General features: G+C 45.8%; 89 protein-coding genes and 1 tRNA gene (2 of these 90 cut by a window edge). 45 read left to right on the plus strand and 45 right to left on the minus strand.

What is annotated here, in order from left to right:
• Positions 1-640, plus strand: the 3' portion of a protein-coding gene (locus KOE27_RS02265; RefSeq protein ID WP_215237233.1) for an anti-sigma factor. It extends 227 nt beyond the left edge of the window; only the last 640 of its 867 coding nucleotides appear in the window; the start codon falls outside the window, past its left edge; it ends in the stop codon at positions 638-640.
• 172 nt (positions 641-812) lie between these two features.
• Here KOE27_RS02265 and purQ read toward each other — a convergent pair whose 3' ends face one another.
• A complete protein-coding gene (purQ, locus tag KOE27_RS02270; protein WP_215237234.1) occupies positions 813-1,502 on the minus strand; it encodes a phosphoribosylformylglycinamidine synthase subunit PurQ in 690 nt (229 codons plus the stop codon).
• A gap of 328 nt (positions 1,503-1,830) precedes the next feature.
• Between purQ and KOE27_RS02275 the strand changes: the two genes are divergently transcribed.
• Positions 1,831-2,700, plus strand: a complete 870-nt coding sequence (locus KOE27_RS02275; protein WP_229252601.1) for a mechanosensitive ion channel family protein — start codon at positions 1,831-1,833, stop codon at positions 2,698-2,700.
• Between the two features lie 67 nt (positions 2,701-2,767).
• Here the strand turns inward: KOE27_RS02275 and ahcY are convergent, their stop codons facing one another.
• A complete protein-coding gene (ahcY, locus tag KOE27_RS02280; RefSeq protein WP_215238340.1) occupies positions 2,768-4,084 on the minus strand; it encodes an adenosylhomocysteinase in 1,317 nt (438 codons plus the stop codon).
• A gap of 590 nt (positions 4,085-4,674) precedes the next feature.
• On the opposite strand from ahcY, the gene KOE27_RS02285 reads away from it, so the two are divergent.
• The 4 genes from KOE27_RS02285 (at position 4,675) to KOE27_RS02300 (ending at position 6,789) form a co-directional block, all read left to right on the plus strand.
• Positions 4,675-4,974 carry a hypothetical protein gene (locus KOE27_RS02285; RefSeq protein WP_215237235.1) on the plus strand — a complete coding sequence of 100 codons (300 nt, stop codon included), beginning with the start codon at positions 4,675-4,677 and terminating at the stop codon, positions 4,972-4,974.
• Positions 4,975-5,055: 81 nt separating this feature from the next.
• A complete protein-coding gene (locus tag KOE27_RS02290; RefSeq protein ID WP_215237236.1) occupies positions 5,056-5,784 on the plus strand; it encodes a hypothetical protein in 729 nt (242 codons plus the stop codon).
• Between the two features lie 2 nt (positions 5,785-5,786).
• The gene (locus KOE27_RS02295) at positions 5,787-6,260 is read left to right on the plus strand and encodes a hypothetical protein (protein WP_215237237.1); all 474 of its coding nucleotides are present in this window, start codon (positions 5,787-5,789) and stop codon (positions 6,258-6,260) included.
• Between the two features lie 13 nt (positions 6,261-6,273).
• Positions 6,274-6,789 carry a hypothetical protein gene (locus tag KOE27_RS02300; RefSeq protein WP_215237238.1) on the plus strand — a complete coding sequence of 172 codons (516 nt, stop codon included), beginning with the start codon at positions 6,274-6,276 and terminating at the stop codon, positions 6,787-6,789.
• 158 nt (positions 6,790-6,947) lie between these two features.
• On the opposite strand, the gene KOE27_RS02305 is transcribed toward KOE27_RS02300, so the two are convergent.
• From KOE27_RS02305 to KOE27_RS02315, 3 genes are all read right to left on the minus strand, one after another.
• The gene (locus tag KOE27_RS02305) at positions 6,948-7,538 is read right to left on the minus strand and encodes a carboxymuconolactone decarboxylase family protein (RefSeq protein WP_215237239.1); all 591 of its coding nucleotides are present in this window, start codon (positions 7,536-7,538) and stop codon (positions 6,948-6,950) included.
• A 125-nt stretch (positions 7,539-7,663) separates the two neighbouring features.
• Positions 7,664-8,215 (minus strand): peroxiredoxin, encoded by a 552-nt coding sequence (locus KOE27_RS02310; protein WP_215237240.1) that lies wholly within the window; start codon positions 8,213-8,215, stop codon positions 7,664-7,666.
• A 218-nt stretch (positions 8,216-8,433) separates the two neighbouring features.
• The gene (locus KOE27_RS02315; RefSeq protein WP_215237241.1) at positions 8,434-9,741 is read right to left on the minus strand and encodes a UDP-N-acetylmuramoyl-tripeptide--D-alanyl-D-alanine ligase; all 1,308 of its coding nucleotides are present in this window, start codon (positions 9,739-9,741) and stop codon (positions 8,434-8,436) included.
• A gap of 140 nt (positions 9,742-9,881) precedes the next feature.
• Between KOE27_RS02315 and KOE27_RS02320 the strand changes: the two genes are divergently transcribed.
• The 3 genes from KOE27_RS02320 to KOE27_RS02330 all read left to right on the plus strand — a co-directional run bounded on the left by KOE27_RS02320 (position 9,882) and on the right by KOE27_RS02330 (position 14,541).
• Positions 9,882-12,125 carry an FG-GAP-like repeat-containing protein gene (locus KOE27_RS02320; protein WP_215237242.1) on the plus strand — a complete coding sequence of 748 codons (2,244 nt, stop codon included), beginning with the start codon at positions 9,882-9,884 and terminating at the stop codon, positions 12,123-12,125.
• A 162-nt stretch (positions 12,126-12,287) separates the two neighbouring features.
• Entirely contained in the window at positions 12,288-13,655 is a 1,368-nt protein-coding gene (locus KOE27_RS02325) for a Gfo/Idh/MocA family protein (RefSeq protein ID WP_215237243.1), read from the plus strand.
• Positions 13,656-13,965: 310 nt separating this feature from the next.
• Positions 13,966-14,541: a DUF4136 domain-containing protein gene (locus KOE27_RS02330; RefSeq protein WP_215237244.1), complete on the plus strand. Its 576-nt coding sequence runs from the start codon at positions 13,966-13,968 to the stop codon at positions 14,539-14,541.
• 81 nt (positions 14,542-14,622) lie between these two features.
• Here KOE27_RS02330 and KOE27_RS02335 read toward each other — a convergent pair whose 3' ends face one another.
• Positions 14,623-15,561 carry a homoserine kinase gene (locus KOE27_RS02335; protein ID WP_215237245.1) on the minus strand — a complete coding sequence of 313 codons (939 nt, stop codon included), beginning with the start codon at positions 15,559-15,561 and terminating at the stop codon, positions 14,623-14,625.
• 47 nt (positions 15,562-15,608) lie between these two features.
• Positions 15,609-18,065, minus strand: a complete 2,457-nt coding sequence (thrA, locus tag KOE27_RS02340; protein WP_215237246.1) for a bifunctional aspartate kinase/homoserine dehydrogenase I — start codon at positions 18,063-18,065, stop codon at positions 15,609-15,611.
• Positions 18,066-18,358: 293 nt separating this feature from the next.
• On the opposite strand from thrA, the gene KOE27_RS02345 reads away from it, so the two are divergent.
• Both KOE27_RS02345 and KOE27_RS02350 read left to right on the plus strand, forming a co-directional pair.
• Positions 18,359-18,826, plus strand: coding sequence for a hypothetical protein (locus KOE27_RS02345; RefSeq protein WP_215237247.1), 468 nt, complete (start codon positions 18,359-18,361; stop codon positions 18,824-18,826).
• A gap of 6 nt (positions 18,827-18,832) precedes the next feature.
• Positions 18,833-19,777 carry a winged helix-turn-helix domain-containing protein gene (locus KOE27_RS02350; RefSeq protein ID WP_215237248.1) on the plus strand — a complete coding sequence of 315 codons (945 nt, stop codon included), beginning with the start codon at positions 18,833-18,835 and terminating at the stop codon, positions 19,775-19,777.
• 105 nt (positions 19,778-19,882) lie between these two features.
• Here KOE27_RS02350 and KOE27_RS02355 read toward each other — a convergent pair whose 3' ends face one another.
• Positions 19,883-20,617 (minus strand): hypothetical protein, encoded by a 735-nt coding sequence (locus KOE27_RS02355; RefSeq protein WP_215237249.1) that lies wholly within the window; start codon positions 20,615-20,617, stop codon positions 19,883-19,885.
• 197 nt (positions 20,618-20,814) lie between these two features.
• Between KOE27_RS02355 and KOE27_RS02360 the strand changes: the two genes are divergently transcribed.
• The gene (locus KOE27_RS02360) at positions 20,815-21,063 is read left to right on the plus strand and encodes a hypothetical protein (protein ID WP_215237250.1); all 249 of its coding nucleotides are present in this window, start codon (positions 20,815-20,817) and stop codon (positions 21,061-21,063) included.
• 8 nt (positions 21,064-21,071) lie between these two features.
• On the opposite strand, the gene KOE27_RS02365 is transcribed toward KOE27_RS02360, so the two are convergent.
• On the minus strand, positions 21,072-24,062 hold the full coding sequence (locus KOE27_RS02365) for an FAD-binding and (Fe-S)-binding domain-containing protein (protein WP_406566840.1): 2,991 nt from the start codon (positions 24,060-24,062) through the stop codon (positions 21,072-21,074).
• A gap of 200 nt (positions 24,063-24,262) precedes the next feature.
• Here KOE27_RS02365 and KOE27_RS02370 point away from each other — a divergent pair, with 200 nt between their 5' ends.
• Positions 24,263-25,744 (plus strand): hypothetical protein, encoded by a 1,482-nt coding sequence (locus KOE27_RS02370; protein WP_215237251.1) that lies wholly within the window; start codon positions 24,263-24,265, stop codon positions 25,742-25,744.
• A gap of 192 nt (positions 25,745-25,936) precedes the next feature.
• On the opposite strand, the gene KOE27_RS02375 is transcribed toward KOE27_RS02370, so the two are convergent.
• Positions 25,937-27,787, minus strand: coding sequence for a T9SS type A sorting domain-containing protein (locus KOE27_RS02375; protein WP_215237252.1), 1,851 nt, complete (start codon positions 27,785-27,787; stop codon positions 25,937-25,939).
• Between the two features lie 494 nt (positions 27,788-28,281).
• Here KOE27_RS02375 and KOE27_RS02380 point away from each other — a divergent pair, with 494 nt between their 5' ends.
• Positions 28,282-29,703 (plus strand): hypothetical protein, encoded by a 1,422-nt coding sequence (locus KOE27_RS02380; RefSeq protein ID WP_215237253.1) that lies wholly within the window; start codon positions 28,282-28,284, stop codon positions 29,701-29,703.
• A 175-nt stretch (positions 29,704-29,878) separates the two neighbouring features.
• On the opposite strand, the gene porY is transcribed toward KOE27_RS02380, so the two are convergent.
• A complete protein-coding gene (gene porY / locus KOE27_RS02385) occupies positions 29,879-31,159 on the minus strand; it encodes a sensor histidine kinase (protein ID WP_215237254.1) in 1,281 nt (426 codons plus the stop codon).
• Positions 31,156-31,833 carry a response regulator transcription factor gene (locus KOE27_RS02390; protein WP_215237255.1) on the minus strand — a complete coding sequence of 226 codons (678 nt, stop codon included), beginning with the start codon at positions 31,831-31,833 and terminating at the stop codon, positions 31,156-31,158. The genes porY and KOE27_RS02390 overlap by 4 nt, the downstream gene beginning before the upstream one ends.
• Before the next feature lie 248 nt (positions 31,834-32,081).
• On the opposite strand from KOE27_RS02390, the gene KOE27_RS02395 reads away from it, so the two are divergent.
• Positions 32,082-33,461, plus strand: a complete 1,380-nt coding sequence (locus tag KOE27_RS02395; RefSeq protein WP_229252602.1) for a TolC family protein — start codon at positions 32,082-32,084, stop codon at positions 33,459-33,461.
• Positions 33,462-33,526: 65 nt separating this feature from the next.
• A complete protein-coding gene (locus KOE27_RS02400; protein WP_215237256.1) occupies positions 33,527-37,918 on the plus strand; it encodes an efflux RND transporter permease subunit in 4,392 nt (1,463 codons plus the stop codon).
• Positions 37,919-37,979: 61 nt separating this feature from the next.
• On the opposite strand, the gene KOE27_RS02405 is transcribed toward KOE27_RS02400, so the two are convergent.
• From KOE27_RS02405 to KOE27_RS02415, 3 genes are all read right to left on the minus strand, one after another.
• Entirely contained in the window at positions 37,980-38,702 is a 723-nt protein-coding gene (locus KOE27_RS02405) for an Ig-like domain-containing protein (protein ID WP_215237257.1), read from the minus strand.
• A 101-nt stretch (positions 38,703-38,803) separates the two neighbouring features.
• A complete protein-coding gene (locus KOE27_RS02410; protein WP_215237258.1) occupies positions 38,804-39,301 on the minus strand; it encodes a DUF1772 domain-containing protein in 498 nt (165 codons plus the stop codon).
• Positions 39,298-40,767: a right-handed parallel beta-helix repeat-containing protein gene (locus tag KOE27_RS02415; RefSeq protein WP_215237259.1), complete on the minus strand. Its 1,470-nt coding sequence runs from the start codon at positions 40,765-40,767 to the stop codon at positions 39,298-39,300. Before KOE27_RS02415 ends, KOE27_RS02410 begins: the two co-directional genes overlap by 4 nt.
• Positions 40,768-41,157: 390 nt before the next feature.
• Between KOE27_RS02415 and KOE27_RS02420 the strand changes: the two genes are divergently transcribed.
• A complete protein-coding gene (locus KOE27_RS02420; protein WP_215237260.1) occupies positions 41,158-41,700 on the plus strand; it encodes a cupin domain-containing protein in 543 nt (180 codons plus the stop codon).
• 3 nt (positions 41,701-41,703) lie between these two features.
• Here the strand turns inward: KOE27_RS02420 and KOE27_RS02425 are convergent, their stop codons facing one another.
• Genes KOE27_RS02425 through KOE27_RS29820 form a run of 3 tightly spaced genes read right to left on the minus strand, consistent with a single transcriptional unit; the run spans position 41,704 to position 43,683 of the window.
• Positions 41,704-42,426, minus strand: a complete 723-nt coding sequence (locus tag KOE27_RS02425) for a LytR/AlgR family response regulator transcription factor (protein ID WP_215237261.1) — start codon at positions 42,424-42,426, stop codon at positions 41,704-41,706.
• A gap of 5 nt (positions 42,427-42,431) precedes the next feature.
• On the minus strand, positions 42,432-43,520 hold the full coding sequence (locus KOE27_RS02430) for a sensor histidine kinase (protein ID WP_229252603.1): 1,089 nt from the start codon (positions 43,518-43,520) through the stop codon (positions 42,432-42,434).
• Between the two features lie 40 nt (positions 43,521-43,560).
• The gene (locus KOE27_RS29820; RefSeq protein ID WP_255573645.1) at positions 43,561-43,683 is read right to left on the minus strand and encodes a hypothetical protein; all 123 of its coding nucleotides are present in this window, start codon (positions 43,681-43,683) and stop codon (positions 43,561-43,563) included.
• A gap of 118 nt (positions 43,684-43,801) precedes the next feature.
• On the opposite strand from KOE27_RS29820, the gene KOE27_RS02435 reads away from it, so the two are divergent.
• Both KOE27_RS02435 and KOE27_RS02440 read left to right on the plus strand, forming a co-directional pair.
• Positions 43,802-44,128, plus strand: coding sequence for a HesB/IscA family protein (locus KOE27_RS02435; RefSeq protein WP_215237263.1), 327 nt, complete (start codon positions 43,802-43,804; stop codon positions 44,126-44,128).
• A gap of 158 nt (positions 44,129-44,286) precedes the next feature.
• On the plus strand, positions 44,287-45,186 hold the full coding sequence (locus KOE27_RS02440) for a nucleotidyltransferase family protein (protein ID WP_215237264.1): 900 nt from the start codon (positions 44,287-44,289) through the stop codon (positions 45,184-45,186).
• An 87-nt stretch (positions 45,187-45,273) separates the two neighbouring features.
• Here KOE27_RS02440 and KOE27_RS02445 read toward each other — a convergent pair whose 3' ends face one another.
• The 4 genes from KOE27_RS02445 to modA all read right to left on the minus strand — a co-directional run bounded on the left by KOE27_RS02445 (position 45,274) and on the right by modA (position 48,350).
• The gene (locus tag KOE27_RS02445; RefSeq protein ID WP_215237265.1) at positions 45,274-45,951 is read right to left on the minus strand and encodes an SGNH/GDSL hydrolase family protein; all 678 of its coding nucleotides are present in this window, start codon (positions 45,949-45,951) and stop codon (positions 45,274-45,276) included.
• A 79-nt stretch (positions 45,952-46,030) separates the two neighbouring features.
• Positions 46,031-46,936: a sulfate/molybdate ABC transporter ATP-binding protein gene (locus tag KOE27_RS02450; RefSeq protein WP_215237266.1), complete on the minus strand. Its 906-nt coding sequence runs from the start codon at positions 46,934-46,936 to the stop codon at positions 46,031-46,033.
• Entirely contained in the window at positions 46,917-47,591 is a 675-nt protein-coding gene (modB, locus tag KOE27_RS02455) for a molybdate ABC transporter permease subunit (protein ID WP_215238343.1), read from the minus strand. The genes KOE27_RS02450 and modB overlap by 20 nt, the downstream gene beginning before the upstream one ends.
• Before the next feature lie 6 nt (positions 47,592-47,597).
• Positions 47,598-48,350 (minus strand): molybdate ABC transporter substrate-binding protein, encoded by a 753-nt coding sequence (gene modA / locus KOE27_RS02460; RefSeq protein WP_215237267.1) that lies wholly within the window; start codon positions 48,348-48,350, stop codon positions 47,598-47,600.
• A 193-nt stretch (positions 48,351-48,543) separates the two neighbouring features.
• On the opposite strand from modA, the gene KOE27_RS02465 reads away from it, so the two are divergent.
• The 3 genes from KOE27_RS02465 to KOE27_RS02475 all read left to right on the plus strand — a co-directional run bounded on the left by KOE27_RS02465 (position 48,544) and on the right by KOE27_RS02475 (position 52,036).
• Positions 48,544-49,701, plus strand: a complete 1,158-nt coding sequence (locus KOE27_RS02465; protein WP_215237268.1) for a pyridoxal phosphate-dependent aminotransferase — start codon at positions 48,544-48,546, stop codon at positions 49,699-49,701.
• Positions 49,702-49,787: 86 nt separating this feature from the next.
• The gene (locus KOE27_RS02470) at positions 49,788-50,645 is read left to right on the plus strand and encodes a prephenate dehydrogenase (protein ID WP_215237269.1); all 858 of its coding nucleotides are present in this window, start codon (positions 49,788-49,790) and stop codon (positions 50,643-50,645) included.
• 152 nt (positions 50,646-50,797) lie between these two features.
• Positions 50,798-52,036, plus strand: a complete 1,239-nt coding sequence (locus KOE27_RS02475; RefSeq protein ID WP_215237270.1) for a phospholipid carrier-dependent glycosyltransferase — start codon at positions 50,798-50,800, stop codon at positions 52,034-52,036.
• A 242-nt stretch (positions 52,037-52,278) separates the two neighbouring features.
• On the opposite strand, the gene KOE27_RS02480 is transcribed toward KOE27_RS02475, so the two are convergent.
• Together KOE27_RS02480 and KOE27_RS02485 are read right to left on the minus strand one after the other, a co-directional pair.
• On the minus strand, positions 52,279-54,027 hold the full coding sequence (locus KOE27_RS02480; protein ID WP_215237271.1) for a SusD/RagB family nutrient-binding outer membrane lipoprotein: 1,749 nt from the start codon (positions 54,025-54,027) through the stop codon (positions 52,279-52,281).
• Positions 54,028-54,050: 23 nt separating this feature from the next.
• Positions 54,051-57,587 carry a SusC/RagA family TonB-linked outer membrane protein gene (locus tag KOE27_RS02485; protein WP_215237272.1) on the minus strand — a complete coding sequence of 1,179 codons (3,537 nt, stop codon included), beginning with the start codon at positions 57,585-57,587 and terminating at the stop codon, positions 54,051-54,053.
• Between the two features lie 866 nt (positions 57,588-58,453).
• On the opposite strand from KOE27_RS02485, the gene KOE27_RS02490 reads away from it, so the two are divergent.
• The 12 genes from KOE27_RS02490 to KOE27_RS02545 all read left to right on the plus strand — a co-directional run bounded on the left by KOE27_RS02490 (position 58,454) and on the right by KOE27_RS02545 (position 77,599).
• Positions 58,454-60,055: a sensor histidine kinase gene (locus KOE27_RS02490; RefSeq protein WP_215237273.1), complete on the plus strand. Its 1,602-nt coding sequence runs from the start codon at positions 58,454-58,456 to the stop codon at positions 60,053-60,055.
• Between the two features lie 276 nt (positions 60,056-60,331).
• Entirely contained in the window at positions 60,332-61,231 is a 900-nt protein-coding gene (locus KOE27_RS02495) for an NmrA family NAD(P)-binding protein (protein ID WP_215237274.1), read from the plus strand.
• Positions 61,232-61,243: 12 nt separating this feature from the next.
• Positions 61,244-62,161, plus strand: coding sequence for a helix-turn-helix domain-containing protein (locus KOE27_RS02500; RefSeq protein WP_215237275.1), 918 nt, complete (start codon positions 61,244-61,246; stop codon positions 62,159-62,161).
• A 168-nt stretch (positions 62,162-62,329) separates the two neighbouring features.
• Positions 62,330-63,511: a cystathionine gamma-synthase family protein gene (locus KOE27_RS02505; protein ID WP_215237276.1), complete on the plus strand. Its 1,182-nt coding sequence runs from the start codon at positions 62,330-62,332 to the stop codon at positions 63,509-63,511.
• An 84-nt stretch (positions 63,512-63,595) separates the two neighbouring features.
• Positions 63,596-64,627 carry a class A beta-lactamase gene (gene bla / locus KOE27_RS02510; RefSeq protein WP_215237277.1) on the plus strand — a complete coding sequence of 344 codons (1,032 nt, stop codon included), beginning with the start codon at positions 63,596-63,598 and terminating at the stop codon, positions 64,625-64,627.
• Position 64,628: 1 nt separating this feature from the next.
• The gene (locus tag KOE27_RS02515) at positions 64,629-66,125 is read left to right on the plus strand and encodes a serine hydrolase (RefSeq protein ID WP_215237278.1); all 1,497 of its coding nucleotides are present in this window, start codon (positions 64,629-64,631) and stop codon (positions 66,123-66,125) included.
• Between the two features lie 184 nt (positions 66,126-66,309).
• On the plus strand, positions 66,310-66,921 hold the full coding sequence (locus KOE27_RS02520; RefSeq protein WP_215237279.1) for an RNA polymerase sigma factor: 612 nt from the start codon (positions 66,310-66,312) through the stop codon (positions 66,919-66,921).
• A 97-nt stretch (positions 66,922-67,018) separates the two neighbouring features.
• Complete coding sequence (locus tag KOE27_RS02525; protein ID WP_215237280.1) at positions 67,019-68,131, plus strand: FecR family protein; 1,113 nt, start codon at positions 67,019-67,021, stop codon at positions 68,129-68,131.
• Positions 68,132-68,265: 134 nt separating this feature from the next.
• Complete coding sequence (locus tag KOE27_RS02530; RefSeq protein ID WP_229252604.1) at positions 68,266-71,646, plus strand: SusC/RagA family TonB-linked outer membrane protein; 3,381 nt, start codon at positions 68,266-68,268, stop codon at positions 71,644-71,646.
• Between the two features lie 29 nt (positions 71,647-71,675).
• Complete coding sequence (locus KOE27_RS02535) at positions 71,676-73,193, plus strand: RagB/SusD family nutrient uptake outer membrane protein (RefSeq protein ID WP_215237281.1); 1,518 nt, start codon at positions 71,676-71,678, stop codon at positions 73,191-73,193.
• A gap of 399 nt (positions 73,194-73,592) precedes the next feature.
• The gene (locus KOE27_RS02540) at positions 73,593-76,145 is read left to right on the plus strand and encodes a hypothetical protein (RefSeq protein WP_215237282.1); all 2,553 of its coding nucleotides are present in this window, start codon (positions 73,593-73,595) and stop codon (positions 76,143-76,145) included.
• 170 nt (positions 76,146-76,315) lie between these two features.
• On the plus strand, positions 76,316-77,599 hold the full coding sequence (locus KOE27_RS02545) for a Gfo/Idh/MocA family oxidoreductase (protein ID WP_215237283.1): 1,284 nt from the start codon (positions 76,316-76,318) through the stop codon (positions 77,597-77,599).
• 392 nt (positions 77,600-77,991) lie between these two features.
• Here the strand turns inward: KOE27_RS02545 and KOE27_RS02550 are convergent, their stop codons facing one another.
• From KOE27_RS02550 to hflX, 6 genes are all read right to left on the minus strand, one after another.
• The gene (locus tag KOE27_RS02550; RefSeq protein WP_215237284.1) at positions 77,992-78,327 is read right to left on the minus strand and encodes a hypothetical protein; all 336 of its coding nucleotides are present in this window, start codon (positions 78,325-78,327) and stop codon (positions 77,992-77,994) included.
• Between the two features lie 97 nt (positions 78,328-78,424).
• Positions 78,425-79,669 carry an ice-binding family protein gene (locus KOE27_RS02555; RefSeq protein WP_215237285.1) on the minus strand — a complete coding sequence of 415 codons (1,245 nt, stop codon included), beginning with the start codon at positions 79,667-79,669 and terminating at the stop codon, positions 78,425-78,427.
• Positions 79,670-81,039: 1,370 nt separating this feature from the next.
• Positions 81,040-82,272 carry a hypothetical protein gene (locus KOE27_RS02560; RefSeq protein WP_215237286.1) on the minus strand — a complete coding sequence of 411 codons (1,233 nt, stop codon included), beginning with the start codon at positions 82,270-82,272 and terminating at the stop codon, positions 81,040-81,042.
• 113 nt (positions 82,273-82,385) lie between these two features.
• Positions 82,386-82,775, minus strand: a complete 390-nt coding sequence (locus KOE27_RS02565) for a hypothetical protein (protein ID WP_215237287.1) — start codon at positions 82,773-82,775, stop codon at positions 82,386-82,388.
• Between the two features lie 712 nt (positions 82,776-83,487).
• A tRNA-Arg gene (locus KOE27_RS02570) sits at positions 83,488-83,562 on the minus strand.
• Positions 83,563-83,639: 77 nt separating this feature from the next.
• A complete protein-coding gene (gene hflX / locus KOE27_RS02575) occupies positions 83,640-84,881 on the minus strand; it encodes a GTPase HflX (RefSeq protein WP_215237288.1) in 1,242 nt (413 codons plus the stop codon).
• A gap of 400 nt (positions 84,882-85,281) precedes the next feature.
• On the opposite strand from hflX, the gene KOE27_RS02580 reads away from it, so the two are divergent.
• From KOE27_RS02580 to KOE27_RS02595, 4 genes are all read left to right on the plus strand, one after another.
• Positions 85,282-86,661: an MATE family efflux transporter gene (locus KOE27_RS02580; protein ID WP_215237289.1), complete on the plus strand. Its 1,380-nt coding sequence runs from the start codon at positions 85,282-85,284 to the stop codon at positions 86,659-86,661.
• Positions 86,662-86,742: 81 nt separating this feature from the next.
• On the plus strand, positions 86,743-88,137 hold the full coding sequence (locus KOE27_RS02585) for an MBL fold metallo-hydrolase (RefSeq protein WP_215237290.1): 1,395 nt from the start codon (positions 86,743-86,745) through the stop codon (positions 88,135-88,137).
• 156 nt (positions 88,138-88,293) lie between these two features.
• Positions 88,294-88,869 carry a YeeE/YedE family protein gene (locus KOE27_RS02590; RefSeq protein ID WP_215237291.1) on the plus strand — a complete coding sequence of 192 codons (576 nt, stop codon included), beginning with the start codon at positions 88,294-88,296 and terminating at the stop codon, positions 88,867-88,869.
• 26 nt (positions 88,870-88,895) lie between these two features.
• On the plus strand, positions 88,896-89,411 hold the full coding sequence (locus tag KOE27_RS02595; protein ID WP_215237292.1) for a YeeE/YedE family protein: 516 nt from the start codon (positions 88,896-88,898) through the stop codon (positions 89,409-89,411).
• Here KOE27_RS02595 and KOE27_RS02600 read toward each other — a convergent pair whose 3' ends face one another.
• The 12 genes from KOE27_RS02600 to KOE27_RS02655 form a co-directional block, all read right to left on the minus strand.
• Positions 89,412-90,161, minus strand: a complete 750-nt coding sequence (locus tag KOE27_RS02600; RefSeq protein WP_229252605.1) for a class I SAM-dependent methyltransferase — start codon at positions 90,159-90,161, stop codon at positions 89,412-89,414.
• 100 nt (positions 90,162-90,261) lie between these two features.
• Entirely contained in the window at positions 90,262-90,603 is a 342-nt protein-coding gene (locus tag KOE27_RS02605; protein ID WP_215237293.1) for a heavy-metal-associated domain-containing protein, read from the minus strand.
• Positions 90,604-90,650: 47 nt separating this feature from the next.
• Positions 90,651-90,890: a heavy metal-binding domain-containing protein gene (locus tag KOE27_RS02610; protein WP_215237294.1), complete on the minus strand. Its 240-nt coding sequence runs from the start codon at positions 90,888-90,890 to the stop codon at positions 90,651-90,653.
• Positions 90,891-90,971: 81 nt separating this feature from the next.
• Entirely contained in the window at positions 90,972-91,550 is a 579-nt protein-coding gene (locus KOE27_RS02615; RefSeq protein WP_215237295.1) for a helix-turn-helix domain-containing protein, read from the minus strand.
• Positions 91,551-91,603: 53 nt separating this feature from the next.
• A complete protein-coding gene (locus KOE27_RS02620; RefSeq protein ID WP_215237296.1) occupies positions 91,604-93,826 on the minus strand; it encodes a TonB-dependent receptor in 2,223 nt (740 codons plus the stop codon).
• Between the two features lie 94 nt (positions 93,827-93,920).
• A complete protein-coding gene (locus KOE27_RS02625; RefSeq protein WP_215237297.1) occupies positions 93,921-94,388 on the minus strand; it encodes a hypothetical protein in 468 nt (155 codons plus the stop codon).
• 73 nt (positions 94,389-94,461) lie between these two features.
• Complete coding sequence (locus tag KOE27_RS02630; protein WP_215237298.1) at positions 94,462-94,671, minus strand: heavy-metal-associated domain-containing protein; 210 nt, start codon at positions 94,669-94,671, stop codon at positions 94,462-94,464.
• Between the two features lie 208 nt (positions 94,672-94,879).
• Positions 94,880-96,049 carry a hypothetical protein gene (locus KOE27_RS02635; RefSeq protein ID WP_215237299.1) on the minus strand — a complete coding sequence of 390 codons (1,170 nt, stop codon included), beginning with the start codon at positions 96,047-96,049 and terminating at the stop codon, positions 94,880-94,882.
• Between the two features lie 33 nt (positions 96,050-96,082).
• Complete coding sequence (locus KOE27_RS02640) at positions 96,083-97,249, minus strand: hypothetical protein (RefSeq protein ID WP_215237300.1); 1,167 nt, start codon at positions 97,247-97,249, stop codon at positions 96,083-96,085.
• 1 nt (position 97,250) lies between these two features.
• Positions 97,251-97,634 carry a hypothetical protein gene (locus KOE27_RS02645; protein WP_215237301.1) on the minus strand — a complete coding sequence of 128 codons (384 nt, stop codon included), beginning with the start codon at positions 97,632-97,634 and terminating at the stop codon, positions 97,251-97,253.
• Positions 97,635-97,868: 234 nt separating this feature from the next.
• A complete protein-coding gene (locus tag KOE27_RS02650) occupies positions 97,869-100,097 on the minus strand; it encodes a heavy metal translocating P-type ATPase (protein WP_215238346.1) in 2,229 nt (742 codons plus the stop codon).
• Positions 100,098-100,187: 90 nt separating this feature from the next.
• The gene (locus tag KOE27_RS02655) at positions 100,188-100,526 is read right to left on the minus strand and encodes a tRNA-binding protein (RefSeq protein WP_215237302.1); all 339 of its coding nucleotides are present in this window, start codon (positions 100,524-100,526) and stop codon (positions 100,188-100,190) included.
• Between the two features lie 100 nt (positions 100,527-100,626).
• On the opposite strand from KOE27_RS02655, the gene KOE27_RS02660 reads away from it, so the two are divergent.
• Entirely contained in the window at positions 100,627-101,718 is a 1,092-nt protein-coding gene (locus KOE27_RS02660; protein WP_215237303.1) for a lactonase family protein, read from the plus strand.
• 73 nt (positions 101,719-101,791) lie between these two features.
• On the opposite strand, the gene KOE27_RS02665 is transcribed toward KOE27_RS02660, so the two are convergent.
• A complete protein-coding gene (locus tag KOE27_RS02665) occupies positions 101,792-103,198 on the minus strand; it encodes a TlpA family protein disulfide reductase (RefSeq protein ID WP_215237304.1) in 1,407 nt (468 codons plus the stop codon).
• 107 nt (positions 103,199-103,305) lie between these two features.
• Between KOE27_RS02665 and KOE27_RS02670 the strand changes: the two genes are divergently transcribed.
• Positions 103,306-104,079 carry a YdcF family protein gene (locus KOE27_RS02670; RefSeq protein WP_215237305.1) on the plus strand — a complete coding sequence of 258 codons (774 nt, stop codon included), beginning with the start codon at positions 103,306-103,308 and terminating at the stop codon, positions 104,077-104,079.
• Between the two features lie 103 nt (positions 104,080-104,182).
• On the opposite strand, the gene pfkA is transcribed toward KOE27_RS02670, so the two are convergent.
• Positions 104,183-105,157, minus strand: coding sequence for a 6-phosphofructokinase (pfkA, locus tag KOE27_RS02675; RefSeq protein WP_215237306.1), 975 nt, complete (start codon positions 105,155-105,157; stop codon positions 104,183-104,185).
• Between the two features lie 314 nt (positions 105,158-105,471).
• On the opposite strand from pfkA, the gene KOE27_RS02680 reads away from it, so the two are divergent.
• A complete protein-coding gene (locus KOE27_RS02680) occupies positions 105,472-107,961 on the plus strand; it encodes a YfhO family protein (protein WP_215237307.1) in 2,490 nt (829 codons plus the stop codon).
• Positions 107,962-108,206: 245 nt separating this feature from the next.
• Here the strand turns inward: KOE27_RS02680 and KOE27_RS02685 are convergent, their stop codons facing one another.
• On the minus strand, positions 108,207-109,067 hold the full coding sequence (locus KOE27_RS02685; RefSeq protein WP_215237308.1) for a dienelactone hydrolase family protein: 861 nt from the start codon (positions 109,065-109,067) through the stop codon (positions 108,207-108,209).
• A gap of 247 nt (positions 109,068-109,314) precedes the next feature.
• On the opposite strand from KOE27_RS02685, the gene KOE27_RS02690 reads away from it, so the two are divergent.
• The 4 genes from KOE27_RS02690 to KOE27_RS02705 all read left to right on the plus strand — a co-directional run.
• Positions 109,315-110,562, plus strand: coding sequence for a YdcF family protein (locus tag KOE27_RS02690; RefSeq protein ID WP_215237309.1), 1,248 nt, complete (start codon positions 109,315-109,317; stop codon positions 110,560-110,562).
• Positions 110,563-110,673: 111 nt separating this feature from the next.
• Positions 110,674-111,543, plus strand: coding sequence for a hypothetical protein (locus KOE27_RS02695; RefSeq protein WP_215237310.1), 870 nt, complete (start codon positions 110,674-110,676; stop codon positions 111,541-111,543).
• A gap of 163 nt (positions 111,544-111,706) precedes the next feature.
• A complete protein-coding gene (locus tag KOE27_RS02700) occupies positions 111,707-115,042 on the plus strand; it encodes a SusC/RagA family TonB-linked outer membrane protein (protein WP_215237311.1) in 3,336 nt (1,111 codons plus the stop codon).
• A gap of 10 nt (positions 115,043-115,052) precedes the next feature.
• Positions 115,053-115,343, plus strand: partial view of a RagB/SusD family nutrient uptake outer membrane protein gene (locus KOE27_RS02705; RefSeq protein ID WP_215237312.1) — the start only. It continues 1,251 nt past the right edge of the window; only the first 291 of its 1,542 coding nucleotides appear in the window; it begins with the start codon at positions 115,053-115,055; the stop codon falls past the right edge of the window.

Consider the following 115,343-nt stretch of genomic DNA (forward strand, 5'->3'; position numbering starts at 1 on the left):
AATACCGGTTGCGGATGAACCAGACAACGCAGAAGTGAACGGTAATCCGCTTGTCGTTCCTGAGGGGGATTCCAAAGTAATTGATAATGTATTTATACGGCAGGAGTCAAAAGAAGTGGTACCGTTTTGGGCAAAATTATCTGCAGCTGCTTCGGTTCTTCTAATCTTATTTGCAGGATGGGCTGTTATGCAAATGTCCGACCTCAAAAAGCAGAGGGAAGCGCTTTTGAGTGAAGCAAATGGTTTGAAGGTAGAAATGGATCAGGTAAAGCAGGAAATGCATTACAGTGTTGAACTGGCGAAGTTGTACCGGGATCCATCATACAAAGTGATTCATATGGCGGGCCTGGAGAAGTCGCCACAGAGTACTGTTGCGGCATTTTGGAATACCCAAACCAACGAAGTAATGCTGGATGTGGAAAAACTTCCGGCTGCTCCCGAAGGGAAACAATATCAGTTGTGGAGTATAGTGGATGGCGTTCCTGTTGACATTGGAATGCTCGACCATCAGTTTATTGGAAAGGTACTCAGGATGAAATCAACCAAGGCAGGACCGGTAGCTTTTGCCATAACACTTGAAAAACAAGGTGGAAGTCCTGTACCTACAATGACGGAAATGTATGTCATGGGAAAAGTTTAGTAAACCCACTGCTATCATAGCCTGAACCCGTTCCAGAGTATCCGGAGCGGGTTTTTCTTTTAACTCGCTGAAATTTTGTAAGGCTTTACTTGACAGCAAAAAAGCGGAACAGTGCGCCCCGCTTTTTGCTTATATCTTTAACTAATTCAGCCGTACACAATACTTTTCGGTACTAGGCAAGCACGCTCAGAACCTGCTCCAGGATAATTTTGCCGTCGGTATTGCCCAATGCAGGATCAGCTGCGCGCTCTGGGTGAGGCATCATGCCGAATACATTTCGTTGTTCATTACAAACGCCTGCGATGTTTTCGAGGCTACCATTGATATTGGCTTCGTCGCTGATATTTCCGTTAGCGTCACAGTATCTGAACAGGATCTGGTCGTTGTCGTTCAGTTTTTTCAATGAATCGCTGTCCGTAAAGAAACGGCCCTCTGCATGAGCTATGGGTATTTTGAACGCTCTGTCCTGATCCAGGCCAGCGGTCAGCAGGCTGTTGGTGCTTTGCGGTTTCAGATAAACGTTTTTACAGATAAATTGCTGATTGATATTCCGGAGTAAAACACCGGGAGTCAGCTGAGCCTCACACAGGATCTGAAATCCGTTACAGATTCCCATCAGGTATCCGCCACGTTTAGCATGCGCGATGACTTCATTCATGATCGGCGAGAAGCGGGAAATAGCACCGGATCTTAAATAATCACCATAGGAAAAGCCACCCGGAAGAATTATAAAATCACATCCCTGCAGATCATGGTCTTTATGCCACAATTTTACAACTTCCTGTCCCAGATTATGCTGAAGGGCGTACACGGCATCATCATCACAATTTGAGCCCGGGAAAACAACTACTCCAAATTTCATCTCTTTATTATTTATTTTATAAGTCGGTGGTTATGTGCCTGTTTTTCAATCTTTACCTTTTCGGAGATTGGTATGCAGGGTAAATTACTCATAGAAACCCGACGTTTCATTTGTAAAATGAATGCGTCAGGAGAATCGGTACGCAAAGATAATGCTTAACCTTGAGGTGCCCTACCGGAAGGATTTAATTTTAACGGAAATCCATAAAAAACCACAACATTTGTTGCTGAGCAGCTGATTTTAGTCTGATAATTGCGGTTGGAGGAACTGGAAAATAGCTGATTGTTTTAAATTTGGAGATCAGATAATGTTACCTGAAATGATAGTAATGCAGTTTTCAAAGTTTATGGATCCGATGCTGGCGAAGCTGGACCACTGGTTTGCGGAAGGTATTATAATTGTTCCTAATCTGGTGATGGCTGTTGTGCTGATGTTCGTGTTCCGGTATCTGTCGGGCTATGGCAGCCGGTTTATTACCAGAGTTTTGACCAGGGTTTCCAATAATGAAGCGCTGGTGGGGCTGCTTTCGGCGGTTACAAAAATTGCGATCCTTACCATCGGAGTGTTTTTTGCGCTAGGGATTTTGGGGTTGGAAAAAACGGTTGCGTCCCTGGTGGCTGGTGCGGGTGTTCTTGCGCTGGCGCTTGGTTTTGCTTTTCAGGATCTGACTACCAATTTTATTTCCGGAGCTTTTATTGCCATTCAGCGGCCCATAAAGGTAGGGGATGTAATTGAAACAAATGGTTATACCGGAAAAGTGAAATCCATTAATCTGCGGTCTGTTATTCTGGACAATTTTGCTGGCCAGCAGGTGGAACTTCCAAGCAAGGATATCTTTCAGAAACCGATCGTGAATTTTACCTTTTCCGGAGAAAGACGTGTGCAGGTGGATTGCGGAATAGCGTACAGCTCCGATCTGACCGTTGCGGAACAGGTGGCTTTGGCTGCCGTCAGGAGCATGGATTTTTTAAGCAAAACGCGTGAAGTTGAATTTAACTATACCCGGTTTGCAGATAACAGCATCGATTTTCAACTCTTTTTTTGGATCGATCAGCATAAAGTGGGGCCAGGTACTGCGAAAAGTGAGGTGATCAAGGCCCTCAAAAAGCGTTTTGAAGAAAATAATATTGTGATTCAGGTGGGTAAAAAGGAATCTCCCAAAGAGGCCGATCCGCATGGAACCACGTCAGGCAAATAAATAGCTGTTGTACAAAAAAACCTCCCTAACAACATTAGAGAGGTTTTTTTGTATGGGCTCGGCCAGATCAATAGCGGTAAGTATCCGCTTTGTAAGGGCCTTGAGGCGTAACACCGATATAAGCAGCCTGTTCCTCCGAAAGAACATCAAGCTTGGCGCCAACATGAGCAAGGTGGAAAGCAGCTACTTTCTCATCCAGTGCTTTTGGCAATACATACACCTTTTTCTCGTACGCTTCGCTGTTGGTCCAAAGTTCAATTTGAGCCAGCGTTTGGTTTGAAAACGAGCATGACATTACGAAAGACGGGTGGCCCATTGCACAGCCAAGGTTTACCAAACGGCCTTCCGCCAGAATGATGATATCTTTTCCTTCAACAGAATAGATGTCAACCTGTGGTTTGATCTGAGATTTTGTACTTCCGTAAGTACTGTTCAGCCAGGCCATATCAATTTCATTGTCAAAATGGCCGATGTTACAAACAACAGCTTTGTCGCGCATGTTCAGGAAGTGACGGTCCGTGATGATCTTGTAGTTACCGGTTGCTGTAACAAAAATATTGGCACGTGTTGCAGCTTCGTCCATGGTTACTACTTCAAAGCCATCCATAGCAGCCTGAAGGGCACATATCGGATCGATTTCAGTTACCAGAACACGGCAGCCTGCTCCACGGAGCGATTCGGCAGAACCTTTTCCAACATCACCGTAACCAGCCACAACAGCAACTTTACCGGCCAGCATCAGGTCGGTAGCGCGGCGGATTGAATCTACAAGCGACTCGCGGCAACCATATTTGTTGTCAAATTTAGATTTGGTAACAGAGTCATTAACATTGATTGCAGGCAAATGAAGGGTACCGTTTTTGTAACGCTCGTATAAACGGTGCACACCGGTAGTGGTTTCTTCGGAAAGCCCTTTAATTCCTTCGATCAACTCAGGATATTCGTCAAAAACCATATTTGTAAGGTCCCCGCCGTCATCCAGGATCATATTAAGTGGCTTACGATCTTCACCGAAGAATAACGTTTGCTCGATACACCAGTTGAATTCCTCCTCGTTCATACCTTTCCAGGCATATACCGGAATACCTGCTGCTGCGATTGCTGCTGCTGCGTGGTCCTGGGTAGAAAAGATGTTACAGGAAGACCAGGTAACTTCTGCTCCCAGAGCCGTCAGCGTTTCTATCAGAACCGCAGTCTGGATGGTCATGTGGAGGCAACCCGCAACCCTCGCACCTTTTAAAGGCTGTGAAGGGCCAAATTCTGCTCTGATGGACATCAGTCCGGGCATTTCTGCTTCGGCCAGTGTAATTTCTTTACGGCCCCATTCGGCCAGAGATATGTCTTTTACTTTGTAAGGAATGTACGTTTCCGTTGACGTTGCCATCATTTAGTAGTTTAGTGATTTCTGGTTAAAGTACAAAATTAAGTAGAAAAACTAGTTAAGTGAATTATTGCAGATACTAATTGGACTTTTGGTTTAAAAATCAGACGTTTTGTCTAAACACGGGTCATTTTGTAATTTGACTTAGTTATTATACCAACGAACGGAGAGATGTTTAGATATTTTGTCCAAAGGCAGGCTGAACACGAAAAGAGCGTGGTCACGGATAACTCCAATGCGGAGAAAAAGCTTCTTTACGGTTACAGGGATTGGCCTGAGGCGCAGGATCCGCGTTGGTCGAAGTCTTAACGCCGTTTGTCGATAAAACCAGTACTTAAGTCGACAACGCTTTTGGTACCTGAGGTTTGTCTTTCTTTTTCCCTTAAAATTGTATCCGAAATGTTATTAAAACAGGATTACAACCAAAGTACGGAGGTTTTTGTCTGATTTTATGAAGTTATCAGGATTAATTTCCAATGCCGTTTTGTACAATCCACACAGGAATTGTATCAGTTCAGATAAGTAGTGTTCTATTTGTAGGGAACGGCCTATTATTTTGCAGTACATTTTACGAGTACCTTATATCTATAGCCATGTTAAATAAAATAGTATTATCACGTATCCTTACTTCCCGGTCCCTCCCCTTCGGAGGGCAGGGAAGAGAAAGGTTGTATTCACCAGCGGCGTTTTGGACGCTGAGCCTGGGAGGTCTTTTCAAATCTGGAAGAACTGGTTTGGGCAAAATATGCTTGTCTGAAAACGAAGATCTGTCATTTGCCAGGCATTCATTAGCAGGCATTTGGCTTGGTGGTTACGCTGGATACAATGATAGTACTTACAAAATCCGGACGGTTACAACCTCCGGATATGCACTGGAAATACTGCATGCGTAAGTAATTACGTATGCAGTTGTACCGGTCTATCTCTTTGGGGCCGGATACCCTGCGGAGCATCACACAATTTCCCCTAGAGTTATGGAAAATTTCCCCTGGCAGGTGGGCCTGATATTCGGGCTGATCGCCATGCTTACGGTATATACTTTTTACAAGGCAACCAACAGTTCGAAGCTGTTCCTTTGGGGGGCTATCGGTTGGATCGTAATTCAGGGCATCGCGTCTGTCTCTGGTTTTTATGCGGTAACAGATGCCATGCCACCAAGAATTCTATTTTTGATAGCGCCTGCATTTCTCATCATTTTATACCTTTTCCTGGCACCGCGCGGAAGGTTATTTCAGGAAGGTATGGATATTCACATGCTGATGGTGATTCATATTATCCGTGCTCCGCTGGAACTGGTAACCTGCTGGCTTTTCCTTTGCCGTGCCCTTCCCTATGAAATGACTTTTGTTGGTGGTAACCCTGATCTGCTCGCGGGGATGACGGTCCCAGTTGTTTATTACCTGGGATTAATGCGACGGAAGGTACGCTGGCAAATGCTGATTGTCTGGAACGTGGTCGGTATTGGTTTGCTGGTCAATTCATTTTTCAGATGCCTTCTTTCCGCTCCTCTGATTTTTCAGACTTATGCTTTTGAGCAACCCAACCTGGCGGTACTTCATTTTCCGCTGATCTTTCTGCCGGGGTGTGTTGTCCCTATTATGCTTTTTGCTCACGTAGTAGTGATCAGAAAACTGTTGATCCAATATCGTTTCACTCCCAAAAGCAGCCCTGTTGCCGATAAATTCTCGATACACCCATTTTAAAAATGACACTAGCCAAAATCACTAAAACAGAATGGTTTGCCGAAAGAAACCTGGTTGTAACACAAATCAGCGGTGAACTGAACAAGGTTGAGATAGAACAATGGGAACACTCTCTCTATTACTGTCTGTCAAAGCTTAAAAATAGTACCGAATTTAAAATTCTGATCAATATGTACGGATTCAGAGCGATTGACCTGGAGGCGCATAAGTTTTTCAGGACCATTATTCCGTTAACGTTGGCCCAGTATGGCTGGAAGGTGGGTTATACAGACTTGTTTGAAGCGGATGCCTCAGGAATACGCTATTTCAGATACCGTGGGGTGCAGTGTATTGCGGCGGCACATACACATCAGGATACAGGAAAGATGGAGTTATATGAAAATCGTTTCAGCCGGGAAAATGAACGTTTTTTTTCGGATCCGGAAGAGGCAGCGCGCTGGATCAATAGCTTTAAGGAAACACCCCTGTACGCGTGAAATCAGAGATGATATGCAAAAGCCGGAGGAATTAATGAAAGCTATGGATATGCTAGTGTACGTCAGGCTGCTTGGTCTTTTTGTATATTTCATCATTGCCTCGCAGGGGGCCTTTTACCTGCTGCTGGGTTTTGCAAAGGCTATGTCCAATGTTTCTTCGGATACATTTCTGGAGGTACGGAGCGCTACGGATCTGGTCATCGGGGGGCGTCTGAGAATTTTTTATATCAGTGCACTCTTGCTGCTTCTTTTATGGATAGGGATGTCCTTCGCTGGCGGAAGTTATCACTGCTGTTATTTTGTGATACTGGCATTTCTGCTGCTGGCGGCGGATATCACGCTGGCACTCCGTGTAAGTATCCCGATTAATAAATTATTGAACAACGATATGCTGACAGGATCTGGTGGAATAACCGGCCTGCAGGAAAAGTGGCTGTTTTATATCCTGATCAGAGGTGCTTTATGCATCACGGGTTTTATACTGCTGCTTTTGGACACGGTCAGAAGTCCGTCAGTGATTGCAGACTAGGTAAAGTAGCATGTGCGAGCGTATTGAGGAATGTCATCAACACGGTTGATAACAAGTACCGGAGGTCAGCCTTTTAAGAAATAAATTTTTGGTGATTAATAGTTTAAAAAGAGCGCAACTTCCTTGTCGCGCTCTTTTTTGTGCCCTTTCAAAGTGCGTTAAACCAATACGGCGAAGCTTTTGAAAATGGCGCCGATGCGGATCGCATCAAAAATACGCGCCTGGCTTCCACCATGATTCAGTACCGATTGTTCGTGAGAAGTGACACACATTTCGCAGCCGTTCAGTGCCGAAACGACAAGGCTGAGCAGCTCAAATAATTCCTTACCCAAAACCGGGTTCACCATGATACTCATTTTAATTCCGGCCGGAGCGGTGTTATAGTACTCCTTGTTCATGAAATGGCGGAAACGGTAAAAAACGTTATTGGCATTCATGAGAGAAACACAGGCAGCGACCTCAGCAATTTCTTTCTCGTCGGCACCTTCGTTTACGGCAAGCTCTTCCAGTGCGGAAATAAGCGCTGCATTCTTTTCATTAATGGCCACTGAAAGTGCAAGTAAAAGTCCTTCTTTGCGATTAATGTTCTGCGACTTCAGTACATTGCCCAGGTTGATTTTCAGGTCTTTCAGGTAACGGTGATCTAAAGCTGCCAGCTTGTCGATCATCACGCTTTCAAAATCTGCGGGAAGGTTGGTTTCCTTATACAAAGAGTCTTTGGTACTCCCTGTTGTTGCAAATGGATACATATTCAGGTTGAAGTTTGATGCTCCTGGTAGAGGAACGAAAGTGCAAAATGGGGGTGGGGAAGCAGTTTTTTCATAGAGAGTTTACGGTAAGCGGTGCCCGTTACCGCAAACTCCATATTACTTAGCTACGCAAGGGTAGCTTCGCCTTTTTGCCAGTTACATGGGCAGAGCTCGTCAGTCTGAAGAGCGTCCAATACCCGGATCACTTCATTGACGTTACGGCCAACGGAAAGGTCATTAACACTTACCCAGCGAATAATTCCTTGTGGGTCAACAATGTAGGTTACCCGGTAGGCAATTTTTTCATTGGCTTCCAGGATACCAAGTTCTTCTGCAAGAGACTTTGAAGTATCTGCAAGCATCGGGAAACGAAGATCACGAAGATCGTCGTGGTTTTTGCGCCAGGCAAGGTGAACAAATTCGCTGTCAGTGGAAGCACCGATCAGGATTGTGTCACGATCAGAGAAATCATCAACATGTTTTCCAAATTCAGCAATTTCTGTCGGGCAAACGAAGGTAAAATCTTTTGGCCACCAGAACATTACCATCCATTTGTCGGCATTTTTATGATCTTCGGAAGTGATATCGTAAAATTCATTTCCTTTTTCAAGAGAAACAACCGCTGTTTTTTTGAATTCCGGGAAAACTGATCCCACTGATAATAGTCTGTTAGCCATGATTATTGAGTTGTCTTTAAATTGTACTTTTTTATGATTACAAATTTACAAACGACAACCTTTCAGCACAAGCTCGGGGATGGTACTATTGGTAGAAAGACTTGATTTAATCAAATTAATTTAGTTTTTTCTATATGATTTTAATCATGATAGATAAAAACTATAATGCGATAGAATTGTACTATATGGATATTTTAATATTTTTCTTGACTTATCTTTTAATCTTGCATAATGCCCAGTACCGTTTCCAGAGCCATTCCCCGGGATCCTTTGATGAGTATGAACGTATCTTTTTGAGGATTATCCATGACCCAGTTATGCAGTGAAAATTTGTCAGGAAAATAGTATGCCTTGGGCAAAGCGGGTAAAGCGTGCTGCATTAATTTACCTGCAAGGATAACCGTGTCAAACTGATGCCCCGCAATTTGCTGGCCCAGTGCAAGATGTTCGGCCGGAGCATCCTCTCCAAGTTCAAACATATCTCCCAGTATCAGCATTTTTCGGGGAGCCTGCAGCCTGGCAAAATTTTCAATAGCGGCGTGCATGGAAGAAGGGTTGGCGTTGTAAGCATCCATGATGACCGTATTGGAGCCTTTTCTGATCATCTGCGAACGGTTATTATCGGGCTGATAATGTGCAACCGCCTCATTGGCATCTTCATCCGATACTCCAAAGTGTTTTCCAATGGCAAGTGCGGCGCAGATATTTTCGAAGTTGTAACGGCCGGGAAGGTGAGTGGTTACGTTTTTCCCTTTTTTATCCTTGAATATCACGTTTGGATTTTCCTGCACCAGTTCGGGATTAATATAACTGTTGTCCGAACAATAGAAAACAATTTCCCCGAAAGCATGACGTTTGCTCACCATTTCCATTACGGTGTCGTTTTGGGCGTTCACAAAAACGGTTCCCTTCTTTTTGGACAGGTAGTCGAACAACTCACCTTTTCCTTTGATAATACCATTTACCCCGCCAAAACCTTCCAGATGTGCCTTGCCGATGTTGGTGATCAGGCCGTGTGTTGGCTGGGCAATGTTGCTGAGCAGGGCAATTTCCTGCTGATGATTGGCGCCCATTTCAATGACGGCCATTTCATGTCTGCTCGTATCAACAGACAACAAGGTCAGCGGTACTCCTATGTGATTGTTGAGGTTACCACGGGTAGCATAGGTGTTGAATTTCATTGACAGTACCTTGGCGATCAGCTCTTTGGTCGTCGTTTTTCCGTTGCTTCCGGTGAGGGCTATCACAGGAAAAGGAAAAGTCTTCCGATGGTGCCGCGCCAGGTCCTGAAGTGCCAGCAGCACATCTTCAACGAGCAGAAACCGCTTGTCGGCCACTACCTTTTCATCGTCCACGACGGCGTAAAGTGCGCCTTTTTCAAGGGCATCCGCGGCGTATTGATTTCCGTCAAAATTGCCACCTTTGAGCGCAAAAAATATACCGCCGGGAACAACATTGCGGGTATCAGTGAAAACAATTTTATGATCGAGATAAATCTGGTAAAGTTCCTCTGTGGAAGTAAACATGGTATGTCAGCTGCAATATAAATCTGAGAAATAAAGTTTGATCCTGCGGCTCAATCAAATGAATTATGTTTTCGTTACGTTTACATAGGTCTTCCTGACAGCCGTCCGGGGAGACAAAAATAACGGATTATTCTACAACGATGCGAACCAAATATACCTCTTTGTTATTCTTGTTCATTGCGCTTGCCGGGGCACATACAGGTGAAGGGCAGTCTGCCTGGTTTAAGGCGGATACCCTCACAAGCCTTTCCGTTAACGGGGTGAAGCTGATAAACCCCTGGGCAGGAGGTTTAAATGCGATGCAATTTGGCAAAATGAGGCTGAATGACGATGAGACCGAGGACTTGGTCGTTTTTGACCGGAGCAACAGTAAGATCACTACTTACGTTGCAGGAACAAATCCCCTGAAACCTGCGGAAAAGATATTTATTCATGCACCGGCCTATGAACAGATGTTTCCGAAAATAGACAACTGGATGATCCTTGCCGATTACAACAGGGACGGGTTGAAGGATCTTTTTGCGAGCACCTCCCTGGGTATTACTGTGTATCGGCAGGTTAAAACAGGAAATGCGCGCTCATTTGTGCTTGAAAAGGACGCACTTTATACCAAGGGATTGTCTGCTGTTTTAAATCTTCAGGTAGGAGGAACAGATGTGCCCGGAATCGTGGATGTGGATGATGATGGGGATCTGGATGTCCTCACATTTGACTTTTCAGGTTCTTATATCGAGCTGCATCAGAACCTTAGTATGGAAAGGTATAGCGTGCCCGATAGCCTGGGCAGTTCCAGTATGCCCATTTTTACCCGTAATGGCCAATGCTGGGGGAATTTTCATAAAGGAGATAACAACGATTTTGTTTTCGGAGACGACTGCCAGGTGGCCGACCTTTCGGGGGCTAAGATATTGCATGCAGGTAATTCTATCCTTTTACAGGATGTAAACGGAGATGGGAATAAAGATTTGCTCGTAGGGCACGTGAGTAACGACCATATTTCGGTACTCTATAACGCTGTGGCAGGTATCGCAGCAGATTTTACCAGCTTTACACATAATTATCCTGAAAAGGATCCGATCGTTTTCAGGATTTTTCCAGCCGTTTATGCAGAAGATATTGATTTTGATGGGGTAAAAGATCTGATCGCCTCACCGAATGTATCCGTTAATGAAGGTAATCTGATGGATTTTCGGTCATCCAACTGGTATTACCATAATGGTGGTACCAACGACCGGCCGGTTTATGAATTGGTGCAAAAAAACTTTTTACAGGATCAGATGGTGGATGTGGGGGAGAATGCCGCCCCTTCTTTTTTTGATGTGGACGGTGATGGAGACCTGGATATGATCGTAGGCACGGGTGGTACCGCTGGCACTAACGGGTTCAGGGGGAAACTGTGGTTGTTCAGGAATACGGGCACTGCTAAAACGCCTGCCTATGAGCTCGCTTCTGATAATTATCTGGACATTCCGGCAACGCTTGGCCTGTATAATATCAAACCGCAATGGGCCGATTTTAACGGAGATGGCATTCCCGATCTTGGCTTTGCCGGAATCAATACGGCGAGCCTGAAATTTGAGTACCGGTATATCCCCAATAAGTCGGCAAGCGGAGCAGCGGTACTGAATGTTGCTGACGCCGTAGTGATAACCATGCCGTCCGAATCACAGATTGGTGATTCTCCGTTTTTCCACGATGCAGACGGCGATGGAGATCTGGATTTACTCGTGGGAAAGCCTCAGGGAAGCATCTACTATTACATCAATACCGGAACCGGCAGGCAATTCGCCTTCAGACTGGAAACGGACGCCTTTGCAGGAGTATCTATTAATTTCGAAGGACGTTTTTCCCAGATTTCCGTTCAGGATATTGACCTGGACGGCCGCCCTGATTTGCTCACCGCAGATCATACAGGTACCATCCGTATTTTCAGCAAGGCAGACTGGGGAAAATGGACCGCACGCGAAAGTTTATTGATTAACATTTCTGATAAGGCCTCGGCTCCCGTTCTAGGCAGGTATCTTTATGCGGCGGTTGCGGATTATAACGGAGACGGAAAACCGGATGTGGCAGTGGGTACCAATGCAGGTGGTATCATGTTATTCGCGAATATTTTACCGATCACCATTACTTCAACCGAACCGGGAGCCGGAAATCAGGTGAAGGTATATCCCAATCCCGCAAGCGGGCACATCACCATTCTGGCTTCCCAGCATTCGTCGGTGAATATATTATCGGTTAATGGAGAAGTCTTGCGAAATAATATTCATGTACAGGCCGGAGAAGCTACTGAAATTCCATTACTGAACTGGCCAACAGGATTATACCTGCTGGAGGTGACAGGCAAAGGACGTAAGGTGGTTAAAAAGGTTGTAATAAAGTGATGGATTGCAGCAATGGGAGGCAGGGTCTGATTTACCGGCTGAATATCTTACCTAAAATTGATGTTCAATTACGTATACCTGGGTAGTAAAGATTTGCTATCGTTTTCTTTTATATGAGTCCAGCCAGTTGGGCTCATCTTTTTTGAAATCAACCATAAGATAATGAATACTTTCAATATCAACCGACGCAGTTTTTTACAGGGAGCCACGGCGGCTTTGGCCCTTACTTCTTTTGGAGCGAGAGGAATGGATTTGATTCATCCGCCCAAGCCTTTCAGGGTGGGGCTGATCGGAACGGGATGGTATGGCAAAAGTGATTTATTCAGGCTGATTCAGGTTGCTCCTGTTGAAGTTATTGCGCTGTGTGATGTGGATAAAAACCAGTTAAAAGAAGCAGGGACGCTTGTAAGCCAGCGGCAGAAATCAGGCAAAATACCCAAACTGTATGGTGATTATCAGAAACTTCTGGCCGAAAATGAGCTGGATATAGTGCTTATCGGCACGCCGGATCACTGGCATGCGCTTCCGATGATAGATGCGGTAAAAAAAGGATCGCATGTGTATGTGCAAAAGCCTATCAGTGTGGATGTTATGGAGGGAGAGGCCATGGTGGCGGCGGCCAGGAAGTATAAAAAAGTAGTACAGGTAGGTACCCAGCGCAAGAGTACCCCTCACCTGATCGACGCTAAGAAGAACATTGTCGATGCTGGTTTGCTGGGCAAAATTTCACACGTGGAAATGTGCTGTTATTACCATATGCGAAACAACGGAAACCCGCCCGTGGAAGCAGTTCCTGATTTCCTCGATTATGAAAAATGGACCGGCCCGGCACCGCTGCGGCCCTATGACGGCCTGCCACATATCCGCTGGTGGCGCACTTTCATGGAATATGGTAACGGTATCACGGGTGATATGTGCGTACATATGTTCGATACCGTGCGCTGGATGCTGAAACTCGGCTGGCCAAAAAAGATAAGTTCCACCGGAGGTATCTATGTGCAGAAAGAAGGCAAATCCAATATTTCTGATACGCAGTCCGCCATTTTTGAATATGATGATCTGAATTGTGTATGGCAGCACCGTACCTGGGGTACCCCCGCCAATCCTGACTACCCGTGGTCGTTCACCCTTTATGGAGAAAAAGGTACCTTATGGGCTAGTACCATGGCATACGATTTTATACCGCAGGGAAAAGGAGAGAAAATTCATAAAGATGTGGTTTTTGAGAAGGAGAAATATCCCGAGGATATTACCGAAAAAGGGATAGAATTAAATGCCGCTCCGGCAACACGCCTGCACATGCTCGATTTCCTGAGTGCGATTGACAATAGCAGTCGCCCGGTGGCTGATATCGAGGAAGGGCATATTTCAACAGCCAGCTGTATACTAGCTAATATATCCATGAAAATTGGCAGACCCGTTGTTTATGATCCGGTTAAAAAGGAAATAAAAGGCGACAGAGAGGCCAACGCTTTGCTGGCGAGGCCTTATCGCGACCCGTACAAACACCCGGACTACCGAACGGTGTAAAACTCGTTCAGATTACCATGTTGGATCTTCGCAATGGATGTAAGAATAATTACATCCATTGTTTTTTTAGCACCTGATCTACCTGTCTGTGCAAGAACAGGTACCTCTGGCATAACACGAAAAGGAACCCACCGCAGGACAACCATCAGTGTTTCGGAAAGACACTTTCGGTTGTTGAATAAAATGAAATTCTGGAACATATATACCAATTTTATTCGTTTATAAGTTATTAGAATGTCTTAAATCCGACTGATTAAACCTAGTCCCTCGGAAGCTGTCAGATGTGTAACAAACTAAATTTCAAACGAGCATGAAAAGCATAGTGAAGTTGACAAAACCCATTGCCTGGATGGGTGTGGTGGGAGTACTGATAATGTCGTGCAGCCAGGCGCTTCAGGTGAGCTACGACTATGACTCATCGGTAAACCTTAAACAATTTAAAACATTCAAGGTTGAAGCGGAGCATAAAACAGAGCAGGATCCTTTATTAGGAAGTGATCTGAACCGCAGAAGATTAGGAGATGCGGTGGTGGAGGTAATGGAAGCGAAAGGATATAAGCTCGACAACCAGTCGCCTGAAATAGTGGTGCGCTTTATGACCGACGTAAAGGACCGTCAGCAGGTACGATCCAACAATATGTATTCACCCTATATGTGGTGGTATGGCGGCGGCAACAATATTTCAACCTATAATTATCAGGAAAGCCGCTTTATCCTGAATATCTATCAGAGCAGTAATGACAAGATGATCTGGCAGGGGTGGGCATCAGGCAAAGTAAAGGCGCCAACCAAGCGGGAAGACCGCGATACCATGGTGAAAAATACCATGGCGGATATCTTAAGAACTTTCCCTCAGGCAACGCTGGATACTTACAGCAGAAAGTAAAGGAAAATATTTGGTTAAAATCTTAAAGACGGGTCGGTATTCGGCTCGTCTTTTTTCAGTTTAAAACACTAAACGGGGATTTTAGCTTTTCTCTAAAATCAGCGCACCACCCTGGTTAATGCCGGATATATGCATATTTGCTTCAATACCGGCCTGACGGAACGTTTCCGTCATGATGCTGCCCACTTGCCAGGCGGTATCAACTCCCCGGCTGAGTGCAAACATGGAAGGACCCGCGCCGGAAATACTGCATCCGAGGGCCCCTGCCGAAATGGCCGCCTTCTTCACTTCGTTAAATTCAGGGATAAGTATGGAACGAACAGGTTCTATGATCACGTCCACCATTGACCGGCTGATCAGGTCATAATCCGACTTCATAATACCGGCAACCAATCCTGCCACATTTCCCATTTGTGTGATCGCGTTTTTAAGGGAGACCTCATTACGAAGGATATACCTTGCATCTTTGGTGTTGATCTCTATATCGGGATGAACTAGGGTACAGTAAAGATCTTCCGGAACAGGGATAGAAAAGATATCCAGCGGGTTATAACTGCGAATTACGACAAATCCGCCCAAAAGCGACGGCCCTACATTATCCGCATGCGCCGAACCTGAGGCGATGCGCTCGCCTTCCATGGCAAACCTCAGCAGGTCCTGGCGCGACAAGGGGTTATCCAGCAACTCGTTCAAAGCCACCACACCAGCCACCGCACTGGCAGCGCTGGATCCCATTCCGCTGCCAAGCGGCATGTTTTTATGTAAAATCACTTCGCACCCGAAATCGGAGATACCCAGATGCTTCAGCAAATGAAGCATTACAACAGTGACGGCATTTTTTTCAGCTGCACGTGGCAAACGTCCGGCGTCACCGGTAATGTCGGCAATGACGATACCCGGTTCATCCTTCCGTTTTATCTCAACGATATCTCCAGGTTCCTGGATCGCAAATCCAAAAATATCGAAACCGCAGGCAACATTGGCAACTGTGGCCGGGGCAAAAGCTTTGACGTAGTTCACTTTAAATTACAGGCGTAAATGGAGGAAAATATTTATTAAGGCTGAGCTCATCCCAGGTAACTGCTGATACTCATAATGTCTGCAAATACACCTGAGGCAGTAACTTCGGCACCGGCTCCAGGCCCTTTGATAACCAATGGGCGGTCTTTATACCGCTCCGTGGTAAAGGAAATGATGTTATCACTTCCAGAAAGGGTATAAAAAGGATGTTGCGCATCAACCGTCTGCAGCTGCACGAGCGCCTTGCCATTTTCCAGCGAGGCGATGTACCTGAGTTTCTTTCCCTCCGCTTCTGCATTCTCCCTCAGGCCTGCAAAGAAACTGTCGGATACCTCCATTTCTTCAAAAAAAGAATCCACAGAGTTGGCTTTCAGGCAGTTGTCGGGTAATATCTGGGCTATGGTTATTTCTTCTGCTTCCAGAGGAACTCCTACCTCACGGGCAAGGATCAGTATCTTACGGGCCACATCAGCACCGCTGAGATCCTCCCGCGGGTCGGGTTCAGTGAATCCTTTGGCTTTGGCCTCTCTCACAACATCTGCAAAACGAACACTTGGTCCGAAAGAATTGAATATATAAGAAAGCGTTCCCGAAAGGATCGCTTCAATTTTCAGAAACTTATCACCGCTGGCCATTAACCCTTGAATGGTGTTGATGATGGGGAGCCCCGCACCAACATTGGTTTCATACAGGAACTTCACACCTCTTTGCAGCGCAGTCCTCTGCAGCGCCAGATACTCGGAATACGAACCCGAATTGGCTACCTTGTTGGGTGTCACAACGGATATACTGGCATCCAGCAGCATGTGATAATACTGAACAATGTCTTTATCCGACGTGCAATCTACAAAAACGCTGTTGGGAAGGTTTAGCTCAATCATTCGCTGAACAAACGCCGGAAGGCTCGTTTTTACACCTTCATCGTTTATCCTGTCGCGCCATTGGTCAGGCTTGATCCCATCGGGGTCCAGCAGCATTTTCTTTGTATTAGACAACCCTGCAATATTCAGGTTCAGTAATTTTTCCTCTCGGAGGTATCCCGTCTGGTTCCTGATCTGTTCCAGCAAGGTACCGCCTATCAGGCCCACGCCAACAATGAAGAGATTCAGTGACCGGGTTTCGGACTGAAAAAATACACCGTGAATAGCGTTGAGTGCTTTTGATAAATCACTTTTGGAAATAACAACAGAAATATTCAGTTCGGAAGAACCCTGGGCTGTTGCCACTACATTGATACCATTTTTGCCTAAAACAGAAAAAAGCTTTCCGGAAACACCGGTACTTTTTTTCATGCCTTCGCCAACAATTGCAATGATGGAAAGATTTTTCTCAATACTGATCCCGTCGATATGCCCGATAGCAATTTCTGCCGAGAATTCTTTTTCAAGTATCTCCCTTGCCTTCTGGGCATTTTTAGGGTCAATTGAAAAACAGATGGAATGCTCAGAGGATGCCTGGGAAATCAGGATCACGCTGATCGAATTATTGGACAGTGCCGTAAACAAACGGCCTGATATACCCGCCACGCCGATCATCCCGCTTCCCTGAATGTTTACCAGCGCAATTTCATCAATCGAAGATATCCCGGTGATGGCATACTCTTTCCCATTCGCGGCTTTTTGGACATAGGTGCCTTCAAAATCTACATTAAAGGTATTGAGCACTTTAAGTGTGATGTTTTTGGCAAATGCAGGCTGCAGGCTGGGCGGATAAATTACTTTTGCTCCAAAGTGCGAAAGTTCCATTGCTTCGGCATAGGATATCGAAGGAATGGTAAAAGCATTGGCAACTTTCCGGGGGTCGGCTGTCATCATGCCATCCACATCCGTCCATATCTCGATGGAATCCGCCTCCAGTGCCGCTCCGATAATGGATGCCGTGTAGTCGGACCCGCCGCGGCCAAGGGTAGTGGTGATCCCTTCTGCCGTGGAAGCGATAAAGCCCGTCACACATTGTAAGGCGGTGCTTTTGGCAAAATATTCAAGTATCTGATGGTTAGTGACTTCAAAATTAACATCCCCCATGCCATAGGTGGCATTGGTGTGGATTATCTGCCGGGCGTCGCAGAACTCAGCGTTGATCCCTTTGCTTCTTAGTATTTCGGTAATAACCAGTGTAGACAAACGTTCACCGAAGCTCATAATAAGATCCAGCGTCCGGTCGGACAGTTCACGAATCCAGGAAACACCTTTCAGGATATCCCCGAGCTCATTAAATAAGCCTCTGACAGCTGCAAATGTACTGCTCTGATGTTTGACGTTGATCAGCCCACGGACAACGGCAAAATGCCTTTCTTCTACAACTTTCAGGAATTCGATGTACTCGGTGTTTCCGGAAGCAGCCATTTTCCCGATTTCAATGAGCTTGTTCGTGACTCCGCCCATGGCAGAAAAAACCACTGCAATATGCTCACCTCGTTCAAGATTGTTTTCTATGATACTGATTACCGTCCTGATGCTGTCTGCCGAACCGACAGAAGTGCCACCGAATTTAAGAACCTTCATTAATAAAATTTGTACGAATTACTGATACGGACCCGTCTTCTCCGCCGATTTAAGGCAGCTTTTTTAATTAAGGTGCAAATATAGTGATTCACAGGCAGGTTGCCAGCCCTGATTTATAATCAGATCATCGGTGACGCTCTTTTACAGCAGGATTACAGGCGGTTAGTATCTTTTACAATTCGTTTACAATATTTTACTGGTAATTGGCCGTCGGCGTTTTCGGTGTTTTTACATTTGGAAGCAGTCTCAGTTGACTTGTATGAAATGATTGATCCATCCTTAATAATCAAAGTATGATAAAAAGTAAAATCCCTGTTCTTTATGTGACGCTGGTGCTGGCAATGACATTCGCAGTATCCGATGCTTTTCCGCAAATGCCCATCGGCAGTTTCTATGGCGGTCGGTTGCTTCTGAACGGCAAGCCGTTTGATGCAAATCATTTTCCTGATGTTGGCAGAGGTGTCCTCACCCTTGTGAAGGAGGACCCGCAATCGGGAAAAACGCCGCTGATTACATTTTACGCCTATATAAAACGGGCCGGTAAAATCATTGATGCTCACTCGTACGCGCACAATCATCCCGTGGAAAAGGTTGAAATCGCAGAACTTTTAAAGTCTGCTAAGGCGGGTGACGTGCTGATCATTGACCCGGCAAATCCGGCCGACAAGGTTGGCAGAAGCGTAATAACCGTGGTACATAGGCCTGTTCTGCCTGCTTTTCAATGGTTTTATGTGCTGAATAAAAACGGCAAGGACTGTTAGAAAAGGATGGATTTTAATAAATTTGAACTGTATCCATACACTGAATCTTATCAGATGCTGAAATCCGGTAATAAACTTTTTAAGTGGCATTTTGGCATCTGCATGGTGCTGTCAGTTTTGGGCTATCACGGTGTATGGGCAAATAATGAGTCGATCCGTTTTGCGGAAAAGGCAAACCTGGCCATTCGCCGGACGGTTCATCATTTAATTACCGCGAACGGCGACTCTACTTCGCGCATTGCTCCGGTTGTTCAGCAAGATGCACACACCTTTACCATTCGGCTCGACAGTATTTTTGATTACCGCAAGCTCCCCAATCTACTTCAGCAATCACTGGATCAGTATGGTATCAATCAAGGGTACGACGTTGTAATCTTGAAGGATGAAACCAGGGAGGTGGAGCTTGGATACAGTTTTTTGGACCTTAAGCAAAAAGGAGGAGTACCCTGCAGGACGCGTAGGCAGGTACCCGGGTCCTACAGTTTGAAAATAACCTTTCAACCAGAGCTCAAAGGAGCAGGTATTACGGGCTGGTGGTTGCTACCTGCCGGTAGTCTGCTGGCGGTGCTGGGGCTGATGATCTGGAAAAGACGCAAAGAGGACCATATCAGTGGTACAATTACGGATTCAGAAGAGGCAACCTCTCGGAAACTGGTTTTTGGGAATTCGATACTGGATGTGCAGGGCCTTCGGCTGGTGTCGGCTGGTGTTGCTTACGACCTTACTTACCGCGAAGGAAAGCTCCTGAATTTGTTTGCCAGCTGTCAGAATCAGATTTTGGAAAGGGATTTTATCTTGAAATCCGTTTGGGAGGACGAAGGTATTATTGTTGGCCGGAGCGTGGACGTGTTTGTTTCAAGGCTCAGGAAAATGCTTTCTCAGGATCAGGATATAAAAATTGCCGCTGTACATGGCATCGGGTACCGGCTTGAGGTAAGAAGCAGCAGTTGAATTTTGAAATACTTAGCTTTTAACCGGAAGTCTCAGGTATAGTTGTCAAAAAGTTAAATAGGCCTGAAAATCTGATGTTTGATTTTCAAGCCTATTCAATTTAAGTCAAAACGCTATTCCTAATCCTGCTCCGATATTCACCACCCCTATAAAACGTTTTTCGCTTATCTTTTCTGAAAAATCGAAAGTGCCGCGTTTGGCATTAATCGTTACATTTTTAATATCGGCCTTTGCGCCAATCACATCTCCGCCTAATTGAAAATAAAGATTTCCGGCAATCGGGAACCGGATGCTGGCCCCTGCTCCAAAGCCGTAAGCGGTGGTAGTAGCATGTACCAGATCTACAGTTACAGGATCTCCACCGGACGTTGAAGTGCCGATCAGTTTTACCGAGGGTGATTCCGCCCAGATTTTGCCACCTTGCAAATGCGCTTCCAGCTGTACCCGGTTCATATTGATATACAAAGCAGGGCCTACCATAGCAGCATTCAGCTTCCATTTGGATACATTGCTCTGCCAGGTAAATGTTTCATTGAGCAGCGTGGCATAACTGTTGGCTTTGTCCAGAATGGGGCCTGAGTTGGTCGTGTTCAGATTCATGCTGCCCGAAAGGCGAAGCCCAAGCCAGGGGAACAAGCGGAAATCATAATTGGCCTGTCCGTAATAGCCCGACCCTGTGAGCCCTGCAAACGGATCATCCAGTTTTTCACGTGCCAGTTCTCCCACTGGCAAGCTGTAGCCACCCGTAACGGACAGAAAGCTGCGGGTGTCCTGGGCCTGGCTCCGGACATTACTTAAAAAGGAGGAAAGCAGTATAAAGGAGGAAAATAAGTACTTCATGGACTATGTTTTTCGGATTGAGTAAAACAGACTAAACACTAACTTCAAGCCTAACGGTTTTATTATATTCTTTGGTTCATGTAATTAATTTAGGGAAATTTTATCAACACAATTTCCTATTTCAGGCACTCATTTTTGTACCCATGTAATCTGGTATGGATTTGGTAGGGCGTCAGACAAACCAAATAATGATAACCATGAACAGGGAAGAAATCGATAAAGAAGCCAGAGCTACCAAAAACACCAGAAATACCTGGAAATGGATTATAGGCATAGGGGTTGTCCTCATGCTGATAGCGTTTTGGGGCGGATTCTTTAATCATGATGAAAACTTTAGCGGAGCAGAAACGCCGTCTGCTACGGCCCCTGATACCTTAGCCACTGACACCGTCGGGACGGAGACTAATCCCGATACGGTGATGGAAAATGTAAGAGACACGCAATAGACCATGATTTAAATAAGAGCATCCCATAGAATCTCGGCCGGATGTAACGCTTTCCGGCCGGTTCCATCTTTAATCTGATGGCGACAGCTGGTACCGGGCGCAGCGATGATCACCTCCTCGGGTTGCTGCCTCACGGTAGGAAATAACACAAGCTCCCCGATTTTCATAGATACCTCAAAATGCTCTTCTTCATAACCAAAGGAACCGGCCATCCCGCAACAGCCGGATGGAATTAGCTGTACCCTGTAATTTTCCGGCAATGAAAGTGCCATCTTGGGCGCTGTAAGTGTGGATAATGCCTTTTGGTGACAATGCCCATGAAGTTTGATCAGCCGTTCTTCCTTTGTAAAAGAATCTTTCTTTATCCTTTTGGCATCGATTTCCCTGGCTATGAATTCCTCAAATAAAAGGGTATTCTCTGAAATACGTCGGGCAGCATCTTTGAGGTCGCCGGGGACCAGATCGATATACTCGTCCCGAAAGGAAAGTATAGCGGAGGGTTCTATTCCTACAAGCGGAGCATCGGAGGTGATGAGATCTTTCAGAAGCTGCACGTTCTGCGTGGCCAGTTTTTGTGCTTCTTTGACCAGGCCTTTTGACAGATAGGAGCGCGCGGATTCCACATGAACCGGAATAATCACTTCATATCCAAGTTTTTCTAAAAGCCGGATGGCCTTAGTGCCTACTTCTACATCATTGTAGTTGGTAAATTCGTCACAAAAAAGATATACCTTTTTGTCAGTAACTGCATCCGGTTGCGGTGCCTTTTTTGATCTTTTGTCATACCACTGTCTCAGCGTTGTATTGTGCAGCAGCGGCATGGACCTCTCAGGATGAAAACCCACAACCCGGTTGGCAATTTTCCGGATTGCTTCCGTCCCGAACACAGCATTAAACGCCCAGGGAGCGATGGAAGCCAGTTTCATTTGTTTTGAAAAATGGGCAATCAGCTTGCTCCGCAACGGTACGGCATGAGTCTGGTAATACTGCTGGGTAAATTCTGCTTTCATTTTGCCTACATCCACACTGGAAGGGCACTCGGACTTACAACCCTTGCAGGACAGGCAGAGGTCTAGCACCTCCTTTACCATATCCTGCGTAACCGATTCTTTTGCAGGGCTAAACTCCGGGGACGATCTTTCTGTGAGATATTGCCTCAAAATGTTAGCTCTTGCCCGGGTAGTATCCCTTTCTTTGCGCGTTGCCATATAACTGGGGCACATGGTTCCGCCGGTTAATTCCGTTTTTCTGCAATCGCCTGATCCGCTGCATTTTTCAGCGAGGCGAAGTATACCTTCTTCCTTGGTGAAGTCGAAAAGTGTTGGAAAGGCAGCTTTTTCCTGGTCCTGTTCATACCGCAGAAATTCGTTCATCGGAGGTGTATTCACGATCTTGTTGGCATTAAAAATGCCATCGGGGTCCCAGATCCTCTTCACCTGTCCAAACAATTGATATACTTCCTCACCCATCATGAACGGAATGAATTCACCGCGGAGGCGTCCGTCGCCGTGCTCACCTGAAAGTGCTCCGTTGTATTTTTTTACCAGTTTTGCCGTATCTGCCAGTACCTCCCTGAATTGCTTTTTTCCTTCGCTTGTTTTCAGGTTGATCATCGGTTCAACGTGCAGCTCCCCTGCGCCGGCATGTGCATAATAGGAAGCATGCAGGCCGTGTTGTTTTAATAAAACTTCAAGCTCCTCAATGTAGGCGGGTAAGTCTTCTACGGCCACGGCGCAATCCTCAATCAGGTTAACAGGCTGGGTATCTCCGGGCAGGTTCCTGATGAGCCCAAGCCCTGCCTTCCGAATATCCCAGGCTTTATTGGCATCTGCTCCAAACAGAAGAGGATAAGCGTAACCCAGGTTTTCGTTCTGTAAATCACTAATGAGGCGCTCCGCCTGGATTTTAACGTCATCTTCGGTATCTCCCCAAAATTCTACCATTAACAATGCCGCGGGATCTGCCTGCATAAAGAAACGGTTTTGAGAATAAACCGTATGGTTTTTGGTGAAATTCATGATGTATTTGTCCACCAGTTCCGAAGCCTTCGGATGATACTGCATGGCCACACGGTTGGCATGAAGAGCCTCGGCTAACGAATGGGTATGGATACACACCACCCCAACAGAAGCCGGAGGGACATCCACAAGTGCTATTTTGGCTTCGGTTACAAAACATAAGGTACCCTCAGAGCCCGCGATCAGGTTGCAGAGATTAATATTGTCGTTCTCAAAATGATTCACCAGTGCGTCGAGCGCATAACCCGAATTGCGGCGGGTAACGGTAGGCTTGGCAAATTGTTTTTTGATCAGGGCCTGATCAACCGGATTGGACAAAATTCCCCACATACCGGCATATATTGCCTTTTCACGAGGACCTGCCTCGCCGGTGGCCGCTAATTTTTTCTGATAGTCAGTTGTTTTCTGGTTGGAAAAAGACACATCGCTTCCATCGGCAAGGATGGCCTTCACCTCCAGCAGATGATCTCTTGTGGTACCCCAGGTGATGGAATGGAGCCCGCAGGAATTATTTCCGATCATACCACCGATCATGGCACGGCTGGCCGTGGAAGTTTCCGGCCCGAAGAGTAATCCGTACGGGGCAAGAAATTTATTAAGATCATCCCGAATCACGCCTGGCTGCACCCTCACCCATTTTTCGTCTTTATTTACCTCTATGATAGCGCCGAAATGTTTGGAAATGTCTACCACAATTCCATTTCCTACTACCTGACCTGCTAAAGATGTACCTGCAGCTCGAGGAATAAGTGTAACTTTGTGGTCATTAGCAAAGCGAATCAGTTTTTTGATGTCGTCAGTTGTTTTGGGAAGGGTTACAGCCAGAGGCATTTCCTGGTAAACAGAGGCATCAGTAGCGTAAATAGCCTTTTGAGCTTTGTGAATAGTACTATCGTCGAAGTAGAGTTCTCCTTCAAACTGAGAACGAAGCGAATTGAAATCCAATAAGGTTAAACGGTTCATGGTACTGGAAGCCTGCATTTGAAACAGGATTCTGTTTTGGTTCAGGAAATAGAATTCAAAGACCAAAGATAAGACTGCCGGGACAAAAAAGAACTGAAACTATAACGGATAATCCATTCATAAGTTAAATATGATATTGGCACAATTATTTAATTTTGCTGGTATTCTGATACAGACGCTAGCCGACAGCAGTTTTAATAGCCAAATTCCGATTAAAAATGATATCAAAACTTACCTATCACATTTTTTTACTTTTGCTATTTGTAACTGCTATTCAGGGCTTTGCGCAAAAGGAAACCGGAATTACGATTGGAACATCAGGCGCTAATAATGCAACGGTTACTCTTGTTTTGGAAGATGTACGTTTTCACCCCAACCTGGGCATAGGCCTGGCAGATACGGAACTGAAAACAATTAGTTCCTTTAATTTTAAAGATACACCTTCGGAAAAAACAGTACTGGATATTACTGAGCCTAAAATGGTGCGGCTTCAGTTTGCAGGGGCCGGGATCAGCCGTACCTGGATGTTATTCATGCAGCCCGGAGATGACCTGATCGTGATGTTTTCAGCCAATGCGGACGTGGCCTATGCAGGTACCAATGCGCAATACCAGGATTATCTGAGAAGCTATTTTATGCTCAATCAGTATCAGTACCTGCCCGTATTTGGTTACAAACCTGCTCAGGTCGAAAACAAGATTGTAGTGCAGCAAAGCGACAGCCTTCAGCGGCTGAGGGTTACTTCTTTTGCAAAATTTAAAGCGGAACACAATCCGGTACCGGCTTTTGAAGCCTATATCAACGCTACCATCACCACCGAACCGCAGGTGATCAGGCAATTGATCTACGAAAAATTACTCAGAAGAAACAGGATAGCCAAGCTGGACGAAACCCAGCGGAAGCTATTGGAGGACATGACTCTGGCAGAGTTCAAAGTGCTTTCTGACGATGCTCTGCTGAGTAAATCATATAGGGACGAGCTCAGAAACTGGGCCTTGATACCTTCTACCCGCAAATTTCCGCTGGAGCTAAACAGCAGATACGAAATCAGTGCGGAAGCCTTGAAAGACGTTTACGCTTTCAGTAAAGAGAAACTGGCCGATTTTCCCAAGCAAAAGGAATACCTGCTCACCTACTGGCTGAATTATGCTGTGACTGCCATACCTACACTTGAAACGGGAAAAGAGCTGCTGGAGGATTATAAGGTAACTTTCCCGAAGTCGCCCTATACCGACTACCTGGCCGGACTTATCAAAACGCGTGAGTCACTTGAGCCGGGGTCGGCCTTGCCCGAAATTACTTTGCTGGACACCGACAGCTCAGCGGTGGATATGAAGCAGCTGGAGGGAAAGCCGTTAGTCATGGTGTTTGCGTTCAGTATCGGGCAGCATGAGCCGGGACTTAAAGTATTGGAGGAGAAATACAAAGGGAAAGTGACGTTTGCGTATGTTTCTGTTTTGCCCGGCATTCAATTGCGAACGTTGAAACAATACTCTGCCAATCGGCCCGGTGTAAAACATTTGTACGCTTCGGACGAAAATATTGAATTGCTCAAGACCAGATATGCACTTGATATTCGCTTCCCTTTTTTGGTGGCCGATGCTTCGGGCAAAATCATAAACCGCTGGATTCCTCCGGAGTTTCCTACCAACAAGACATTGGATGCCGAGATACTAAAAGCCACTACAATCGGGCAGTAGCCTGGAGGAACGGTCCGCGCGGCGGAATGTAATTCCAAGTTCCTTGCTCGGGTGATGCAATAAATGTTTGTTCGCGGATGTTTGTTCGCCAATGTTTGTGGGGACACAAACATTGGCGAACAAACATCCGCGAGAGCCCATTGCGTTAGCGTAGTCCTGTTCTGCGGATGATTGGCGAAGTACAATGCTGCACTACCTGCTTACCACAATCTTTTTTGAAATCACGGCTTCGTCTTTCTTTGTTAAACGAACAATGTACAGGCCTCCATGCAAATTATCGATGGATATACCTTTGTCGGATATCTTGTCGGTAGTCAGCATGATTTTTCCTGACAGGTCCGTAATTTCCACGGAACTGATCTGCTCCTCGGTACCCGGTGTAAAGAAAAGTTTGTCGGAAACCGGGTTGGGGAAAGTGGTCAGTTCCAGAGATTCGCCAAAGGATACGCTCTGCATACGGCTGTATGTAAACGTTCCGTCCTGGTCCACCATTTTCAGGCGGTATAGATTTTGTCCCTGGTATGGGGTTTTGTCGGTGAAGGAATAAGGCTGGAGTGAAGTGCTTTCCTTTACGGCGGCCACGCGTCCCAGCATGTTCCAGCGTTTTCCATTTGCACTGCGCTGTATTTCAAAATAATCCGTGTTGGTTTCGGCGGCGGTGGTCCAGCGGAGTAAAGCCTGGCCTTCGCTTTTGGTGGCCTCAAAACTGGCAAGCGTGACCGGCAGCGCGTCCATGTCTCTAAAAATAAATGCCGCTCCCTTAGGGTTCGTGAACGTATCTTCCGCATCACGGTCCCAGGAATTGAAGCTGTGCCCCGCGATCAGTTGACTGCCGTCGATTACGACTCCACCAGCCACAGGGAAAACCTCCATTGCTGCGGCGTCTGATGGCGTAATCGATTTCACCAGACCCCAGTTGTCAGCCCCCGTATAGTCTTTGTTGTAGATATGAATAGCACCCACTAATAGCATGGGTTCAGGCACGGACGGGGAATAGAACCCTTGGGCGACCGCAAGATTATTGCCACTTAACGATACTGAGAAGCCAAACAAACCGGTTTGAAACGGGCTAGGGTCGGAAAGTACCAAAATAGGGGTGTCCCAGCTGCCGGTATTATAAAGATAGACATGGCCAAGATTGTTAGCCTCAGCCCCAGCTCCGATGGCTGCGTGACTTCCGCTGATGGAGACCGTATATCCAAACGACCCATCAGGCCATGGATTTTGCGATGTTATTCTTGGGCCAGGCGTCCATGTGGAACCATCTTTTTCAAAAGCATACACGGCCCCTGCAGTGTTAGTCTCATCAACATTCTCTCTACCTGCTCCTGCCAGTATGAAATTACCTGAAATGGCTAAACCTGCCCCAAAATTGGCACCCATCTGCCAATTGTCACCGGCGGTGATTTTTTGAGCAAACCCCCACGAGTCAGTAGTCCCTTGATTTTTGAAGAAAATGTAGGCTGCCCCGGAACCGTCTCGTCCGGCTTCAACGGTTTCTATTGGAGCACCTACTACAATGTAGTCGCCGTCTATCGCCACGGCTGTGCCAAACGCTGCTCCCTGGATAGGCGTTGACGCTACCAGGGTCTTGATCAGCCCCCAATCGTCTCCTGCATCTTTTTTATAGAGGTATGCCGCGCCTTCGTCGGTGTCAGTAACGGTATTGGTTTCATCCACGTCCTGACCACCGCAGCCCACCACTATGTAATCTCCCTGGATGGCTACACTGGAACCAAAATCATCTCCCGCGGCGGGTGTAGGAGCAGTAAGTGTCTTAACCAAGGTCCATTCTCCGGAAATTTTCTTGTATACATTCACGGCACCAGCGCCTTCAAGTTCAGTAACCTGCTTTCCACGAAAGGCGACAACCGCATAGTTTCCGCTGATCGACACTGCCTTTCCAAAGTAGTCGCCTGGCAGTTGCGTTTCCGCAACGATTTTAATTTCTTCTGTCCAATCCTGTGCGTGCGCGGTGATAGCAAAGGCGGTCAGCATAAAAAGGAGGTAATTTTTCAGAATCATTTGATTGAGGTTGGTCATAGTTCGATTTGATTTATAGAGAATAGTGTTTACAATGATCGTTGAGAAACCTGCCGGATAGTTGGGGTTCGATACAGCTTAGTTATCACTGGTTACTAAGCTGTAACCCATAGCTTTCCTGGATCAATAACTTGCACATGCATTATTGACCGGTTTCCATAGCTTATCAAATAGAGCAGCAGACTAGCCGTTACAGGGTGACGCCATGTCGTATTTCTTTGGATTACTTTGAAAATATATTTTGAAAATCAAATGTAGACATTTTAAGTATTTCCAGTATAAATTTTTGTTAAAAACGATTTTTTAGGTAGAAGGCCCTGCGGCCATGTTGATTATTTCCTGATCGGACTTTACCAACTAGGCATCAAATCAATGCAAGGGAGATTTATTAAAGGTGGCAAGATTACTGGAATCCAAATAAAGATCTAAGATCATTCCAATTTGAATCATATTTAGTATTAGCTTAGTATGTTCTGTTTTATTTCAAGACAACCATGAGTGCATCAGTCGGTATATTATTTGAATGGTACTTAGACATTGCGAAGCTAATTATACGAGGAAAGGTACTTTTTATACTTCTTGGTATAATTAATTTGCTAATAGCTTGTAAGCATGATAATGATATTGCCCCTCCAAGGGACAAGCAGTTTATCAAATCTGTTTACGTAAAGGGTGCATCATCAATTGCAATCGATTCTACCAACGGTATCATACAGGTTGTGCTTCCTGAGAACTACCTGGATGATGTAATTAATATTGAGGTGATTTTGTACGATGGGGTCATTTTGTCTGATACAACCTATTCTGAAAACAAAATTGCCTATAAGTTTCGGGGAGCCAGGCCAAAACAATTTGTTGTCAAGCAACAAAATAAGGACTCAATAATAGGGAAATATTATTTTATATATGTGAGGCATTTAGGGAAATTAACAGCTGAGCTTGCTTCTGATTTTTTGGTATATCCTCAGAACAAAATAACTGAACCAAACGATAATTGTATTGGATACATCAGATTAAATTCTGGAATGGGATCTCTTCCGGAAACTCCAACGTCACCCCAAAGGCTAAATGGATTATTGAGAGATTTGCCTGGGAACGTCAACCTTACAGGTTTCTTTGACCAAGGGTTTTCATATTTACACTTTGAAGGAGCTTATGATCTTTTAAGATCTCGTAAGGCAGAATTAAGCATATTTTATGGTGATAAGAAATTTGTTTTTCCAAGTCTACCAACGGTTCAAAGAGCTCCACTTACGGCTTTAGTAGATGTAAGCCTAAGGCAGGTGGGCTCTTTACCCAAGGGGAAAGAAATTATTATTGAGGGGGGATATTTTCTAGAAGATAAGAAATATTACATAAAATTGGGAAATGACCTTCATAAGGAGGAATTTTTAGTGGATGCATTTTATCTAGGCCATAACAGGATTAGCTTTGTCTTTCCAGCCAATTTACCCGATGGTACCTATTTATTTTCAATATTTGAGGATGAAGATAAAATAAATGAAATCAGTTATACGGTATCTAATGATGTTTCAAGTAGGGGTATCGGCCAGGTATGGACCGAGAATTTTAGCTGCCCGGATCGAATTATATTTGCTAAAAATGCAGAAAGAATAAAACTAAGCAAAGGGCAGACATTTTATGTTAATCCGGTTCCTTTACAAACACAGCATGTCACTCTTCCAAATAATCCGGGACGGGAATTCCCGTCTCTGGAGTTGAGAAATGAAGCTGGTAGTGTTACTTTAAAATCAGAGTTGAAAACCGACATTTGTTATGCGGATTATACCATTAACATGTTTTACGGAGCTTTTGTAATACCGGAGAGCATCTCTCCTGGGAACTATCAGGCACGTCTTGTTTACAGTGATGGCGGGAAGTCTTTCCCCTTTTGGTGTTTTTTTGAAATAAATTAGGAAGATAGTAGTGAAACAATGAACGCATTGGTACCAGATTGGCTTTTGATTACCTTTTAATATCCTATCTGAAATTTAGCAAAATAAAATCTGATGCTATCGGTGCTCCATTAAAGTTTTTTTTCAGGCTTGAATGCAGTGTAATTGTTACCTGCCTGGTTTATTAGAACCAAAATCACTGGCTATTTTCCTCGTTTTTGTCGGCAATGTTGATCAGATGTATGGTGTTCTGATAATTGTAAAAGACGGAAAGGCCGGAGGTATCACATATTTGTCTGACGATGGACAAGCCCAGCCCCACGGATTCGGGTCCTGATGATTCCTTTTTAAATCTTTCAAAAAGTCGTGTCGGATCGGTTTTCAGTTCCGAACCTGTATTGCTGATCTGTATCGCATGTGGCCATCCCTGGATATGGATTTTTCCGTGTTCATGGTTATGCCGGATGGCATTATTGATCAGGTTGGTCAGTAAAATGTCGGCCAGGGCGGGAGACATTTTTTTTCGGAAATGGCCCATCCAGTTAATCTCTACCGATATGTTCCGATGGTTTATTATGTCTTCAAAATCATTGAGCTTGTTTTCGGTAAGTTCTTTAAAATCAACAATTTCTTCGGTACTGAATTGCTGGTTGTCAATTTTGGCAAGTAGTAAAAGCCCTTGGTTGAGCCGGGACATGCGGCGGGAGGCATGGTAGATTTCCTCAATCCAATAGGTATGTTCCGCGTCCAGATCTTTGGACTGGATAAATTGCTCCACTCTTGCGTTAATCAACGCCAGGGGGGTCTGGATTTCATGTGAGGCATTTTCTGTAAATTCTTTCAGACTTCGGTAGTCGTGCTGCATTTTGTCGCCCATTTTTTCAAAAACATCGTTCAGTTCATTGAACTCTGTGATCTCAGTGGGGGGGAGTGCAAGTTTGTTCTCTTTCGTCCAGTCAAACTGTTTTATTTTAGAGAGCGTATCGTAAAACGGCTGCCAGAGCTTGTCCGACAGCTTGCGGTGAAACCAGTACATGCTCAGTAGCAGCAGTGCCAGGAATATCATCATTGCAACGGAAATGGCCTCGATCAGCTTGTACGACTGGATCATGGATTTGCGGATGGATACTTTATGAGGTACCCCGCCGATCATCGTGTAAAATGTCAGCTGACGAAACGGGTCCGCACTATCTTCGTAACGATTGTTGATGAGTGTATCGGTAAAAATGGTCCGGTTAACGAATTGCCCAAAAACGGGAACCACTTCTATTTTATTTTCAACAAAATAAGAACTGTTACTCCAGGTATCATGTGTTTTCAGATAGGCCTCAAAATCCCGGCGTTCCACATTGAGCCTGCTTTCTACTTCTTCGTAGATCATCATTTTTACGATCCAGTAGAATGCAATGCCTGCGGCGAGGTAAATGACCGGGGAAACGATCAGATACATCCGGCTGGTTTTGGATAGCAGTTTCAAGGTGCAGTGAATTTATAACCGATCCCGTAAATTGATTGAATATAGTCCTTTCCTCCCTTTTCCAGAAGTTTCCGGCGCAGATTTTTGATGTGTGAGTATACCATATCCAGCGAATCGGAGGAGTCGATATGATCGCCCCACAAATGCTCAGCAATGGATTCCTTCGTTAAGGCAACATCGATATTGGAAAGAAAATAAAGCAGCAGATCATACTCCTTGCGCGACAGCGCTGTTTCTTTACCGCTCACAAACACCTTTCTGGCCTGCAGCTGGACGATGATATCATTCCATTGCATGTCATTGTTCCCTCCAAAATTTCGTCTCCGGATCAGTGATTTCACGCGCGCGTTGAGCTCCGACAAATGAAATGGCTTTGTCAAATAGTCGTCCGAACCGATTTCAAGGCCTTTAATTTTATCTTCCAGTGAATTGCGTGCCGAGATGATAATGATACCTGTGGTGGCCGCAATTTTTTTGAGCGTTTTGATGATGCCATACCCGTCTCCATCAGGAAGGGTAAGATCAACAATGGTGCAATCATACTGGTAGATACTTACTTTTTCATCGGCCTCCCAAAAGCTGTTTGCTACTTCACACACAAATCCTTCCCTGGACAGGTAGTCCATGATGCTCTCTGCAAGCCCTTTTTCGTCTTCAACTATTAATATTTTCATCAGAAAAACAGAATATTAACCGCAAAGCTACCGGCTGATGTTGGAAATATTTGGGAAGTATTCAATAAACCTTTAAAAAGGAAGTCGAAGGGCCTTTTTCCCAAATGTTTCCCAAATTGAATTCTAGTTTCGGGCAAAATTATTCCTTGGTTAACATTATTCACTACATGAATTATCAGCACCACCGAAGTTTTTCCCGAAGCGCGAAGCCTTCTGAGAAAAAATCTTCAGCCCTACCTCTCATGCCGATGTCAGTCAGGCACTTTTGTTTGATTGCCCTTGGGTTATTTATTTTTTCGTTCAATACTGCTGCCCAGCAGGTATCTCTCCAAGAGATACTGGACCAGGGCAAACAGAATTTCCCTTTCCTGAAATCCAAGCAATCGGAAATAAGGAGCGCCGAAAGCCGGATTAAAAGTGTGAAAACAGATTACCTGCCAGCCTTCGTCGTGCAGGATCAGTACACGTTCGGGACCAATAACAATGTAAACGGAGGTTTTTTCCCAAATGAAGGTATGGCCTTTTCTCCATCGGGGGGGATCAGGCCGGAAAATATCTACAAAGGTGTTTTCGGGAGTTTTACAACCGCCCTGGTAGACTGGCGGGTGTTTAACTTTGGCAAACTGAATGCCAACGTAGCCGCCGCCAACGCGGAACTGACCAGGTCACAGGCGGACTATGAAAACGAGCTTTTTCAGCATCAGGTCAGGATTGTGGACGCCTATCTTGTTTTGCTGATCAATCAGAAACTTGTAACTGCCCAGGAGCGGAACCTTGAGAGGGCGCTTGTATTTAAACAGGTTACAGATGCGGCGGTGGGTTCGGGTATGCGGCCGGGCGTGGATAGTTCTCTCGCCAGTGCCGAATATGCCAAGGCCAGGCTGCTGCTGCTGGAAAGCCAGCGTTCTGAAAAAGCCCAGCGCCTGAGGCTTTCCGAACTGAGTGGTGTTCTCCAGGACAACATTCAGGTGGATTCCATGCAGTTTTATTCCCGGTTGCCGGTGGGTACGGTTTCGCCGGATGCATTTCTTAAAAATCCGTTACTCAAATTATCACAGACTCAGATAGACGCTTCTGCGGCCAGAAGCATTTCCATCCGCAAGTCTTCCTTGCCTTCGGTTTCACTTCTGGCGGCGGGAATGGCCAGAGGGTCGGGTGTTTCCAACAAGGATAATGCCTACCGTACTGATTTCGGAAGTGGTATGAACTATCAGGTATACAATTACTTCTTCGGTATTTCAACGCGCTGGAACCTTACCAATATCCTGAAAGTGAGGAACGACTACAAGAGTGAGCAGTTCCAGGCAGAGCGGTTCAGGGAGATTTACAATACACAGAAACTGCAGATGGACCGGCAGCTCCGTGAATCGGATATTCAGTTTGCGCTTTCCATGGAACAGGCAAGGCTCACACCGGTTCAGCTGAATGCGGCCAGAACGGCGTTTCTTCAGGCTGAGGCACGTTATCAGAACGGGATGACCGATCTGTTTACCTTAGCTCAGAGTGTCAACACCCTTAACCGCGCAGAAGTAGATAAGTATGTTGCCAATGGAAATGTCTGGCGCTCGCTGTTAATGAAAGCCGCCGCTGCCGGAGATCTGTCCCTTTTTCTGAACCAGCTGGAGTAACGGCTGCGGTTTGCATAGCAGTAAATTCTCTTCCCTCATTACCGAAAATAAAATCTTAATCGTATATGTATCAACTCATTCGAACGGCCCTGCGGCAACCCATTTCCATTGTGGTAGTCGTGATTGGCATTCTCTTCTTTTCGATACTTTCTATCCGGAGTATCCCTGTAGATATCTTTCCCAATCTGGACCTGCCCACCATTTATGTGGTGCAGCCCTATGGCGGTATGGCCCCCGACCAGATGGATGGCTTCATTGCCACCCGTTACCAGGATCACTTTCTGTACGTGTCGGGGATCCGGGATGTGGACGTGAAAACCATCCAGGGGCTGTCGCTTATCAAACTTTCTTTTTATCCCGGAACCGATATGGCCCAGGCAGCTGCGGAAGTTGCCAATAACGTGTCCCGGGCCAAGGCCTATATGCCCGAGGGAACCGTGCCGCCGCAGGTGGTCCGGTTTGATGCGAGTTCGGTACCCATCGGGCAGATGGTGTTTGAGAGCTCGTCCCGTTCCCTGAACGAGATTCAGGATTTTGCATCTTCCCGCGTACGTCCTATGTTTTCCAGGATTGAGGGGGTATCCAGCCCGCCGCCATTCGGAGGAAACCAGCGGACCATCGTGATACGGGTTGACCCCGAGCGGATCAGGAGTTATCATCTCACACCCGAAGAAATCATCAAATCCATTGTGGTCAACAACCAGCCATCACCTGCCGGTAACATCAGAATGGGAGACCGTACCTTAATGACCCCCGTTAACTCGCTCATCAACCGGCCTGAAGACTTTCTGAATATCCCCATCCGGATTGGTGCGGGGCCAACGGTTTTTGTGAGGGATATAGGTACCGTGGAAGACGGCGCCGATATGACTGTGAGTTATGCCCTGATCAACGGAAAAAGGGCGGTATATATCCCGGTAGTAAAAAAATCAGATGCCTCTACGCTGGATGTGGTCAATAACATCAGAGCGGCACTGCCGCAACTGCGGAATGCGGTACCCGAAGACGTCAAGATCAGTTATGAATTTGATCAGTCGGTATATGTAACTAACTCCCTGAAAAGTCTGATCACGGAAGGTATCCTGGGGGCTTTGCTCACTGGTTTGATGGTACTGCTCTTCCTGCGCGACTGGCGCAGTGTGATCATCGTGATCGTGACCATTCCTATTTCCATACTTTCGGCGGTGATACTGATGAACCTTTTTGGGCAGACGATTAATATCATGACACTGTCAGGACTGGCCCTGGCCATCGGGGTTTTGGTTGACCAGGCCACGGTGACCATTGAAAACATTCACCAGCACCAGGAAATGGGCAAACCCAAGGAGCAGGCGATTTGGGATGCCTGCAAGGAAATTGCATTCCCAGAATTCCTGATCCTGCTGGCTATTCTGGCGGTGTTTGCACCGTCATTTGTCATGAGCGGCATTCCAAGGTCCATGTTTCTGCCGCTTTCGCTTGCCGTAGGTTTTGCAATGATCGCTTCTTTTTTACTGTCCCAGACCCTGGTTCCTGTACTGGCCAACTGGTTGCTGAAAAGCCACCCGCACCATGAAGCGCCAACGCTTGCCCTGGATGAGCGTGAAATTCATGATGTGATAGAGGAGGGGGCTCATCCTTCACTTCCGGTGAAAGGTTTCGAAAAATTCAAACTGAGGTATCTGGGTGTGCTGGAAGGGGTGATCGGCAAAAGATCATTCGTCATTCCTGCCTATCTCATAGTTTCGGTTCTGTTAATCGTGGGTGGTTTTATGCTGATTGGTACTGATATTCTGCCCAAAGCCAACAGCCACCAGTTCCAGATGCGCCTGCGGGTTGCCGATGGTACCCGGGTAGAGCGTACCGAAACAGCTACGCTGAAAGTGCTTGACCTGATCAAATCGGAGGTAGGAAAAGAACATGTGGAGATTTCCTCGGCTTATGTCGGCACGGTACCTTCCAGTTATGGTACATCCAATATTTTTGTTTTCAACAGCGGCCCCCATGAAGCGGTGCTGCAGGTATCGCTGCACGAAGACTTTCCGGTTCGGATGGATATGCTAAAGGAAAAACTAAGGGAGCGGATCGCAAAAGAAATTCCCGCTTTGAAAATATCTTTTGAGCCGATAGAACTTGTTGATAAAATTATGAGCCAGGGTGCTTCCACACCTATTGAGGTAAGCGTTGCGGCAAAGAGCGTGGAAGATGCAGGTAAGTTTGCCCGGAAGATTCAGGCAGAAATGGAAAAAATAGCTTTCCTGCGCGATGTACAGATAGCCCAGCCACTTGCCTACCCGATCCTGAATGTGGATATCAACCGCGAACGCGCCGGGCAACTCGGTATTACCTCCACGCAGGTTGCAAGGTCCATGGTGGCAGCAACTTCTTCCAGCCGGTTCACTGATAAAAATCTTTGGCTGGATAACTCCAAAGGGCTCGCCTATCAGGTTCAGGTACAGATACCCGAATACCAGATGACTTCGGTGGAAGACATTGGAACCATACCTTTGAAAACTGGGGCAAGCAATCCGCTCCTGGCAGATGTTGCCACATTTTCGGAGAAAACGGCTCCGGGAGAATACGACAGAGCAGGTCCGAACCGGCTCGTGACGGTGACGGCAAATCTCCATAAAAAGGATTTGGGTGCGGCCACGAAGGCGGTGACCGCGGCTATAAAAAATGCGGGAGAACCTCCAAGAGGTGTATTGGTGGAGCTCAAAGGCCAGTCAAATCTTTTGACCGAAACGCTCGGCAGTTTACAGACCGGGCTGATGATCGCGATCGTAATCATGTTCCTGCTAATGGCCGCTACATACCAGTCGTTCAAGCTGTCAATGGTAGTACTTTCCACTATTCCGGCCGTGGTAGTGGGGGCAATAGGTTTGCTGCTTCTGACCGGAGCCACGTTGAATCTGCAATCCTACATGGGGCTGATCATGTCCGTGGGGGTATCTGTAGCCAATGCGATCTTGATGGTTACCAACGCCGAAAATTTAAGATTGCAACTTAAGGATTCCTCCAAAGCCGTAGTACTTGCTGCCGGCAGCCGGATACGTCCGATCCTGATGACGAGTATCGCGATGATCGCGGGCATGGTACCGATGGCGTCAGGGCTGGGAGAAGGCGGAGACCAGATAGCCCCTTTGGGTCAGGCGGTAATCGGTGGGCTGATCGCCTCCACACTTGCTTCGCTTTTAATCCTGCCCGCCATTTTTACAATGGTTCAGAAAAAAGCATCAGTTGAATCAATATCAATGGATCCGGAAGATCCTGAAAGTAATTTCTTTAAAAAACTACAACTGTCCATGTCTATGAACACTTTAAAATCCCTGACCCTCTTCGTGATTGTAAGCTTTGCTCTGGCGGGCTGCGGCTCGGAAGCGGAAACCGAAAAGAAAACCGAAGAACACAAAACGGAGGTACCCGCTGCTACCGAGCTCATATCCGTGCAAAGCCTCAAACCTGCTAAGGAAATTGCATTACCAGGAGAGCTGAAACCCTGGAATAAGGTGAGTATTCATCCGAAGGTCAAAGGTTTTGTGAAAACGGTTCAGGCGGACAGAGGTACTGTTGTGAGAAAAGGGCAGGTACTGGCGGTACTGGAGGCACCAGAAATCCTGACGGAGCTCAACCAGGCTAAAGCACAGCTCATTTCAGCCGAGGCGGCGGTAAGTGAGTACGATACCAAGTACAAAACCAGCAGGCTCACCTACGGCAGAATGCTGAGAACCAACCAGACGCAGGGAGCGGTTTCGCTGAACGAGCTGGACGTTGCCCATGCCCGTGTGCTGACCGACAGCTCGCTTGCAGCTGTATCCAGGGGGAATCTTCAGGCAGCACGCTCGAACATGGAAACTAAATCCCAACTGGCCAGATACCTTACCGTCACGGCTCCTTTTGATGGTATCATCACCGAACGGAACATCAGTCCGGGCGCGCTGGTGGGCCCGGGAGAAAATAATGCCCGGCCTTTGTTTATTCTGGAAGACAACAAAAAACTCCGGCTTACACTGGCCATTCCCGAAAACCTGTCGGGGTCCGTTCCAGCCAAGGGAAATGTAACTTTCACAGTACCTGCGAGCCCTGAAAAACAATATAGTGCCGTTTTTGCGAGGAGCTCCCGAACTTTGTCGGAGGAAAACAGGGCCATGATGGCTGAATTCGACGTGGATAACCGCGACAATCAGTTGAAGGCCGGGATGTATGCCCAGGTACAGCTGCATGTTGAGCGTTCAGAAAATACACTTTTTGTGCCTGTAAGTTCTGTAGTCACATCAAGTGAGAAGATATTCGTGATCAGGCAAAAGGATAATAAAGCGGAATGGGTGTCTGTGAAGAAGGGTACCGTGGTGGATACGCTGGTGGAAGTGTTCGGGAATCTGCAGGCCGGTGATCCGATTGTAAAAAAAGCATCGGAAGAAATCAGGGACGGGCAGCAGCTGGAAGGCAAAGCCAAACTAACTGCGAAAGCTGAATAATTTTAACGAATCGTTTGCTTGCTGAATGACCATGACTCTTTCAGCAAGCAAACGATCTGTCCTACTCCTCATAACTGATGAAAGCGGCATTATCTCCCCAGATGGTGCTTGCTTCAAAATCAAAAACAAGTTCGTTCACATACCGGTCATCTGAAAAATGATCCCTTAGCTTTACCGGGAAACGTACGCCGTCAGAACTGTATTCTCCTGATATTTTGTATCTCCCGATAGGAATATCCACAAGGTAGCCATAATCATCAGAATACGGTTTTCCATGTTTTAGTTTCAGCGTTTTCCCTTCTGAACCGTCGATGAGTTTCCCCACTGGCACGAGCGTAAACTCTATATTTTCCGAGTCATAAATAGTGCTGTTCAATGATTTATTAATGTGGACGGTTCCGCCATAATAACCATTTTCCTCCAGCGGCTTCTTTCCGGTCATTTTCCACTGAAAATTTACGACGGCTCCGGCAATGCTGAACGGTTCGTAGATATCCGGATGCAGTGGCAAGTCAAATTCCTGTCCGTTATATACTTTTCTGATCGTTGCCGAAATCATGAAAGTACCTACTTTGGGAAGCTGGATTTTATAAACCCCGTTGTTGTCGCTTGTTCCCAAAGCATTGGAATGATAGATCATGGTGTTGTCTACCACAATTTTAGCTCCTTGTAGAGGATTGCCTTTTACGTCCACTACCTTTCCCTTGGCATACCCTTCTTCACTTGTGACGGTGTTTGGGTCCACGTTGTTTTCGTCCCGGGTACAGGAACTTATTGCGAACATTATAAAACACCAGATTATTAATAAGTTTTTCATAAAATAATATTGGTTGAAATGCGCCCGGTCAGTGCTTTCTGGCCGGGAACACCTGTAATGATGTAGTATTAAAAACCCGCAGGTCTGAATGGATGTATCAATTCTGAAAAAAGCAGAATGACCAACCCCAGGATGCACAAAGCTCCCCTGATAACGATATATGCCAGCCATTTTTGCTGCAGTTCGGTTAAGAGGTTCTGCGGTTTAAGGGTGGTATCATTGATAAGATCGTTGATCGGCATGCTTAGTTTTATGGCCAGGAGCATATCAGCAGCCAGGAGCAGGAATGCTGCGGCAGCATAATAATGGGATTTACTTCCCTGAACGCGAAAGGATACAAACATCCAGGCTAACAGCAGTGCGAGTCCCGCCAGATAACCAAATTTAAGTTTAGGACCGATAACGCTATCCGTTGCACGTCTTATTTCTACAAAGGTGTCTGCCGAAACATTTAACATGGCCTTGGAAAAACCCAGGAAGATGTAAAAGGCTCCCTGAGATGCCAGAGCGAAATAAATGAAAACACATACCAGTTTCAGGTAAGGGAAAAGGTCCGCCTGTCTCATTTTTCCTGTAAAATGGGCTGGTCAGCGTTTCCTTCAAATGTATTAACCGTAGCAGCATCTGTATTAATGGATGCCTGATAGTTGACATAAACACCATATCCGCCACTATTGCTGATCTGAGTGTTTTTGATGGTCATCCTGGCCTGGCTGCCATACACGGCAATGTTCGCTTTCTTGCCGGAAACAAGCGGAATGCTTCCTCCGCCGGATACCACCGTATGTTCCAGAACATTCAGGGCGCTTACAGAATAACAAATCATTCCTTTCCAGACCGCCTGGTTACCCTCTCGACCTTTAATGGTAATTTTAGATTCTTTGGTACCAATTGCGCTGAGGTATCCTTTGTTCACAGTTATTTGTTTATCCCGTGCCAGTTCCAGGGTTACTCCAGGCATGAGTTTAAGCCCGGCATCCAGGGTCAGGCTGTTAGTCAGATAATAAGGTGTTTTGTCCTTAAATCCGCTCCATTGTGCTTCCGAAGAACTGCTTCCGGTAAGGGTACCACCGGAAATCTCTACCACGTTCCTCCCGTTATTACCGCTAAAAACCGAATTTTCGTCAAGACTTTTCACATGATCAGGGGCTACTGAAATACCAGATTCGATATTGTCTCTGAAAGTGTTGGAAGTAAATGTTTTCAGAATGGCGTCTTCCTGGAGGTACAGGCCATACCCCGCATTGTTTTCGAACAAGCTGTTTTTTACTGAAATCTGGGCATCAGACGATCCTGTCAAAGCAATACCGGCTTTGATCCCGCTAAACAGCACTTTGCTGCCCGTGTGCAAAACCTCAACATACTCAAGTTCATTTCCGCTGCTGCCAGACCTCATGATGATACCTGCCCAAAAGCCTCTGGTTTTTTCCTGGCCTATCAGGCGAATGGCCTTTGAAGCCTCTCCTTTGGCAATCAGTACCCCACCGTTGTCGTTGACTTCCAGCCGGGTATCTCTGGCAAAACCAATGACAACCCCCGGTTTAATGGTTAGCTCTGCCTGAACAGTTACGTTCTGATTCACCACATAATCCGGGAAGTCGGGGTTGGAAATTCTATCCTCCAGTACCATTTTTGATGTGATATTGGTTGCCAGTACCATGGGGGCAGTAACGGCCGCAGTTACCAACACCCTGTCACTACTTTCTCCGTTGGCATTGCTTATGGTCAGTTCCAGTTCATAATCACCCGCAACATCGGGTACGAATGTCGGTTTCTCCGTTGTTGGCTTGCTGATCGATGCAGTACTTCCCGACGGTTTTTTAGAAAATGACCAGCGATAGTCGAAAGGTTCATTTTCGCTATCTTCTGATGCAGTTCCGTCCAAAACAACCACTTCGCCCACTTCCACTTTCTGGTCTGCCCCGGCGCGGGCAGTAAGGGTGTTTGCGGGTTTCACTTCTTCTTCTTCCTTACAGGCTGCCAATAGCAATGTAAAGGATAACGCGGGTAATAGAAATTTTTTAAAATTCATGGCTAATGATACTTGTGATAAAAAATAAACTCGGGTGCAAAGAATGGATTTTGCATTGCCGCCGACAGTTGTTTTTATCTAAACCGCGGAGATAATCTTTCCAGATGAAACAAATAGCGTTTGACTGATTTTACGGTAAAGCGTTTCAGCCCTGGCGTAATGTCGGGTTGGGAAAAAGGCTTAACGGATGTGGTGAATGCAGGCAATCGGGCAAAACAATGATTTGTCGACAAACGGCTGATTTATCAATTAAAATATGCCCAAAATAGCTGCAAATGCACTTTTGAAGACAAAATAGGTTGTTGGTCGATAAAGCCTGCTGTCTGTTTTCGTTCATTGGAAACCTGTTGCTGAAATGTTAATTATGTGCCTTACCATCATCTGAATTTCATGAAGCGAAAAATTTTTAACCCGGTTATCAGAGACACGACTACTTTTCTGCAGACTGCCGAAGAAACCAATGGGGTTTTCTCTTATATAGAGGTAACCCTGCGGCCGGGCGGGCAGACACCGCTGCATTATCACAAAAACTTTACGGAAACATTTACTGCCGAAGAAGGAGAGCTGGGCCTGCACCTGGGAGCCGGCAAAAAAATATTGCTCAGCCCCGGCGAAACCTGCACCGTCCCAATCGGGCAAACGCACAATTTTTTTAATCCCGGAAATGAAGAAATCCGGTTCAAGGTACTAACGCAACCCGGAAGTGCTGGCTTTGAAAATGCACTCAGGATACTGTACGGCCTGGCTGGCGACGGGCTTACGGATGAAAGGGCAGTCCCCAAAAAATTTGTTGATTTGGCAGTAGTTGCGGTAATGAGTGATATGCATTTGCCGGGAGTCCAGGGCCTGCTTTACCCGCTGATGAGGTGGATCGCCAACCGTGCTAGGCGTAACGGTACCGAGCAGTACTTACTGGACCGGTATTGCCGGTGAAGATTAATAAACGGTCTTGAAACGTCGCTGGCACTCCGCCCGATAGTTACGCCCAATGGGTACCTCCGTGCCCGAAATTTCCACCTTATGCGGATGGAAGCTTTCGATTTTGTCACATGAAACAATGAAAGACCGGTGAATTCTCATGAAATCGTCTTCGGGCAGGAGTTCTTCAAGCAAACTTATTTTTTGTTTGGAAATCAGTACTTTGTCCGGCATCACCACTTTGATGTAGTCGCGTAGGCTCTCGACCCAAAGAATCTCCCGTACATTGACTTTCACCATTTTACGGTCTACTTTCAGGTATAAAAAAATTTCCTTCTCGGCAGCCGGAGGCTTTTCTGCAAAGGTCATCTGGCTTGATTGGGTATCAAAAGCGTTGAATATCTTGTCCATCGCTTTCAGAAACCTGTCGAAGGGAATGGGTTTGACCAGGTAGTCTACAGCGTTGAGATCAAATCCCTCCACGGCATAATCATGATAGGCCGTGGTGAAAATTACCTTGGGTGGAGTTTTGAGGCTCCTCAGCAAATCGGTACCCTTCAGGCCCGGCATTTTGATATCCAGAAACATCAGGTCAATACGGTTCTGCTGCAACACCTGAAATGCCTGAAGCGCGTCGCGGCATCGGGCGATGATCTCGATCTCTGAAAAATGATGAAGATAATTGTCCAGTACCTCAATGGCGTGAGGTTCGTCGTCCACCAGAATAGCCTTTAATTTCATAATATTCAGATAGTTGTAAGCAGGTTGAGTCTGATTTCCAGGACGGCCAGGAACATTTCTTCCTCCTCAATAATCCGCAACTTGTGTGCCGAAGGATAAAGAATATCAAGCCGCTTTCTGATATTGGTTAACCCGATACTGGATCCCTGCCTTTCCTTGTCGGTAATTACCCGGTGTTCCGGCTTGCTGTTTGATACCTTAAATTTTAGTTTGTCGTCCTTGATCCTCAGGTCCATATTGATCCAGGCATCACCAACTTTTTCTCCTGCGCCATGTTTGAAGGCATTTTCAACCAGGGGAAGCAGCAGCAGCGGAGCAATCCGGTAACCGGAATGCAGCCCGTTGATACTGAAATTGATTTCAAGCCGTTCCTCGTATCTTATTTTTTCGAGGGCAATATAACTTTTGATCATTTCGACATCTTTGGTCAGATCCACGTAAGCCGTGTTTGCTTCATAGAGCATATACCTTAAAATTCCGGAAAGGCCGATAACTACCTCGGGAGACTTGGGCGATTGGCTGAGCGTGAGGCCGTACAGATTATTGAGGGTATTAAAAAGAAAATGAGGATGAAGCTGGCCTTTCAGAAAATTGAGCTCGGCTTCGGCGGCTGCCTGCCTTTTTTCAAACCACATCATGAAAAACTTGACAGAAAGCGCTACCCACACGATCAGATTGCTCTGTTCTATAGCATTGATGATGTAAAAGGGTTTTTTTAACTGTTCATAAAAGCTGCCGTCCAGTTTGTGCCACTGAAAGTCCGGCCGCTGTTTTTGCATTTCCCGCAGGATCCAGGGGTCCGCGATCAGGATTTCGGTTAACCGGAAAGCCAATGCGGACAGGAGCAGACAGCCGACCAGAAAAAAAGCGAACGACCAGTACTTACGCCTGTTGATAAACCGGTAAATACCTATGTTGACAATCGAATAGTAATAGAACAGATGGATCGGAAGAAACAGCAGCATAATTTTGGCGGAGATCGCCAGATCGGGCATACCTTGTCCGTAAATGAGAGTCATTACCGCCCAGACAATCAGCCAGAAGCCGATATGAAGGAGTATTCGTCTGGATCGGGTGTTAAGGAGAGTGCTCAAGTTTAACTGCATTTTACAAAGATACCGGTTTCTGTTTTAGTCATTTAACCGCAGTGTCAAAATCGACATAAAGCAGGTTATTGTCGACAAAATACCGAGGCATTGCCAGCGTGCCCCATTGAGCCTGTTTCGGAGTGTCCGGATAATGCAGGGTCGTAATCATGTGATTTTCCAGATAATGAAGGTATAATTGGAAAGTTTAGCCGATCCTTTTTTAACTTTGCTGAACTTTCTCGTTTCATTCAAATGTTAACTCATTGCTGAAATAAAATTAAAAGATTATGGTAACTGTAAGTGAAACCGCAAAAAACAAGATCGTTGAATTACGCAAAGCAGATGGCTTTCAGGACGACTATCAGATCCGTGTAGGTGTGTTGGGTGGAGGATGTTCGGGGCTTACCTATAATCTTGAATTTAATTCGGAAAGTAAGCCGAGCGATATGATTTTTGAAGACAAAGGCGTAAAGATCATTGTGGATAAAAAAAGTTTGCTGTATCTGGCCGGTACGGTCCTTGAATTTTCGGATGGTCTCAATGGAAAAGGATTCCAGTTTATTAATCCAAATGCAACACGTACCTGCGGATGCGGAGAAAGTTTTGCCGTGTAAGTGACATTTTAAAAATATTTATTTAAACGAAACGCGCTGTGAATTTCACAGCGCGTTTCGTTTATAGGACAGAATCGATTTAATTTGTCATCATATCCTAATCCGGATTGTTACACACTTGATCCGGTGAGCGGTATTTTCATAAATTAAATTCATTAATGAAACCAACTCTTTTAATTTTAGCTGCCGGCATTGGCAGTCGGTACGGTGGAATCAAACAGCTTGACCAGTTCGGCCCAAATGGTGAGACGATCATCGACTATTCTCTATACGATGCCATCCGGAGTGGTTTCGGGAAAGTGGTGTTCATTGTGCGCCAGGAAATAAAAGAAAGTGCCGAGGCGCTTTTTGCACCAATACTTAAAGGTAAAATAGATTACGATTTTGCAATTCAGGGTGTGCAGTCTTATGTACCAGCGGACCTTGGTACCGTGGACCGCGTGAAGCCATGGGGTACCGGGCATGCCACACTTTGCGCCTGGGAGCAAACGAAGACGCCTTTTGCGGTCATTAATGCGGACGATTTTTATGGACGCGATGCGTTTGCGACGATGTCCGAATTCTTACAAAATGATACGGACGACAGGCAGCACGCCATGATCGGGTATGAGCTGAAACGTACCTTATCCGAAAACGGAACGGTATCCCGCGGAGTATGTGTTGAAAGAGCGGACCATAACCTGGAATCTGTTGTGGAGCGTACCAAAATTTTTGAGAAAGACGGCGCAATTTATTTTGAAGAAGAAGCCGGGCTTACAGAACTTGCACCGGAAACACCGGTTTCCATGAACTTCTGGGGCTTCAAACCATCTATGTTTCCAATTACCAATGACTTGTTTCAGGCCTATGCCAGAAACAATATCCATACTCCCAAAGCGGAGTTTTATATCCCTACCGTAATGACACATATTATCAAAAGCGGGCTGGGTGACTGCCGGGTTTTCCGCAGCGCTTCGGACTGGTTTGGTGTTACTTATCCGGAGGATAAACCCACAGTACAAGCAGCGTTATCCGCACTGCATGCGTCCGGAGATTATCCGGATAAACTTTGGGAATAGTGAAATCGTAGGATTGTATCCAATAAAAAGAGGTGCCCCATCTTGAAAATGAGGCACCTCTTTTACATTTAATGTAATGGATCCCTACTACTTCTGAAGTAAGGCGTCCAGCATTTTTTCTGCCAGGAATTTATTCCCGAACTCTGTAAGGTGCACACGGTCCGATGTCAGGATACCTTTTTCCTTGTTTTCAGGATTGTTTTGTACAAGGTAATCCGCGAAATATTTCCTCAGATCACACAGCTGTAAACTGTTCCTGGCGGCAATATCACGGATTGTTTTGGCATACTGGTTCAGATCTCCGTCCTGCTGGTTAGAGTTGTCGTTTCTTTCACCAATAACCGTGGGCGTACACAGAATGACTCTGATGTTCTGCGCCTTCAGTTTCCTGATGATCGCTTCATAGAATTTCACATACTTGTCCAGATCTGTCCCGGTACCAGACGACGCTTTATGCCAAACGTCATTGATGCCTATATAAATAAAGACAACGTCGGGTTTCTTGGATAAAACATCATCTTCCAGTCTGAGGTAAAGATCATATACTTTATTGCCGCCTATACCTGCACCGATTAATTCAAACTGGCCGGCTTGTCCTTTTGTTTTCAGCATTTCACCCACTTGAGTGATGTAGCCTGTAGGGCCGACACCGGCCTGTGTAATAGAATCTCCGAAAAAGATGACACGCAGGGGCTTGTCCTGGCGCATGGCCAGCAATGGAAGGGACAGCAGGGCAATCTGGAAAAATTTGAAAACGTTTCGCATGAGAAAATTTGAAATAGGATTTAGCTAAAAAGACGATGTATTCGAAAAGTTACCCTTCGGATAGGCACCAGAGTACGATTTATTCGGTACCCGGTGTGATGATCCGGATCTGGCCGGGCAGGGCGGTATAGGGTAAAGCAAATGCAATACCGGGTTGCAGTTGTTTCTGCATGTGCAGAGGAAGCTTTAAGGCTCGGATTTTATCCTGTATCATGGCGCTCACCAGCACATGATCCTGAAGGATCGAGCAGGATACCACTTCTCCATAGAGGATAAGGCCTTCCTCCTCCTCCGTATTTTCATTGAGGTATACTTCCTTTGGGGTGCCACATCTGGTGATCCTTCCCTGATCCATCACTGCTACCTGATCGGCGATACGGAAGATATCCCCGATATTATGCGTCACCATGATCATCGTGAACTGATATTTCCGATGGAAGTCGGCCAGGATATCCTGCACGGTTTTTCTGAAACCCGTATCCAGAGCTGACATTGGCTCGTCCAGGAGGAGCAGGTCTGGCTTGCTGACAAGCGCCCTTGCAATGGCCACCCGCTGCTGCTGCCCGCCGGAAAGCTGGCTGGGCTTTCGATCCGCCAGTGTTGACAGATCAATACTTTCCAGAATTTCCCCGACAATCTTGTTATCATTGCCTTTGGGCAAGGCAAACAGCAGATTGTTTTGTACCGTCAGATGCGGAAAAAGGGCATAATCCTGAAATACAAAGCCTGTTTTTCGTTGCTGTGCGGGGATATTGATTTGGGCGGAGGAATCAAACCAAACGTTTTTTCCGAATGTGATTTTACCGGTTTCGGGTTGGATCAGGCCGGCAATCTGTTTAAGCAGGGTGGTTTTCCCTACACCGGAAGGGCCCGTCAATGCAAGGATTGCCCCTTTGTCAACACGGAGCGATAGGTCCATAGGCATTTTGCCACCGGCGCCCAGCAATGCATGCCGGATATGGATTTCAAGCGGACGGTCTGACACGGAGCAGGCGGTTATTGACAGAATATACCAAAAGCAGAATCGTAAAGGTAATCACAAACAGTACCAGTGCATACTGGTTTGCTGCGGGATAATTCAGCGCTTCCACTTCATTGTAAATGGCAACCGAGGCAACTTTGGTAACCCCCGGAATATTGCCGCCGATCATCAGTACCACTCCAAATTCCCCAACGGTATGCGCAAACGTGAGTACGAAAGCGGTTAATATGGCTGGCTTGCAGTTGGGAAGCAGTATCCTGATAAATGTTTCCCATTCGCTTTTTCCCAAGGTATAGGAAGCCTCCCTCAGTGAGGCAGGCAAGGCCTGAAGGCCAGCGCGAATGGGGTAGATCATAAAAGGAAGGCTGTAAATAACGGACGCAATCACGAGCCCGGGAAATGAAAATACAAGGCGGATACCTATTATTTTTTCCACCCAGCTGCCAAACCAGTAGGAGGGGCTGAAAGCCAGTAACAAATAAAACCCAATGACCGAAGGCGGAAGTACGAGCGGCATGCCGATCAGCGCTTCAAGGATACCCCGTCCTTTAAATTTACCGAATGCCAGCCAGTAGGCCACGGGCATTGCAAGCAGCAGCAGGATGACCGAGGTGATACTTGCCAGCTTAAAAGTAAGCCAAAGCGGTTGCCAGTCCATCATTGATTATTTATAACCGTATCGTTTAAAAATGGCTTTTGCTTCTGCCGAATAGAGAAAATCATAAAACTGGCGACTGGTTTCCTTTTTTGGAGAACTGTCGCTGTGCTTCAGCAAAATGGCCGACTGGCTAATGGGTGCATAGAGTGTGGAATCCAGGATAACGTAGCTCCCTTTTTCTTTCATTTCGGGGGATAATACAATTGATAGCGCATTAAAACCAGCTTCCACGGATCCCGATGTGATGTACTGGGCCGTTTGAGCAATGCTTTCTCCAAACACAAGCTTGCCTTTCAGTTCGGTATAAAGATTCAGTTTTTTTAAAACCTGTTCAGCGGCTTCACCATAAGGAGCATTTCTGGGATTCGGAATTGCAATTTTTTTTACCTTGTCACTGGTCAGCAGCTGTACATTGAGCTGTTCGGCAGGGATACGCTTGCTCCATAATACCAAGGTTCCTGTGGCGTAAACTCTGGGTTTTTCGTCGGATCCGCCGTTGCCGTAAATTTCCTGAGGGTATCTGGTATCCGCTGAAACGAAAACATCAAAAGGTGCCCCTTCGCGGATTTGTGCGGTGAGCTTTCCGGAAGAGCCGGTGATGATTTCAGCTTGTTTTCCGTACTTTTTTTCAAATGCTGCTTTGATATCCTTCATCACATACTGGACACTCGCTGCCGTGGCGATAATGAGTTTCTCGGATGGTTTGGAACAGCTTCCGAGGAGTATCAGAATGGAAAACAGAAAGGTTGTTATCTTCATTTTGCTAAGTTACTCTAATTTGCTTTTACAAGGCTGGAACGGTCCACAGAATTTGGCATTGATGTTCCATGCTGATTTTAAGGATAAACTTTAATGCTATTTACTTATTTGGTTGCGACCGTTGCGGTTAAAAGTAGTAAATTGCGCCCCATTTTTGAACACCTTAAACGGTGATAAATTTATTTAAAAATCAATGATAATAGAAACTGCGCTAAGAACCCGCCAAACTTCCGAATATTACTTTTCGGTAAAGCTGGCTGAGGTGCGCAAACTGCTTGCCGAAGGTCATGATGTGATTAATCTCGGCATAGGAAATCCGGATATGATGCCCTCGGAACAAACGATCCAGGCATTAGCAAATGCAGCCCTGAAACCTCAGGCCCACGGTTATCAGCCCTATGTGGGAACACCTGCTTATCGCAACGCGATTGCCTCTTTCTATTATCAGACCTATGGTGTAAAGCTCGATCCTCTTACCGAAATCCTGCCTCTCATTGGTTCTAAGGAGGGCATTACACATATATCGCTCACATTTCTGGATCCTGGCGATGAAGTACTCGTGCCCGAACTGGGTTATCCGGCCTACCGTGCCGTGAGCCAGATGGTGGGAGCGGTTGTTCAGGAGTACCCTTTAAGAGAAGAGCATGGCTGGCAGCCCGACTGGGAAGTTATGGAAGGCCTGGTGTCTGCACGGACCAAGATCATGTGGCTCAACTATCCGCATATGCCAACGGGAGCACCCGCTACCATCGCGTTGTTTGAACAGGCCGTCGCTTTTGCGCAAAAACATAAAATATTATTGTGCCATGATAATCCTTACAGTCTGGTACTGAATAAGAAAAAACCCATCAGTCTGCTTTCAGTTCCGGGTGCCCGGGAGGTAGCCATTGAACTGAATTCCATGAGCAAGTCACATAATATGGCTGGTTGGCGGCTGGGCTGGGTGGCGGCCGCAAAGCCCTACATTGATGCCGTGCTCACCATTAAGAGTAATGTGGATTCAGGGATGTTCTGGGCTATGCAAGAGGCGGCGGTGGCTGCCTTGCAGAATGATCAGGCGTGGCATGATTCCCGGAACGCGGTATATCAGGGCCGTTTGGATGCGGCAGAGGCTTTTCTGTCCGCCCTAAACTGTACCTGGGATTCCAGGCAGGAGGGTATGTTTCTTTGGGGTAAACTGCCGGATTCTGTGGAATCTGCGGAGCAACTGGTGAATTCTTTACTGTTGGAAAAATACGTATTTATTGCACCGGGTTTTATTTTCGGCCCCAAAGGACAAAGGTATATCCGCTTGTCACTGTGTATGCCTAAAGAACGGATATGGGAAGCGGTGAAGCGGATTAAAGGATAGTGGCTGAAAGGGAGGGAGGGGGAGAAAACGGAGGAGAGGGAGGAAGGCCTGGGTTTTACATTTGTTGTTGATTTAATGCTAAGTTTATGATTATTAGTATAATCGGTATTGGTCTTTTGGGCGGCTCATTTGCTTTAGGCCTGCGTGAAAAATACCCTCATTTAAAATTTGTCGGTGTGGATACTTCCACCGTCAACCAGAAAATTGCCCTGGCTAAAGGGATTGTGGATGAAATCGTTTCCCTGGAAGAAGCTTTGCAGATTTCTGAACTGAATGTACTGGCTACGCCGGTGGATGCTATTACCAGGCTTTTACCGCTTATGCTGGACCAGTTACCGGAGGGAAGAACGATTATGGACCTGGGGTCTACCAAAGAACTTATCTGCAGTCTCGCCGACCAGCATCCCAAAAGGGCGCAGTTTGTGGCTGTCCATCCTATGGCTGGTACCGAAAATTCCGGGCCCGGTGCGGCCTTTAAAGAGCTTTTACCTGATAAAAATGTCATTATCTGCGACAAGGAGAAGAGTTCACCGGATGCGTTGATGCTGGTTGAAACCTTTTTGCGGGATTGTGGTATGAAAATTCATTACATGAACCCCGTTGAGCATGACCTCCATCTGGCCTATGTTTCGCACTTGAGCCATATCAGTTCGTTTGCACTCGGGCTTACCGTGCTGGATAAAGAACAGGATGAAAGAGCGATCTTTGATATGGCAAGTACAGGGTTTTCGTCTACGGTCCGTTTGGCTAAAAGTTCCCCCCAGATGTGGGCTCCCATTTTTGATCAGAATAAAACCAATGTTTCCAAAGCGCTTGGCGATTATATTGAATTACTGAAGAAATTCAAAGATGCCATTGATCAGAGTGATACCGAAACAAGCCTCGGCTTTATGAGCAGGGCCAATGACATTGGCAGGATCCTGGCCGGAATTGAAAAAAAATAGTATTCAAATATTCTAAATTTTTAACCGGGGAGAGTATTTTCTTTTTTATGTTCCAGCGAATTGTTGACAGTTTTAGTAAGGATGTTTTTCTGATATATCTATTGTATGCCGGTATTCTGTTAAGGATATTTCTTTATTTTACACTTCCCGGTTTGGGGGTCGATGCGCACGGAGAAGTAATAAATTTTATTTTGCAAAAAGGCAGATTGCCATTAGCACGAGAGGTTTTTTGTGCAATGCATCCTCCGCTTTATTATATTTTAGCACTTCCTTTTTTCTATTTTGATACTCTTCAGAGCCAGAAAATAACACAAATTTTTTCCCTCCTGCTTGCATGTGGTAACCTATATCTACTATTTCGGCTTTGCAAGGATTTACTACCTGATATCCTGACAAGAAATGTCGCTTTTTTATTAGCATTGTTTCTGCATTCTTTTGTTACCTTTTCCTTATATGTTTCCAATGATACATTGGCATATTTTATTGGGACGGCCATTTTTTATGCTCTTCACAGATATATCTCCGCGCCCACAAGGCTGAACGAAGTAATTGTCGCCATTTTACTGGGACTTGGACTATTGACAAAAGGCACATTTCTGGCATTTGCGCCGCCCCTGGTCCTGGTTGTGCTATTATCACTTTGGAAAAGAGATGTGCCTTTTATGACCATACTAGGTAGAGTGCTGCTTTTTGGATTTGTCGTCTTCACGCTCGGCTGCTACAAGTATCTGGAAAATTATCATGCAGAGAACCGTTTCGTTGTACATAACTTAGATTTCTTCCATTATATGCCGGCCAATATGTATGATGGCGACAGAAGTATATGGTATTTTAATTTAAAGCAATTGATCCTAAATCCGACTTACTTTGAAGGAGATAGATCTCTTGAAAGTATTTATCCAGTTTTATTTTATGCTACCTTCTGGTATAAGTTTTGCGAACCATTTAATGGATTTGAACTGGGTTCCCGCACTGCATTTAAATATATAGGAAGCATCTTATATATGGTGGGCCTTGTCCCTTCGGTGCTACTATTACTAGGATCATTTGTTAAGTCAATTTCTGTTCTGGAGTTCTTAAAAAAGCTTAGGTCTAATGAAAGGAAGTCTTTTGAAAAAGGGCTTGAAGAAGCCGCCTGGCTAAGTATTTTATTCCTGAGTATTTTATTGGTGATCATTGCCGGATACAAGTACAATGTATGGGTGTGTTTTCAGTCCCGTTTATTTCTTCAATCGTTTTTCCCTATTATCTGGATCCTGTACACAGGATTTATTTTCATGAAGGAGAGATTTTATTTTGCATATAAAGCAGGTATCCTGTCGATGGTTTTTATCTCTGTGCTCTGCATTATTTATTATCTGACCGAAGGTATTCATGTCCTTATGTACTGATAATGCCGTTATCCGGACATGTTTCTAACATGAGCGACTAAAAAGGGGATCTTATCATGCTGGAAATAGGACCTGCTTTTTTATTTCATATCTGAAGATGTGGTTGATCAGCTTTCGGGAATTTATGCCGGAGCTTTTATTTGAAGCTCGCAAGTGGATCCTGTACAGCAGGGCTGGAATTAAAAGCAAGGAGGCCGTTCCCAATCGGGGACGGCCTCCTTGCTTTTATTATTGAGGGATCCTTAGAAGTTCAATATCCACATCTTAGCGGATGCAATATCTTTTCCTCCCAGTGCAGTAACAGCAGCATTGTAATTTTCTTTGTTGTTACTTGCCTCATCCAGTGGATACATGTAACGCTGAGGGTAGGTGTACGAACCGAACGAAGCAGCAATTTTAGCTATGAAAGTAGGTTTTCCCGTTCTCTTATAGTCCGTGTAAGCTTCGTTCTGATTGGTGATCAGCATGGCTAGCCATTTCTGCGTGGCGATCTTTTCAAGATCAGCAGTGGTTCCGTCCAGTGCAACACCAGGTTTCGCATAGTAGGCGGTAAAATTGTCCACTATTTTGTCTGAGCCAATGTACGTGGCAGGTTTGGTACCATCTTCGATCTGCCATCTGAGGAAGGATAACTTGATGCCGTTTTCGTAGTAGCCTTTAACAGTACCTGCTGAGATCCATCCTTTTTGGCGAGCCTCTGCCAGCAGGAATGCCATCTCGTCCGATTCCATCAATACAGCCTTAAGCCGTGGGTCGCTGGTTTTGGACAACAAAGCGGAGAATCCGGTAAGACGGCGGTTGTCGTAAAAACCATTGCTTCCCGTCAGCCCTGTTCCGCCATATTGTGCCTGAACGTTGGTAGGGTTGGGTGTTCCAAACCATTTTGCATCCAGTACGTAAGGAACGGACGTAACGTTGCCGTTCAGGTCTCTTCCTGCTGCAACCATCGCGGCAGCGTCGTCAGCAGTGGCCGGATAATGGTTAATGGTGTACGTAAAACCATTGATCTTAACCGCTTCGTCTACCTTCGCAGGCTTACTTGACAATGGGGAAAGAACGGGTGCAAAAATAACGTACATACGTGGGTCGTCCAGAGCAACCATCTGATCGATCAGATATTTGGTTGGTTTTTGCTCTGTAAAGGTATTTCCGGTTCCCCAGTTCCTTTGGGTATACCACGATTCCGCCTCAGTGGTGCCTGGGAAAGTAAGGCCAGCATTATCTGCCACTGCTGACATATAATTGTTACTGCTTGCAATGGCCTGCATGTCAGCACTCAAATCCTTACCGGCTTTCTTGAAAGCTTCGTAAGAATGTACCATCAGACGGAACTTGAGAGAGTTGGCAAATTTAATCCACTTTGTTTTGTCTCCCTTGAACAGTACATCATGATCTGCGGGTAACCCTTTGCTGTTGGCATCTGAAAGGATGGAAACGGCATTGTTCAGCATCGCAAACATGTTTTCATAAACTTCTTTTTGGGAATCGAATTTTGGGAAAATATCCCCGGTTCTTCCCTGAACGGCCTCACTGAAAGGGATATCTCCGTATTTTTCGGTAAGATAGGACGCCACTACACATTTAAGGATGTCTGCCGCAGCCACGTTGGCCATGTTACCTTCCGTTGTGGCCAGCTTTCTAACCGCTTCGAGCGTTCTTAGCTGTCCTGCTCCGTCGTTACCAGTACCTGCGTAGGCATTCTTATCCTGGAACAGCCAGTTTGCATCTGTCTTGGTGTAAAAAGCGGGGATCTGGTCACCACTGTAGCAGTCCATAAAGTACAATGCGGCCTGCCCTCTGGGTGCATCTGTTGCCGCCTGACCATAACTTTTCGCCACGTTTACAATGGACGTAGTCAACTGATACCGTGAGTAGGTAAAGTAATCTTTATTGAAGGAAGCCTCCCTTTCATCTAGCCGCAGTTGGTCGCCACAGGATGTAGCAAGTACCAGTGTCGAGCATAGGGCAACATATTTTATTAACTTGATCATAATCGTATCTGTTTTATAATTCATCAAAAGCTAACTCCAAGCTTTAAGCCCATTGTACGCATTGGAGGTAATCCAAATTGCGCCACACCCATACCGGAAACACCATCGTTGAAAGCAGTTTCAGGGTCCTCGTTCATCCGGTTTTTAGCCCAGAACATAACGTTTTTGGTGAAAAAGGTGAGCGACAGATCCTGCAAATGAAGTTTCTGAACAAAGGCCTTATCGAATTGATAGGTTAGATTGATTTCCTTTATCTTGAATGAAGTTGCATCGTGCGTTCTGAATTGTGCACCTGACCATAATTCATTTCCTTCCATTGCGTATGGATTCAGATAAATGGTTTTGTTAGGATCATCACCATTTTTGATATACGCTGCGTCAGGAAGGCTCAGTTTTTCCTCTGCTGTCAGGTTAGACAGATCGTAATTAGGGTCAATGTAAACGGCATTCCAGTATCCGAAATATCTTGGGTCACCATTGTACAACGGCATTACACTCTGCATTTTCTCTCTGTAATCCTCAAAGCCAGCTTCTGTGAATGTTGCATCCGGATTTGGCATGCTTGGCAGACCACCCGCGAAACGACCACCGGTAAATAATTTGTCATAGTCTTTGCCATAGATCTTCTTGATGTCGGCCATACCATCATCAATCATGATTTTCTGTGTTTCAGAAATGAACACACCACCCACTCTCAGGCTGGTAACCACGTTCAGTCTGAAATTTTTGTATTTGGCATCCGCATTAAAGCCCATGATCGCCTTGGGGTTCATATTACCCAGGTAACCATACTTTCTGATGTGGTCTGTTGTTGTAACAGCTTCCTCGATGATACCGCTCATACCCGTCAGCATCATGCCTTTGTACTTTCCGCTTTGGATGTAAGGAATGGGCGCCTGAGCATACATGTCACCCACTTTGGATCCTTTGAAGAGTGATAAGTTTGCAGTACCCGCATAACCATAAAACTTCTCGGCAAATCTGGAATCCAGCTTTTCAATTTTAGAATTGAAAGTGGACAGGTTACCACCAACACCTACTTCCCAGTCTTTGGTACGGATAGGTACAAATCTTAAGGAAAGTTCAATACCCTTGGAAATAACAGATCCCATGTTGGTCAGCACGGAACTGAAACCTGATGACCCTACCACCGGAAGGTTCTGGATCTGGTTAATGTGGTTTTTAGAATAAGCAGTAAATTCTCCCGTTACTCTGCTGTTAAGCGCTCTGAAGTCAAGACCAATTTCCTGAGTTACGTTCAGCTCAGGATCGATATCGGCATCTACAAGGGTACCACCGATCGTTCCCATCTGTACACCACCCCAGGTATTGCCATTAATTCCATAGCTATCCAGGTTAACAGGGTTCCCGATACCATAACCAGTTTGAGAATAACTTCCTCTCAGTTTTATAAGATTGATGGCTGGTCCCATTTTAAATGTTTCCGTTGCAATCCAGCTTAGCGATGCACCAGGGTAAAAATGGCTGGCTTTTTCACTTGGAAGAATACCGGCCCAGTCATTACGTCCTGTAACTTCAAGGTAAAGGGTACCTTTCCATCCAAGGGTTGCAGTGGCATAAGCACCGTAGTTTCTGGTAGAATATCCTCTGTCAAATGAGGCAGCTTGTCTTACAGCCGCTGGCAGCGATGCATAATTGAACGAGTTGGGTGTAGCTAATTCGCTTCCACCGAAGCCCGAACTGTTTGCTTCATTGAATTTGTAAGAGAAACCTCCCAAAGCGTCCAGAGACAACTGATCATCCAGGAAGTTTTTATTAAATGAAAGCAGAACATCGGTATTCACGGAAACGTTGTTGGAGTTCTGCTGCTCATATCCACCTTTTTCCGCTCTTTCTGAACCCCATGGTGTTTTGCGTTCGAACGCGAAATTCTCATGGTTCATACCGGTACGTACCGTCAGATTAAGCGGATCAATCAATTTCCAGTCCAGCTGAATTTTTCCGAAAACGATGTCTTTGGCAAATGTTCTGATTACATTTTGGGCAGCAAAATAAGGGCCGTTTTTACCAACAGCTTTGTCAAAGCCCTGCGCGTTTACACGGCTCAAACGAGCTTCACCAGGGTTGTTCAGGTAAGGCGTATTCTGGTAAGTACCGGTCCAGTCAGTCAGCCAGGTGTTGGCATCTTTCCATACCGACATTTTTGGCATGTTGATCGGCATAGACATCGCATGGGCAAGCGGGTTATCTTCTCTTTTTCCCTGAATGTGCGACTGGTTAGGAGCAAACGTGCGCGAATACGAAGCCATGGAAGTGATCGTCACTTTTTTATTGACTTTGTATTGGGCATCAAAGGATACGTTGGTACGAATCGTTTTGTTGCTTGGGATAACACCCGAATAGGTCATATTTCCTACGTTGACCCTGTAATTTCCTTTGTCGTAGTTTCCTGTTACAGCCACGTTGTTGTCCAGCATGACGCCCGTTTTCAGGAATGCAAGCAAAGGATTTTGGTCACCGCGCGCTTCCAGAATTGACTTCTCCCACTTCTGGTTCACGATATCCCATCTCCATAGAGGATCAACATTGTTTTTTGTATCATTAACAGCCCAGCCAAGCCCTTTTTTGTCATCGGTCATCGGCTCTCCTTCTTCTCCACCCTGGAAGAACTGTCTTTGAACCGGAGGTGCGCTATAGGCACGGTCAAATGAAACAGCACTGTTTACTGAAATGCCAAGGCCTCTTTTAGCCTGCGCTCCTGATTTTGTGGTAATCAGGATTACCCCGTTACCCGCAGAAGAACCATAAAGAGCGGAAGCACTGGCACCTTTCAGGATGGAAATGCTTTCGATATCATTCGGGTTGATAGAGTTCATGTAGTTACCTACATCGATACCCGCGGTAGTACCCACACTGTTGGACATCAAAGGTACCCCGTTCAAAACGATCAGTGGCTGAGTTGCATTATTGATGTTAGACTTAGCGTCATTTCCTTTCATGATACCTGCCAGCGAAGTTGCTCCACGAATGTTGAACATCACGGATGAGGTAGGTGAGGAGTTTAGGCTGTTCATCTGAACCCCGGTTGTTTTTCCATCCAATGATTTCAAAGGGTTGGATGTTCCGGCTGCTTCAATATCACCGGAATTAAAAGAGGTGGTAGCATACCCGAGGGCTCTTTTTGATTTGGAGATACCGAGGGCTGTTACAACTACTTCGTTCAGTGTTTCAGCACTTTCTTTCAGCACTACATCAATCACCGAGCTGTTGCCAACAGGTATTTCCTGTGACTGATACCCGATAAAAGAAACGATCAGTACCTGGCCAGGTGCGTCGCCTACAACGATGGAAAAGTTACCATTCACGTCTGTAGAGCTCCCTGTGGTGGTTCCTTTTAAAAGAACGTTGACGCCAGGAAGTCCGATGCCATCTTTTTCTGCAGTGATTTTTCCGGTGATGGTACGCTCGGCAATGGCTTTTTTACCATTCGGCGCCATTCGGTTTCCAAAAGCAAGGGGTGCGATGGTACCTGCGCAAAGCAGCCACACACTTACCAGGAGACATATCCTCTTCCCGGTGGTTAAAATAGAGGTTTTCATTGAATTTGGATTAGGTTAGTAAAATTGATCATACACTTTGAGGTTATATTACATTTAGGACTTGTCAATTCCGCGGTCCCGGCATTCATTACCATGCTACTGGTCATTCCATTATACCTAAATTTTTATGGAACAGCATGCCTGATACCTCAGTCATTGGGCTTTGTTTCTCGTTTTTTTCTTTTCTCTTCATATTTAACCTGTTTAATTTTAGTATTCGCTTCGGATTTTCGCGGGTTTAATAAGGACCGAACTGACTTTAACGATGTAAATACAAGATCGGCGGCAAATCGTACTATCTCTAAAATAGGTTTTTTGTTAAGGAATTGTTAAAACTACCCATCGGACAAGCTGGCTGAATTTCAGACAGCCTTTATATCCTGGCGTGACAGGATGTTTATACAACTTGTGGTTGTTTTCTGGATGTCCTGTCCGTTCAATTGTTTTCCTGGCCCGGAGCGCGATGGTATCCTGCCTCAAAGTATAAAAAACAGAACAACCAACGTGTTAACGCCACGGTCCATACGACCAGCAATGAGTTGACGTTCTGATAAGGATAACGGGAGTGATGAAGTGGTTAAACATAGCTGGTGCACTCAGCCGGAACCATGCAGGCGCTACCTGTTGTAACAAGCTAACATAAAATCTTCGAAAACAAAAGAGTTGAGTACTTAAATTTAAACTACTATAATTGCAGGCGGAAAAGGCTCATCAAAGCCGCCTTTATATATTTGCCAAGATCCTCCTCACCTGTTTCTTAAAAACACCGAAAACCTGAACAACATTATACCGTTTAAAGATCACTGAAGTTGGACAGAAGTATAGATCAACAGACCGGGTTGCAATTTTTACGTAACACCGGTGAAATGGGGGACCTGATTTTCACCCACGATTGGACCAACACCCCTCTGGGAACTATTGACAAGTGGCCGCGTAGCCTGCGTACTACTTTGGGAATAATGTTACACTCCGCTTTCCCAATGTTTCTGTTTTGGGGGAAAGATCGTATTTGCTTCTATAACGATGCTTACCGCCCCAGCCTGGGAGTAAGCGGAAAACACCCGGCCATAGGAAAACCCGCACAGGAGGTATGGCCTGAGATATGGGAATTCATTGGTGATTTGATTAGCACGGTATATGTTACGGGAGTGCCCCAATGGTTTCAGGATAAACTGGTGCCGATCTATCGGAATGGCCGGATTGAAGATGTATACTGGACCTTCAGCTATAGTCCCGCATATGGAGATGATGGTCAGATAGGAGGTGTACTGGTGACCTGTATGGAGACTACATCCACGGTATTGGCGCGGAAACAGATAGAGGAAACGGTTACCGAAAGAACAAGGGAGTTGGAACAGGCGAATGCTTCGGTACGGCAGCTAAACGCCTATCTTCAGGATATTATCAATTCTTTTAAGCAGCCGCTTCAGGTACTTGAGCCGGTATTTGAGGAAGGTGTAATTGTTGACTTTCGATATCGGTTAACCAACCAGGCATACGCGAATTGCGCGAATACCACTCCTGAGGCCATTCAAAACAAAAGGGTTAGTGAAATTTTCCCGGGTTATCTGAAAACTACAAGTTTCTCGAACGTAGCCAAAACCTACCTGTCGGGCGAGACAGATACCTGGATGATTCATTACGATCAGGATGGGCTTGACCTGTACAACGAGATGACCGCCATTAAAATGGAGAATGAGGTAATTCTTCATTTTGCTGATTTTACAAAACTGAAATACCTGGAGTTTGAATTGCTTAAGAAAATTACTGAGCTGGAAAATTCTAACAATAATCTGGAAGCTTTCGCTCATGCTGCATCGCATGATCTTAAGGAACCCATCCGAAAGATTCAGATTTTCTCAAGCCGGCTCAGAATGCAGCTCGCCGAGCGGATGGACGAACGTGATCTGGCCATGTTTAACTCGATTGAGAATGCATCCAAACGGATGAGTCGTATGATTGACGATCTGCTTTTGTACGCACAGTTTAGCATGTTGCCCCCAGAAAAAGAGAAGGTCGATCTGAACGTGACGATTCAGCAGGTATTGGAGGATCTTGAAGTGAGTATCCTGGAAACCGGCACTTCTGTTATCCTGGCCGATCTTCCGGTTGTGAAAGTTTATGGAAGACAGCTTCATCAGATGTTTCAGAACTTGTTGAGCAATTCTGTGAAGTATCGTAATCCTGACGTTCCCCTCCGTATTGACATTTCATACCAGCCCCGGACTGAAGACGGTAAGCCATATCATCTTATTGAAGTTCGGGATAACGGAATGGGTTTTGAGCAGGAATTTGCGGCTAAAATATTCCAGTTGTTCACCCGCCTGCATAATGGCGGAGCGCAATCAGGAAGTGGTATCGGCCTTTCCACAGTGAAAAAGGTGATTGATAATCACAATGGTATGGTAAGGGTTGAAAGTAAGGTAGGAATCGGCACTTCGTTCCAGGTGCTTTTGCCGGTGAACTGAAGAACAGCCGCAAAATCAGGAAAGGTGATCCATTCACCAAAACACCCGCATTAGAAAATTAAATATTCGCAGGCGAGCCGTAAAAAACAGCTCCTGGCTTTTTACAGACTTAACAACACCCTTTCCTGCTGATTCCCGTAGCCGACAGCTTAGATGATTGCCTGGCGAAAACTATCTCCGAACCGGCAATCTCAGTTATGGCTACAGTATCAATAGATTCGGCTACATCGGTTTGCCTTGTGCTGCAGAAATTTGCAGAAACAAAAAAACTGAAAAATGAAAATAGTAGTAACAGGTTCATTGGGGCACATCAGCGGGCCCCTGACCGAAACATTGGTTCAAAATGGCCACCAGGTAACCGTGATCAGCAGTCATGCGGAAAGAGTAAAAGATATTGAAGCCCTGGGTGCCACAGCTGCCATTGGCACGCTGGAAGACGTTGATTTTTTAACTGCTGCTTTTACAGGTGCCGATGCGGTATATTGTATGGTGCCTCCGGGGAACTACTTTGATCCCAACTTCGACTTGCTGGCATATTATCAGCGATTAGGTACCCATTATGCACAGGCCATACGGCAGGCGGGTATTAAGCGTGTGGTCAACCTCAGTACCATCGGGGCGCATCTGTCCGAAGGCTCGGGGATACTGATAGGGGCTCACCATGTACAGCATATCCTGAACCAACTCCCCGGCGGGGTGGCCATCACGCACATGCGGCCTACATCTTTCTACTACAATTTATATGGCTATCTGGAAATGATCAGGTCGCAAGGGGTCATTGCAGCGAACTATGGCGCGGATCGTCTGATACCCTGGGTATCTCCCATCGACATCGCATCAGCCGTGGCCGAGGAACTGGAAACGCCGTTTACCGGCAGAAAAATCCGGTATGTTGCCAGTGAGGAGCTGACAGGTAACCAAACGGCGGCCATTTTGGGGGCGGCTATCGGGAAGCCCGATTTGAAATGGGAACTGATTTCCGACGAGCAGTCGCTGAGCGCATTGGAGGCAATCGGGATGAATAAACGAATTGCAGCTGGTTTGGTGGAAATGTATGCCAGCCTGTACAGCGGGGTATTGGCAGAGGATTATAATCTGAACAAACCGGAGGTTATGGGAAAGGTGAAACTGACGGACTTTGCCAGGGAATTCGCTGCTGCTTTTGAGCAAAAATAATTAACTTGTGACATGGCAACTACGCAACCGCTTCGATTTAAAACGATTACAGCATTTCACCAGTTCAGGCGGCTGCCCAAGCCGGAGCATCCGCTGATCAGCGTGATCGACCTGGCGTTGATGCAAAGGGTATCGGCCAATGAAATGGGGATGGTCAAGGATTTTTACATGATTGCTTTAAAAAGGAATTTTAACGCAAAAATGAAATATGGCCAGCAGGATTATGATTTTGATGAAGGTGTCATGTTCTTCATGGCGCCCGGACAAGTGCTGAGAATCGAGGTCGGGACGGATACACAACTGAAACAGTCGGGATGGATGTTACTGGTCCATCCCGATTTTTTATGGAATACCCCGTTAGCCAAAACCATTAAACAATACGAATATTTCGACTACTCAGTGAATGAGGCCCTTTTTGTTTCGGAAAAGGAAGAAAACATCGTTACCGGAATCATAGAGGGTATTCAGCAGGAGTATCACGCCAACCTCGATAAGTTCAGCCAGGACCTGATCATTGCCCAGCTGGAACTGCTGCTCAGGTATTCGGAAAGATTTTATCACCGGCAATTCATCACCAGGAAAATAGCCAATCACAAAATCCTGGATCGCCTGGAGAATATCCTGACACAATATTTCAATGGCGATGATTTGATGAAAAAGGGACTTCCAACCGTTCAGTACATTGCCGAAACGCTCAACATTTCGCCGAATTACCTGAGTGGTATGCTGAAATTATTGACCGGACAAACCACCCAGCAGCACATTCACGACAAGCTGATTGACCGGGCGAAGGAGAAATTGTCGACCACCGATTTATCGGTGAGCGAAATTGCTTACGAGCTGGGGTTTGAACATTCCCAGTCGTTCAGCAAATTATTCAAGACCAAAACAAGCCAGTCGCCATTGGAATTTCGGCAATCGTTTAATTGATACCATCCAGTGTTTTAATTTCTGAAATAGCGGTTGTGTCGCCAAATTGAACACTTCCTTTGTTTTCCACCTCGAACTTCATAATTTACGTCTCGTCGGGCTGTGAAACTTCACAACCCAGCTGCCGGCAAAAGTTTCCGGAAATTATGTACATAACAGTATTGTCTGATGGATTTATTGAACCCCAAAAAAGGGACAACTGCCGTATGGGCAGGAGAGACAGACCGGTTTTTCAAAGGAGCCACCACCGTTCCGGTCGTTAACAGCGTAGCATTTTCTTATGAAGACCTGGATGAGTGGTACGATGTCGCAACAGGAAAAACATCGGGTCATATTTATAGCAGGAATACCAATCCGACGGTTCATGTTCTCGAAGAAAAAATAAGGCTGCTCGAAGGGGCAGAAGCGGCAACTTCTTTTGCAACCGGCATGGGTGCCATCAGTAATACCTTGTTTGCATTGCTTGGCCCCGGCAAAAGGGTGGTGTCTGTGAAAGATACCTATGGGGGGACCAGTAAGATTTTCCTGGAGTTTCTGCCTCCGTATGCTATTGATGTCACCCTTTGTGAAACGACTGATCACGAAGCACTTGAAACAGAGATAGCAAAAGGCTGTGACGTGGTGTACCTGGAAACTCCTACTAATCCGACGCTCAAAATAATGGATATCCGCCGGTTGTCCGAGGCTGCACATAGGGTGGGGGCAGTGGTGGTGGTGGACAATACCTTTGCTACACCTATTAATCAGAACCCCATACAGCTCGGCGCCGACCTGGTTATTCACAGCGCTACTAAATTCATTTGCGGTCATTCGGATGCTATGGGAGGGTTATTATGTGGCAAGGCAGAATTGGTTAAAAAAGTATTCAGTTTCAGGGAGATCAACGGTGCCAGCCTTCAGGCAGATCCCGCTTACCTGATCTTGCGCGGCATGAAAACACTTGAGCTGCGGATTGAACGCCAGAATGCCTCGGCCCTGAAAATTGCAAAGTACCTCAAAACTCATCCGGCCATTGAGGATGTATTTTATCCGGGTTTGGAAAGTCATCCGGGGCACGAGATCGCCAGAACGCAAATGTCTGGATATGGCGGTGTTTTGAGTTTTGCGCTGAAAGGTAACTACGATACGGTAAAAGCATTTCTCCCCAAACTCAAACTGGTACACCTGGCGGCAAGTCTGGGATCTGTCAGCACGCTCGCCGGGCCGCCCAGGACCACAAGCCACGTAGAACTCTCGGAAGAGCAACGCGCATTGCTGGGGATACCCGAAAGTTTGATAAGGTATTCGGTCGGTATCGAAAATGTGGAAGATCTTTTAGCGGATCTTGAACAGGCACTGGCCGCTCTGTAGCGATATTGACTTTTAGTTGTCAAAATGCCTCGTTATTAATGATGTATGTAAAAATAAATTGCCGATAACTATCTCATATACCATATGTTTAAAGGTTTAAATTTTCTATTCCTGGTCGGAATGACCCTGCTGGTGGCTAGTACGGGATTTGCTCAAACAGGCAAAGACATCGCTGCCGGGCGACTGGAAAGAGAAATGGAACGGATAGCGAAACTGGCCAAGGGTAAAGTCGGTATTTATGCGGTGCACCTGGAATCAGGCATGGAGGTAAGTATGAACCTGAAAGAAAGATTCCCGATGGCAAGTACGGTAAAAGTAGCCATTGCGGTACAGCTTTTAAAAAAGATAGAAAAAGGGGAGCTGTCGCTGATGACCATGGTGGATCTGCAGCCGTCGGATCTGCATCCCGGAAGTGGTACCCTGGATGTGCTGTTTGCCAAACCGGGTGTTCAGCTTTCGGTACAGAACCTGCTCGAGCTGATGATGACCATCAGTGATAATTCCGCTACCGACATTTTACTTCGGCTGGCGGGCGGCGCTGAGGCCGTCAGGGACTGTCTGAAAAACCTGGGCATTCAGGGGATGTCCGTAGATCGAACCATTATCCAGCTCATCGCAGACCTGGAAGGAATTACCCTACCTCCGCAGGAGCAGTGGGTATCGGGTTTTTACAGCAAATTATGGGAAACTACCACACCCGCATCCCGGCTCGCTGCCGAAATGAAACTGAGAACTGACCCACGCGATACCTCCACGCCCGAGGCGATGGTGAACCTGCTCAGCCAGATTTACAAGGGTACCGCACTTCAACCGGAAAGCAGGGATCTGCTACTGGCAGTAATGGAAAGGTGTAAAGGAGGTACCGCGCGGATCAAAGGATACCTTCCGCCTGAAACGGTGGTGGCCCATAAAACAGGAACCTTAAATGCCAGTGCCACCGATGATGTTGGGATTATTACTTTGCCGGATCATGCCGGACATATAGCCATTGCTGTTTTTGTGGCCTCCTCCGCTCAGCCAATGGCAGAACGTGAACAGACCATAGCCCACCTGAGCCGTACGGTTTATGATTATTTTCTCTTTCAACAACCTGTAACTTCCGCTTATCCCCGCTGATATGAAGTACCTTCTGCTCGCCATGCTCATCGGCATAACATGTACTTCACATGCTCAGAAAAAAATAACTGCCAAACAGATTCAGGAGTTTGACAGCTATGTGGAAATGGTTCGCAAACAATGGGATGTGCCAGGGCTGTCGATTACAGTGGTCAAGGATAATCAGGTTATTTTCAAAAAGGGATATGGTGTGCGGGAACTGGGAAAACCGGAACGGGTGGATACCCAAACCTTATTTGCCTGCGCCTCCACAACCAAGGCCATGACCGTTGCGCTGATGGGTATGCTGGTGGATGAAGGGAAAATCCGGTGGGATGATCCTGTTTATAAATATCTGCCAGAACTCCAGTTTTATGATCCTTACGTTACGCGCAATGTAAGGATACGGGACCTGCTCACGCACAATACGGGTGTTGGCAGTACCGATTTTTTTACAGGAGCCATGCACATCCCTGTCAATGAAATGTTCAAACGGATGGTGCTCGTTAAACCTTCCTATCCATTGCGGGGAGGGTTTGTGTATCAGAATATAATGTACTCAGCGGCGGGCCGTATCATTGAAAGACTTACCGGTAAATTATGGTCGGAGGTGATACAGGAAAGGATCTTCACTCCGCTGGGGATGGATCAGACTGCTCCCAAAAGAGGGTTTATCAAAACAGAAAATGTAACCAGGCCGCATTACAAAATCAACGATACCATCAGGGTAATTGATTACGGAGCCGACAGTGAGATCGGGTCTGCAGGTGCCGTGTGGTCGTCTGCGGATGATATGAGTAAATGGGTGATTTGCATGCTGGACAGCAGTAAGTTTAACGGAGGCCGACTTCTAAAGCCTGAAACCTGGGCAGAAATATTTAAGCCGCACACGATGTTCCCGGCCGACGAATACCCTACCATGCAAATCCTGCAACCTAACTGGCGCACCTACGGACTCGGGTGGTACCAGCACGACTACAAGGGGAAAAAAGTTAATTTTCACACCGGAAGCCTTTCAGGATTGACCGCCATCACCGCACAGTTGCCGGAAGAAAAACTGGGTATTTTCGTGTTTGGGAATTATGACCATGCAGAGGTAAGGCATGTACTGGTTTATAAAGCTTTTGACTGGTTTGCACTCGGAGGCGCACGGGACTGGAATTCGGAGTTCAGGACACTGTATTCCGGTCTGGCAGAAAAGAACAGAGAAAACGTTGCGGATTTTGAGAAGAAGAGAGTTTTGAATACCAAGTCCTCACTGGCTTTGCAGGAATATGCCGGGAAGTATGTCAGTCCGCTCTATGGCGAAGCGGAAATTATCGTAATGGACAATTTGCTGTCCGTTAATGTAAACCATGTTTTGTATGCCAAATTAGCCCACTGGCATTATGATACTTTCCGGGGCCCGTATCAAAAGGCATGGTATGGCAAGGCCACCGCAAGATTTAATCTGAATGTTGGGGGGGAGGTGGATGTGCTGTGGTTTGATGGAATGGAATTCAGAAAAGCTAAAAATTAACGGATATAGATGTCCTGATGAGCAGAACTTCTATGGTGTTGTTGAATTTTTTTGAATCAAATGATATAATTAATCAGAGATAAAACAATAAATTTGACAGCTTAGATACTTTATTTGCAAAAGGACAAGGGTTTTGCCGTTTTCCTGAAAGCTACCTAACTATTAAGTGAGTCAGATTTCTTCGATGAGTGCCTTAGCCGTTAAAAACCTGCCGGATGATGAGGAGATATTGCTGTGGCATGAGCTGTTGACAGGTAATGTCACTTCGTTTGAACAGCTTATCGGGCGTACCTATGATCTGTTGTTTCAATATGGCAGCAAATTCAGCCGTGACAGGGAGTTGATCAAGGATTCCATCCAGGATGTGTTTCTGGAAGTTTGGGAAAAAAGGAGTACCCTCAACGGGAATATTCCTCCCAAAGCTTATCTGCTGGCATCCCTTCGCCGCAGGTTACACAGGCTCGGCCAACGTAACCGAATGGTCCCGGTGGAAGATTTCAGCCAGCTTCCTTCCGGCTTTGACATCGAATTCAGTGCGGAGTATCTTTTTATCCGGCTGGAAGAAGACAAACAGACCGCAAGCCGCATCACATGCCTGCTGAATGAATTACCCAAAAGACAAAAAGAGGCGGTCTATCTTAAATTCTTCCATGACCTCGACCGCGACGAAATAGCTACCATCATGGATATCCATCCGCAGTCGGTATCCAACCTATTGCAAACTGCTTTTAAATGGATGAAAAACCAGTGGAAGGTATTGATATCCATTGTGTTACTGGTTAGCCTCTTTCAGTAGTCCGCATTGCTCTCCATAAAATTTAAAAAAAAGATAAAAAAATACAGTATCGGATAAAGGTACGTGTCTAATGGTATTTGAATGATAACATTTTGACATGGATCGTTACCATAATTTTACCGCTGAGGAGTTTCTCTGGGATGAATCTTTCCGTAACTGGGTTTTGAGGCCCACGAGGGAAGATGACGCCAGATGGCGAAACTGGATCGCGGAAAATCCTGATAAGGAGTCTGTCATTCTTCGCGCGAAGGGCCTTGTCCTGGGCATATCTCCTGGCGTCGTTGCGCTGCCCGATGCAGAGAAACAAAATGCGATCAGGAAGATATTGAGTCAGTTAAGTGAGCCTTCTGAGGAGGCAGAACAGATAGATGTCCTCCGTTTTTATCAAAAAAACTGGTTCCGTTTAGCGGCTGCTATTCTGTTGGTTATTGGACTGGCATGGGGCATGTGGGGACGGCATACAGATAAATCCAGGGTTAATTATGAGCAACTGGTGGCTACTTCTGCTGACGTGCTGACCGAAAAAGTGAACCATACGGACAAGCCCTTCCTGGTTACACTGCAGGATGGGAGTACTGTATTGCTGAACCCCCAAAGCAAAATCAGCTATCCTGCAAAATTCGGGTCCGACAAACGTGAGGTGTACCTCTCAGGCGAGGCTTTTTTTGATATAGCCAAAGATCCTTCCAAACCATTTTTTGTGTATGCCAATGAAGTGGTTACCAAAGTATTGGGCACAAGCTTTTTTGTGCGGTCCTATACCAATGAAAAGGAGGTATCGGTTTCAGTGAAAACCGGTCGAGTGGCGGTTTTTGCCAGAACGGATCCGGGCATTGAAAACAAACAGAATTCCAAGGAACTGACAGGCGTGGTGATTGAACCAAACCAGCAGATTGTTTTCGTGCGCGAAACGGTAAAAATCACCAAGAGCCTTATTTCCAAACCCGAGCTTGTGGCAGAAAAAGACAATCATTACAATTTTGACTTTGACGAAACCCCTGTTTCTGCGGTTTTCTCGGTTCTTCAGAATGCATACGGTATTGAAATTATATACGACAAAAATATCATGAGCGAGTGCCCTATCACAGCCACGCTCACCGAATTGTCATTATTTGAAAAACTTGATCTGATCTGTAAGGCCGTCGGAGCGGAGTATGAACTGATCGACGGGCGGATCATTATTGAAGGTAAAGGTTGTAAAATGCAATAAAGAAAAAGCCGGCAATGCTCCAACATTACCGGCCTCAGAGTGCCCCGAAGGTTTTGCCGACCATAACATCTCATTTTGTGGGATGCGGGGAAGTTAGTGCCAATAATCACAATTAACAAAAACTGTTCAAAACTATGAAAATACCGTTACAGTTCAATCGTCAACTGTTAATTCTTATGCGGATAGGTCTGGCTCAACTTGTTTTATCAGTGTGGTTTATGGGTACGGCCACCGCCGTTGATGTCCGTGCCCAGGAATTATTAAACAAGAAAATAAGTGTACAGGCCCAGAATCAGGATGTGAAAGCAGTACTTCACCTGATTGAAAAACAGGTGGGCGTCCGGTTTATTTTCAGTTCCAAGCTGATCCAGTCCAACCGGAAAATTACCATTCTTAAATCCAATCAGGAGTTATCAAAAGTATTGGAGGACTTTCTGGTGCCACTTGGTCTGATGTATGAGGTTTCAGGAAAAAACATCGTGATCAAACCTTCGGCCCAAATTCCCGAAACTCAGCCCGGCACTTCCCTTAAAACAACCCTCTGGCAGGCAGCAGAGATTGTGATCAAGGGAAAAGTAACCGATGCAGATACCAAGGAAGCATTGCCGGGAGTCAATATTCTGGTAAAAGGTACCCAGACCGGTACCTCAACCGACGCCAATGGAAACTACTCCCTCTCGCTGGAAGATGCCAACGTAACCCTGGTTTTTAGTTTTGTGGGTTACGAGTCGCAGGAACACAGGGCGGGGAATTCAAATGAAATCAATATCAGTCTTAAAACAGACCAGAAATCTCTGGAAGAAGTACTGGTGGTGGGTTATGGTACGGTAAAGAAAAGTGATCTGACCGGATCCGTTTCATCCGTGAAGTCTGCTGAACTCACCGCCTATCCTGCGTTGGGGACGGTGCAGGCGCTGCAGGGACGTGCTGCCGGTGTTCAGATCCAGTCCAACAATGGTGAGCCGGGTTCATCTTTTAAGGTACGTATCCGGGGAGGTACTTCCATTAATGCCAGCAGCGATCCTATTTATGTGGTGGACGGTTTCGTGGGCGGTGCTTTGCCCCCTCCGGAAGATATTGAATCTATTGAAGTGTTGAAAGATGCTTCTGCAACAGCCATTTACGGGTCCAGAGGCGCCAATGGGGTGATCATGGTAACCACTAAAAAGGGGCAGTCGGGCAAACCCAGAATTGACTTCAATACCTCGTTCTCGTCTCAGACCGAAATCAACAGGCTCAAGCTGCTGAACGCTGAGCAGTTCCTTGCATACGTAAAAGAAGCGCGACCAAATATTGTATCTGCAGGTGCAGATACCGACTGGCAGGATCTGATCCTGCGCAAAGGAGGTATTCAGAATCACCAGCTTTCGATCTCCGGCGGTAGTGATGCGGTAAAATACTATGTATCAGGAGCGTATTACGACCAGAAAGGTATCATTCTAAATTCCGGATACAAACGTTATTCCGTAACCAGCAATATTGATATCCAGGCGGCAAAAAGATTAAAAGTAGGGCTTAATCTTTTCGCTCAGCGCATCTCCCGTCAGCAGTCAAAAACGCAGGAAGGCTCCGGCGGACTGACACCCGGAGTCATTGCATCGGCGTTTAAATTTGAGCCCGACCAGCCCATCATGGATGCCAACGGAAGATTTACCGTGGCCAGGCTGAACGACCCGATCGACAACCCCTATGCCATTGCGACACAACTTCAGAATGAATCGTTAAACGACCGGATACAAGGGAACCTTTATGCCGAATATGATATCCTGAAAGGCCTCAAATTCAGGACTACCCTGGGTGCTACCACCAACAGCGGACGGGCCGGTACCTTCACGCCAACAACCCTGAACGACGGCCGGAATGTGGGCGGCAGGGCTTCTGTTAACGGGTCAAAAAGTACCTTGCTGCTGAATGAAAACTACCTGACGTACAGTACCAAAATAGATGCTTTCCATGATCTTTCCGCTATGGTGGGTTATTCGCAACAAACATCCTCCAGCGAGGCCTGGGGCGGAACAGGCCAGTCGTTTATTACTGATGCGGTTTCTTATTGGAACCTGGGCGGTTCGTCGGTATGGCAAAGTCCTACTTCCGGTCTGACGGAGTGGCAGCTGGCTTCCTACTATGCAAGAGTAACGTACGCATTTGCAGATCGTTATCTGTTTACCGGTAATATCCGCCGCGATGGATCATCCAATTTCAGCAAAAACCATAAGTGGGCCATGTTCCCATCTGGTGCTTTTGCCTGGAAAATGTCAAGCGAACCTTTTATGGCGAATGTAAGGGCCATTAATCAATGGAAATGGAGAGTGAGTTACGGCTTAACGGGTAACCAGGCCATTGCGCCTTACCAGACCATGGCCAGGTTCTCCAATGTATACACCATTATTAATGGGGTTCCTGTAAACGCTGTGAGGCCTACCACCATTGCAAACGACGACCTCACCTGGGAAACCACAGCGCAGTTTGACGTGGGTACAGACGTAAGTCTTTTTAATAACCGTCTGAACCTGATGGTGGATTACTACCGTCGGGTTACCAAAGACCTGCTTTTCAGCGTACAGCTTCCGCAATATTCAGGATATACCAATCAGCTGCAGAACATCGGTTCGGTGGAGAACAAAGGATTTGAGATCACAGTCAATACCCGTAACCTGGTGGGTGCCCTGAAATGGAGCACGGATATCAACCTGTCTGTGAACAGAAACAAGGTACTTACCTTGCCGGGAGGCACCGATATCCTTTACGGTTCGGCACCAGGACACATGGTTGGGCTGGGGCAGACACAGATCTTACGTGAGGGCTATCCGGTAGGAAGTTTTTACGGATGGATCTATGACGGCGTTTACCAGCAGGGAGATACTTTCATTCCGGGTGGAGGATTTGAAGTGGCAGCAGGCGGAGAGAAGTTCAGGGATATTAATGGTAAAAAAGACAGCAATGGCAAACTAACCGGGGAGCCCGACGGACAGCTCAACAGCGACGACCGTACCATCATCGGCAATCCGCATCCAAAGTTCACCTGGGGTATGAACAATGATTTCAGCTGGAAGGGTCTGGACCTCAACGTTTTCTTCCAGGCTTCCCAGGGGAATGATATGCTGAGTTATACGCTCATGGAACTTAACCTGCTTTCGGGGATCAACAATGCTACCACGGATGCATTGAACCGCTGGTCTCCAACCAATACCAATACGGATGTTCCCAAAGCATTGACAGGACGTACCCGAAGGGTTTCCACACGCTGGATTTCAGATGGAAGTTTTGTCCGGTTAAAAAACCTTGCACTCGGGTACAATTTGCCAAAACCGGTTCTGGATAAACTGAAACTTACCAAGCTCAGAGTATACGTAAGTGCCCAGAACATCCTGACGTTCACCAAATACAAGGGTTATGATCCCGAAGTAAATTATTCGTCGGATGGTAATACCGAAAGTAATACCAATCTGGGGTTGGACTACGCCAGTTATCCCAACGCCAAGTCGTATACGGTTGGTTTGAACATCGGTTTCTAGCATTTCAAAATCCTTAAACAAGAGACAAAATGAAGTACCCTATAAAAAAATTATTTCTCCTCTCTTTCGCAGCCATTATGCTGGGCTGTGTTGATCTGGACGAAAAGCCTGTCGGATTATTGGCACCCGAATCCATGTTCCGCTCCAAGCAGGACGTTCAGACAGCTATTTTCGGTGCTTATGGCTGGATCGCCACAGAAAGGCTTTATGGCAGGCAATTCGTTTCCGCACTGATGCTGCGGAGTGATATGGAAGACATCGGTGACCGCGGTACACCCGCAGAAAGACAGCAGGTCAACGATTTTAGTATGGATGATAACAACAACATGGTCATTCAGTTCTGGCCAACGTGGTACCAGGTCATCAGTGCCGCCAATGCGGCAATTGCCGGAGCGGAAGCTTTGAAACTACCCGAAAATGAGATCAACCCGCTCATCGCAGAGGCTCGTTTTGTAAGGGCATTCAGTTATTTTCACCTGGTGCAGGTTTTTGGAGATATCCCTTATATCGACTATTTCATCAGTAATCCGAATACGGTAAAAGAGATTTCCAAAACACCCGCGGCAACGGTTTATACAGGCATCATGGCCGACCTGGAATTTGCCAAACAATGGCTGCCGGAAAAGCAGCCTGCCGAGGTACGCAGCCGCCCGTCAAAAGGTACTGCCGCTTCTTATCTGGCGTCGGTATACCTGACCAACCAGGATTATCAGAAAGCATATACCGAAGCAAAGTGGGTGATCGACAACAAGGATAAATTTGGCTATGCCCTCGAGGCCGACTTCCAGACACTCTTTAAGGCGCCCCAGGCCAACAATATGAAGGAGCACGTTTTTGATATTGATTTCCTGGGCTTGCAAAGCGGAGCCGGTGGCGCCAACGACGACATCGTTCCTCCCATGACGGGCGTAAGGGGTGGTGATGCGCCCAGGAGTGGATGGAGTGTGATTGTGCCCTCAATGAAAGTATATGAAACCTGGGATTCAAGAGATTACAGGAAGGAAGTAAGTTTTGACGACTCGATCATGATCGGCGGGAAGCTGGCGCCTTACACGCAATTTCCCAATACCAAACGGCCGCATATTGCCAAGTATGCCCGGTTTGCAGGAAATTCCAACTCTGAGGGCCGTTATTCGGATCATAACTATGCCGCCTTCCGGTATGCCGAAGTGCTGTTGATTGCCGCGGAAGCATCCGCAGAACTCAACGGTTCCAACGAGGAGGCCATCGGGTATATCAACCAGATCAGGGCAAGAGCACGGAACTGGGCAGGCAAGCAAACCAATTTTCCTGAAAATGTAAAGGCTGGTTTGGGCAAAGCCGAGTTCATTGAGCTGGTGCTGGAAGAACGCCGCCTGGAGCTGGCCTTTGAATACAAACGCTGGTACGATATCAAACGCCGGAATCTGGGAGAAAAAGTATTTAAGGGTCCCGACGCCATGGAACCCCATGCCAACTTCAATCCTGCCCGCGATTACCTGATGCCCTTGCCAAGGGTGGAGCTGCAGGTGAACCCCAATCTGGCACCGCAGAATCCGGGATATTGAGTTACCTCTTTACGGACAGATAACCGGCCAAAATCAGCGATACGGATTTAGGATTTATTGTAGTGATATTCATGAAGAGGGTGCCAAATCTGTGATGAGGCACCCTCTTTGATTTGGATGTTTTCATTATAACTGGACGAAGAATAGTGATTTGCCAATTAACGCTTATCCGAAGGTCTGCGTAAAACCCGTATTCCATTGTCAGTAAATCTGATTTCAAGGATAAAATCAGGTTTACTGACAATGGAATACGCTAAAATAGCTGGGATAGGGTGAGACAATTTACAACTTGTATTAAGCGCAATATGGTCTACAACAGGATATTCAGCGTATAGTAAATTATCTCTATAATTTATATCCCAGCCCCAATCATCTTCCAGGCAAAATGACGATACAATTATGCTGAATACCTTTAAGCTCTCCTGGCTGCTTTTTATTATCTTATCACCCTTCCTGGCAAATGCTCAGAAAAATACAGAAAAGGCTGACATCCAGACGGCGGAATCTTCTCAATATATTAAATGGAAACTGGATTTCCGGGAGAAGGGCTTTGATCTGAGAACACTTGACGATCCTGCTATTGCCCTGGAAGGGGTAAATGGAGCTATTGAGATCAATGGAAAACCATACTCTTTAAGTAATGCGAAACTCATTTCTTCCAAAGAGACCATAACCGGGCAGGGGCCGGGACGAAGAGTTGAATACTTGTTTCCCGAAATTAACTGTCGGTGGATATGGAACTTCGTCTCCCTCAGTGATGGAGTAGAAATTTCGGCAATAGTAAAGAATGTGGGCAAAACGCCCCTGTTAATTGAAAACTGGAATGTTGTAAGCCTATCTCAGGCCCAGAGCGGGCGCTTCACCTTTGGAAGCGATCCGGGTAATGCCCGCTTTTTCAGATGGCATACCTGGGATATGCGTGTTGAACTGCTGGAGAGTGGAAAAGGCAGGCACTCTTCGGAAAACCTTTGTTTGCTGGTGGACCCCGTACTAAAACAGTCGTTTATGGCTGCCTTTCTTACCATGGATCGTATGCGCAGTGACCATAGCCTGCGTTATTCGCCAGAGAATGGAATCGAGGAATACAAGGCGACATGCCGCTTTGGTAAATATGAATTACGCCCGAAACAGGAACTGGTTTCTGAAAAGCTCCATATTTCGTTTCAAAAGGATCCCTACAAAGCGTTGGAAAACTGGGCGGATGTCATTTATCAAAACAAGAAGCCTGTATTTGCGGATTTACCGCCTGTTGGCCTGAGCGGAGTTGCCTGGGTAGATACCTGGAATGAGCACGAAGGTGGCTACGCGGAGGTTTCAATCGAAAATATTAAAGCATTCAGAAATAAATTCAAAGGATTTGATGCGGACATTTTCCGCATTAGTACACTGAATTCGTTAAAAGACGGAATTCCCGGCAATTGGAAAATAGCCAACGAACGGCACTTCGCATTTACCAACGGCTACGAGAATTTCATCAAAGAACTGAATAAGTATGGTCTCAAAGCAGGAGTATGGGTGTCTCCATTTTGGTTTGCCGGTGAAGCAGACGGCGTGCTGAAAAATAACCAGGAAAACTTGCTGCGCGACTGCAACGGAAAAATCATGTCCGAAAGATTGAATTGGTCAGAAAACCGGGACGACACCACCCGTATTTCCCGGCTAAACAAATATTGGCTCGATGGCACGCACCCAAAAACAGGGGAATATTTAAAAGACGTTTTTGCGTACAACCGCAAAATTGGCGTGCGTTTTTATATGCTTGATTTTCTGGATGTACCCAAAAACAGCTGTTTGTATGACCGGTCAAAAACTCCTTTGGAAGCAGCTGGAACTATTTTGAAGATGATCCGAAAAACAACCGGAGACGACACACATCTTCAGACTGCCGTTTCGTCTACTCCTGCCTACAGTAGCATTATTAACGCAGCCAGGGTAGGGCGCGACTATGGCGAAAGTAGGCCTTTGCAAAGCCAGGGAACTCCGTTGAGCGATTGGGGCAACGCAACCTATGTCCTTAACGACCATCATTATTCCAATACCCACTACCTGGTACAGAATGCCGCGGCTTCCTACTTTACGCACAGGAAATTGTACATCAATGATATTAACGCTTTTACCATTGATAAGCCTGTCCCCCTTGAGCATGCCCGGATCACGACCACCATGTTCGGGTTATCCGGCAGTCCGCTGATGTTTGACGACGACTTTCGCAGAATGGATAGCGAACGTCTTAAAATGGCCAAGCTTTGTTTGCCAAGAACAAAAGGATGGCCAATGCCCGTAGATCTTTTTGATAACGTCTATCCGGATAACTACTCGCGGTATTTAAAACTTCCGGTAGAAACTTCCTGGGGTTCTTATCAATTAGTGGCGGTTTTTAACCATGATGATACAGTTTATAACGCTCAGCTTGATTTTACCCGGCTTGGCCTTGATACTAAAAAACCTTACTGTGTATACGAATTCTGGACAGAAGAATATTGCGGAACCTATCAGGAACGTTTCAAATATAGTATCCCTCCAAAGTCCTGCCGCCTGTTCCGCATCTTTGAAAACCGCCAACATCCCTGGCTACTCTCTACGGATATGCACATCCAGCAAGGAGCAGTAGAAGTAAAAAACCTTCAATGGGATGAGAAGAGAATGCGTTTGTCAGGAACCGCAACCCGCCCCGTAGGTGAGGTAGGAAACTTGTTTTTCCTTATGCCAAGGAGAATGCGCGTTACAGACAACAAAGGGTTATGGTTACTGAAAGAGTTGGAGGATTATAAGGTCATCATCCGTAAGGAAATTACATTCACAAAAGAAGAAGAGGATTTTGAGATCTTTTTTGAGCCCTGGACAGAAAGGAAGTACGTTCCCGGCCATTTGATGCCGAACGCTACCGTAGAAGAGTGGTTGGAGCAAGTAAAAAAACAGCGCAAGCCGGGAGACACACGGGTGTTTGAATGATCTCGGAATCAATCAGAGAACACTTTCCGGTAGCCGGTTTGATTAAATTGTCAGTAAACTATTCAGGTATCTGATCATAGCCTTAAAAGGAGTGATACCTTTATCAATCCACAGGCCTATGCAAACGGCCAAACCTGTTTAATCCAGTATTTCCTAAACCTTATATCATTATGAGCGAGCATAACAGCAGGAGAGATTTCCTGAAACAGGCAGGCCTCGGAGCATTGGGCCTCACCATTCTTCCATCCCTTTACGGCAAAGTAGCCGCCAGCGACAGGCTCCGTATTGCGCACATCGGCCTCGGCGGCATGGGGAACGCACACATGAAATGGTTTGCCAACTTGCCCGAAGTGGAGATTGTGGCACTTTGTGATGTGGATCAGCTGCACCTGGGCGAAACGCATCAGAAACTTCAGGCCATGCAGCCCAATGGGAAAGTACAGACTTACGAAGATTTCAGGCATATCCTGGACCGCAAGGACATCGACGCCATAACCGTGGCCACGCCGGATCACTGGCATGCGCAAATTGCCACACTGGCGTTTCAGGCCGGGAAGGACGTTTACGGCGAAAAGCCTCTTTCGTATGATTTGAAGGAAGGAAAAATGATGCTGAAGCATGCAACAAAATACGACCGGATTTTCCAGATGGGCAATCAGATCCATGCCGGAGATAACTTTCACCGGGTGGTGGAAATCATCAAGTCCGGAGCCATCGGGAAGGTACATACCGTAAGGTTATGGAAAACCGGCGGTTCGCCTGATCTTGGGTCTCCGTCCGTAAAGCCCATCCCAAGTACCCTAAACTGGGACATGTGGCTGGGGCCCGCCCCCTATACCGACTATATTCCTGAGAAATGCCATTTTAACTACCGGTACTTCCTCGACTATTCCGGCGGAATGTTTGCTGATTTCTGGTGCCACATTGCCGATGTGGTTTACTCCGCCATTCAACCCAAGGGACTAAAAACAATTAACGCAAGGGGAGAGGCTCCAACCGGAATAGCCACCGCGCCCAAATGGCTGGATGTGGATTATGAATTTGACGGTCTTAAACTGTACTGGACCACCATACCACCCAATGTACCCGGCGCTGCAAAAAGAGGGATAGGTGCGTTTTTTGAGGGAGACAAAGGAACGCTGATCTGCGATTACAATACCCGGGAAATTACCATAAACGGAGAAACGGTAACCGATATTCCCGAGATACCGATCACCAATCCGAGGTCTCCCGGCCACCAGCAGAACTTTGTGGATGCCGTTAAAGCACGCAAACAGCCGGAGTCCAACCTGGCCTATGCCCGGGAACTTACCATGCCCATGCACCTGGGGCTGATCTCCTACCGGCTCAAGAGAGAACTCACCTGGAATGCCGAAAAGGAGAAATTCAAAGGAGACAAGGAAGCCAACAGACTGCTGTCCCGGAAACGGAGGAAAAAATGGGACCTGGTTTGATCAACCCCCGTTCTAGTACCTGAACCTGCTTTGTAACGGTAAAACCACTCTTTCAGCTGGTTTTACCGTTACAGTTGTTTTTAGCCATCCGTTCAGCGAAAATGGTCGGCAGGGGGTATAGAGGGTAATTTTCAATGGGTAGCTTTTTGGTCAATTTTGAATGGAGATATCCTCTTTTTTGTTTTGGTAAGTACTCTGCTAGCATAAGAAAAGGGGGCCGGTTGTGGGAAGGTACCAGACGTTAATACCAAATTGAGTGAAAAACATCGAATAAAATTATGGAACATAACCGTATGAATAGGTGTGCATAGTGTAAAATAGGTGCGTATAGCATTTTGAAAGGAAGATCCCGGAGTGAGCTCAACAATCCGGAATTACTTTGTTTTTAAAACTTACAGGCAATCCTCCTTAGATCTATCCAGCCGTACAATGGTTTCGTAAAGATTCCTGAGCTCTTCCTGGTATCTTGATGCAGCACCCAAATTTACGCCACGGATCGAATTGAATTCATCCCTGTCCATCTTTACATTTGTCAAAATAGCTTCATGACAAATATCTGTTCCGCTCTGGGCTAGCTCTGTAATTACGTCTTTGGCATTTTCCAGCAGGAATACATTCCAGCTATAAATGGACGGATTTTCCAATTCATTATACCTGCTGATGTATTTAGCTATAATTGCGCTTGTGCGATCCTGATGATCGGTTAATAAATCTTGAAATGTTTTCATAAAAGAGAAGAGTAAAAAACAAATGGTTGAGAATAAATGGAAGTGATGTTTCAGTAGTAGCCTACTGGTACCTTCAATGTCAGAGAAATGAGGAAATTTATTGTTTTATAAATTTTATTTGTTCCACTGCGCCGTTTAGACGTGCAATGCGGCCTACATATATACCTGCCGCCAGGTTTGAAACATCAATTGTATTGGACATAGCGGAAGCCGTGTTTTTTGAACAATCGTAAACCAAATGCCCGGTTATGCTACTTAGCTGAATACGCTCTACCTGCTTCATATCATCGATGATCAGCGTCAGCTTCTCTTTTACAGGATTAGGATACATGACCATCGCGGCGAGTTGGTCAAATTCAATATTCCTTATTCTGCTATAGGCAAATGTCAGATCCGTGTCAATCATTTTCAGACGATACAGATTTGTCCCGCTTTGCACATCCTTGTCCGTGTAACTATAAGATCTTAGGTATGTACTTTCTCCAGCCGATTTTACGCTGCTTATCGTTTTCCAGCTGTAGCCATTTAAACTGTGCTGAATATCAAACCGGTCGCTATTGGTTTCCGCAGTGGTGGCCCAGGTAAGTAAAGCAGAGCGGCCTTCACCAGGTTTAACATCAAATGCTGTTAGGGTAACAGGCAAGGCAGTTTCCTCATTGGTAATTATGTTGTTATGCAAGGTAATAGCACCCGCAGTTGTAAAAGCCTTTCCAACAAGCGTAGCTTCTTCCAGTAGCTCTATGGCTCCACCAGCCACTATGGTACCTGCAAAGGTAGATTGGCTCCCGAGACTAACCGCATCCTGAAAACGCCAGTAAACATTGTCTGCAGCGGCATTATTGGTAAGTATAATTTTGGAAGAGGTACCCGTAGAAAAGGCTCCGCCGAACTTAAAAATAAAAACAGCATCGGGGTCTGAACCGGCGTCGAGTGTCAGATTTCCCTCCAAAGCGACTGCTCCGTTCAGGCAGTAAACGCCGGGCGTTAGGATTGTACCATTGCCAATAGGAGAGGTTAATACGGTTACGCCACAGGTGATGTCCGTGAATGAATCATAAACGCCCTGCATTTTTTCCGTGGCCGCAATTGCCTCCGCATCTGTTGGAATGTAACTGGTACCAGTGAACGTTACCCCCGGATCGGTGAACCCTGTCGTGGCACCTGCGCCTGTCCCGATGTCCCCTGCAACTTTTGAGTTACCGTTGTTGGTCAGCTCTCCTGCCGCAGTAAATAAAATGAATGGAGCTACAGCATCATCAATTACTGGTGTAGTTTGCGCGGAGACCCGTTCATTAAAAGCTATGAACGAAATAAGAAAGACTGTTAAAAATAAATTTTTCATAAGTTGATTTTAAAATGTCATGAATTCCTCCGGGTTGCCGTGGATTCCCTAATGTAAAATGATGTTGTTTCAGGATTATCCAGGAAGATCACGGGCAAAAAAATCTCAGCAGATTGATCTGCCTATTGCGCAAAAGTCCTGTATAACAATTTGTAGGCTAAAGCTGCATCAGTAGGTTATGATGCAGAACAAGAATGGTAAAAATCCTTTGATCGGGATTTTTTTGATAGGATAATATACTGAAAGACAATTAAATATGAGCATCTTATGATCAGAGCACATGAGGAGCACCGCTTTTTGTCTCAAAGTATTTCTACAAAAATTATTCCACTACCTTTATCAAGGAATTACATAGCAAATCAGCAAGAAACTCCCCATAAAAGTAAAAGTGGGATATTCTGATTAACGTGTAAGTTTTAGGGATAAATGCCCCCAAAAGGTATCTGGGGTGAATGGGGCCATATTTTCTACAGAATGCATATATTGTTAAAGCCTGTTTTACCCGTTTCCCACTATCCCGGTTTCCCACTTTAACGGTAAAACCTACTGAAATAGATGGTTTTACTGTTAAAGTTCTATTTAAATTCGAGCCTAATACCTTGCGGGTGTGAGAGCCGCCCGGCCCTATCCGGAGTTGAGGGACTCAGGTTGCAGATAAGGCAAAAAAGGCCAGGCAGTAGCCTGACCTTTATGTGACCGCGACGGGAATGCATTAAGCGTTAATTATCAGTGTGTTTGTTGTATACTTTACTCGGAGGTATCAAATAGGTATCAAATTTCTTATATTTACTATACACTTGGGCTTGCTAATGCTTGATACGAAAGTGAAGTGAAATTAAACCGTACGCAATGAATATTTTTAATAAGAGGTTGAAGTCTAATGAAGGAAATCAAAATTCAAATCCTAAATCCCATAGAGTAGATAAAATTTATTCGTTATTAGAATTATACCATTTCACTCCGGCACTATTTGTTGGAAAATATTTAAATAAAATTCGATAGCTAAATACAAAGTTAACAATTTATTATTCCTTTAATAAGTTGTTTATTTCATCAGGAGATTACTACTTAGGATAGTAAATACTTATAATTTTAAAGTGTAAGGTCTCCGCAGTTTGTGATATCTTAGTCTTTCAATAATATTGTAGCCTTCTGCATCAGAGCTAGAAGGAATTATAATTTTGTTAAGTGAATTTTTATATACCATTAGTTATGGAATTCAGATAATTTTTGCTCTAATAAACTTCTTTTTCTAGATCTATTCAATGGTTTATCTACTGACGATAAAGTTTAAATGAGATTAGAGTCATACATGGAAAGGATTTGATGTTTTCTTAAAAAAATCTGCGAGTGAAGGAAAGACTGACTATTTATTCATTTAAAAATAATTCCATTTTTGTTTTTTCTTTATCCAGAATACTTTTTAATAAAGGTGATATATTATTTTTACTTTCTTCTTCAGCAATTTTAATCATATCCTTCCTTAGGTCAATGAATATAAGTAAGTCCTTACCTGAATATTGGTTGTTAGAATCCACTTGCTCTATTATTTTTTCTTTATTTGAATTTGATAATTCATCCCATACACTTGGTTTTAAAAACCAATGATCTGAATGATATATCATCCAATTTTCGATTTCTGATAGCATGTAGAATGGATTTGCGTGAAATCTATCTGTATATAGGTCCATCCATTTCTTATACTTCACGTATGATGCCAAAATAATATAAACTTGATCCTGGTAATGCAATACATTTGCAATCATAAAAATATTTAGATTTTTCTTAGGTGACAGGGTTATTATACCTGATAAACAACATGGTATGTGAATATCGATGTTAGTAACCGTTATGTAAATGTTTTGTACTTTGTTTTTTTTTATGTCCTTTGATATTTTATCTCTAAATGGAAGGAGAATATTGTTTAGAATAAATTTATTGTTATTCATTTCTCTTGTTAATTCATCTTCAATATAAGTTTTGCGAGAGTATTTCGTTGATTTTAGCTCAATGCTTTTGTCTATTTTTACGTATGAAGGTAATTTTGATACTAATTTTCTCTCGAATTTTCTGTTTACTATTTCTAAATATCTTTGTTTTGAATACTCGAGACTTTCAATCATATTTTGCTTAGAAAATATTTCTCTTGAAATGGATCTATATATTTGTAATTGTATATTTTGAAGGTTCTGAAGATCTTTACTGATTTCTAATTTATCAAATATTCTTTCATGCTCTATACAAAATCCAGGGAAGACTGAGGCGTTTTTGATATTGATAGCGGTAATTTCTAATTTCTTTTTTTTTAGACTATACTCTGGTGTGACTACCTTATTGTTTTCGGATATTTGAAGTAGGGGCTCAGACTTCTGAATAGTATGAGATTTAATCGTTTCGTTGGAGCAATTTTTATACATACATTGATGTGTTGAATGCCTCCATTTTCCGAAATTATTCATTATATCATAAAGAGTTCGAATTTGTTCACTTTCATTGTCAAAATCCACAAGATCTTCTTCATTGATAGCCGCAAATTCCTCTAAGGTTCTATCTAATGCATCATTGATTTCTGCAATTATTATTTTATTCTTCGGTAAGCCCATTTGTCTAATTGTTTATTAAATATAAAAAAAGCACTGGCTTTTCGCTAGTGCTTCTACAATTTAATGTTATAAATTGCTATCGATTATATCGATTAAAAATATGTTCCGACCAACTATGCCACTTTAACCAGCTTTCTCAACAAACCCATCATAGCAACTTCATTGATCGACATTCTTTCCCCTCGCTCCTGTCTGCTTTCCAATGATGCCAGTTGAGCGCGGGGCGAATTACTATCATCTTTTTCTTTCTTGCCTTCCTCTTTTTTGTCTTCCTTGCGGGAAAAGCCTGTTTTCTTTTCAATATGCTTCACCAGATCGTGGAAATAGTTGTATCCGGTGATATCAATAATCTTGCTTCCGGGGTTGCCATTCACTTCCACCACATAACTATTCCCGTCCTGAAATTTGAGGCCTGGTACCTGGGAAGTTCTGACACAGAATTGAGTAGCTCCCGCATTTTTGTGCAACGATCCTCGTTGCGATAACGATTTCGTCTCGCACACGAACTTAAAGGAAAATTCCTAACTACTTTTTCGAGTGATGAAAATGTGTGTTCGGAGGCAAATTATACCTTCCTTGCTGATCGAACTTAAATGCAGATGCATATTGCAATTTCCGGGCAGCGAATAGCGTATCTGCATTTTTCTTGCATGCATCCCTGGCAACTCCTATAATGTAGCAGTGATATGTAAACCAGCAATGATCATCCTTTTTGGTATGTTCGGGTAACTTCCAGTTGCCGCTTGTACCTAGGATATTCCGGGTTACTACTGAGATTTCGCTGGGTTGAAAATTTCCTTCGCTATAAAGGCTGTCGACCATTCCGGCCTGGTTTACCCTGAAATAAAATGTGGAAGATCGGAATTGACATTGATCAGCGACGAAAGGAAGTCCATATTCGAGATACTCATTCAGTGTCGAGATTCTTGTAAGGATTTGCCGGGAATCAATTGGAGCCCTGAATTCCGGCAACCATTTTTGTGCCTGTGTCTGACAGCTGATTAAGGCAAACAATAGGGAAATCTTGATTTTGTGCACAGTAAATTTGCTTTGTAAGTATGCCTTAAAGAGAGAGGTTTGTTATCGGAATAGCAGATTTGGTGCGACACGTCTGAAATAACGCTTAGGCAATTACAGTTAAAGTGCATACAAACTTATGAATTTCATTGTTAGATCCTAACAAAACAAAGGAAGCCAGGCTCATGCCTGGCTTCCTGGTGACCGCGACGGGAATCGAACCCATATCTAGAGTTTAGGAAACTCCTATTCTATCCGTTGAACTACGCAGTCAAAAAAAGATTTCTCACTTTCATGAGAAATCCGTTCGGGGTGCAAAATTGATGAAAAAGAGTTTAAATAGCAAGTACTTATTCTTCAGTTTGTACCGCAGTGTATCCTAAATCCAGCCAGTTGGGGTAAATGGCAAAGTGCTTTTCCTTCACCAACGTGAAAATTACATTCCGGAGCTCGTCAATATTCTCTTTCTTTTCAGCGGAAATAAACACAACACGGTCTGCTTTATCGGCTATGTAGCTTCTTTTCAGCTGTTCCAGAATGCTCTCGGAAGTAGCCACCGGCTGGTCTTCTTCTGCCAGGGTTTCGTCGTTAAAGGCTGGTTTGTAAAGATCTATCTTGTTGAAAATAAGTACGGTAGGCTTGTCCGCCGCGCCAATTTCAACCAGCGTTTTATTGACCACGTCCAAATGTTCCTCGAAAGACTGGTGGGAAATATCCACCACGTGGAGTAAAATATCGGCTTCCCGTACCTCATCGAGCGTCGATTTAAAAGACTCGATCAGCGTGGTGGGCAGCTTCCGGATAAATCCTACGGTGTCGGTCAGCAGGAAGGGAATGTTTTCCATGTTCACCTTGCGCACGGTGGAATCAACTGTGGCGAAAAGCCTGTTTTCTGCAAAAACATCTGCTTTGGAGAGGCCGCGCATGAGGGTGGATTTTCCCACGTTGGTATATCCCACAATAGCCACGCGTACCAGTCGGTCGCGTTCTTTTCGGCGGGTTACGCTCTGGCGGTCCACTTTTTCCAGTTTTTCTTTCAGGAATGCAATCCGGTCCTTCACGATCCGCCGGTCCGTTTCGAGCTCGGTTTCACCCGGGCCCCGCATCCCCACACCCACACCAGACTGGCGGCTTAAGTGTGTCCACATCCGGGTAAGCCGCGGGTACATATACTGATACTGCGCCAGCTCAACCTGTAATTTGGCCTGGGCCGTTTGTGCCCGCATGGCGAAAATATCCAGGATCAGCAAACTCCTGTCGATTACTTTGATGTCCTTAAAAACAGCTTCGAGGTTCCGTACCTGTGAGGGGGTAAGGTCATCATCATAAATGATCATATCCACCGGGTTGGCGGTCACAAAAATAAGGATTTCCTCCAGTTTCCCTTTTCCGGTGTAGGTCCGTATGTCTGCGCGTTCGAGATTTTGTGTGAAAGTCCTGACCGTTTCCACACCCAGGGTGGTTGCCAGAAAAGCAAGTTCGTCCAGGTATTCCTTGGTTTTTTCCGCGCCTTGCTTTTGTGTACTTACCGCCACTAAAACGGCAGTTTCATGCTTAACAGCGGTACTATGTAATTTTCTTTTTTCAATCATTCAGTTTTATTTTAGAGGTCATCCGGACCGCCCGGTAAATTCCAGTCCGCAAAAAATATTAAATATATGGCTGCTTCCGGGACACTTCCATGCGGTATGAAACAGCAAGCCAAACGGGACGGTACTTGCCCGAGACGCAGAACAGGGAACGGAAACCGGTCATCAAAAGTTCAGGCGGCCAGTGGTGAAGTTACGTTGAAGATTTGTATTTATCCATTTTTTAGTTTGAATTTTAAAAAGAGAGTTTAGTATATTTGCACAAAATCTCACGCCCATGTTGGTTCTCATCTACGGCTAATCGACAGCCACTCTTTTTTCTGATCCGTTTTTGTCCGGATTTTCTCAATAGGCTTCTCTAAGCCTTAACTTTCATCTATAGTACTACAACTTTCTTTTATTCATGAAAAAGTGGTTTACACTGTTTCGTCAGGCACTTAGTGGTTCTGAGGAAAATTATACAACCGGCAGTATCAACAAGGCTATATTTTTATTATCCGTACCCATGATCATGGAAATGATCATGGAGTCGCTCTTTGCGGTGGTGGATATATTTTTTGTTTCCAAGATCAGCATAGAAGCGGTTGCAACGGTAGGTCTGACAGAATCTGTCATTACCCTGGTTTATTCCATTGCCATCGGGCTCAGTACTGCGGCAACGGCCACCATTGCGCGGCGTACCGGGGAGGGAAATCATGACAAGGCCAAAACGGCCGTCGGGCAGGTGATCCTGATTTCGCTCGGGATTTCGGCCATTACTGCTATTTTCGGAGGGATTTTTGCCGGTGAGATACTTGGCATTATGGGCGCGGACCAAAAGGTGATTGCAACCGGCACCCTGTTTGCAAGGGTTCAGTTCCTGAGCAGCCCGGTGGTGATCCTGCTGTATGCCCTGAGCGGCGCCCTACGCGGGGCCGGTTCGGCAGCAACGGCCATGCGTTCACTGATCATCGCTAACGGACTTAATATGATCCTCGGCCCCCTGCTGATCTTTGGCTTGGGGCCCTTTCCTGAACTGGGCGTAACAGGAGCTGCCATAGCCACCGCACTGGGGCGTTCTGTGGGCGTAGGTTACCAGTTGTATTCCCTGGGGAAATCATCTCTGGCTTTCAGGCTGAAAGATTTGCTCCCTGAAAAGGAAACCATTAAAAGTATTACAGAAATTGCCGCTGGAGGTACCGTCCAGTTCCTGATCTCCTCTGCGAGCTGGATTTTTCTGACCCGGATACTTGCCGAATTCGGCAGCGATGTAGTGGGAGGGTATACCATTGCCATCCGCGTCATTATGTTTACCCTATTACCCGCCTGGGGCCTGGCCAATGCGGCAGCAACGCTGGTGGGGCAAAACCTGGGAGCGGGGCAGATCGACAGGGCGGAGGTATCTGTTTGGAAATGTGCGTTCTACAACCTGCTCTTCCTGGTAGGGTTATCCTTGTTTATGTTCACCGGGGCCGAATATATCATAAGCTGGTTTACGGGTAACGCAGATGCCATTGCAACGGGTAAGATGGCCTTGCGGGTACTCTGCTTAGGATATGGATTCTATGCTTACGGAATGGTGATTATCCAGTCGCTGAATGGCGCGGGGGATACCAAAACCCCCACAGTACTGAACCTGATCTGTTTCTGGCTGATCGAAATACCGGTGGCCTATCTCTTAGCCGTGGTTATGGAACTTGGGCCTGTCGGGGTTTTTGCGTCGGTGCCCATTGCTGAGTCGATTCTGGCGATGCTGGGAATCTGGCGGTTCAAAAAAGGAGGCTGGAAAACCGTAAAAGTGTAAATTGCAATATTCTGTCCGGGAACCCACACCGTTGCGGGCACTTTGGTTTTAAGTACATCGGAAAAATAAAATGGCAAGGTTATGAAAATTGAACAGATTTATACCGGGTGTCTTGCACAAGGGGCTTATTTCATAGAGTCGGAAGGAGAGGCAGCGGTGATAGATCCGCTACGTGAGGTAACTTCCTATATCCGTAAGGCGGAGAAGACGGGTGCGAAGATCAGATATGTATTTGAAACACATTTTCATGCGGATTTTGTATCCGGGCATCTTGATCTTGCCGCTAAAACCGGAGCTGTCATCGTGTATGGGCCCCAGGCAGAAACCGGGTTCAGTTCCTACAAGGCAAAGGATGGGGAGGTATTTAAGCTGGGCAATATTAGCATTCAGGTATTACATACACCGGGACATACCTTTGAGTCGGTCTGTTATTTACTGATGGATGAAAACGGGAAACCAGCCGCGCTTTTTAGTGGCGATACTTTGTTTATAGGAGATGTGGGAAGGCCTGATCTGGCACAAAAAGGGGATATTGACCAGTATGATCTTGCAGGAATTTTATACGACAGCCTGAGAAACAAGATCATGCCCTTGCCTGATGATGTAGTGGTATATCCTGCCCATGGGGCAGGTTCTGCGTGCGGGAAAAACATAAGCAAGGAAACCTCTGATACACTCGGGAATCAGAAACGGTTCAACTATGCATTACGGGCAGATATGTCCAGAGAGGAATTTATTGCGGAGGTGACAGCGGGCTTGCCGGAACCTCCGCAATATTTTCCCGAAAATGTAAAAATGAATAAGGAAGGGTATGAGCCCATGGATGCGGTGATGAAACGGGGTGATCGTGCGCTGGCACCCCAGACTTTTGAGACCATCGCCAACCAAACCGGAGCGCTGGTACTGGATACCCGAAGCGCCGCTGAATTTTCAAAAGGTTTTATTCCTAATGCAATCAATATCGGTCTGGATGGAAGTTTTGCTCCCTGGGTGGGTGCTTTGATACCCGATCTTAAGCAAACGATTCTGCTGGTGACGGAGCCTGGACGTGAGGAAGAAGTGATTACCCGTATGGCCAGAGTGGGTTACGATTATACCATAGGATACCTGGATGGAGGATTTCAATCCTGGCAAAAGGCGGGGAAGGAAGTGGATACGGTCGAGAATATTTCGGCAGAGGAATTGTCGGTCAGGGCTGCAAGTGAAGCTGTCCACGTGATAGATGTCAGGAAACCGGATGAATTTGAGAAAGGGCATGTAAAGGATGCTTTCAATCTGCCTTTGGATTATATCAATGACCTGATGCAGGAATTTCCCAAAGGAGAGCAATTGTACATTCACTGTGCGGGTGGATACCGCTCCATGATAGCGGCTTCTATTTTAAAGTCAAGAGGCTTTGAGGATGTGGCTAATGTTGAAGGAGGTTTCGGGGCCATCCAAAAGACCGGTTTGCCGGTTGTTTTTGGTTCAAAGTAAAAAGTTTACGGCAGGCAGGGCGTATGACTTTGTTTTTTGGCGATTTATACAAAAGCTGCGTTATTGGATTTACCTAAGTTATGGTAATTAATTCATTTCAAGAACTTTCGGTATTCCGAATGGGTTTAGATAAAACTAGTTGTTCTATATAGTATCATGGAAATAATCGAATGGATCAAGAAACCGTGGCCCTGGTATGTGGCTGGCCCGCTGATCGGGCTTACGGTACCCACTTTGCTTTTGCTTGGTAACAAATCATTCGGGATTTCCTCTGCATTGCGGCATATCTGTGCAGCGGTGATTCCGGCAAATATTTCTTTCTTTCGATATGACTGGAAAAAAGGAGCCTGGAACCTGTTTTTCGTAGCCGGGATTACACTCGGCGGATTTGTGGCTGCGTACTGGCTAGCCAATCCCGGGCAGATCGTCGTGGCGGCATCAACCCGGCATGATCTGGCGTTGCTGGGGATTACTGATTTTGGCGGCCTGATGCCATCAGATCTTTTTTCAACAGAACAGATCTTTTCTTTAAAAGGGCTGATATTCCTGGTTTTTGGCGGCTTTCTGGTAGGTTTTGGTACAAGATATGCCGGAGGATGTACCTCGGGACATGCTATTATGGGACTTTCAAACTTGCAATGGCCTTCATTGGTAGCCACGATCAGTTTCATGATCGGCGGTTTCGCTTGCACTCACCTGTTATTGCCCCTATTACTCCACGCTGTAAAGTAGCTGGTATACTTAAGATTTTAATGGAAATGAAAGAAGGAACAAAAAACAGAGCAGCTTTTGAGAACGATGGCCTGGTGGCGGAGCAGGATTGTTTCGACGGTACCAACCAGCAGCAAAAGCCGGAAAATTTTCTGCATCAGATTCAGTACCTCTTCGTGGGGATTTTATTCGGGATTGTTTTTGTGAAAGCAGAAATCATTTCTTGGTTCAGGATTCAGGAAATGTTCCGTTTCCAGTCGTTTCACATGTATGGAGTGATTGGTTCTGCCGTTGCGGTTGGGCTGATATCCATTCAGCTGATCAAACGTTTCGGTATTAAAACTACCCGTGGTGAAACAATCAGCATTCCTGATAAGACCTTTGATAAAGGGCAAATCTATGGCGGGCTGTTATTCGGCATTGGCTGGGCTATTACCGGAGCGTGCCCGGGGCCACTCTTTGCTCAGATCGGCAGCGGGTTTCTGGCGGTTATTGTTACTCTTTTAAGCGCCATTGCAGGTACCTGGACCTACGGGTTACTCCGTTCCAGGCTCCCGCACTGATCAGCGCTTTCTTGCCAGAAGGTATAACTGATCGTCTCCCAGGCTGAATGCATCTGCTTCGATGTTGGCAAAGGTTCCCATTACTTCGAAACCTGCGTTTTCAAAAAATCCGCAGAGTTCTGCAAGCGTGTAAACATACTGTCGGGCCTGGTGGGTAACCTTTTCGGTGCCGGATATAAAGGTTTGTTCGGCTTCAATACATCCTTCGGCAGCATTGTATTCATTTTGTGCAAGGTAAACAATTTCATCCGTTACGGGCATCCAGATCCGCGTCTGGAAGTCGGGGAAGATACTTTCGGCTAGATGCTGCGTGTGAATGGCAAAGTGGGCACCAGATTTAAGATGACCTGCAACTTTGCCGATCAGTTTCTGCAGGTCTTTTCGGGGGAAAAAACTGAAGCTGTTTCCCAGGCAATAGGCAGCGTCAAATTTTTCGCCGGCCAGATCATGTTCCAGAACATCATCGCAAATGACGTGGATAGCCAATCCGTTATCGGACGATGCGGTACTGAGTTCAGTACAATACTCGGATGAAATGTCCACACAGGTGAGCAGACAGCCTTCCGCTGCCAGCGGCAGTGCGTGCCTGCCATATCCAGCCAGGATGTCAAGTACCTTCTTTCCTGGCTCAAGTTCGAGTACATCCCTCAGAAAATCAACTTCAAATTCTGTATACGCTTCATCCTGATGCAGTTTCCATGCACGTTGAGGCAATCCCTGAAAATAAGTATGGTACCAGGCCAAGGTCATAAAGGTTGGTGTGAACTAATCAATTTTGGCAAAAGTAGGAAAAACGCAGACTTTCCCCACCCGAGACTTTCCAAGTCTTCAAGACTTGGAAAGTCTGAGCCTAATGAACCGCTGCAGTTTTCCGGCAGCAACTGGGCAATTTGTCATGCGCTTTCTGATTCGCCGGGCTTTCGTCTGCATCGTAACCGGTATGATTGATGGTGGCTTTGATCGCTTCCGGGGTTGTTTTTGCCGGATTGTACTTAACCGTTATCACTTTATTGCTGAGGTCCAGGTTGGAGCTTTTCACACCTTTTGATAACCCCAGCGTCCTTTCGATGCGTGCTTTGCACATCTCGCAAATCGCAGATGTTTTGATTTTTATTTCTTTATCCCCATCCGCCAGGGCTACATTGAAGGCCAGTAAAAATGAGGCAAAGAGTGATATGAATGTCGTTTTCATGATAGCTTTTTTTGGGTTAAAGTAATTAAACGTAAATCGGGTAATTGCTAATGTATGTGTTCCGTCGAATCCGTTTCGGCCAGGGCTACTTCCTGAAGCTCCATTTTACAGACCGGACACTTACCTGCTTCTGCATAGGTTTTGTCGCCCTCGCAGCGCATGGGGCAAGCAAATTTCCTGCCTTCGGCCACCTGGGTACTGTCCGGTGCAGCGGTTTCAGATTTCTGACGATTGCCGGAACAGGCGGTCAAAATGATCATACCGGACAGGATAAATAACTTGTACATAAATCTTTTGTTTTTTGATGTTTATAAACGGGTTAAGCGAAAGCACTGCTATTCAGGTATATTTTTTATTGGAGGCAGCTTTTACTTACTACTGCCAACTTTGTCCAACGTTTGGCGGGGGAGTATGTTTGTCTTTTTAAATTCCCCCGGCGTCATTCCGGTTACTTTTTTAAACTGGTTGCTCAAGTGTGCAGTACTGCTGTAAGAAAGCCTCCACGCCATTTCACTTAATGAAAGCTCGTTGTAAGAAAGCCATTCCTTTACCTTTTCAATTTTTTGCGCGATGATGTAATGCTCAATGGTCTGGCCTGTCTCTGAAGAAAACAGATTACTCAGATAAGAATAATCATAGCCGGTTTTTTTGGACAGGTAATCCGAAAAATTGACAGCGTCAGGTTTGTTCCCCTTCAGGTATTGAATCTCTTCAATAATCAGTGTTTTAATGTTTTCGACCAACGCGGCACGTTTATCATCAATGAGTTCGAAACCATTCACTTCCAGCATCCGTCTGATCTCGTCAAGTTTTTGCAAGTCTATATCGTTGACCGTGTCCACATTGCCAAGAGCTAAGTGCGCCAGGGGCACTCCAAGTTTGTCAAACTCCTCTTTTACAACACGTTTACAACGGTCACATACCATATTTTTTATATACAATTTCATAAGGGAGTCAGTTAAAATCAAAAGAGAAAGATAACCTCGGATATGTTTCTCTTTTATTTGATAATCTTATAACGTATTCCTGCATAAATCATTCGCCCGGTTACAGGTCCCCAGGCCATACCCGCGTCAAACCGGCTTCCAAAAGGTTCAGCGGCAGCCATGATCGGATTTTTTTGCCTGAAATTGTTCAGATTTTCTCCACCCAGGTAAATATCCCATTTGGGGAAAGTTCGGGTGATCTGAGCGTTTATGTTAAAAAAGGATGGGGCCCATGTCGATACCAGGTTTGTTTGAGTACCATGATGCTCATGCATTTCACCCATGTAGGGAATCCTTTTTTTACCGTTCCATTGCACTGTGGCGTCAAATTTCCATTTGTCGTAGGGGAGGGCATAACCTGCATTAAAGAGGAGCCTGTCCCGGCTTACCATCATTTTAGGCAGTAAATTTTCATTTCCCTCCGTATCCGTTATTGTTTGTTTTACATCAAACAGCCGGTAGGCTAGTTTCAGATCAAACCGCTGGATGGGCGTTAAATTAACCTCGGCCTGAAAGCTATTGGCATAAGCTTTACCAGACAGGTTGGAAAATCGTATGTACCGGGGATCTTCCAGGTTGGCAATTAACTGGTTTTCAAAATTTGTTCTGTAGAAATCGACAATGAAATTCCCTTTCACCGCTCCCGGATTAAAGTCCTGCGTGATACTGGCACCATAGTTCCATGATGTTTCCGGTTTCAGTTTTTCCTGGAAAATCACTGTTCTGGCGCTCACCAGGTTTCCGTAATATTCGGCCAGGGGATTAGCCACCCGAAATCCTTTACCCGCCGACGCGCGCACGGTAGTTCCTTCCGTAAGATTATATTTAAGATGTAATCTGGGTGTCCACTGTGTGCCGTAGATGTTGTGAAAATCAGCGCGGCCTCCTGCTACGAGGATAAACTTATCCAGATGGTTATAGGTATACTCAAAGAACGCTCCTGGAACCGACTCGTTTCTGGCAAGGGAAATGGTGCTGAACTTTTCATCATAATTGTCAAGCAGATAACTCAAGCCTGTTTTGTAGGTATGGTTGGTGTTGCCGATGATAGACTGATAGATCAGATTTCCATAGAAGGTTTTCTGTCTACCGTCATAATTTTTCAGGCCAAAATAACTTTTGGAATCATAAACGGAGCCACTCAGGATAAAACCTAATCCACGGTACGGCTGGTCAGGGAATAACCGTGCGATTTTTGAGAAAACCTCGTATCTGCCGACTTTTGCCCCGAAACCATAAACGGTATCACTTCCTTTCAGATCACGCCGGAAATTGGTTTGTCCGCCCAGTCGATCTTCATAAAGTGCTTTTACGCCAAATTGTGCCATCCAGTTTTTGCTTTGGTATTTCCATCTGTTTACCGCGTTAATTTGGTTATAAAGCGGAAGATCCAGAAAATGATCCCTGTTCTGATCCATCCGGTTTCTCAGGGTGCTTCCATGCGTAAGTAACGCTGTGCTCCATTTTTCATTCAGCTGATGGGCCAGGCTGAGGTTGATCTCCGCCCTTCCGAAACTGTTGACATAGGTATTTAAATAGAGCTTTTCGCGGGTATCGGGTTTCTGGAGTTCCACGTTGATCTGTCCGGTCATGGATTCGTAGCCATTCACAACCGAACCTGCACCTTTCCCAATGTCAATGGATTGAATCCAGGTGCCGGGTACAAAGTTGAGTCCGAAAGTGGAGGCGAGGCCACGGATCGAAGGTATGTTTTCTACGTTAGTCTGTATATAGGTTCCGTTCAGGCCCAGCATCTGGATCTGTTTGGCACCCGTAACTGCGTCGCTATATGAAACGGAAACCGATGCGTTGGTTTCAAAACTCTCGGACAAATTACAGCATGCCGCTTTTGCCAGTGCTCTGGTGGTGATAATTTCGGTTTGGTGCGGAGATAGCCGGTCTATGGAAGTTGCGCTGCCTCTTACCGTTACTTCCTTAAGCGCACGGTCGTTTTGCAAAACTATTTCCAGTTCACTTTCGGCGCCTACCTGAATGGTATCACTCATGAAACCTACAAAGCTGACTACCAGGAGGTCTGATACGATACTTCGGGGTAGTATGAATTCCCCGCTGGAATCTGTTGTAGTGGCATGTGTGGTACCCGCCCAGTAAACATTGGCACCCGTTATGGGGCGGATAGTGCCCTGCACCTGCTCGTTGACGGTCCCTTTAATACCTTGTGCAGACAGCAGGAAAGGGAAAAGGAGCAGGATCACTCCTGTTATATTGGTTTTCATTCTAATTTAAAATCATTGATGGAGAAATAATTTAAAAGCCCAAACCACCGGTAATGAGGTGGTTAAGCGATTTAATTTATTGTTTATCAATATTTCAAATTAAAAATGACTGTATAAAAAAGAGCATACTTCGCCCATGAAAGAGCGATGTGAAGGATATGACGTTACGCCGGACCGACAGTAAGGAAGCCTCCCAATATTGTTCAATGAAAGAGAAAGAGGGTGCAGTCCAGACAAATCCGCCTGCCAGAACTTTTAGTACCTTGGCAAGCAACTGGGTAACCGCAGATGACGTTACGTCAACCTTTTCGTATTTCTGCTGTTCTTTGCAGCAATCCGTTTTTTTGAAGAAAGTACCGGAAGCTTCTTTTTGTCTCTTGCTGGCAGCACAACAGGTTGAAACAACCTTTTTTTCGCAGGAATCTGGTTTTTTTTCAGCGATCAGCTGCATCGACTTGCCCCGCATCATACACTGATGTTCAATGAACCCGAAACCCGTACTGCTGAGCAGTATCAGGAAGGCCATCAGGATGGTGAGCGATTGATGCAGCTGGTTTTTCATCGCCTGCTATCTGTTTACGGATTTTTGCTTTATTCTTGTGATGTAAAAAATCAATGTACAAAAGTACTGGTTATCAGGAAAACTCCTGCGCAGCGTAGCCTGCTTTTTTAACCAGTTCTGATATTTCGGCAGCGGATTGGTCTGTTGTAACGGTTAAGACTCTGTCGGCACTCTGCAGGTCCACCTGCCAGTTTTCAATATGTTCATCACCATTCAGGAAGGGCGTTACGGTTGCAACACAGCCATCACATTTTATATTTGTCTTGAATTTCAAAGTTTGCATGACCTCTTTTTTATTTACTTTTTCAGTATTTAACCATACAAAGATCGGGACATGCCTATATTAAATTGTTACAGAATTCGCGAAAAGATTTACAGATTTTTGGGTTTTATTCCGCAGACAGGAAGTCTGCAGATCGGCGGGAAGGTACCCACGCCTCAGTGGAACCTTCCCGCCGATCCATAACTTTTTCCCTGTAGATATCGGATCATTACTTTCCTTTTTCAGGTTCAGGTTTGTTCCCAACGTTCCGGATATTCACCAGCTTCACCAAAAGGTCAAACCAGAACGGTGCACCAAATGACAGCGCAGCAGCCGTAAGCAGCCAGCCCAGCAGGTTCTTAGCCAGCAAAGTAAAGAATACCCGTAACACTTTCCATCCATGTACTGATTCAGGTACGACACTTTTCCAGCCGATGGGCAGCCCCAGAGAAGTCAGGTGATTCTGAAGAAAAAATGCATACTCTTCTTTTACCTGTAACAAATCCAGATCGGAAGTGGCGGTAACAGTCAGCTGGCTTTTCACAAAGGTGGGGTGATACTTTTTCACAGAATTTATAAATACCGTATCAATCCAGTGCCGGGACTCCATTTTTATGCTGTCCGACTTGATGTATTCCCGGAAGCAAGCGGCCACCACTACGGAATCCCCATGGCTGGTGATATGTATCCTTTGTACGGTATCTGCCAGCGTGGAGTCCTTCTGCCCGAGATAGGTCAGAAACTTTTCCTCGTTACCCTTTTCAAAATGAGAATAATCTTTGTCACGGGCTGCTTCCATGGCTTTTTGCACCATTTGGTTGCGCAGGACGGGGTCGGTATACAGCCTTTTTGTGATGCTGATGGAATTTAGGTTTAAACATACGGAGACGGCCAGGGCAACCACCCAGAGAACAATGCGTGTGGAGCGTTTGTACCAGTCTGTCACCTGAACCATGTAGGCATCAAACCATTCGGCCAGTTTTTGCCGGAATTCATCCAAATCTTTTGATTCCTTTGAAATGACCGTCAGGATTTCCTTTAGCGTACCCGAGGCAAGCCCCTGGATCTGGGCATCGAGTTTTGCCAGGTTACTCGCTGAGCCTACGGTGGAAAGGCTGCTTAATATTACACTTACGAAAGTTTTTGAGCTGATGTAAGAAATGGAGTTGTTCCAGATCTTCCACCGGGGATTGCGGAAGGGTACTATCAACGGGTGTTGCATAAACGACTGGTCGGACACGACGAGCTTGTCCAGCGCTTCTTTGAGGAGCTTGGCCCTTTTGTCCAGCAGGGTATTGATAAACTCAGTAATACCTGAGACAAACATGCTGGCAACGAGATAGAAAAAAGTGAGCGACAGTGCCACATCCAGAAAGACAGAGAGATTATTCGTATTCATGTCAGAAGGTTGCAAAGGGTGAACGCGTTTTGGTTATTTGCCCGGAAGTGTAAACCGGAAATCAAAACTGGATACCAGTTCGGCTTTGCTGAGAAGGGAAGATTTTTTGATACCCGCATACAGGTTCAGCCATATCCCGCTGATCAGGTAAATTTCCCCGCCCAGATAGGAGAACCATACATTTTCTTTTCTGAAACTGTTGGTGCTGTACTGGGCTTCAAGAAATCCCTTTGCTTCATTGTTCCCTGCAAAAATGCGGCTGCTGAGCGTTATTCCGTTGGATTGCTCTCTTTTTAGGTCTTCGTTCACCACCGAGGCATGTTCGTAGTTGGCACTCCACAGGACCTGACCCCATTTGCTGATTGGGTGCGCTCCTGAAAGCCAGGCAGAAAAGTTATCCTTTTTTAAATTTCTGATCAGGCTGTCGGAGGAAACGGCTGTGAACGCAACCGCCATATCCACCTTGGCCGAATTCCAATTATCTTTTTTGTAATCCTCAATGAGCTCTGCGATGGATTTGGTATCAGCTTTGCCAAGAATGGCTCCTGTAACATTTATTCTATGCGCCTCTGGTATTTCCATGAATTTATCATTGTAATATTGTTCGAATGTTTTTACAAACGTGGTATCATTGTTCATTTTCTCATCGAATGTTACAATGTTCATGTGATTTTCTTTCATGAACCTATTCCTTACATCAATTTCATTTAGAATGTGGCCTTGAAGTTGTTTCGCTAGTGCCAGTAGAGAGCCATTATCCGTTTTTAAATCTCCCTTATCAAGCAAGGAGATCCTGAACCCCACACCGAGTTTGCGGGCATTGAGTTTTTTGTCGGTAGAATCCTGACCCGTAGCAATAGATATCCTCAGACTATTGATTGTCCGGTTTTTGATATAGTCACTGAGATGGATAGCCTTATTTTGTTTCACAAGAATAAAAGGTGCGATTTCCGCTGAAAATGATTGTGGAATGGTCAGGCTTCCGGATTGCACAAACTGAGGAAGTATCACACTGAGTGCTTCAACAGTAGAGGGTCTCAGCAGTTTGCTGTCTCCGGAGCCGAGCAATTTTTGTGCGGGCAGGTCAGGAACGGCAAAGTTGATTTTCATCTTGCTGAGCAGTACCGTCTCATCCTGGGCAGCTACTTCATGAAAGCAAATGAGCAATAGAAGGGATATTATGATAGAAGTTTTCATCATGTCAGGGTTTAGAAATGAGTTGGATCAGCAGGGTTGCTCTTTGTACTTTACCAGTCAGCTTGCCTGTTTTGGCTTCTTTTCCGATCAGAGAGCCTTGCTGGGAAAAATTCGCTTCGATAATAAAGTTGGGGAAGTTGTCGGGATCCAGGCCCTGGAATTTCATGGTTACGAGCACAAACCGCCGGTGATTGCTGGCCAGCGGGGTCGGCAAGGGGAGGGTATCCGGAATGGTGTCTACGTTGTTGCCGGTTACGGGGGGGATCAGGGAGGGAGGGTTCCCATCTGGAGCAAATAACTCAATGGCATAGCCAAGCACCATTACGCCTTGAATATCCAGAGTGAGGGTAAGGTCGTTCTTGTCGGGTAAAAAGAATAGCTGTTTCATGTTTATCTTGCTGATTGTTAGAAATTTGGAGATTAACTGTGTCCAAAATTCCTAAAAACCGGATCGATAAAACAGGAGCTTTTTACTTATTCGGGTACCGTATTTTTCCCGAAAAGGATGTAAAAAATACGGTGGATAAGGATGGAAATTAAAAAACAAAAGTAGCGGGCGGACCTGCTACTTTTGGGAAATGAAAACAGTATGATTGAATAGGGCCTCACAGGATGGCTTTCCTTATAATCTTATGCTTCTCAGCCGCAAACTATTGGTTACCACCGAAACCGAGCTTAACGCCATGGCCCCGCCTGCAATCATGGGATCAAGCAGAAAGCCATTAACGGGATACAGTATACCGGCGGCAACTGGTATGCCGATCAGGTTGTAAATAAAAGCCCAGAAAAGGTTCTGCCGGATTGTGGTTACCGTTTTTCTGCTCAATTTAAATGCTTTGGGCAGCGCCAGCAGGTCAGAGGTAATCAGTGTCATTTTGGCGACATCCATCGCTATGTCCGAACCTTTGCCCATGGCCACACTCACATCCGCCTGTGCCAGCGCCTGGGAGTCGTTGATGCCGTCGCCCACCATGGCAACAATTTTCCCGTCTGCCTGCAGCTTTTTTACAAACTGCATTTTATCGTCCGGTTTTACTTCCGCCTGGTAATATTTTATACCTGCTTCTGTGGCAACGGCCGCGGCTGTCTGGGTATTGTCGCCGGTGAGCATATATACCTCAATCCCCTGCACCTGTAATTTTGCAACTGCCTCGGCGGAAGTCGCTTTCAATTTGTCGGCAATGGCGGCAACCGCTAGCAGTTCACCATCGGCTCCGACCCCGATTACCGTTTTGGCCTGTTGTTGAAGTGCTGCTGCTTTGGCGGACAGGTCACTGTTCATTTTTATCCGGTTATCTTTCAGAAAAGCAAAGGTACCAATGAAGTACTGTTTGCCAGCGACTTTCCCTTTGACGCCATAGCCGGTTATCGTCTGGAAAGAATCAACGTTGCCCGTCTCTGATTCATTTACATAGTGTACAATAGCCTGCGCCAGCGGGTGTTCTGAGCGGGTTTCAAGTGCTTTTACTGCTTTCAAATGGGTATCTTTTTCCGAAGTATCCGTTGCCCATAACCAGTCGGTAACCACCGGATGTCCCTCGGTAAGGGTACCTGTTTTATCAAGAATTACCACGTTCACCTCATGTGCGGTTTCAAGGCTTTCTGCATCTCTGATGAGGATATGATGCCCGGCTCCCTTTCCAACCCCCACCATAATGGCAGTTGGTGTAGCAAGACCCAAAGCGCACGGGCACGCAATGACCAGCACCGATACGGAGGCCAGTAACCCATGCGTGACGGCATTTTCCCCGCCGAAGAATAGCCAAAGTATAAAAGTCAGTATGGAAATGCCGATCACAACAGGGACAAACACACCAGCGATTTTATCAACCAGCTTTTGTACAGGTGCCTTGCTTCCCTGAGCCGACTGAACCGTTTGAATGATTTGTGACAGGACCGTATTTTTACCCACTTCCTCCGCTCTGAAATTGAAGCTTCCCTGTTGGTTTATTGTTCCTGCAAAAACTTTTTCACCTGCCTTTTTTTCGGCGGGCAGCGGTTCACCGGTCATCAGGCTTTCATCGACATAGGAACTGCCGCTCAATACTTTTCCGTCCACGGGGATTTTCTCTCCGGCTCTGACCACGATTTCGTCTCCGGGCAAAACGTCCTTTAAGGGTATCTCACTCTCCACGTTACCTCGAATAATCCGTACCGTTTTGGGCTCCAGTCCTATTAGTTTTTTGAGAGCCTCCGAGGTATTGGTTTTGGCCCGTTCCTCCAGTAATTTACCAAGCAGAATAAAGAAAATGATAACAGAAGCTGCCTCAAAATACACGTGCGGATGAAGCCCGCGCGCATGCCAGAACTCCGGATAAAAGGTATTGAAAGAACTGAACAGGAAGGCGATCCCGGTACTGAGCGCAACCAGCGAGTCCATATTCGCTTTCTTGTGCCGGGCCTGTTTAAATGCATTGACAAAAAAATCCCTGCCAAAGCATACCAGTACCAGCAGCGTCAGCACCAGCATGATATAATTTCCGTAAGGCAGATCCATCCAAAACATGCCGATCACCACCACCGGTACAGACAAAACGCCAGCCCATATCGTGCTTTTTTTAAGTTTGTTATAACGTTCCTGTAGCGCAGCTTCCTGCTCGGCCAGGGCCTTATCTTCATCTTCTTCTACGATAAGCCCGTATCCGGCTCCCTGTAAAACTTTATCGAGCGCGGGCAATGCGGTTTCCTTCGGATTAAATTCGATCTGCACCGTCTGGCTGGCGTAGTTAACGGCCGCATCGGCTACACCGTTTGTGGTTTTCAGTATGGACTCCACACTGACCGCACAGGCAGCACAGGACATGCCAGTAACCGGAACCGTTATTTTTTTTGAATCAGCTATTGTTTCCATCATCCTGTCTTTTTTGTATCATACAAAATTAATATCCTCTACCTCCGCATGCCTTACAGAATTATGGGTAAAAGTTACAAGATAACAGGATTATCCCAGCCGGGTACCATTGGGAAGAGGGAAGTCGGGCCCGGCCAGTATTACCTCACCATCCGGCAGCACAAAGCCTGTCGTCAGAACCTCGGAGCGGAAACCGGCGATGTTCTTTGGCGGGAAGTTGATCACACACAGTACCTGTCGGCCGGTGAGTGCTTCCTTGGTATATCTTCTGGTAATTTGTGCCGAGCTTTGTTTGACACCAATTTCTTCTCCAAAATCAATCCATAGTTTAAATGCCGGTTTACGGGCTTTCGGGAAATCTTCCACGGTTATGATTGTTCCCGCTCGAAGGTCGACGTTTTCAAAATCCTGCCAGGTGATGGTATTCATTGGTTTAATAAAAATGAGTATACTAATTAAGCGATTGAACATTAAATAAACATTTTATTTGCTTTTACTTGCAACGATCATCTTGTCAGAAAAACCATTTATGAAAACCATATTAATTTTAGTTGCGTCCCTGCTGCCGTTCATCTCCTTGGCACAAAAGGCCAAGTTTTATCTGGGAAGCCAGGAAAAGAGTGCCAATGCATCCATTTCACTTTGTGAGCTGGATCTGTCCACAGGGAAAGTGGCCCTGCTGGATACTTTCAACAATTGTACGGGACCCGGTTATCTGGCCCTTTCGCCTAACAAAAAGAATCTGTATGCGGTTTCAGCAGATAATAAAGTCAACGCCTTTAAAATAGGTTCGGATGCCCGGCTTACCTACCAGAACGGCCAGTCGTCGGAAGGGGTGAACCCTTGTCACGTTTCCGTTCATCCTTCGGGAAAGATGGCATTTGTCTCCAACTACACCGCCGGCAGTTTTACGGCCTACACACTTCAGCCTGACGGGGAAGTGAATCCTCCTGTTTTTACCGAGCAATATACCGGGCACGGCCCGAACGCTAAACGTCAGGAAAAATCGCACGCACATTTTGCGGCCACTACACCAGATGGCCGCTACGTTTATGTGGCGGATCTGGGAGGAGACAAGCTCATGAACTATGCTGTTGATATTAAATCCGGGAAACTGGCCCCTAATGCTGCACAGCCTGCTTTTAGTGGCAAGCCAGGCTCGGGCCCAAGGCATTTTGTAGTACACCCGTCGGGTAAATGGCTATTTTTGCTGAACGAGCTGGAGGCGACTTTAACAGCCTGCAGCATCAGCAAACAAGGAGTTATTACTGAAATCGCTACTTATCCTACCATTCCGGCTGACTTTAAGGAGCCCAATACCAGCGCGGCCATTCATTTGCATCCGAACAACAAATTTGTATATGTTTCAAACCGGGGGCGAAATTCCATCAGTGCCTTCAAAATCAAGGCAGATGGCACACTGGAAAAGGTAGATGAACAAACCAGGGCAATTGCGGTACCCCGTGATTTTAACTTTGATCCGTCGGGTAAATTCATGATCGTTGCCAACCAGTCGACGGATAACATTGTGGTTTATGATGTAAATCCAGCGACAGGAAAATTAAGTTTCCGGCATGAAAGTATTTCAACCAAACTGCCTATTTGTGTAACATTCCTGTAAAAAGAGCAGGCCTTGCGAAGGTATGTCGAAAGGCCTCCTTTTTTTAGAATTATCGCTTTTGACCCGGCTCCGGTCACAGCTTCCCGGCTATCTTGTTCTGATAAAAATTCAGGAAATCTTCCAGTTGCTCCACCGGAATTTTGCGCGCGATTATTTTTTTGTTCTTGTCCAGAATGTAGATCGTCGGGGTGGTTACCACATCAAACTTCCGGACGAAATCAATCTGTTTCAGTGCGTCAAAGCCGTTTGTTAACTCAGACAAATTGTATTTTGTCACAAACTCTTTCCATTCGGGCATATTGTGTTCAGTGGAAACCGTCATGACCTGTATGCCCCCGGCTTTATTCTTGTCATAAAATGCCTTCAGTTTCGGCGCAGCTTCCTTGCAATGGCCGCAGGTTGGCGCATAAAAGAATACAACGGTATACTTCGCACTGATATCCTGCACACTCACTTTTTTGCCGGCAGGATCTGTTAGAGCCAGTGCAGGAAACGGTTTGTTAACCAACAGGTATTTCAGCGTATTTACCTTATCGGATATTCTTTTCTTTACTTCTTCCGAAACGCCCATTTCGCCCGACAGGTAGTACTTGCTGGCCATGTGAACCCACACGGCTTCCGTACCCACCGTTTTCGGATTTTCGTACTGGTTGGTGATATAAAACACAATGATCTCTTTTACCTCCTTACTACCCGAAGCCATTTTTACCAGTTTGTCGGCATCTTTGATAATGGAATCAGGTGTTTGTACCACCAGATTCTTGATATACCTTTCCAGTCTGGGCTCCAGAAACGGAGTGTTCAGTATTCTGGAATCAGAGAAGTTAAAGTTATCCCAGTAGTGGGCTTTGTAATAATTAAATATCCATACCGAATCCGTTTTGCCGTTCGGAAGCTTGGGAGCGGCGGGTATCTCGGGATCAGCCGACATTTTCAGAAGCTGGCTGGTGAAGCTGTCGGCATTTTCCGTCAGGATTTTCTCACGGTATAACTTAAAGGCTTCCTGCGCCGCTTTTACCTTGTTTTGGTAGTCAGGGCCTTTTTCCTTGTTGAGCTTTTCAATTTCTTTGGACCTGGCCTGGAAATCTTTTTGATATCCGTAAAACAATTCATTTTCCCTTGACCCCTTGACCTGCATATTCCCGACGGCATCGGTGGTATCGGTACTGAGCGAGAAACGGGGTTCTTTGCCGGAATAGACAAATTGGATCCACCGCTGTTTTCCAGGGAAAAGGATCACGTAAAGTCCACCCGGTAAATCTTTGTCGCCTTTGAAAACCATACGTCCTTCCGCATCGGCTTTGGCGGTATCCTTCGGTACAAACTGGCTGTGATTCCTGCTAAAGTGCCCAAGGATAAAGGAGGAATCCCGGAGTCCCTTGAGACGGGCCTCGATTTCATATCCCTGTGAAAAACTTTTGGTATATATCAGCGAAAGAATAACGAATAGGAACGAGCGTGTTGTGATAAAATTCTTCATCAGGGAATGATGTATTTGCTATTGAAAGATATAATGCGGTACTTCAAGCTTTACCGGAAATGCAAATTTAGCTTCAGAACGGTTATATATATCTGCTTCGTACTCAAATGTTTTATTTTCTCTCCAAAACCATTGATTTTCTGCTGATGCCCATGAACATCAGCCTTATACTTTTAATGTGGGGTATGTTTGTCAAAAACAGGCGGAAACGCAATACTGCCCTGATCCTTTCTCTTATGATACTCTTAATGACTTCAAATTCATATATCGTCAACAAGGCATTTACGGTCTGGGAATATAAACAGCTGAATATTAAAGATGTTGCGGATGGTTATGACGTAGGTGTTGTGCTGACAGGCGGGATGATCAACTGGGCAACTTTTGCAACCGACCATATCGGCTTTGGAGGGCATGCAGACCGGTTCTTACAGGCTTATCTGTTATATAAAAACGGGAAAATCAAAAAGATCATGATCTCCGGCGCCAGTCCGGGCTGGCTCACCCGGCAGGGGAAAGGAGAGGGGCTGGAGGTGAAAAGGCTGCTTATCCAATGGGGCGTGAAACCGGGAGATATTGTGCTGGAACAACGGGCCAGAAATACACGGGAAAATGCTGTTTTTTCGGAGAAATTGTTAGCGGAACAATTTCCAGGGCAGAAGTATCTTCTCATTACTTCTTCTTTTCACATGAAAAGGTCCATGGCCTGTTTTGAAAAGACCGGTCTGAAAATGGATGCTTTTCCCGCTGATTTTTACGGAGGAGATTTTCGCTTTAAGGTGAAAGATCTGCTTATTCCCGACCCCGAAGTGATCGGGTACTTCAATTTGCTGTGGCGGGAGTGGATCGGTTTTGTGATCTACCGGATCATGGGCTATTGCTGATCGGCAACTTCCAGGGTGAGCGGTCAGAAGACGCTATTGCCAGATGTTTGGCATCATAATAGGCAAGAAGCTGTCTTTGACCACTTTGAGCTATTGAAAATAGCTATACACTCAGAATCTTTACCATCCTCAGTAAATCTTCATTGATGGGCTTTGGCAGACGGATGGTGTCTTCAAAGGGTGTGTACACCAGATCATTGTTAATAATACCGGCCATCACATTTTTTTGCCCGGCCAGTAATCCTTCCAGAGCACCTAATCCGAGCCGGCTTGCAAGGATACGGTCATAGGCAGAAGGAGGCCCTCCGCGCTGGGTATGGCCCAGCGTGGTAACACGGATATCCGCATTTTCGTCAACCTGTCTTTTGATTTTTTCAGCTACTTCCTGTGCACTGCCTTCTTCATCCCCTTCGGCCACAATGATAATGGATGATGATTTGGAGCGGCTCCATCCTTGTTTCAACGTTTCCACCACCTGGGAGATAGGTGTAAGTACTTCTGGAACCATTACCAGCTCTGCACCTCCGGCAATACCGGACTGAACGGCGATATACCCCGAGTCACGTCCCATCACTTCAATGAAAAAAATCCTGTCGTGTGAACTGGCCGTGTCACGGATTCTGTCAATGGCGTCAAGTGCTGTATTCACAGCGGTATCAAAACCAATGGTATAGTCGGTGCCGTAAAGGTCATTGTCGATGGTTCCGGGTGCTCCAACGGTGGGTATACCATATTCGTTGCCAAAGATCATAGCCCCTGTAAAAGTTCCGTTACCGCCAATAGCCACAAGCCCTTCTATACCCAGCTCCAGCAGGTTATCGTAAGCCTTTTTTCTTCCTTCGGGTGTCATGAACTCTTTGCTTCGTGCCGATTTCAAAATCGTTCCTCCCCGCTGTACAATATTACTTACCGAATAGGACTCCATCTTATAGACATCCCCGGCAATCATTCCGCTATATCCTCTTCTTATTCCGTATACTTCAATTCCGTGATACACAGCTCCACGTACTACCGCCCTTATGCAGGCGTTCATACCCGGGGCATCTCCTCCTGAGGTAAATACTCCAATTCTTTTCATTTATTTCCTGGGTTATTTCTTAGCAATTGCTGATAGTTCGATTTTACGCATGATGCACAAGTTCTGCAAATTTATCTGGTATTTCGATAAAATATACGACCAATATTCTAATTCTATCAAAAAAATACCAAAAGAAGATTCAAATTTTACATCCCAAACATATATCAATACTTCTATATTTGCGCTGGTTAATGAAAATTTAATATGAATGCGTCACTTTGAATGAAAGTATTATTGACTGAAAAGTCATATTTGTACTCATGTTTATAGCATAACGTCACTGAAAAAGGATTACCTGTTTAACACAAAAAAAAATGGAAAGAATATTTTCTTGGCAACGCCTTTGGCCTCACATGGTTGCCGTGGTTGGATTTGTTGCCTTGTCGGTTATTTATGCTTCGCCGGTTCTGCAGGGTAAGAAAATGAATCAGTATGATGACGTGCAGGCCAAAGCGGCGGCACGGGAAATAGTAACCTACCACGAAAAAACCGGTGAGTGGTCTGCCTGGACCAACGGGATGTTTGCAGGTATGCCTGGCTTCCTGATTGCCGCCGATTATCCTACCAGCATATCCACCAAGCTCGGACAGGGTATTAATAAAATACTGCCTGCCCCTGCCAACTATTTGCTGATAGGCATGGTAAGCGCCTATATCCTTCTTTTGGTTGTGGGTGCTGGTTCCTGGCTGGCTGCGCTGGGTGGTATTGCCTTCGCTTTCGCCTCCTTTAACCTTGTCAGCCTTGAAGCGGGACACGTATCCAAAATGCTGGCAATTTTTTATGCCCCGGGGGTACTGGCCGGTGTTTTGCTGGCTTTCAGGAAAAACTGGCTTGCTGGTGCAGCATTAACGGCCCTGTTTTTGTCGCTTGAATTGTATGCAAACCACGTTCAGATAACGTATTATCTGGGCATTGGCATTGTGCTGCTGGTGATCGGCGAAAGTATAGGTTACATCAGGTCAGGCAAGATAAAACAGCTTTCGTTCATACTGGCCGGCCTGGTTTTTGCAGCGGTGATATCGGTGGGTACGCACACCACACGCCTTTGGAATGCCTACGATTATACAAAAGAAACCATCCGCGGAAAGCCGGAGCTGACCGCACCCGTAAATCCCGGAGGGAAAGCACCCAAACAGGAGGGACTGGACAAGGAATACGCATTTTCATACAGTTACGGATGGGGAGAGCTCATCACCTTGCTGATTCCGGAAGCATACGGCGGATCAACCAGTGGCGGCCTGGACGATAAATCGGAAACCTACAAAGTACTTGTTGGAAGGGGGCTTGATCCTGCCAATGCGCAGAATATTATCCAGCAGCTCCCACTTTACTGGGGAGATCAGCCGATTGTGGGTGGCCCTGCCTATGTGGGAGCCATTGTGTTTTTCCTCTTTATTCTCGGGCTATTTATCGTTAAAAGCCCGCTGAAACCCTGGCTGGTCGGGATCATCATTTTGTACCTGGTATGGGCGCTGGGGAAGCACTTCGAGATAGTCAATTACCTCTTTTTTGACTACTTCCCGATGTTCAACAAGTTCAGGGCCATGACCATGGTGGTTGCGCTGGTGCAGCTGCTGATGGTTTTGATAGGTATCCTGGCCCTCAAAACCATTGCCGAAGAAAAAACAGATCAAAAGGAATTTTCTAAGCAGTTTCTCATTTCCCTGGGTATCTCTGCGGGCTTATGTCTGATACTTGCAGTAATGCCTTCGCTGTTGTTTAACTTTCAGGGCCCTAACGATGCGCAGCTTCAGGCGAGCTTTGCGGAGCAGGCGAAAGATGCTGGTTTTGCACAGCAGATCGTGAATGCTATTGTGCAGGATCGTGCCGGAATGATGAAGGGAGACGCTTTCCGCAGTCTTATTTTTATCCTGCTGGCGGCCGGTGTGATCTGGCTTTGGGTGAAAGATAAAGTGAAGCCTCTGGTAGTGTACACTTTACTGATCGTGCTAATGATATTTGATATGTTTGGTGTGGACAAACGTTACCTGAACAACGACGATTTCATCAGTAGCTATGCGGCGCAGGTGGCCATCACACCTTCACCCGCAGACGAGCAGATTATGAAGGACCCTGATCCTGATTTCAGGGTTTTTGATCTTTCTAATCCGCAAGGGCCTTTCAATAGTGCTGCGGCCTCGTATTTTCATAAGTCGCTGGGAGGATATCACGGCGCCAAGCTGCGCCGGTACCAGGAGCTGTTCGAAAGACAAATTGCCAAGCAGAATTCAAATCCGGAAATTCTGAATATGCTGAATACCAAATATATCCTCATGGGTGATCAGCAGGGGAATAAAACAGTGCAGGTAAATCCGGGCGCTTACGGACATGCCTGGTTTGTGAAAAATTATAAAATAGTACCGGATGCCAATGCTGAAATGGCTGCGCTGGATTCGCTGAAACCCAGGGAAGAAGCGGTGATAGATAAGCGTTTTGCGGATAAACTCAGCGGACTTACAATCCAGCCGGATTCGTCCGCTAAAATTAGCCTGATTTCCTACAAACCTAACGAGCTGATCTATGAAAGCAATTCGGGCAGGGAAGGACTGGCTGTTTTTGCCGAGATATATTACAATGTCCGTGATGAATGGAAAGTGACCATTGACGATAAACCGGCGGATTTACTGAGGGCCGACTACGTTCTGAGGGCACTGCGTGTTCCTGCGGGCAAGCACACCATTAAATTCAGCTTTGAGCCGGTTTCGGTGGCTACGGGAAGTAAGGTGGATCTGGTCAGTTCTATATTACTGGTTGTGCTGATCGCCGGAGCCCTGTTCGTTGAAGTGAAAGGGAAAAAGGTATAGTCCGATTTATCGGTTTACAGGAAAGAAGGGAGTTTCTCAGAAAATTTGATTCTGAGCAACTCCCTTCCTGTTTTATTACTCCCTACTGTTAACTTAAAACTGCCTACTGCCTACCTCAGCCTTAACATAGCTATCAGCCCAATTTGGCTTTTTTCTGGGAAAGACCCTTTCTGTTTTAATACTGCCTACTGTTAACTAAAAACTGCCTACTGTGCCCACTGCCTACTTCAACCTTATCACAATCATCAGCCCAATTTGGCTTTCAGATATCCCAGCGCATTTTTGTATGCATCGGCGGCTGCAGCGGCGTCATATTTTGCATTGCTTGGATTGGCAAAGGCATGTACAGCGTCGTACATTTTGATGGTTACCTTTTTGCCTGCGGCCTTCATGTTTTCTTCAAACTGGGAGACCGTGGCTGGAGGTATTCCCTGATCCTGGCTTCCGAAAATACCGAGCACATCGGTATCGATGGTTTTCAGTTTTTCAATATCCTGTTCGGGGCGTCCGTAGTACATCACACAGCCTACCACCTGCTTGCCTCCCAGAATGGCGGTTTGCAAGGATAACATACCGCCAAAACACCATCCGATGCTGGCGATCCTGGCTTTGCTGCCTGCATATTGCATGGCACCCCGGGTGATAGAAGCCAGCCTCTCCTTACTGGCCGACTGCATAAGCTTGCCTGCTTCCTGAGGTGTAGTAGCAACCTGTCCGTCGTACATATCCAGGGCCAGTACGTTAACATCTCCCAGATCTTTGTAAAGTTTTTCTGCCGATTGTTTGATGTAGTCGTTCAGACCCCACCATTCCTGGTAAACAAAAAGCCATTTGTTGGATTTCTTCGGAGCTTTCAGGAAAAAACCTGAAGCAGGTTTCCCATCTGGCGTATCAAACGTAATTTTTTCTCCCTGCCCCTGATACACCATCGGAAGAGGAGCTTCGTGTAAGCTCTGGAAGGAAGGGTCAGCGGCTAATGCCGACATGTCATTGGGAAATGGCACCGAATGGCAAATGGGGATATCGGACGTGCCCGTTTTGACTATGGGGCGGGAAATAAAAGCATTCAGTAGAAATGCCGGAATTAAAAGTAGCAGCTGTTTCATGTGTTTTCAGAAGTTAAATGATCAACGGTTCCAGATCAGTAAGCGTAGATTTTGAATAAATATAGTTCAATTTTTCAAAGGGCATCATCAACCAAAACAGATTTAATTTCTTCTAAATTTAATGAAATCGCCGGTCTGTAACCAGCTGTTTTTTTAAAATTACCCAAATCATAACCTGCTGATCATTCTGAGGTAATACGGCGGATCTTTCTTTGTGGTTTATCCAAACCAATCCGATTAAAACTCAATGAAAAGTGTTCTGCAGATATTGGTATTACTCATAGTGCCGATCATAGCTTATTCTCAGCCCGACCAGCGTTATCACCTGATTTCCGGTAAGTCGGTCGTTCAAACCAAAAATTATTATCTCCTGACTTTGCTGGAAGAAACGGCTGCGGTGAGAGCCATGCTTGAAAGTGATACTGAGCTGAAGAAACTGGCTGTTTCCAAAAAGAATCACCTGGCAGATGCGCTGAAAAATTGTAAGAATGATGCCTCGTGTTATACCAGCGGAATGAAATTCAGTGCGGAGGAGATCGGGATGGTTGGCAACCGGCTGTCGGCACTTTATTCGGATAAAAATGCCCTGGGCAAACTGGTCAGGGAACATCTGATCCGGTCGGGGGCTTATATCCTGTTCCGGGACCTTTCACCAAAAGACATGCTGGTGAAGGCGTGGGGACAGGATGCTGCGGGTATTAACCATGCCATCGGGGTATATGCGGAAGGTAAGAAGCCTAACTATCCCAATATCGATTCCATTGCCTTTAAAGTGCAGTCACGAAGTTTTGCAACCTTGGTTTACGATGTATCGGACATTGTCGTGCAGGAGGAAAAGGGGACGCTGTTTTTCGGCCCGTCAATGGATTATGCACTCAGGTTTCTTGAGGTAAATGAAAGAACCGAAGCGGCGGACTATGAACCAATGGAAACGACGGTGAATAAGGCAGCCGTGGAAAAGGTTAAAGGTATCGATTGGAAGAAATATAAATATACCCTGATACTGGTACCTGGCGCTGGTCCGGACACTTATGGTGTTGCCCTGAGTGCCGGAGGTATGCTGCGGTGCAGAGTTGCGGCGCTTCGTTATTTTGAAGGGATGGCTCCTTTTATTCTGGTTTCGGGTGGCAGGGTACATCCTTACAAGACCAAATTCAGTGAGGCCTATGAGATGAAAAAGTATCTGATGCAGGAATTAAAGGTGCCGGAAAGCGCTATTGTCATGGATCCGCACGCACGGCACACCACCACCAATATGCGTAATGCGGTGAGGCTTCTGTATCGCTACGGTATGCCTGTCGAAAAGCCTTGTGTGGTTTCTACCATGCGTGCTCAGAGTTATTACATCACCAACGACGCGTTTATAGAACGTTGCCGGAAGGAATTAAACCATGTGCCATACAAGCTGGGGAACCGGCTGTCGGAAACGGAATTTGAATTTTACCCGGTGACAGACGCGCTCCATATTGACGCCGATGAACCACTGGACCCCTAGGTTGATACCTGCCGGTGGCACGGTTGATCTTCCAAATCGGACGGAGTCGCGAAAAAACAGCCGTGCCACCGATTGCAAAGTATCTCTTCTCCTGCCCAAAATAGTCAAGAAATGAAGCGAATAGCAGCCTTCTTTTTACTGGTTTTTCTACTAGGCGCCATTGCAGCCAATACGCCCGGTGTTTTTGAAATTTCCAGGTCAGTATCTGTCGACTCCCTCGGGGCGTGCCAGGGAGCCAGCTATATCGACGGTAAAGTTTTCCTTTACGGCGACAGAGAGGTAGGGGTGATCAGGGAATATACGCTAGATCAGGATTCGCTGATCTATTTCGGAAAAGAATACCGGCTTACACTTAACGGGCAGGATTTGATTAACCATCCAACAGGAATTGCGCATCATGGCAGATTGCCCGTTTTTATTGGTAACAGTATCAGGCTCAATAAGGAAGGTACTTTGTGGAAGGCGGTTATTTATCAGGTGAACTGGAAAGGCCTGAAAAATAAAGGAGTACTGGACGGAAATCTGGTGAAAACAATTGAGGACGATGCCTGTATCCAGGGGACGCGTCCGGAATATGTCCGGTACAAAGGAAAATGGTACGTTGCCACCGCTGATTATGGTGATAAGCGGAATGAAGTAAGATTATATGACTCTGAAAGGTTAAAGAAAGCTGTAAAAACATCGGAGCCCGGGGTGTTATTTAAAAAGTTTTCCTGCGGAGCCTGGGTCCAAAATCTTCACTGGGTGAATGAAAAGGGAATTTTGATCCTGATCCAGAATCAGATAGAAGGAAGAAGATGGCGTTATACTTTCCTTGATCTTGAAAAATCATTGGATACCGGGCAGCAACAGGTTATCCGTATCCAGGATATGGATCAAGCGGATGAGCTTGAAGGTTTTACAATGACAGGCAGTGGAAAGGGGATGGCTGTGACTTCGTCCCGAAAGCAAAATGTCCATTTTATGACAACCGGATTTTAAGATGAAGCCCGATAATTTCACATTTTGGTAACAATTCATTTCGATTAAGGTAATACCTCAAAAATACATTTGTGACTTGTTTTTAAATGTTTTAAAGAACATTCAGACAATGATCAAATGTATTTTTTATTGTTTTAATTCAATTTATGCAAGTTAGGCGATTATGAAAAAACAACTATTACCTATTGTTCCCTTTTTCGTTGCAGGTATCCTGATGATCAGTCCGGGACAAGCCGCATTTGCGAAAACGGGAAGGAACAAAGGAATAACAATCCGCGAAAACCTGACGGCTGCGGCTGTGAGAGTTTCGGGAAGAGTGGTTGATGAGAATTCTGAACCTTTGCTGGGTGTTACTGTTTTGGAAAAGGGAAGTAACAGGGGAACGGTTACTGATATAGACGGTAAGTTTAGTTTAGATACTGAAAACGGTGCAACGCTTGTAATTTCATTTGTTGGTTACATTGCGCAGGAAATAGCTGTTTCGGGTGATAAAGTTTTGAATATCAGTTTGAAACAAGATGCCCTTATGCTGAACGAGGTAGTGGCGGTAGGGTATCAGACTTTAAGAAAGAGCGATCTGACGGGCGCTGTTTCCAGCGTTAAAGCAAAAGAACTGAACCTCACTACGCCAACCATCGGACAAGCCCTTGTGGGGAAAGTGGCCGGTGTACAGATATCTCAGGTAAGTGGTGCGCCTTATGTAGGTACCAAAATCCGTGTACGCGGGGTGGGTTCTGTTAACGCAAGTTCAGATCCTCTGTACGTAATTGACGGGTATCCTGCCGGAAATGACGTGTTCATCAACCCGAATGATATTGAATCTATTGATATCCTTAAGGATGCCGCATCGGCTGCTATTTATGGTTCCAGAGCATCGGGCGGTGTGGTGCTGATCACCACCAAAAGAGGGAAAGAGGGTAAGGGGAAGTTGGAGTACGATTACCAGTATGGTGTAACCCAGCTGAGTAAAAAAGTAGATCTGCTTAACGCTTCTGAGTTTGCCCAGCTGATGATAGATGGCCGTAACAATTCATACCGCGACCTGATGGTGAATTCCGGCAAACCCTGGAATGACGGCATGTTCTCGGATGACAACGCCACGCGTATCAAAAATGTAGGAAATGCGGGTTCCGTAAGTATACCAGTAGATATTTACAATTTCGGTACGCAAACCCTGATTGAGCCTAAATATAATACCGACTGGCAGGATGAGCTTTACCGTAATGCCATCGCGCAGCGCCACAATGTATCGTTCAGCGGAGGTAAAAATGGGGTGAGGTATGCACTGAGCGGCGGATACATGAATCAGCAGGGAATTATCCTCAGTACCGGGCAGGAGCGTATCAATTTCAGAACCAATATAGATGCGGAGGTCAGTAAAAAGCTGAAAGTAGGTGCGAATCTTTCCCTCACCAATAATACCAATCGTGAGGTGCAGGAAGGGCGTTTTAACCAGGGGCCTATCCTGGGGGCACTGATTTACATGCCGATCTTCAAAGCGTACAATCCGGATGGTACCTTGGCCAAAAATGAGGCGGCCGCATTGAGCTCGGGATACGGCTTGCAGTCTGTTGAAAATCCCGTTGCCCTTGCCACTGAGACGCATATTAACAGAAGAGGCTTGCGTGGAACTTACAATGGTTTTGCTACCTATGAAATCATTCCGGATCTGAACTTTAAGGTGAATCTGGGTTTGCAGACTTACAACGAAAAATATGAGTATTATCTGCCTACCAGCCTGAGCAGTGGTGCCAACCCTCCGGGATCCGCACAGGCCATTGCCGCCGCAAATGCGATTGCACAGACGACCTCCCAAATGGATAAACTCGCAGAGTTTACGCTGAACTATAAAAAAGCTTTCGGAAAGCATAATCTGGATGTGCTGGCAGGGTATTCGGCCCAAAAGAATACCTCAGACATCATCGCCGTCACTTCAAAAGGATTCCAAAATGACAGGATCGAGGAAATTACCGGAAAAGGCGCGGATGCTACGTTTTTCTCACTTAATTCAGCCACAGGAAAAAGCAACTGGACCATGATATCGTATCTGGCCCGTGCGGTTTACAATTTTGATAACCGGTACTACCTGACCGCATCGTTCCGTACGGATGGTTCGTCCCGTTTCGGACCTAATAACCGCTGGGGTAATTTCCCGTCCGTTTCGGCAGGCTGGAATATCTCCAATGAATCCTTTTATGGCGACTGGCTGGGTAAATCCTCAACAGTCAAACTTCGCGGCAGCTGGGGGTTAAGTGGTAATAATAACATTGGTAACTATAACTTCCTGCAAACCATGGCTGCCCCGGGTGGTGTGGTATTCGGGAACAGTACCGTCAATACCGCTATGTGGGCAGAAGGTATCAAGGACCTAAATCTGGGGTGGGAGTCTACCTCTCAATTCAATTTCGGGCTTGACCTGGGTTTACTTCAGGACCGTCTTTCCATTATTGCCAACTATTATCTGAGCCGCTCTTTCGATCTGTTGTTTGACCAGCCGTTATCAGCAATTTCAGGAGCTTCAACCATCCGTACAAATCTTAGAAATTCCAAAGTTGAGAATAAAGGGTTTGACATTCAGGTGGATGCAAGGGTAATCTCTACGCGTGATTTTAACCTCAATATCAATGGAAATATTTCCGTTAACCGTAACAAGGTTTTGAATATGGGAGGTGCAAGCACCATCATGACCGCGGGTGCGGAAAGGTCGTACCTTACACACATTACCCGTGAGGGACAACCTATCGGAATGTTCTACGGGTTCAAGGTGAAAGGTATGGTACGGGAATCGGATATGGAAAACCTGGCTGCTGACAATGCAAATTATAATGCCTCTACTCAGAAATTCCCTGAAGGATATGTACTGAAAGGGCCTGCACGGTCAACCGCTTCAACGAATCCGCTTCGTCCCGGTGATCTTTATTTTGAAGATGTGAACAAAGATGGTGTAGTGAATGATGCCGACAAAGGTGTGATCGGCAGCCCCCATCCTAAATTTACTTATGGCTTTGCCCTTTCGGCAAGTTATAAAAACCTGGACTTTACATCGTCTTTTAACGGAACTTACGGAAATAAGGTACTCGACGGCCAGGATTACTACGTCTACAACATGGAAGGTTCGGGCAATCAATACAAAAAGGTACTCAACCGGTACAGATCCGAAGCCCAGCCGGGTGACGGTCACGTTTACCGTGCCAATCGCGGAGGAACGCAGAGTAACAGTACCCGTTTGTCGACATTCTATCTGCAGGATGGGTCTTTCCTGAGATGTACCAATATCACACTGGGTTATACCCTGCCGCAAATTGCCGGCCTTACACACAACGCGATCAGCAATCTGAGGGTGTATGTAAGCGTGGACAACGCATTTACATTCACCAAGTACCTGGGGTATAATCCTGAGGTGGATTACAACAATGGAGCAAATCTGACACCCGGTGTGGATTACGGAAAATATCCGTTGGTACGTGCATATAACATCGGGGCGAAAATTACCTTTTAAGTAAAAGATCATGATGAAGATACAAAATAGAATTGTCAATATATTCGCTGGTATCGCACTGGCGTTCATGAGTTCCTGCTCTGCTGATTTTATCGATCAGCAGGATCCGAATGCGGTAACGGCCGTCACTTTTTACAAAACTGAAAATGACGTCCTGCTGGGTGTAAACGGTATTTACCAGTCATTAAGAAGCGGCAACGGTATTGGCGAAGGAAGTGCTCTTTTTTCGGAGGAGCGTTCCGACAATACAGGCCGTAACGACAACCAGTCCAATGCAGGCGAGCCTTTTCAGTTTAATGAT

The sequence above is a fragment of the Dyadobacter sp. CECT 9275 genome, from assembly GCF_907164905.1.
In the GTDB taxonomy this organism is placed as follows: Bacteria; Bacteroidota; Bacteroidia; order Cytophagales; family Spirosomataceae; genus Dyadobacter; species Dyadobacter helix.

Excerpts from the sequence above, each read along its gene's own strand:
- purQ (WP_215237234.1), bottom strand. The coding sequence starts at position 1,502 with ATGAAATTTGGAGTAGTTGTTTTCCCGGGCTCAAATTGTGATGATGAT.
- KOE27_RS02275 (WP_229252601.1), top strand. The coding sequence starts at position 1,831 with ATGCAGTTTTCAAAGTTTATGGATCCGATGCTGGCGAAGCTGGACCAC.
- ahcY (WP_215238340.1), bottom strand. The coding sequence starts at position 4,084 with ATGGCAACGTCAACGGAAACGTACATTCCTTACAAAGTAAAAGACATA.
- KOE27_RS02285 (WP_215237235.1), top strand. The coding sequence starts at position 4,675 with ATGTTAAATAAAATAGTATTATCACGTATCCTTACTTCCCGGTCCCTC.
- KOE27_RS02290 (WP_215237236.1), top strand. The coding sequence starts at position 5,056 with ATGGAAAATTTCCCCTGGCAGGTGGGCCTGATATTCGGGCTGATCGCC.
- KOE27_RS02295 (WP_215237237.1), top strand. The coding sequence starts at position 5,787 with ATGACACTAGCCAAAATCACTAAAACAGAATGGTTTGCCGAAAGAAAC.
- KOE27_RS02300 (WP_215237238.1), top strand. The coding sequence starts at position 6,274 with ATGCAAAAGCCGGAGGAATTAATGAAAGCTATGGATATGCTAGTGTAC.
- KOE27_RS02305 (WP_215237239.1), bottom strand. The coding sequence starts at position 7,538 with ATGTATCCATTTGCAACAACAGGGAGTACCAAAGACTCTTTGTATAAG.
- KOE27_RS02310 (WP_215237240.1), bottom strand. The coding sequence starts at position 8,215 with ATGGCTAACAGACTATTATCAGTGGGATCAGTTTTCCCGGAATTCAAA.
- KOE27_RS02315 (WP_215237241.1), bottom strand. The coding sequence starts at position 9,741 with ATGTTTACTTCCACAGAGGAACTTTACCAGATTTATCTCGATCATAAA.
- KOE27_RS02320 (WP_215237242.1), top strand. The coding sequence starts at position 9,882 with ATGCGAACCAAATATACCTCTTTGTTATTCTTGTTCATTGCGCTTGCC.
- KOE27_RS02325 (WP_215237243.1), top strand. The coding sequence starts at position 12,288 with ATGAATACTTTCAATATCAACCGACGCAGTTTTTTACAGGGAGCCACG.
- KOE27_RS02330 (WP_215237244.1), top strand. The coding sequence starts at position 13,966 with ATGAAAAGCATAGTGAAGTTGACAAAACCCATTGCCTGGATGGGTGTG.
- thrA (WP_215237246.1), bottom strand. The coding sequence starts at position 18,065 with ATGAAGGTTCTTAAATTCGGTGGCACTTCTGTCGGTTCGGCAGACAGC.
- KOE27_RS02345 (WP_215237247.1), top strand. The coding sequence starts at position 18,359 with ATGATAAAAAGTAAAATCCCTGTTCTTTATGTGACGCTGGTGCTGGCA.
- KOE27_RS02350 (WP_215237248.1), top strand. The coding sequence starts at position 18,833 with ATGGATTTTAATAAATTTGAACTGTATCCATACACTGAATCTTATCAG.
- KOE27_RS02355 (WP_215237249.1), bottom strand. The coding sequence starts at position 20,617 with ATGAAGTACTTATTTTCCTCCTTTATACTGCTTTCCTCCTTTTTAAGT.
- KOE27_RS02360 (WP_215237250.1), top strand. The coding sequence starts at position 20,815 with ATGAACAGGGAAGAAATCGATAAAGAAGCCAGAGCTACCAAAAACACC.
- KOE27_RS02365 (WP_406566840.1), bottom strand. The coding sequence starts at position 24,062 with ATGCAGGCTTCCAGTACCATGAACCGTTTAACCTTATTGGATTTCAAT.
- KOE27_RS02370 (WP_215237251.1), top strand. The coding sequence starts at position 24,263 with ATGATATCAAAACTTACCTATCACATTTTTTTACTTTTGCTATTTGTA.
- KOE27_RS02375 (WP_215237252.1), bottom strand. The coding sequence starts at position 27,787 with ATGACCAACCTCAATCAAATGATTCTGAAAAATTACCTCCTTTTTATG.
- KOE27_RS02380 (WP_215237253.1), top strand. The coding sequence starts at position 28,282 with ATGAGTGCATCAGTCGGTATATTATTTGAATGGTACTTAGACATTGCG.
- KOE27_RS02390 (WP_215237255.1), bottom strand. The coding sequence starts at position 31,833 with ATGAAAATATTAATAGTTGAAGACGAAAAAGGGCTTGCAGAGAGCATC.
- KOE27_RS02395 (WP_229252602.1), top strand. The coding sequence starts at position 32,082 with ATGTCAGTCAGGCACTTTTGTTTGATTGCCCTTGGGTTATTTATTTTT.
- KOE27_RS02400 (WP_215237256.1), top strand. The coding sequence starts at position 33,527 with ATGTATCAACTCATTCGAACGGCCCTGCGGCAACCCATTTCCATTGTG.
- KOE27_RS02405 (WP_215237257.1), bottom strand. The coding sequence starts at position 38,702 with ATGTTCGCAATAAGTTCCTGTACCCGGGACGAAAACAACGTGGACCCA.
- KOE27_RS02410 (WP_215237258.1), bottom strand. The coding sequence starts at position 39,301 with ATGAGACAGGCGGACCTTTTCCCTTACCTGAAACTGGTATGTGTTTTC.
- KOE27_RS02415 (WP_215237259.1), bottom strand. The coding sequence starts at position 40,767 with ATGAATTTTAAAAAATTTCTATTACCCGCGTTATCCTTTACATTGCTA.
- KOE27_RS02420 (WP_215237260.1), top strand. The coding sequence starts at position 41,158 with ATGAAGCGAAAAATTTTTAACCCGGTTATCAGAGACACGACTACTTTT.
- KOE27_RS02425 (WP_215237261.1), bottom strand. The coding sequence starts at position 42,426 with ATGAAATTAAAGGCTATTCTGGTGGACGACGAACCTCACGCCATTGAG.
- KOE27_RS29820 (WP_255573645.1), bottom strand. The coding sequence starts at position 43,683 with ATGATTACGACCCTGCATTATCCGGACACTCCGAAACAGGCTCAATGG.
- KOE27_RS02435 (WP_215237263.1), top strand. The coding sequence starts at position 43,802 with ATGGTAACTGTAAGTGAAACCGCAAAAAACAAGATCGTTGAATTACGC.
- KOE27_RS02440 (WP_215237264.1), top strand. The coding sequence starts at position 44,287 with ATGAAACCAACTCTTTTAATTTTAGCTGCCGGCATTGGCAGTCGGTAC.
- KOE27_RS02445 (WP_215237265.1), bottom strand. The coding sequence starts at position 45,951 with ATGCGAAACGTTTTCAAATTTTTCCAGATTGCCCTGCTGTCCCTTCCA.
- modB (WP_215238343.1), bottom strand. The coding sequence starts at position 47,591 with ATGGACTGGCAACCGCTTTGGCTTACTTTTAAGCTGGCAAGTATCACC.
- modA (WP_215237267.1), bottom strand. The coding sequence starts at position 48,350 with ATGAAGATAACAACCTTTCTGTTTTCCATTCTGATACTCCTCGGAAGC.
- KOE27_RS02465 (WP_215237268.1), top strand. The coding sequence starts at position 48,544 with ATGATAATAGAAACTGCGCTAAGAACCCGCCAAACTTCCGAATATTAC.
- KOE27_RS02470 (WP_215237269.1), top strand. The coding sequence starts at position 49,788 with ATGATTATTAGTATAATCGGTATTGGTCTTTTGGGCGGCTCATTTGCT.
- KOE27_RS02480 (WP_215237271.1), bottom strand. The coding sequence starts at position 54,027 with ATGATCAAGTTAATAAAATATGTTGCCCTATGCTCGACACTGGTACTT.
- KOE27_RS02485 (WP_215237272.1), bottom strand. The coding sequence starts at position 57,587 with ATGAAAACCTCTATTTTAACCACCGGGAAGAGGATATGTCTCCTGGTA.
- KOE27_RS02490 (WP_215237273.1), top strand. The coding sequence starts at position 58,454 with ATGGGGGACCTGATTTTCACCCACGATTGGACCAACACCCCTCTGGGA.
- KOE27_RS02495 (WP_215237274.1), top strand. The coding sequence starts at position 60,332 with ATGAAAATAGTAGTAACAGGTTCATTGGGGCACATCAGCGGGCCCCTG.
- KOE27_RS02500 (WP_215237275.1), top strand. The coding sequence starts at position 61,244 with ATGGCAACTACGCAACCGCTTCGATTTAAAACGATTACAGCATTTCAC.
- KOE27_RS02505 (WP_215237276.1), top strand. The coding sequence starts at position 62,330 with ATGGATTTATTGAACCCCAAAAAAGGGACAACTGCCGTATGGGCAGGA.
- bla (WP_215237277.1), top strand. The coding sequence starts at position 63,596 with ATGTTTAAAGGTTTAAATTTTCTATTCCTGGTCGGAATGACCCTGCTG.
- KOE27_RS02515 (WP_215237278.1), top strand. The coding sequence starts at position 64,629 with ATGAAGTACCTTCTGCTCGCCATGCTCATCGGCATAACATGTACTTCA.
- KOE27_RS02520 (WP_215237279.1), top strand. The coding sequence starts at position 66,310 with ATGAGTGCCTTAGCCGTTAAAAACCTGCCGGATGATGAGGAGATATTG.
- KOE27_RS02525 (WP_215237280.1), top strand. The coding sequence starts at position 67,019 with ATGGATCGTTACCATAATTTTACCGCTGAGGAGTTTCTCTGGGATGAA.
- KOE27_RS02530 (WP_229252604.1), top strand. The coding sequence starts at position 68,266 with ATGAAAATACCGTTACAGTTCAATCGTCAACTGTTAATTCTTATGCGG.
- KOE27_RS02535 (WP_215237281.1), top strand. The coding sequence starts at position 71,676 with ATGAAGTACCCTATAAAAAAATTATTTCTCCTCTCTTTCGCAGCCATT.
- KOE27_RS02540 (WP_215237282.1), top strand. The coding sequence starts at position 73,593 with ATGCTGAATACCTTTAAGCTCTCCTGGCTGCTTTTTATTATCTTATCA.
- KOE27_RS02545 (WP_215237283.1), top strand. The coding sequence starts at position 76,316 with ATGAGCGAGCATAACAGCAGGAGAGATTTCCTGAAACAGGCAGGCCTC.
- KOE27_RS02550 (WP_215237284.1), bottom strand. The coding sequence starts at position 78,327 with ATGAAAACATTTCAAGATTTATTAACCGATCATCAGGATCGCACAAGC.
- KOE27_RS02555 (WP_215237285.1), bottom strand. The coding sequence starts at position 79,669 with ATGAAAAATTTATTTTTAACAGTCTTTCTTATTTCGTTCATAGCTTTT.
- KOE27_RS02560 (WP_215237286.1), bottom strand. The coding sequence starts at position 82,272 with ATGGGCTTACCGAAGAATAAAATAATAATTGCAGAAATCAATGATGCA.
- hflX (WP_215237288.1), bottom strand. The coding sequence starts at position 84,881 with ATGATTGAAAAAAGAAAATTACATAGTACCGCTGTTAAGCATGAAACT.
- KOE27_RS02580 (WP_215237289.1), top strand. The coding sequence starts at position 85,282 with ATGAAAAAGTGGTTTACACTGTTTCGTCAGGCACTTAGTGGTTCTGAG.
- KOE27_RS02585 (WP_215237290.1), top strand. The coding sequence starts at position 86,743 with ATGAAAATTGAACAGATTTATACCGGGTGTCTTGCACAAGGGGCTTAT.
- KOE27_RS02590 (WP_215237291.1), top strand. The coding sequence starts at position 88,294 with ATGGAAATAATCGAATGGATCAAGAAACCGTGGCCCTGGTATGTGGCT.
- KOE27_RS02595 (WP_215237292.1), top strand. The coding sequence starts at position 88,896 with ATGAAAGAAGGAACAAAAAACAGAGCAGCTTTTGAGAACGATGGCCTG.
- KOE27_RS02600 (WP_229252605.1), bottom strand. The coding sequence starts at position 90,161 with ATGACCTTGGCCTGGTACCATACTTATTTTCAGGGATTGCCTCAACGT.
- KOE27_RS02605 (WP_215237293.1), bottom strand. The coding sequence starts at position 90,603 with ATGAAAACGACATTCATATCACTCTTTGCCTCATTTTTACTGGCCTTC.
- KOE27_RS02610 (WP_215237294.1), bottom strand. The coding sequence starts at position 90,890 with ATGTACAAGTTATTTATCCTGTCCGGTATGATCATTTTGACCGCCTGT.
- KOE27_RS02615 (WP_215237295.1), bottom strand. The coding sequence starts at position 91,550 with ATGAAATTGTATATAAAAAATATGGTATGTGACCGTTGTAAACGTGTT.
- KOE27_RS02620 (WP_215237296.1), bottom strand. The coding sequence starts at position 93,826 with ATGAAAACCAATATAACAGGAGTGATCCTGCTCCTTTTCCCTTTCCTG.
- KOE27_RS02625 (WP_215237297.1), bottom strand. The coding sequence starts at position 94,388 with ATGAAAAACCAGCTGCATCAATCGCTCACCATCCTGATGGCCTTCCTG.
- KOE27_RS02630 (WP_215237298.1), bottom strand. The coding sequence starts at position 94,671 with ATGCAAACTTTGAAATTCAAGACAAATATAAAATGTGATGGCTGTGTT.
- KOE27_RS02635 (WP_215237299.1), bottom strand. The coding sequence starts at position 96,049 with ATGAATACGAATAATCTCTCTGTCTTTCTGGATGTGGCACTGTCGCTC.
- KOE27_RS02640 (WP_215237300.1), bottom strand. The coding sequence starts at position 97,249 with ATGATGAAAACTTCTATCATAATATCCCTTCTATTGCTCATTTGCTTT.
- KOE27_RS02645 (WP_215237301.1), bottom strand. The coding sequence starts at position 97,634 with ATGAAACAGCTATTCTTTTTACCCGACAAGAACGACCTTACCCTCACT.
- KOE27_RS02650 (WP_215238346.1), bottom strand. The coding sequence starts at position 100,097 with ATGGAAACAATAGCTGATTCAAAAAAAATAACGGTTCCGGTTACTGGC.
- KOE27_RS02655 (WP_215237302.1), bottom strand. The coding sequence starts at position 100,526 with ATGAATACCATCACCTGGCAGGATTTTGAAAACGTCGACCTTCGAGCG.
- KOE27_RS02660 (WP_215237303.1), top strand. The coding sequence starts at position 100,627 with ATGAAAACCATATTAATTTTAGTTGCGTCCCTGCTGCCGTTCATCTCC.
- KOE27_RS02665 (WP_215237304.1), bottom strand. The coding sequence starts at position 103,198 with ATGAAGAATTTTATCACAACACGCTCGTTCCTATTCGTTATTCTTTCG.
- KOE27_RS02670 (WP_215237305.1), top strand. The coding sequence starts at position 103,306 with ATGTTTTATTTTCTCTCCAAAACCATTGATTTTCTGCTGATGCCCATG.
- pfkA (WP_215237306.1), bottom strand. The coding sequence starts at position 105,157 with ATGAAAAGAATTGGAGTATTTACCTCAGGAGGAGATGCCCCGGGTATG.
- KOE27_RS02680 (WP_215237307.1), top strand. The coding sequence starts at position 105,472 with ATGGAAAGAATATTTTCTTGGCAACGCCTTTGGCCTCACATGGTTGCC.
- KOE27_RS02685 (WP_215237308.1), bottom strand. The coding sequence starts at position 109,067 with ATGAAACAGCTGCTACTTTTAATTCCGGCATTTCTACTGAATGCTTTT.
- KOE27_RS02690 (WP_215237309.1), top strand. The coding sequence starts at position 109,315 with ATGAAAAGTGTTCTGCAGATATTGGTATTACTCATAGTGCCGATCATA.
- KOE27_RS02695 (WP_215237310.1), top strand. The coding sequence starts at position 110,674 with ATGAAGCGAATAGCAGCCTTCTTTTTACTGGTTTTTCTACTAGGCGCC.
- KOE27_RS02700 (WP_215237311.1), top strand. The coding sequence starts at position 111,707 with ATGAAAAAACAACTATTACCTATTGTTCCCTTTTTCGTTGCAGGTATC.